The following is a 104813-nucleotide window of genomic DNA, read 5'->3' as shown; positions in this document are numbered from 1 at the left end:
GATCGACACGCGCCCCGCGAGTGGCAGACGGTATGCGAACAATATCTGCCCAAGCCCGATGTTCCGGAATTCCGGCCTCGGTTTTTTTGTGGCTTCAGCCATGCTAGACCCCTACTATGTGTTAACACTAATACGCAATTTTAGCGCCTTTTCATATCGCGCTGCAGCGAAATCCCACTCTGGAGCCGGGGATGCGCGTGCGAAAAGTCAGCGCACAAGGTGCGTGCGCTCCTGCTTGCGCGGGCGCTCACCTCATCAACTCAAGTCATTCTGATAGTAGTACCCAGTTGTGACATACCAACCGCGGCGGACCTCGACCGGGCGATCTCCATAGGTATAGGACACTCGCTCGACAGATAGCAAAGGAAAACCGGCCGGAATATTAAGCAGGTCGGCAACCATGGGCTCGGCGGCCACGGCGCGAATCTTCTCGGTCGCGCGAATCATGCGCGTGCCGAAATCCGCTTCGAACATGGCGTAGAGCGGTCCTTTGTACTCGGCGAGGCGCTCAGCCGTCAGGCCGCGGAACACGCCGCCGGGCAACCAGATTTCATCGAGCACGGTGCTTTCGCTGTCGAACTCCAGCAGGCGCCGGATCAGCACGACCGGGTCGGCGGGCTTGAGCTCGAGTTGGCGCGCGATGTCGGCGGACGCGCGCATGCGCCGGCACTCGAGCAGCTTGCTCACGTGCGGGTGCTCGGCGCCATCGTCGGCCAGCAATCTCAGAAAGCGGAACTGGGCGCGCTCTTCATTGTGCGTTGCAACAAAAGTGCCCTTGCCCTGACGACGCACCAACAGATTGTCGGCCGCGAGTTCATCGATCGCCTTGCGCACGGTCCCCTGGCTCACCTTGTAGCGGGCGGCCAGTTCGACTTCGCTGGGGATGATTTCGCCGGGCTTCCATTCGCCGGACACGAGGCTCTGCGTAATGAGCCCCTTGATCTGCTGATAGAGCGGGCTGAAAGTAGGAGACGTGGCCGCAGCCGTTGCGGACGCAGACGCGTTGGCGCCGCTCTCGGGAGCGGATGAATTCGCGTTGCTGACCGGGTTCGCACTCATGGCGCGCATTTCAACATAAAGCCCCCCGGAAATCTACCCTTTTGGACGCAATAGATATGTCTTATATAAGACATAAGATACTGTTGACTTTGCCTCTCCCGGCTCCTAAACTGCCGGTCGAGCAAGGGTTTGCGGGCGACTCCGAGGGTTGGCAAGCAGCATACACCTCGTGGCGAAATGCGTCGCAGGAGCGCCCCGCACACGCTGTTCCACCGTGCTCACGGGTTATATGGCGGCCCGCCTCCGGGCGCGCGGCGCGATGCTCGATGGCCTCGCACGCCGCCCGGAAGCGGGTTCGCCGGATTCATGAACGTCTGGTGTAGCGCGCATATAGAATGGCGTTTTACCCTGGCGTCTAACGCATCTTCCTGGAGATTTTCAATGGCTAAGTCCGCAAAGCGCGTTGCCGTCACCGGCGCCGCAGGTCAGATCGCTTACTCCCTGCTGTTCCGCATTGCGAACGGCGACCTGCTCGGCAAGGATCAGCCCGTCATCCTGCAACTGCTCGACCTGCCGCAGGCGCAAGCTGCCGTCAAGGGCGTCGTGATGGAACTGGACGACTGCGCATTCCCGCTGCTCCAAGGCGTGGTCATTACCGACGACCCCAAGGTCGCGTTCAAGGACGCCGACGTCGCCCTGCTGGTCGGCGCACGCCCCCGTTCGAAGGGCATGGAGCGTAAGGACCTGCTCTCGGCCAACGCCGAAATCTTCACGGTTCAGGGCAAGGCCCTCAACGACGTCGCCAGCCGCGACGTGAAGGTGCTGGTCGTCGGCAACCCGGCCAACACGAACGCCTACATCGCCATGAAGTCGGCTCCGGATCTGCCGAAGAAGAACTTCACCGCCATGCTGCGTCTGGACCACAACCGCGCGCTCTCGCAACTGGCCGCCAAGTCGGGCAAACCGGTCGCTTCGATCGAGAAGCTCGCCGTGTGGGGCAACCACTCGCCCACGATGTACCCCGACTTCCGTGTCGCCACGGTGGACGGCCAGTCGCTGACCAAGCTGATCAACGACGACGAATGGAACCGCAACACCTTCATCCCGACGGTCGGCAAGCGCGGCGCGGCGATCATCGAAGCGCGCGGCCTCTCGTCGGCAGCCTCGGCCGCCAACGCAGCAATCGACCACGTGCGTGACTGGGTCCTCGGCACGAACGGCAAGTGGGTCACGATGGGCATCCCGTCGGACGGCTCGTACGGCATCCCCGAAGACATCGTCTACGGCGTGCCGGTGACCTGCGAAAACGGCGAGTACAAGCGCGTCGAAGGCCTCGAAATCGACGCGTTCTCGCGCGAGAAGATGGACGGCACGCTCAACGAGCTGCTCGAAGAGCGCGACGGCGTCGCTCACCTGCTCGGCAAGTAAGCCGGCGCAGGCAAACCGGAATCCGCGGCGGCACAGCGGGTTCCGGTTTTTTGCGCGAGCGCCGCAGCCAACGCCCCGCGTCTCGCGCCAGATCGCAGGCCGCTTGTCCCCAGGCGGCCTGCGATCTGGCTCCTACCCCAACACTCGTCCCCTGACGCCGAAGATGCGCGCACTCTCCCCCGCCGAAGTGCTGTTTGACGGCGAAGCGCCGCCCGTCCTCCTGCCCGTGTGCGACCACTACGCCGGCAGCGAGAAGCTGATGCTGAAATCGCTCGCGCTGCAGCAAGAGCTTGGCCCGGTATTCGACATCACGCTCGATTGTGAAGACGGCGCCCAGGTCGGCCGCGAAGCCGAGCACGCGGAGCTCGTCGCGTCGCTAATCGGCGGCGAGCACGACCGCTTCGGGCGCGTGGGTGTGCGCATTCACGACTTCCATCATCCGCACTGGCGCGACGACGTGCGCCTGATCCTGCGCTCCGCGAAGCGCGCACCCGCCTTCATCACGCTGCCGAAGATCCGCACCGTGGCCGATGCCGCCGAAATGACGGCGTTCGTCGAGGCCACCCGCACCGAGATGGGCATCGCACAGCCGATTCCCGTGCAACTGCTCGTCGAAACCCACGGCGCGCTCGCGCGCGTGTTCGACCTCGCCGCGCTGCGCGGCGTGCAAGCGCTCAGTTTCGGCCTGATGGACTTCGTCTCCGCGCACGACGGCGCAATTCCCGACACCGCCATGCGCTCGCCAGGCCAGTTCGACCACCCGCTCGTGCGCCGCGCGAAGCTGGAAATCGCCGCGGCCTGCCATGCATTCGGCAAGGTTCCGTCACACAATGTCAGCACCGAAGTGCGCGACATGGATGTCGTTGCGAACGACGCGCTCCGCGCGCGCAATGAATTCGGCTACACGCGCATGTGGAGCATCCATCCCGCGCAGATTCCGGCCATCGTTGCCGCCTTTGCGCCCCGCGACGAGGAAATCGCCACCGCCGCCGAGATCCTGCTGGCCGCGCAAGCCGATAAATGGGGTCCGATCCGCCATGGCGACACGCTGCACGACCGCGCGAGCTACCGTTACTACTGGTCCGTGCTGCGCCGCGCCCGCGCGACGGGGCGCGCCGTGCCCGACGAAGCCGCGCCGCTGTTCGATTAGGGCGCCCCTAGCCGGGCGCCCCTAACCGGGCGTCCCTATACCGCAAGTAAATTCCTGAGTGACAAGCTAAATTTTTTCAAATCGCAAAAATCCTGGCTCGTATCGGCAAATAGGTGAAAATAGCGTCCGCTGCGCGCTTTCGGCGCGCGCGCAATGCACCCGGCGACTGCGCCCTCGCAGCCCCGCCTGATCAACCGATTCAAAAGAGATATAGGTCCGACTCCATGAAAAAACTGCTGATCGCCACCGTTATCGGCGCGCTGTCCACCACGATGATGCTGGCGGCCACTGAGGCCGCCGCGCAAACCACGACGGCCACCGCCAAGAAGCCGGCACCGAAGCACAAGATCATCAAGCGCAAGGCCAACCCGGCCAAGGAAGCGAAGGTCGATCCGGTCCCGGCGGGCTCGGAACACTGGTCGTGCAACGAAGGCCTGGCCTTCGACCTTAAGGGCGACATGGCGCGTGACCAGATCGTCACCGTTCACTGGGCGAACAAGAACTACAACCTGCCGCGCCAGACCACGACGACGGGCGCTGACCGCTTCCACGACGCCGCAACCGGCCTCGACCTGGTCGTGATCCCGACCAAGGCGATGCTGTTCTCGGACAAGGACAGCTCGCGCCTGGCCGACGAGTGCAAGACCGTTGCGATGCAGCAAGGCGCAATGGCGCCGACCCAAGCCAACGCGCTGCGCGCACCGGCAGCGGCACCGGCAGCGGGCGCCAGCCAGTAAGCGCGCCGCATCGGGAACGCCTCGATGTCCGCACCCGTCGCCAACGTCAGGCCGCAGCCGGATCGGGTACTGGTCGACATCGTCGACTACGTGCTCGATTTCGAGGTCGACAGCGCACTCGCCCTGTCGACCGCACGCTACTGCCTGCTGGACACGCTCGGCTGCGGACTCGAGGCGCTCTCCTACCCCGCCTGCACCAAGCTGCTGGGACCGCTCGTGCCGGGCACGATCGTCCCGCACGGCGCGAAGGTGCCGGGCACCTCATTCCAGCTCGATCCGGTTCAGGCCGCGTTCAACATCGGCGCGATGATCCGCTGGCTCGACTTCAACGACACCTGGCTGGCCGCCGAATGGGGCCATCCGTCGGACAACCTGGGCGGCATACTCGCGACCGCCGACTGGCTCTCGCGCACGGCCGTCGCTCAGGGCAAACCGCCGCTCACCATGAAGCACGTGCTCGAAGCCATGGTGAAGGCGCACGAGATCCAAGGCTGCATGGCGCTGGAGAACTCGTTCAACAAGGTCGGTCTCGACCACGTGCTGCTCGTGAAGCTCGCCTCGACCGCGGTGGTCGGGCTGATGCTCGGGCTCACGCGCGACGAACTGATCAACGCCGTTTCGCTCGCGATGGTCGACGGCCAGGCACTGCGCACCTACCGCCACGCGCCCAATACCGGCTCGCGCAAGTCATGGGCCGCCGGCGACGCCACCTCGCGCGCGGTGCGCCTCGCGCTGATCGCGAAGACGGGCGAGATGGGCTACCCGTCCGCGCTCACCGCGAAGACCTGGGGCTTTTACGACGTCTCGTTCAAGGGCCAGCCGTTCCAGTTCCAGCGCCCGTACGGCTCGTACGTGATGGAGAACGTGCTGTTCAAGATTGCGTTCCCCGCCGAATTCCACGCGCAGACCGCCGCCGAAGCCGCGATGACGCTGCACGCCGTGCTCGCGCAACAAGGCAAGAGCGCCCAGGACATCCAGCGGATCACCATTCGCACGCATGAAGCAGCGATCCGCATCATCGACAAGAGCGGCCCGCTCGCGAACCCGGCCGACCGCGACCACTGCATCCAGTACATGGTGGCCGTGCCGCTCATTTTCGGGCGTCTCACCGCCGCCGATTACGAAGACGTCGTTGCGCAGGACCCGCGCATCGACGCCTTGCGCGCGAAGACGGTTTGCGTAGAAGATCCCCAGTTCACGAAGGATTATCACGACCCGCTCAAGCGCTCGATCGCGAATGCGCTCACCGTCGAACTCAACAACGGTACAACGCTCGACGAAGTCGTGGTGGAATACCCCATCGGTCACAAGCGGCGCCGCAACGAAGGCACGCCGCTCCTGATCGAGAAGTTCAGGACCAACCTCGCGCGCCGCTTCCCCGCGAAGCAGCAGCAGGCGATCCTCGACGTTTCGCTCGATGCGGCGCGGCTCGAAGCCATGCCGGTGAACGAGTACGTCGACTTGTACGTAATCTGAGCAAGCAGGCAAACTGGCAGCAAACTGTGTAGCAAAGCGTTATTTCCGCGATTAAACGAAGGAAAACACCATGGCCCACAACCTCCACAAAACGCTAAAGGAATTCGACAGCGGTTCCGGCAAAGGCAAGTTCTACTCGCTGCCGCACCTTGGCAAGCAGCTCGGCGTGAAGATCCATCGCCTGCCGGTCTCGATCCGTATCGTGCTCGAGTCCGTGCTGCGCAACTATGACGGCAAGAAGATCGCGGAAGAGCATATCGAGCAGCTCGCGAACTGGAAGCCCACCGCTGCCCGCGTCGATGAAATCCCGTTCGTCGTCTCGCGCGTCGTGCTGCAAGACTTCACCGGCGTGCCGCTGCTCGCCGATATCGCGGCCATGCGCGGCGTCGCGAAGCAAGTTGGCAAGGACCCCAAGGTCATCGAGCCGCTCGTGCCGGTGGACCTCGTGGTCGACCACTCGGTGCAGATCGACTACTTCCGCCAGAAGGACGCGCTCGACCTGAACATGAAGCTGGAATTCCAGCGCAACAACGAGCGCTATCAGTTCATGAAGTGGGGCATGCAGGCGTTCGATACGTTCAAGGTCGTGCCGCCGGGCATCGGCATCGTCCACCAGGTGAACCTCGAGTACCTCGCGCGCGGCGTGCACAAGAAGGCTGATGGCGCCGATACCGTGTACTACCCGGACACGCTGGTCGGCACCGACTCGCACACCACCATGATCAACGGCATCGGCGTGGTGGGCTGGGGCGTGGGCGGTATCGAGGCCGAAGCGGGCATGCTCGGCCAGCCGGTGTACTTCCTCACGCCCGACGTGGTGGGCGTGGAGCTCAAGGGCAAGCTGCGCGAAGGCTGCACGGCCACCGACCTCGTGCTCACGATCACGGAAATGCTGCGCAAGGAGAAAGTCGTCGGCAAGTTCGTCGAGTTCTTCGGCGAAGGCACGGCTTCGCTGTCGCTGCCGGACCGCGCGACCATCGGCAACATGGCGCCGGAATACGGCGCGACCATGGGCTTCTTCCCGGTCGACGACAAAACCATCGACTACTTCAAGGGCACGGGCCGCACCGAAGCCGAGATCTCGGCGTTCGAGAACTACTTCAAGGCGCAAGAGCTCTACGGCATTCCGAAGGCCGGCGACATCGACTACACGAAGACGCTCACGCTCGACCTCGGCACGGTTGCACCGTCGCTGGCCGGTCCGAAGCGCCCGCAAGACCGCATCGAGATCGGTCACGTGAAGTCGAACTTCATCGACCTGTTCTCGAAGCCGGTCGCGGAAAACGGCTTCAACAAGAAGGCCGCCGACCTCACGGCCGAATACGCGGCGGGCGAGAAGGTCAAGCTGCATAACGGCGACGTGCTGATCGCCGCGATCACGTCGTGCACCAACACGTCGAACCCGAGCGTGCTGCTGGCCGCGGGCCTGCTGGCCAAGAAGGCCGTGGAAGCCGGCCTCACGGTGGCGCCGCACATCAAGACCTCGCTCGCCCCGGGGTCTCGCATCGTCACGGAATACCTGACGAAGACCGGCCTGCTGCCCTACCTCTCGAAGCTCGGCTTCGAACTCGCGGCCTACGGCTGCACGACCTGTATCGGCAATGCGGGCGACCTCACGCCGGAGTTGAACGAGTCGATCACGAAGAACGACGTGGTCGCGGCGGCGGTGCTGTCGGGCAACCGCAACTTCGAGGCGCGCATTCACCCGAACATCCGCGCGAACTTCCTGGCCTCGCCGCCGCTGGTCGTCGCTTACGCGATCGCGGGCAACATTACGCGTGACCTGATGACCGAGCCGGTCGGCAAGGGCAAGGGCGGCCACGACATCTACCTCGGCGACATCTGGCCGAGCAGCGAGGAAATCAACGCGCTGCTCAAGTTCGCGATGGATGCCGACGTCTACCAGAAGAACTACAGCCAGCTCACGAAGAAGGGCGACCTGTGGAGCAAGATCGAGGGCGAGGAAGGCCAGGTCTACGACTGGCCGAAGTCGACCTATATCGCCGAGCCGCCGTTCTTCGGCAGCGACTTCTCGATGACGCCGTCGTCGTCAGTGGCCGAGGTCAAGGGCGCGCGCGCGCTGGGCATCTTCGGCGACTCGGTCACGACCGACCACATCAGCCCGGCCGGCTCGATCAAGGAAGACTCGCCCGCAGGCAAGTGGCTCAAGGAAAACGGCGTGCAGAAGGCCGACTTCAACAGCTACGGCTCGCGCCGCGGCAACCATGACGTCATGATGCGCGGCACGTTCGCGAACGTGCGCATCAAGAACCTCATGATCCCGGCGAAGGCCGACGGCACGCGCGTCGAAGGCGGCCTGACGATCCATCAGCCGAGCGGCGAACAGCTGTCGATTTACGACGCCGCCATGAAGTACATCGACGCCGGCACGCCCACCATGGTGTTCGCGGGCGAAGAGTACGGCACGGGCTCGTCGCGCGACTGGGCGGCCAAGGGCACGCAGTTGCTGGGCGTAAAGGCCGTGGTTGCACGCAGCTTCGAGCGCATCCACCGCTCGAACCTCGTGGGCATGGGCGTGCTGCCGCTGCAGTTCAAGGGTTCGGACAGCGTGCAGTCGCTCGGCCTGACCGGCGACGAAACGTTCGACGTCGAAGGCCTGACCGACAACTTCAAGCCGCAACAGGATCTGACGCTCGTGATCCACCGTAAAGACGGCAAGGATGAGCGCGTCCAGGTGCTGCTGCGCATCGACACGCCGATCGAAGTCGACTACTACAAGCACGGCGGTATCCTGCCGTTCGTGCTGCGTTCGCTGCTCGCGGCTTAAGCGTCAACAGCGCAGGAAGTTTTGCAGGTGCCGCATCCGGCAACGGATGCGGTCACACTTGGAAGCCCGGTGCAAGCCGGGCTTTTTTTATTGCCGTGGAATTTTGACAGGCGTAATGTGGCGTCGCCTCTTGAGAACAGGCGAGCTTTATGACCCCGGCCGATGGACAACGTCCCGACCGGGGTTTTTTCTGCGCGTAACCTGGGAAATGAGCTTGGGGGGAGCTTCAGGAGAAGCGCGGCGCAAGACCTGCAGCGCCGCGACGAATTCGAAATATGACGGATCACCGAATGAGGAGTTCGGCGTCGCTCCAGCCAGAGCTAGATCCGTCATGCAGCGTATTATCGGCCTTGGTGGCCGATACGTCATTAGCGCAAACGCAAGAAACCATTACGTAATCTGAGAGATTGCGGGACGCATCGTGTTCAGCGTGTCCTGGGCAGCGCGAACCCGCGCAAAGGCTCGCGGCCCAAGCAACCGCATTGCTGCCCGCATCCGCTAACATCACGCTTTTGCTCACGCCGCACTGCCCGCTTTGCCCACTTATACCCTTGCCTCAACCGTCAGCGCGGAGCTCGAGATCCGCAAGAGCCGCTTTATCGGCCTCGCGATTCCGGTCGACGGCCGCGAAGCGGCCATGGCCGAGCTGCGCCGCCTGCGCAACGAACACCCCACTGCCACCCATGTCTGCTGGGCGCTGCTCGCGGGCGGCCAGTCCGGCATGTCCGACGACGGCGAGCCCTCGGGCACCGCAGGCCGCCCCATTCTCGAAGTGCTGCGCCATCACGACCTCGACGGCGTGCTCGCCGCGGTGGTGCGTTATTACGGCGGCGTGAAGCTCGGCGCGGGCGGGCTCGTGCGCGCTTATACCGACGCCATCGCGAGTGCGCTGCAGAACGCGCAGCGCGTGGAGCGCATCGCTCAGGCGCGCCTGATCGTGGAGGTGAGCTATGCCGACGAAACACGCGTGCGGCACTGGATCGAGCAGGAGCAGCACACGCTCGCCGACAGCCGCTACACGATGACCGTGCGGCTCACAATCCAGCTTCCGGCCACCGCTCTCGATGCCGCGCGCGAAGTGCTGCGCGACCTGACACAAGGACGCGCGGGATTTCCCGAACACGAGTGAGCTTGCCCGGTCCATCGATGGGCAAAAAAAACCGCCGTATGGCAACGGCGGTTAACAGGGGACGTGAAGAACAACCGCGAATCGACTATCGAATCGACCCGACCTGTTCATAATGGCGAGGCAACATTAAGGCAAACTTAAACGCACTCAAAAGTGCGCGTCCCAGCGCGTGAAACTTGCGCCGCGTGGCATGACGCGCGCGCGCCGAAAGCGTGGAATCGCCCGACCGCTATAATCGTTTCATCTGGGCGAATGCCGTATTGCATCGTGCAATGCGGTCCGCCATCAACGGGAAAAAACGGGAAATACCGGTATGACTTTCGAACGCTTGAGGGAAGGCGCAGGCCCCGAACGGCGCCATCGCATCTGGAGCAAGATGCGCATATTCGTCGCCGCGCTCGGCACACTCGGCTCCGCCGCCGGCATTGCCCTCGCCGTGATCGGGCTCGTGCAATTCAATCACACCAAGGTGGTCGCCGGCGTTGCCGTGATCCTCGTCTGCACGGCGGTGTACGTCACGATCCTCGTGCGCGATCGCAATCGCGTCGACTAAATCATTCCGTCACGCGAGCACCGCAACCTCTGCGGTGCTGCGATAGTGGTCGTACACGCGCTCGCGCTCCTCGCTCGCGAATTGGCGCTTCTCCACCAGCTTGAGCATGCGATTGCGGTCGGCGCCAAGCGGCGCGTAATAGCGCTCCGCATGCAAACGCCGAAAACGCAGATAGAAGTCCGGCCCCGGCAGACCCGAAGCCGTCGCGAGCAGCGATGCGTAGTCGGCCACGCGCGGCTCGCACAACGCCGCCGCAGCGGCTTCCAGTTTTTCGTAACGTTCGTGCAGCGGCACGCTCTGCGCGAACAACGCATGAAACGCACCATAGGATACGAGGCCACGTCGGCTCGCCGCGCGCCGCAGCAGACGTTCAACCTTTTCGTCGAGTTCTTTACTCATGCTTTTTAGATCATCAAGCGAATCATCAATTGGATCTTCATGCGGCCCATGATCCCGTTCGCTTCGAAATGCGCGGTGAAGCAAAACCGGGAAGCCCATTCGGTCCGAATCGAATAGAATTTCCAAAACGATTCATGCAAATTCGGAAAGCGCATTCTGCCCAAAATTACCGATTTGCTCTCGCCAGGTGCCCCTGCAATGGGCCAAAAACAACGATTACAAACATTTCAATTGCCTTAATGACGGCACCATCATGTCAGGAATGAACAACATTCACAGGCTAGTTAAGCGATTTGGATAGGTTAATTTTTCCCGATAGTCCAGGACAATCCGTAAGTCAAGCAGACTATTTTTCCGCTGGCTATACACATTCCCTACAAAAACAATTATTAATATCTCCTGCGGAACGCCAATGCGATCCGCACGCGCCCTGCGAGGCGCATTGTTTCGCCGTCCGCGACGGCCCGACATCGAGCAAGAGCCATGCGAGCCGTGGCAAGCGAGAAGACCCGCACGCACTGAAAGGGTTGACAGGAGCGGCATCCGCAAGCCGCATGTCCTAAATCTTTCGTTGACGAGTGATCACATGCTTACCCGAACCGAGAATTTGCCGAGCGTCGCGCGCAGGATGGCCGCCGGCCAGATGTTGGTGGAAGGCGCGACGGTACACACCGTGGCCGACTCTTTGCACCTCTCCGCCCAGACGGTGCGCCGCTACAAGTCGATAGTCGAAGACGGCGGCCTCGCCGCGCTCCAGCAGATGAGCGTGGGCGGCCGGCCTTCCGTGCTCGACAAGGCCGCAATGGGCTGGATCGCGAGCGCGCTGCACGGCTCCGCGCGCGAGCATGGCTTTCCGAGCGATGCGTGGACCAACAGCCGCGTGCGCGAGTTGATCGGCCGTCAGTTCGGCGTGCACTATTCGCGCGTCTATACCTGGCAGATCGTTTCGAATCTCGGTCTTGGCCATCGCCTGTCGAAGTCGGCGCGCTGAACGGCCGATTCATGAGCAACCCGGGGCAACCGGAAGCAACCACGGGCAACTGAGCGCAACCACACGGGCGGCCACGACAACGACGCGGCTGCCCTGCCACAACACGCTACGCCGCCGCGCCGCCGCTCCATGGCTTCGCGCACACCTGGTTGCGGCCCGCAGCCTTGGCCTCGTATAGCAGTGCGTCGGCGGCAGCGAGCAGCTTCGCGCCGCTTTCGCCCGCGGGCGGCTCGCAACTCGCGCAACCCACGCTCACCGTGACACGGCCGTAGTGCGAGCCGCGATGTGCGAGGTTGGCCATCTCGATGCGCCGCCGGATCTTGTCCGCGATCTTGCGCGCGCCCTCCAGCGCCGTGCCGGGCAGCAGCACCGCGAACTCCTCGCCGCCGTAGCGCGCCGCCATGTCAGAAGTGCGCTGCGTGCCCGAGGCAATGCGCTCGGCCACGAGCTTGAGCACTTCGTCGCCGGCGGCGTGGCCGTAAGTGTCGTTGAACAGCTTGAAGTGATCGACGTCGAAGAACAGCACCGAGAGCGGCGTCCGTTCGCGCGACGCCCGGTTCCATTCGACCTGTAGCCGCTGATCGAGCGCGCGGCGATTCGCGAGGCCCGTGAGCGGGTCGGTCACCGCGAGGCGCTGCAATTCGGCTTCGGCGATCACCTTGTCGCGCAAGGCGAATGCGAGCACCCAGGACACCACCACCCAGGCGCCGCCGAACACCGTCGTCATCGCAACAGCCAGATACGCGCGGCTTCGCCAGCCCGCGAGAATGTCGTCGACGGCGGGCGCGACGCCCACGATGATGGGCGTGTGGCCCACGTGCGCGTAGGTGTAGAGGCGCTCCACGCCGTCCGCTTCCGCGTGCGCCGTGAAGGTGCCCGCGTCGTGCCGCGAGATGATCTTGTAGTTGCGCCAGCTCGAGTAATCCGCGCCCACCCCGAGCGGCATGGGCGGCTTGCTTGCAACCAGCGTGCCGTCCTGCATGATGATGAAGACGCCGCCGTCGCGCCCGATGTCGACGCGGTCGACGAGCCGCTGAAAGTATTCGAGCCTCACGACGATCAGCGCGACGCCCGCGAACGTGCCATCGGGCGCATTGATGCGCCGCGAAAGCCCGACCGAGAGCACGCCGTGACGCAAGCGCGACGCAAAGGGCTTCGAGATGAAGAGGCCCGCATCGGGATTGCGTTGCTGGGCCAGAAAATAGTCGCGGTCGGCGACCGAGACGCCGGGCGTGTCGTCGGTGCTCTGCGAGGCCTTCACGCGCCCTTGCGTGTCCAGCACATAGGCGCCGCCCAGAAACGATGCCGCCGTCGCGCGATCGAACAGCACGCGCTGGCGCAGCGCCTGTGGCAGCGCCCACGTCTCGGGCTGCTGCGCGCCCGCCACCACGGCGCGCAACGAGAGATCGTAGAGCTCGACATTGCGCGCGATGTCGCTGCTCGCGAGACGCACGATGTTGTTCGAATTCTCACCCGCATGACGCATCTCTTCGGCGCGGCCCGCATAGAGCGCCGTATAGGTCAGGGCCGCCATCACCGTGGCGACCAGCGTGCCCGACAGCCCGCCGAAGAACGGATTGCGGCCGATCAGCCGCGTGGCCCACTTGCCGCGCGCGAAGATCCAGTTGTGCGCGCGCAGCCGCAAATGGGGAACCAATACGGTCCGCGCGGGGGCGGATGCGTTTCCGGCGGATGGCTCCCCTGCGGGCTTGTGAGCGCGGTCAGGCACGTGCGCAATCTCCGTCAATCGACTCGCGCGAGGACCGCGCAACGCCCGCCCCTCCGGGCGCGGCTGCGCGGCTTGCGCAAAAACGTCATCAATGCGTCATAAGCACTTTGCATGATCGGAGGCGTTGCCTTCCCCCGTCGCTTTGCGCCCTCCCTGCCTGCGCGACGCTCCGTGCACCCCGTTCGAGGAGCCAGTTCGTCATGCCGGATCTTTCCCTGTCACCCCCGCCCGGCGCCACCTCCACGCGCGGGCGCAACGCGAGCCTGCTGGTCTTTCTGCTCGTCATTGGCGCGGGCGCCGTCTATGTGGGCATGCATCTCGCCGACGACCTCTCGCCCGTGCGCGAGCACTCCGCGCTGCCGTGGTTCCTGCTCGTGATCGCGCTCTTCATCGCGCTGGGCTTCGAATTCGTGAACGGCTTCCACGATACCGCGAATGCGGTGGCGACAGTCATCTACACGCACTCGCTCACGCCCAACCTGGCCGTGGTCTGGTCCGGCGCGTGGAACTTCCTCGGCGTGCTCACTTCCACCGGCGCGGTGGCGTTCGGCATCCTGCAACTGCTGCCCGTCGAGCTGATCCTCCAGGTGGGCAGCAGCGCGGGCTTCGCGATGGTCTTCGCACTCCTGATCGCTGCGATCATCTGGAATCTCGGCACGTGGTACTTCGGCCTGCCTTCGTCGAGCTCGCATACGCTGATCGGCTCGATCATCGGCGTGGGGCTGATGAACCAGCTGATGCACGGCGCGGGCGGAACGAGCGGCGTCGACTGGAGCCAGGCGATCGGCGTGGGTAAGTCGCTGCTGTTCTCGCCCGTCGTCGGCTTTCTTGCCTCCGCGCTGTTGCTGCTCGTGCTCAAGGCGCTCGTGCGCGTGCCCGAACTCTACGCCGAGCCCAAGAGCAGCGAGCCGCCGCCGTTCTGGATTCGCGCGCTGCTGATTCTCACCTGCACGGGGGTCTCGTTCGCGCACGGCTCCAACGACGGCCAGAAAGGCATGGGCCTCATCATGCTGATCCTGATCGGCACTGTGCCCACCGCCTATGCACTCAACAAGACCGTGACGGCGAGCGAGTCGCAGACCTTCGTCGCGGTTTCGCAGCAGGCCGCGCGCACGCTCGGCAACTACACCCACGGCGTGGCCGCGCCCACGGGCCCGAATGCCGTGCGCGCCGAAGTCGAGCGCTACATCAACACGCGCACGCTCACGCCGCAGACGGTGCCCGCGCTCGCCTCGCTCTCGACGCAGGTGGGCCAGCAGGTCGAAGGCTACGGTTCGATGGCGGCGGTGCCGCAATCGGTTGTCGACAACGTGCGCAACAACATGTACGTGATTTCCGAGGCGATCCGGCTGATGGAGAAGGCGAAGCAGCCCGCGTTCGCCGAAGCCGACGCCCGCGCGATCCACAATTTCCGCAGCCAGATCGACCACGCGACCAAGTTCATCCCGACCTGGGTGAAGGTGGCCGTGGCGATCGCGCTCGGGCTGGGCACGATGGTGGGATGGAAGCGCATCGTGGTGACGGTGGGCGAGCGCATCGGCAAGCAGCACCTGACCTACGGCCAGGGCGGCTGCGCGGAACTCGTGGCCATGGCCACCATCGGCGCGGCCGATATGTACGGCCTGCCGGTCTCGACCACGCACGTACTCTCTTCGGGCGTAGCGGGCACGATGGCCGCGAACGGCTCGGGCCTGCAATGGAGCACAGTACGTAGCCTCGTGCTCGCGTGGGTGCTCACGCTACCCGCCTCGATCGCGCTCGCGGGCGCCCTCTACTGGGTGTTCCGCCATACGTTCTGAGGTTCCGGGCATGCCGCGCGGCCGGCGCGGCATGCCCGGCCAACACCGTCAATAGACGTCCGGCACGATCATGTCTTGCGACACCGGCTGGCGAATGTAATCCGGATGATGCACGCGCGAGGGCAGCGTCACGCTCGCGTGCTCGATCTCGTGATACGGCACCTGGCTCAGCAGATGATGGATGCAGTTCAGGCGCGCGCGCTTCTTGTCGACGCCCTGCACCACCCACCACGGCGCTTCGGGAATATGCGAGCGCTGCAGCATGACTTCCTTCACGTGCGTGTACTGCTCCCAGCGGCGGCGGCTTTCGAGGTCCATCGGCGAGAGCTTCCACTGCTTGAGCGGATCTTCGATGCGGCTCTGGAAGCGCACTTCCTGTTCGTCGTCCGTGATCGAGAACCAGTACTTGACGATCTGGATGCCGCTCCTCACGAGCATCTTCTCGAACTCCGGCACCGAGCGGAAAAACTCTTCGTATTCCTCGTCGGTGCAGAAGTTCATCACGCGCTCGACGCCCGCGCGGTTGTACCAGCTGCGGTCGAACAGCACCATTTCGCCGCCCGCGGGCAGATGCTGCACGTAGCGCTGGAAATACCATTGCGTGCGCTCGCGGTTGTTCGGCGCGGGCAGCGCGGCCACGCGGCACATGCGCGGATTCAGACGCTGCGTGATGCGCTTGATGACACCGCCCTTGCCCGCCGCGTCGCGGCCTTCGAAGATCACCACGAGCCGGTGGCCCGTGCTCACGATCCAGTCCTGCATCTTGACGAGCTCGCCCTGCAGCCGGATCAGCTCGCGGAAATAGACGCGGCGCAGCGCGCGCGCCTCCTCGCCGATCTCGATGCCGATTTCCTGGAGGCGGTCGTCGACTTCCATTTCAAGCTCTTCGTCGTAAGCGTCGATGAGCTCTTCTTCGAGCCGGCGGCGGCGGTGCTGCACGGTGTCCGCACTGGCTTCCCTGTCAACCGCACCACCGGATTCGCGCGCGCTGCGCTGGGCACGCTCCCGTTCGTTCATGGCGACTACTCCTCATGCAATGAATGGCAACCCGCGCACTATCGGCGCTGCGGGTGTCAGGCGTATTTCAGATGCATCGCCGCGCGCCGCGCCTCAGGCCAGCGGCTTCGCGAAGCTCAACTCGTGGCCGTCAGGATCGACGAGATGAAAATAGCGCTCGCGCCACGGCGCATCCTGCGGCGCGAATTCGGGCTTGAGACCCGCGGCCAGCACCTGCGCGTAAAAGGCGTCCACGTCCGAGACATAGAAGATCGCGCGGCCCCACCCTTCGATCCTGTCGTGCGGCCCTTCGAGCAGGTTCAGAAAACACACGCCGCCCCCGCCCCCACCGCCCAGCACGAACGACGCGAACCCGGCAATCGCGGCACCGGGTTGGTGCACGAAGCCGAGCGCCTCGTAAAAGCGCACCGAACGCGCGATGTCGCTCACGGTGAGCGTGAGGGCGCTCAGGGACTCGATACGCGCGACGGGCGAGTTCATGGCCTGGCCTCCTTCTCATCGTGTTCCTGCGGGCGCTGCGCGAAGGTCCTCGCGCTGCATCGGCCTGAGCGCCAACTTTAGCAGTCTTCAGGTGAGGCCGGCTTCTTGCGTGCCCGGCGTTTCTTCGCACTGGTTGGGCCAGTTGCAGGCGCGCTGTGCTCCTCGTTCACCCGCGTGCGCACGAAGTCGATATGGGTTTGCATCGCCGTGCGCGCCTCCTCCGGACGCCGCGTGAGAATCGCTTCGCACAGCGTGCGGTGCTGCAACAGCAGATGCTCCGAGGCATCCGCGTTCTGCTCGCGCAAACCCGTGCCGTTGATCGTGATGTGCTCGCGCAGCATGCCCAGCACACTCGTGTGCAGGTGCAGGAACATCGCGTTGTGCGAGGCCTGCGCGATCACCTCGTGCAGCTTCGCGTCGGCGGCGGCTTCGGCAACCTTGTCGTCGCAGGCACGCGTGCGTTCCAGTTCCTGCACCAGCGCGCGAATGCGCGCGAGTTCGTCGTCGCTCGCGCGCATCGCCGCGAAATACGCGGTCGCGCCCTCCAGCACGCGGCGAAATTCGAGGATGTCGTCGCGCAGCGCGGGATGGTCGGCCACCAGTTGCCCCCACGGGGAGACAAAACCGGTGCGCAACTGGTCGGTCACGAACACGCCCGCGCCCGCGCGGCTCGCCACCAGCCCACGCGCGGCAAGCCGCTGGATCGCCTCGCGCACCGTGTTGCGCGCCACGCCGTACTCCTGCGCGAGCACGCGCTCGGAGGGCAGCTTGGTCCCCGCGCGCCACGTGCCGTCGAGCAACGACGTCTCCATTTGCCGCATCACCGTTTCCGCGCGTCCGCGCGCGCCGGCCCTGTCCCTCATTGATATCCCCCGCCCCTCGTGTGCTTCGGCGGCGGCGAGTCTGCCCGCTGGTCAGTCACTTGTCAGCCGCCGATCAGCCACTGGTCCAACCAGTTTGAGCACGCCACCCGAAGCGAGGATTATGCGCCCACACACCTGCCGTCGCCATCGCGGCCAGGCGCGCCATTCCGCGCCATTCGGCACCGACCCATACCGAGAGCCATACGAACGAGACATGAAGCCACGGCAATACCCCAACGGTCCACGCCCCACCGACGTCTACCTGTTCGCGACCTGCCTCGTCGACCTGTTCGTGCCGCAGGCCGGGCTCGACGCGGTCAAGCTGCTAGAGCGCGAAGGGCTCACGGTCCACTTCCCGCGCGCCCAGAGCTGCTGCGGGCAGCCCGCCTATAGCAGCGGCAACCCGCGCGAAGCGCGCGAGGTGGCCCGGGCGCAGCTCGGCCTGTTCGATCAACCGTGGCCCGTGATCGTGCCCTCCGGCTCGTGCGCGGGCATGATGCGGCATCACTGGCCCGCCCTGTTCGAAGGCGACGCAGGCAATGAAGCCGATAAAGCCGATGCAGCACGGGCTCAAGCGCTCTCGGGACGCATCTACGAACTCACTGAATTTCTCGTGCGCGTGCTGAACGTGGACCTGAGCGCCGCCGGCGCCTATGGCGATGCCGCGCTGAAGCAGCCCGCAGAACGCGTCGTGCTCCATACCTCGTGCGGCGCGCGCCGCGAAATGGGCACGCGCGTGCACGGCGTGGAAGCCGTCGACGCGCTGCCCGGCATCACGCGCGTCGACCACGAGCGCGAATCCGAATGTTGCGGCTTCGGCGGCACGTTCTCGCTGAAGCACCCCGACATCTCGGGCGCGATGGTCGCCGACAAGATCGCCTCGGCGTGCGCGACCGGCTGCAACCGGCTCGTGTCCGCCGACTGCGGGTGCCTGCTCAATATCGGCCATGCTGCCGAGCACAAGGGCGCGCCGCTCGCCGTCGAGCACCTCGCTTCGTTCCTCTGGCGCCGCACCGGCGGGGAGGCCGCATGAGCGCCGCCACGATCAACCCCGTCGACATCCTGGACACACTGGGCGCCCGCGTGCGCATGCTCGGCCGGCTGCGCGCCGGCGCGAACGAGGGCGCCGCGCCAGTGCCGGTGGACGCGCTCGACCAGCGCATCGACGCGCACTATGCCCAGCAACGCGCCCAGGACGCTGGGACGCTTGCCACCCAGCCGGCCCGCATCGCGCAGTTCCAGCACATGCTGGAGGCCGCGCACGCCGAGGTCGTCCGCGCGAGCGCGCGGAACTGGCCCGCCGAACTCGCGCAGCGCCTCGCGGCCGCCGGCGTGAAGCGACTGTTGCTCGACACGTCGAGCGCCGAAGGCGCGGCGCTCGTCGACGCGCTGCACGCCGCCGCAACCGGCATCGAAGCACGCGGCTACGCGGAGCCGATCGAAACCTGGAAGTCCGAACTGTTCGAAAGCATCGACGCGGGCTTCACCGTCGCGCGCTCGGGCCTCGCGGCCACCGGCACGCTCGTGGTCGTCCCCGACGCCAACGCGCCGCGCACCGTCTCGCTGGTGCCGCCGCTGCACGTCGCGCTGATCCACGCGCCCACGCTGCACGCGGACCTGCATGCGGCCGTTGCTGCCGAACGCTGGCGCGACGGCATGCCCACCAACCTCGTGATGATCTCGGGCCCCTCGAAGACCTCGGACATCCAGCAAACCACGGCTTACGGCGCGCACGGGCCGCGCGCGCTGTGGGTGATCGTCGTCACGGATGACGATATTGACGAACCCGCGGACGAGACCGCCTGCGAGATCGGAACGTCCGCGAATTTTCCCCAGCACGGAGCCGCGCAATGAGCAAGACCGCCAGCCCGACGCGAGCCGCGCAGCACGAAAACCCGCTGCATTTCGTGCCCACCGCCGAATTCCGCGAACGCGCCCGCGCGGCGCTCGACGATCCGCAGTTGCGCCAGAGCTTTCGCGGCGCGATGGATTTTCTGCAAGGCAAGCGCGCCGTGCAATTCCCCGACGCCGATGAACTAGAGCAACTGCGCGACCTCGGCGAAGCGGTGCGCCAGCACGCGCTCGCACGCCTGCCCGAATTGCTGGAACAGCTCGAAGCGAAGCTGAAGGAAAACGGCATCCACGTGCACTGGGCCGAGACCGCCGACGACGCCAACCGCATCGTCCACGGCATTGCGCAGCGGCACGCGGCCAAGCGCGTCATCAAGGGCAAGTCGATGGCGAGCGAGGAGATCGAGCTGAACCATTACCTCGCCGAGCGCGGCATCGACTGCATCGAGTCGGACATGGGCGAGTACATCGTGCAGCTCGCGGGCGAAAAGCCCTCGCATATCGTGATGCCCGCGATCCACAAGACCAAGGGCGATATCGGGCATCTGTTCGAAGCGCATATTCCCGATACGCCCTACACGGAGGACGTGGATACGCTCATCCAGACGGGCCGCCGCGCGCTGCGCCGCGCGTTCGTGAATGCGCAGATCGGTCTATCGGGCGTGAACTTCGCCGCCGCCGACACGGGCACGCTGTGGCTCGTCGAGAACGAGGGCAACGGCCGCCTTTCGACCACGGTGCCCGACGTGCATATCGCGATCATGGGCATGGAAAAGGTGGTCGCGAAGCTCGCGCATATCGTGCCGCTTTCGAGCCTGCTCACGCGCTCGGCCACGGGCCAGCCGATCACCACGTACTTCAACCTCATCAGCAGCCCGCGCCGCGCCGGCGAAAAGGACGGGCCGCGCGAGGTGCATCTCGTGCTGCTCGACAACGGCCGAACCCAGGCCTACGCCGACGCGCAACTGCGCGCCACGCTGCAATGCATCCGCTGCGGCGCGTGCATGAATCACTGCCCGGTGTATGCGCGCATCGGCGGGCACGCCTACGGCACGACCTACCCCGGCCCGATCGGCAAGATCATCTCGCCGCATCTGCTCGGGCTCGACGCGACCGCCGACCTGCCGACCGCATCGAGCCTGTGCGGCGCGTGCGGCGAAGTCTGCCCCGTGCGCATTCCGATTCCGGACCTGCTGGTGCGTCTGCGCACCGAGGCGAACCGCTCGCCCGACGAAGCCGTCGCGCATCCGCTGCGTGGCCAGGGTGCGAATCACAGCCGAGGCGAGCAGTTCGTCTGGCGCTTCTGGAGCGGCGCGTTCGCGCATCCGCGCGCGTATCGCGCGCTGCGCTGGGCCGCGACGCGCCTGCGCGCGCTCGCGCCTGCGCAGCAGATGGGCTGGACCCAGCATCGCACGCCGCTCAAACCCGCGCCGCGCAGCCTGCACGATTTGCTGCGCGAGCGAGACCAACCGCAATAGACAGAACACCAGAACCCATTTCATCAGGCATGCGAAATTAAATCGCGAATTCGCCCCGCATCCACGGAGGAGACCGTCATGCAACCCTGGCATCAGATCTATACCCCCCTTGGCAGCCTCTGGCTGTCCGCGCTCGTGGCCGTCGTGCCCATCGTGTTCTTTTTCGTCGCGCTCGCCGGTCTGCGGCTCAAAGGCCACGTCGCCGCGGCCATCACGCTCGCGCTCGCGCTGGCCGTGGCCATCTTCGAATACGGCATGCCGGTGCGCCAGGCACTCGTTTCGGCGGGCTTCGGCTTCGCCTATGGCCTGTGGCCGATTGCGTGGATCATCGTGACCGCCGTGTTCCTCTACAAGATCGTCGTGAAGACCGGGCAGTTCGAGATCATTCGCGCCTCCGTGCTCTCGATCACCGACGATCAGCGCCTGCAAGTGCTGCTGATCGGCTTTTCGTTCGGCGCGTTCCTCGAAGGCGCGGCGGGCTTCGGCGCGCCGGTCGCGATCACCTCGGCGCTGCTGGTCGGCCTCGGCTTCGAGCCGCTCTACGCGGCGGGCCTGTGCCTCATCGCCAACACCGCGCCCGTGGCGTTCGGCGCGATGGGCATTCCCATCATCGTCGCGGGCCAGGTGACCGGCATCGACCCGTTCCTGATCGGCGCGATGGCGGGACGCCAGTTGCCGCTGCTCTCGCTGTTCGTGCCGTTCTGGCTCGTCTTCATCATGGACGGCAAGCGCGGCGTCAAGGAGACCTGGCCCGCGGCGCTCGTGGCCGGCGCCAGCTTCGCCGTGACGCAGTACTTCACCTCGAATCACATCGGACCCGAGTTGCCGGACATCACCTCGGCGCTCGTGAGCCTCGTGTCGCTCGCCGCGTTCCTCAAGGTGTGGCAGCCACGGCGCGCGGCACAGGCCGGGACAACCGCGAATCTGCGCGTGAGCGGCGGAGCGGCTGCGCTGGGCGGCTTCGGCGGCGGTTCCGATGGCGCTGCGGCGAACCCGTCGTCGAGCCGCCAGGCATCGCCTTACAACATCGGCCAGACCGTGCGCGCGTGGTCGCCGTTCTTCCTGCTGACCGCCATCGTCACGGTGTGGAGCATCAAGCCGTTCAAAGCGCTGTTCGCCGCGAAAGGCGCGCTCGCCGGCACCGTGCTGAGCTTTCATGTGCCGGGACTCGATCAGCTCGTGGTGCGCACCGCGCCCATCGTGGCTTCGGCCAAGCCCTATGAAGCGGTGCTGAAAATCGACTGGCTCTCCGCCGTGGGCACCGCGATCATGCTCACCGCCATCGTTTCCACGATCGTGCTGAAGATGAAGCCGCGCGCCGCCGTTGCGGCATTTTTCGAAACCCTCGGCGAATTGCGCCGCCCGGTGCTCTCGATCGGCCTCGTGCTGGCCTTCGCGTTCGTCGCGAACTACTCGGGCATGTCCTCGACGCTGGCGCTCGCGCTGGCCGGCACCGGCGCCGCGTTCCCGTTTTTCTCGCCGTTCCTCGGCTGGCTCGGCGTGTTCCTGACCGGCTCGGACACCTCGTCGAATGCCCTGTTCTGCTCGCTGCAGCACACCACGGCGCACCAGATCGGCGTGTCGGACACGCTGCTCGTCGCCGCCAATACCTCGGGCGGCGTGAGCGGCAAGATGATCTCGCCGCAATCGATCGCGGTGGCTTGCGCAGCCACGGGCCTCGTCGGCAAGGAAGCGGCGCTGTTCCGCTTCACGGTGCGCCATAGCCTCTTTTTCGCGGCGGTAGTCGGCCTCATGACGCTGATTCAGGCTTATGTGCTCACCGGCATGATTGTGCGGTGAACAAGCGCGGCGTAAGCAGCCGAAAGACGTGCTCACCCGTGTTTTAAGGGACTTTTAAGCCGCGCTGCCTAGGCTGGATTCGTCCGGCGCGTAACACGCGCCGGCGTATCCGACCCATAGGAGGTAAAAATGAAAGCACGCTCGACTCCGTGGATGGGCGCGGCCATCTCGCTCACCGCCGCCCTCGCGCTTGCGTTCGGCGCACAAAGCGCTTTCGCCGCGACCGTGAGCACCACGAACACCCCGGCGCCCGCCGCCACCGCCAGCGCCCTGCCGCCGGCGCACCACGCCGGCAACGTCTCGTACCTGTCCGGCGGCATCGGCAGCGACCAATCGGCGGCGTTCAAGGCCGCGATGTCGCGCTATCCGCTCTCGCTCGAATTCGCGCGCCAGTCGGCGAACGGCAACGAATACCTCGCGAACGTACCCGTGAAGATTGCCGACGCGCACGGCCAGCCGCTCGTCTCCACCCGCACCGACGGCCCGTTCATGCTCGTGACGCTGCCCAACGGCCACTACGTGATCACGGCGAGCCACGACGGCAAGACGGTCCAGCGCCCGGTGGATATCGGCAAGACCTCGCACGCGCACGAAGCCTTCGTCTGGCCGATGTAATCCGGCACGGTCGTGCGCCACTGCGCACGGCCCAGCGGCGCGCGTCCCGAGCATGATGTTGCGCGCCGCGCGCATCGATGCCACCGACGTCAACTCCGGCCCCGTTTGCGGCTATGATCGTGGTCTATGGCCCGCAGGTACGCCTCGCGCGTGCCTGCCCGGCCCCACCCGCGCAGTCCACGTTTTCAACCCGCACGCAGCGAATTTCCCGGAGAAAGCCGGATGGCATTGGAGTGGCTCGTCGTACTTCCGTTCGTGGGGGCGGCGCTCGTCGCGTTAGCGGCCCGGCACGCCCGCGCGCTCGCCACGTGGATCGCGTTTGCAACCGCGCTGTTCGGCCTCGGGCTGCTCCTGAGCGAACGCGTGGGCATGCCCACCTATGGCGTCATGCAATGGCGCCGCGAGTGGGTGCCCGAGATCGGCCTCGCGCTCTCGCTGCGCCTCGACGGCCTCTCGTTCATGTTCGCGCTGCTGGTGCTTGCGATCGGGCTGCTGGTGTTCATCTACGCGCGCTATTACCTGGCCGGCAGCGACACGCTCCCGCGCCTCTATCTGCTGCTCCTGCTTTTCATGGGCGCGATGCTCGGTGTCGTGCTGTCGAACAATCTGCTGCTGCTCGTGATCTTCTGGGAACTCACGAGCCTCGTCTCGTTCCTGCTAATCGGCTTCTGGCCCGCGCGGCCCGATGCGCGGCGCGGCGCGCGCATGGCCCTCACCATTACGGGCGCGGGCGGGCTCGCGCTGCTCGCGGCGGTGCTGCTGCTCGGCCACGTATGCGGCAGTTTCGAACTCAACGACGTGCTCGCGCAAACCGGCAAGATCCAGCACGACCCGCTCTTTCCGGCCATTTTGCTGCTCACGCTGTTCGCGGCGTTCACGAAATCCGCGCAGTTCCCGTTCCAGTTCTGGCTGCCCCATGCGATGTCGGCGCCCACGCCGGTCTCCGCGTATCTGCATTCGGCGACGATGGTGAAGGCCGGCATCTTCCTGCTCGCACGCCTCTACCCGGTGTTCGAGGGCACCAGTTGGTGGGCCTACTCGGCCACGCTCGCCGGGCTGGTCACGCTTGTGGGCGGCGCCTCGATGGCGCTGTTCCAGCGCGACATCAAGGGCCTGCTCGCCTATTCGACCATCAGCCATCTCGGCCTCATCGTGCTGCTGTTCGGTCTCGATACGCAGCTTTCCACCGTGGCCGCGCTGTTTCACACGGTCAACCACGCGGTGTTCAAGGCGTCGCTGTTCATGGCCGCCGGCATCATCGACCATGAAACCGGCACGCGCGATCTGGGCCGCCTGCGTGGACTCGCGAAGTACATGCCGCACACCGCCGTGCTCGCGGGCGTGGCCTCGCTCGCGATGGCGGGCGTGCCGCTCCTGAACGGCTTTCTCTCGAAGGAAATGTTCTTCGGCGAGACGCTCGCGCAGGGCATGTTCGGGCCATTCAACTGGGCGATTCCCGTGATCGCGATCGCGGCCGCCGCGCTCTCGGTCGCGTACTCGCTGCGCTTCGTCTGGGGCGTGTTCTTCGACGGCGCCGCGCCGCGCGACCTGCCGCATTACCCGCCGCACGAGCCGCCGCGCTTCATGAAGCTGCCGGTCGAGATTCTCGTGGTGGTGTGTCTGCTGATCGGCCTGTTTCCGCAGCGGACCATCGGCAAGATGCTGGAATCGGCGGCGTGGTTCACGCTCGGCGGCAAACTGCCCGACTACAGCCTGACCTTGTGGCACGGCGTGAACACACCGTTCGTCATGAGCGTGGTGTCGTTCGCGGCCGGCGCGCTGCTGTTCGTGCTGCGCCGCGACGCGTTCCGCCACCATCGCTCGTTGCTCTCGGACATGAACGCGAGCGAAGGCTTCGACCGCCTGGTGCAGCGCCTGGAAAAAGCTGCGGCCGTGGTGGTGCGCGTGTTCGAGACGCGCTCGCTGCCCGACTATCTCGCGTGGATGATCGCGGCGATGATCGTCGTGCCCGGCACCGCATTCGTCGCGCTCGGCGCGTGGGGCGGCGACTTCGTGCGCCTGCCCATCGACACCATCACGCTGTGCGGCCTCGTGCTGATGGCGCTGCTCGCCGTGGGCGTTGTGATGGTGCGCACGCACACGCTCTACGCGCTCGTGATGCTGAGCACCTGCGGGCTGCTGGTGACGCTCGCATTCGCGCGCTTTTCCGCCCCCGATCTCGCGCTCACGCAGGTCTCGGTGGAAGTGGTGACGGTGCTGCTGCTGGTGCTGGCCATCTACTTCCTGCCCAACCTGCAAACCGCCATCGAGCCGATTCCCACGCGCATGCGTAACGGTGCGCTCGCGCTCGCGGGCGGCGCGCTGCTCGGCAGCGTGGCGTACCAGGTCATGACGCGTCCGCCCGCGCAAGGCATCGCGCCGTACTTCCTCGCCAATGCGTTGCCCGGCAGCGGCGGCCACAACGTCGTGAACGTGATCCTCGTGGACTTCCGCGGCTTCGACACCATGGTCGAAGTCAGCGTGCTGGTGGTCGCCGGCCTCGCCGTGAAGGCGCTGCTGCGCGGCCTGCGCCTGAAAGCCTCCGACACCGGGCCGGGCGGCCTGCCGTGGTCGTCGCAATCGCATCCGCTGCTGCTCGCGATTCTCGCGCGCCTCATGCTGCCGCTCACCGCGCTGGTGGCCGTGTTCGTGTTCCTGCGCGGCCACAATCTGCCCGGCGGCGGCTTCATCGCCTCGCTCATTCTTTCGATCGCGTTGCTGCTTCAATACGTGGCGAGCGGCGTGCTGTGGACCGAATCGCGCATCCGCATCAATTACCGCGCGCTCGCGGGGCTCGGCATTCTCGTTGCGGCCGCAACGGGTCTGGGCAGCCTCGCATTCGGCCATCCGTTCCTCACCAGTGCGTTCGGGCATCTGCATCTGCCGCTGATCGGCGAAATCGAGCTGAGCACGGCCATGCTGTTCGATCTCGGCGTGCTGGGCGCAGTGGTGGGCACCACGCTCACGATCGTTTCGCACCTGGGCGTGCGCGACAAGGACCTGCAATCCGTGGAGAAAAGCTGATGGAAGCCGCCTTCGCCGCCGCAATCGGCGTGCTCTGCGCGTGCGGCATCTACCTGTTGCTGTGCGCGCGCGTGCTGCCCGTGATCCTCGGCATTACGCTGTTCTCGTATGCGATCAACCTGTTCCTGCTCGGCATGGGGCGGCTCGCCACCGGCCAGCCGCCCGTGATCGCGGGTACTGCTGATGGCGCGGGAGCGCAGTACGCGGACCCGGTACCGCAGGCGCTCGTGCTCACGGCCATCGTGATCGGCTTCGCGATGACCGCGTTTACCGTGGTGCTCGCGCTGCGCTCGCTCGCGCTCACCGGCAGCGATCACGTGGATGGCGATAGTGAGGCCAACCCGCAAGGCAACGACGGGGAGACGCACGGCGCATGAATCACGCCCTTCTGCTCCCCATCTTGATCCCGCTGTTCGCGGCGGGCGCCATCGTCGCGCTGCCGCTTCGCGCCAAGCGCATGCAGCGCGCGCTCAATGCGGTCGCAACCGTGGCGCTTCTGCCCGTCGCAGCCATGCTGGCCGCGCGTGCGGCGCAAGGCGAGATCGTGAGCTACGCGCTCGGCGCATGGCCCGCGCCGTTCGGCATCGTGCTCCAACTCGACCGCCTTTGCGCGCTCATGCTGCTGCTGACCGCGGTGCTCGCGTGCTGCTGCCTGCTGGGCACGTCGAGCGCCGACGCACGGCGCGGACGCTATTTCCGCGCGCTGTTCCAGTTCGAACTGATGGGCCTGAACGGCGCGTTCCTCGCGGGCGACATGTTCAACCTGTTCGTGTTCTTCGAGCTGCTGCTGATCGCCTCGTACGCGCTGCTGCTCCATGGCGGCGGCGCGCGGCGCGTGCGCAACGGGCTGCACTACCTGATCATGAACCTCGTGGGCTCGTCGTTCTTCCTGATCGCGCTGGGCGTGCTGTACGGCATCACCGGCACGCTCAACATGGCCGACATGGGCGAACGCCTCGCGCACCTGAACGCCGAGTCGCTGCCGCTCGCGCAGTTCGCCGGCGCGACGCTCATGCTCGTGTTCGGCCTGAAGGCCGCCGTGTTTCCGATGTCGTTCTGGCTGCCGCAGGCGTACCGCAGCGCGATCGGCCCCGTGGCGGCGCTGTTCGCGATCATGACCAAGGTGGGCATCTACGCGATGCTGCGCTGCGACGCGCTGGTATTCGGCGGCCGTAGCAACGGTGGCGTGCTCGATGCGTTCATGCACGACTGGGTATGGTGGCTCGCCATCGCGACCATCGCGTTCGGCGCGCTGGGCGCGCTCGCCGTGTCGAGCCTGAAGACCACCACGGGTTATCTCGTGCTGGTATCGGTCGGACTCCTGATTGCGGCCGTCACACAGCAAACGCCGCTGGCATGGAGCGCGCTGCTCTACTATCTGATCAGCACGACGCTGTGCACGGGCGCACTGTTCCTGCTCGCCGACACGCTGGAACCCGAAGCCGCGATGGTGTCCCACAAGGTAAGCAGCGTCGACGGCACGAACAGCGCCGAACCCGCTTCGCTCGAAGCGCTCGACGACACGGCTGCGGCGGCCATCTCGCCCACGCCGGACAGCGAAGCGCTAGCCACGGCCGAGGCCCTCGCGCCGCAACGGGTAGAGAAGGAACACGCGCCGTGGCCCTCAAACGCCGCTGCACTGCTCTATCTCGCCGCCGCCGTGGGTGCGGCGGGCCTGCCGCCGCTCTCCGGCTTCCTGGGCAAGGCCATGGTGCTCGCGGCCACACCCACCCACGAGGCGGCCGTGCTGTGGCCCGCCGTATTGATCTCGAGCCTGCTGCTGATCGTCGCGCTGAGCCGCACCGGCACGCGCCTGCTGTGGGCCGAGCCCGCCGCGCGCGCCGCCGCCTTCGCGCCCGCGCGCGCACCCCGAGGCAGCGCCGCCAAGCTCACGGCCTGCGCGCTGCTGCTCGCCTGCGTGGCGGCGGCCACGCTCGGCGCGGGGCCGCTGCGCCAGTATCTCGACGCAACCGCCGCGCAACTGTTCGACCGGGATGCCTACGTGCACGCGATCCTGCACGCGCAGGACGCGTCGTCATCGGCACCCGCGTCAGTGCCCGCGCCGGCGCCCACCCAGACCAACGGGAGCTGACGATGCTCAAAAGGCTCTTTCCGCACCCGTGGCTCACCGTCGTGCTGCTCGGCTGCTGGCTGCTGCTCATGAACGACGTCTCGCCCGGCAATCTGCTGCTGGGCGCGGTGCTCGGCACCGTGATCTCGTTCTGCGTGGGCAAGGGGTTGTGGCTGCAGCCGGTGCGCTTCGGCCGGCCGTGGCTGCTCGTGCGCCTGTTCGGACACGTGTTGATCGACATCGTCGTGGCAAACGTGGAAGTCGCTCTGCTGGTGCTCGGCCCCACGAAGCGCCTGCGTCCCGCGTTCATCGACGTGCCGCTCGACAGCACGCACGAAATCGCGCTCACCATGCTCATCAGCATCGTTTCGCTGAGCCCCGGCACGCTGTGCGCCGAACTCAGCGACGACCGCACGCGCCTCATCGTCCACGTGCTCGACCTCGACGACGAAGCGGCGCTGGTCGCGCTCATCAAGTCCCGTTATGAAGCCCCGTTGATGGAGATCTTCGCATGCTAGCCATCGTGATTCCGGTCTCGTTCGCGATCCTCGGCATCGCCTTCTTGCTTACGCTCGTGCGCCTCGTGCGCGGCCCCTCGCTGCCCGACCGCATCGTCGCGCTCGACACGCTCAATGTGAACGCAATCGCGCTGATCGTGGTGTACGGCATCAGCCTGCGCTCGACGGTGTTCTTCGAAGCCGCGCTGTTGATCGCGCTGATGGGGTTCGTGGGCACGGTCGCGCTCACGAAGTATCTGCAGCGCGGCGACATCATCGAACTGAACTAAAGCGAGGCCAGCCGATGCAAACCGTCGTTGAAGTGATCGTGAGCGCGCTGCTGCTGATCGGCAGCCTGTTCACGCTGATCGGTGCGATCGGGCTCGCGCGCCTGCCCGATTTTTTCATGCGCCTGCACGGGCCGACCAAGTCGACCACGCTGGGCGTGGGCGGGATCGTGCTCGCCTCCGTGATCTATTTCAGCACGCACAATAATTTCGCGAGCCTGCACGAGCTGCTGATTCCCGCGTTCCTGTTCCTCACCGCGCCCATCAGCGCGCACATGCTCGCGAAAGCCGGCATCCAGCAGCGCGTGCGGGTCACGGCGGCCACGCGCGGACGCCCGCCCACGACCGGCGCTTGCGCAGAGCATGGCGATACGCGTGAAGTGAGCGATGACGATGAAGGCGCACACGCGTCGCGCGCGGAAAGCAAGCGCGCTCAGGACACCTGATCGTTGGCAACAGCGCCGCGCCCGCTCTTGCGCGCTTCGGCCAATACGTAGTCGATGAACGTGGAAGCCGCGCGCGTATGGTGCCGGTTAGGCATGTAGAGCATATACATGTGCGTGCCGAAGATGCTCAGACGCCACGTGTCGAGCGAGGTAACGACCAGGCCGTTGCGAAGGTCGTCGTGGACCACGTAGTCGGGCACGATGCCCACGCCCAGCCCTTCCAGGATCGACTGGCGCAGAAATAGAAAATTTTCCGAAATGATCGACGGTTCGAGCAGCACCTCGTGCCGTTCATCGCCGAGGTAGCCCGCGAGGCGCAATTGCCGCCCCACCACCGTCGCGGTAATGACCGGCGCGCGCGCGAGGTCTTCGAGCGTTTCGGGCATGCCATGCTCCGCCGCCCAAGGCGCTGAAGCGCACGCTACATACCGCACCGCGCCCATGTCGCGCGCCACCAGATTCTGCGGCGGCTCGTGCATCACGCGCACCGCAATATCCACTTCATCGCGCAGCAGGTCTTCCACGCGATTCTCGAACATCACGTCGAGCACGATGCCCGGATACAGGCGCTTGAAGCGGATCAGCCACTCCGACATCACGAGCTGCCCATAGCCGCTAGGCACCGATAAACGCACGCGCCCCAGAAGGCTTTGCCCGAGCGTGGAAACGGACTCGCGCGCCGCGAGCAGCGCGTTCTGGATCGCGCGCCCGTGCTCGTAGAGCTTCAGGCCGATCTCGGTGGGCTCCACGCGGCGCGTGGTGCGCCGCACGAGCTGCAGGCCGATGGACTTTTCGAGGTGGTTGAGGTGATAGCTCACGTTCGCGCGGCTCATCTTGAGGCGCCGCGCGGCCTCGCTCAGGTTGCCGGCGTCGAGGATCTCCACCAGCAGGGTCAGCGCATTGACATCCACAGTCGGGCCTATTGTCAAATAATCCTTGACAGCATGTCAATGAACCATGGGATTGTCAATTGGCGCTGGCATCCACAGAATGAAGCCCACATTGGAGAACCGCGATCCTGGCCTGCCAGCCGCCTGCTGGACACCGCTGCTGGCTACCGACTTGGCCCCTAATTCTTCTGGAGACATCCCACATGGCAATCGACACGGCCGCCCCCGCCCCCTCCTCCGCTTTTTCCCCGGTTAGCCACGAACTGCGCGGCAAGGTGCTGCTCGTCACCGTCGACAATCCGCCCGTGAACGCGCTGGGCGTCGACGTGCGGCGCGGTCTTGCCGCCGCCATCGAGCACGCCGAGGCCAACGCGGCCGTGCAGGCCGTGCTGATCGTGGGCGCCGGGCGCAACTTCATCGCGGGCGCGGACATCCGCGAGTTCGGCAAGCCGCCGCAGCCGCCCGCGCTGCCCGACGTGCTCCATCGCATCGAGGCCTGCCACAAGCCGGTGATCGTGGCGATTCACGGCGCGGCGCTCGGCGGCGGACTCGAAGTCGCGCTCGCCGCGCACTACCGGCTCGCGGTGGCCGGCGCGAAGCTCGGCCTGCCCGAAGTCCAGCTTGGCCTGCTGCCCGGTGCGGGTGGCACGCAGCGCGCGCCGCGCCTGATCGGCGCCGAAGCCGCGCTTGCGCTGATGCTGAGCGGCCGCCATGTGGGCGCGCAGGAAGCGCTCAAGCTCGGTCTCGTCGACCGCGTGGGCGCGAGCGAAGACATCCTCGCCGAAGGCCTCGCCTATGCGCAGGAACTGCTTGCCGCGCACGCCCCCGTGCGCCGCACGCGCGACGCGCAAGGTCTCGCCGACCGCGCCGCCACTCAAGCCGCGATCGACGCCGCACGCGCCGACACCGCGAAGAAGTCGCGCGGCCTGTTCTCGCCGATGAAAATCGTCGATTGCGTGCAAGCCGCGCTCGAGGAGTCGTTCGAGGAAGGCCTGCGTTTCGAGCGCAAGCAGTTCCTCGCCTGCCTCGAAAGCCCGCAGCGCGCGGGCCTCATCCATGCGTTCTTCGCTGAGCGCGAAGTGCAGAAAGCGCCTGAAACGAAGAGCGCTGCGCCGCGCGCGATCGAGAGCGTGGGCGTGATCGGCGGCGGCACGATGGGTGCGGGCATTGCCGTGGCCGTGCTCGACGCGGGCCTGCCCGTGACGATGATCGAGCGCGACGACGCCGCGCTCGCACGCGGCCGCGCGCATGTGGAGAAAGTCTATGACGGCCTGATCGCCAAGGGCCGCATGAAGCCCGAAGCGAAGGCGCAAATCCTCGCGCGTTTCAATGGCAGCACCGCATACGACTCGCTCGCGAACGCCGACCTCGTAATCGAGGCCGTGTTCGAAGACATGGCCGTGAAGCAGGCCGTATTCGCCGAGCTAGACCGCGTCTGCAAGCCGGGCGCAGTGCTCGCGACCAACACCTCGTATCTCGACATCGACGCCATCGCGGCCAGCGTCAAGCGCCCGCAAGACGTGGTGGGCCTGCACTTCTTCTCGCCCGCGAACATCATGAAGCTGCTCGAGGTCGTGGTACCGAACGCCGTGAGCCCCGACGTGGTGGCCACCGCGTTCGAGCTCGCGAAGAAACTGCGCAAGGTACCGGTGCGCGCGGGCGTGTGCGACGGCTTCATCGGCAACCGCATTCTCGCCGTGTACCGCACGGCCGCCGATCATCTGATGGAAGACGGCGCCTCGCCCTACCAGATCGACCAGGCCGTGCGCGAGTTCGGCTTTCCGATGGGCCCGTACCAGGTGGTCGATCTCGCGGGCGGCGACATCGGCTGGGCCACGCGCAAGCGCCGCGCGGCCACGCGCGATCCGAACGCGCGCTACGTGCAGATCGCCGACCGCCTGTGCGAACGCGGCTGGTTCGGCCAGAAGACGGGCCGCGGCTTCTACCTGTACCCTGAAGGCGCGCGCACCGGCACGCCCGATCCCGAAGTGGAAGCGATCATCGCCGCCGAGCGCGAGCGCGCCGGCATCAAGCCGCGCACGTTCAGCAATGAGGAAATCATGCGCCGCTACATGGCCGCGATGATCAACGAAGGCGCGAACGTGGTGCACGAAAAGATCGCGCTGCGCCCGCTCGACGTGGACGTAACGCTGCTGTACGGCTACGGCTTCCCGCGCTATCGCGGCGGCCCGATGAAGTACGCCGATACCGTGGGCCTCGCGAACGTGCTCGCCGACATCCGCGAGTTCGCGAAGGAAGACCCGCTGTTCTGGCGTCCTTCGCCGCTGCTCGTCGAACTGGTCGAGCGCGGCACGGACTTCGCGAGCCTGAACCACATCGCCTGAACCCGGCCCGCACTCGAGCGGGGCAGCAAGGAGCAAGACACATGGATCTGAAATTCACCGCCGAAGAAGAAGCCTTCCGCAGCGAAGTGCTCGACTTCCTGCGCGAGCGCCTGCCGCAGCGCATCGCCGACACCGTGCGCAACGGCAAGCACCTCACGCGCGACGACATGGCCGCATGGCACGCCACGCTCAACGAAAAGGGCTGGCTCGCGAATCACTGGCCGAAGGAATACGGCGGCCCGGGCTGGAGCGCCGTGCAGAAGTTCATCTTCGAGAACGAATGCGCGATTGCGGGCGCGCCGCGCATCGTGCCGTTCGGCGTGAACATGCTCGGGCCCGTGCTCATCAAGTACGGCAACGAGGCGCAAAAGCGCCACTGGCTGCCGCGCATTCTCGACGGCTCCGACTGGTGGTGCCAGGGCTATTCGGAGCCGGGCGCGGGCTCGGACCTCGCCTCGGTGCGCACGAGCGCCGTGCGCCAGGGCGATCATTACGTGGTGAACGGCCAGAAGACGTGGACCACGCTCGGCCACTACGCGAACATGATTTTCTGCCTCGTGCGCACCGCCACCGACGTGCGCAAGCAGGAAGGCATCAGCTTCCTGCTAATCGACATGAACACGCCGGGCATCGAAGTGCGCCCGATCATCACGCTCGACGGCGAACATGAGGTGAACGAAGTGTTCTTCACCGACGTGCGCGTGCCGGTCGAGAACCTCGTCGGCGAAGAGAACAAGGGCTGGACCTACGCGAAATTCCTGCTCACCTACGAGCGCACCAACATCGCGGGCGTGGGCTTTTCGGTGGCCGCGCTCGCGCGCCTGAAGCGCGCCGCGCAACAGGTCACGCGCAACGGCAAGCCGCTCGCCCAGGACCCGCAGTTCGCAGCGCGCATGGCCAAGGTCGAAATCGATCTGGAAAACATGAAGACCACGAACCTGCGCGTGATCGCGGCTGTCGCCGGTGGCGGCGTGCCGGGCGCGGAAAGCTCGATGCTCAAGATTCGCGGCACCGAGATCCGCCAGGAAATCTCGTCGCTGCTGCGCCGCGCGATGGGGCCGTACGCGGCGCCCTTCGTCGAAGAAGCGCTGCAGGAAGGCTACGAGGGCGAAGCCATCGGCCCCGACGAAGCCGCCAGCGCCGCCGCGCTCTACTTCAACAACCGCAAGCTGTCGATCTTCGGCGGCTCCAACGAGATTCAGAAGAACATCATCTCCAAGATGATTCTCGGTCTTTAAGAGGTCCTGCCATGAACTTCCAGCACACCGAAGACCGCCGCATGCTTGCGGACACGCTCAATCGCTTCATCGCTGAGCAATATGGTTTCGATACGCGCGACAAGATCGCGCGCTCCAGCGAGGGTTTCAGCGCCGACATGTGGCAGCGCTTCGCCGAACTCGGCGTGATCGGCGCGCTGTTCGACGAAGCCGATGGCGGCTTCGGCGGCCAGGGTTTCGACGTGGCCGTCGTGTTCGAGTCGCTCGGGCGCGGCCTCGTGGTCGAGCCGTTCCTCGACACGCTGATCGTGGGCCGCGCGCTCGCGCACGCGGGCAGCGAGGCGCAACGCGCGCGCATTGCGTCGTTCATCGACGGCTCGCAGATCGCGGCGCTCACGCACGACGAGCCGGGCTCGCATTACGAAGCCTCGCGCGTAAGCACACGCGCCGAAAAGCACGGCGACGGCTGGATGCTGCAAGGCGCGAAAGGCGTTGTGCAGCATGGGGAACATGCGGACGTGCTGCTCGTTTCAGCTCGCGTCTGCGGCGACGAATTCGACGAAGACGGCATTGCGCTCTTCCTCGTGCCACGTGACGCGCAGGGCGTGAGCGTGCGCGGCTATCGCAAGATCGACGGCGGGCGGGCGGCGGAAGTGACGCTCGATCACGTGACGCTCGGCGCCGATGCGCTCGTGGGCGCGCAAGACACGGGCTTCGCGACGCTCGAACACGCGCGCGGCTACGGCCTGCTCGCGCTCGCCTCGGAAGCCGTGGGCGCGATGGATGTCGCGCGCGATCACACGCTCGAATACCTGCGCACGCGCAAGCAGTTCGGCGCGCCCATCGGCAGCTTCCAGGCGCTGCAACACCGCATGGCCGACGTGCTGCTCGAAATCGAGCAGGCGCGCTCCGCGGTCATCAACGCCGCGGCGGCCATCGACGCGCCGCGCGTTCAACGCGAGCGCGCGCTTTCGGCGGCGAAGTACTCGATCGGGCGCATCGGCGCGCGCGTGGCCGAGGAAGCCATTCAGCTGCACGGCGGCATCGGCATGACGTGGGAGCTGCCGCTCGCGCACTACGCCAAGCGCCTCGTGATGATCGACCATCAGCTCGGCGACGAGGATCATCATCTCGCGCGCTATATCGCGCTGGAAACCGCCACCGCATAGATATTGCGTGGCGTTTGCGAAGGCCCGCCGCCATCCCCTCCTTATCTGGATCTGAAATGCGCAGCGCGGCCTTCCATTCACAACGAACCAGGAGTGCGTTCTGATGCAGACCGACAAGCGGAGCCTGCCGCTCGCAGGCGTGCGTGTTCTCGATCTTTCGCGCGTACTGGCCGGGCCGTGGAGCGCGATGGTGCTCGGCGACCTGGGCGCCGAGGTCATCAAGGTCGAGCACCCCGGCCGCGGCGACGACACGCGCGACTGGGGTGTGCGCGTCGGCAAGACCGAAACGGCCTACTTCAACAGCGTGAACCGCAACAAGCGCTCGATCACGCTCGATCTGCAAACGCCCGAGGGCCAGCAGATCGCGCGCGATCTCGCGAAGACCAGCGACATCTTCATCCAGAACTTCAAGTCGGGCGGCGCGGCGAAGCTGGGCCTCGGCTATGAGGCGCTGAGCGCGGAGAACCCGCGCCTGATCTACTGCTCGATTACCGGCTACGACAGCACCGGGCCCGAGGCGAAGCGCCCCGGCTACGACCTCGTCGTGCAGGGCGAAGCGGGCCTGATGGCGCTGAACGGCGAAGCGCATCAGCCGCCGCTCAAATTTGGCGTGGCCGCTGTCGATCTGTTCACGGGCATGTACTCGGCGCAGGCGATGCTCGCCGCGCTGTACGAGCGCGAGCGCACCGGGCGCGGGCGTCACATCGAAATGGCGCTGTTCGACTGCGGCCTCATGATCACCGCTTACTACGGGCTCGAAGCGCTGCTGCTGGGCGAGGACCCGCCGCGCTACGGCAACGCGCATCCGTCGATCGTGCCTTATGGCGTGTTCGATGCCGCCGATGGTCCGCTCGTCATCACCGTGGGCAACAACGCGCAGTTCGAGCGCTTTTGCCGCGAGGTAATCGAACGCCACGATCTCGCCGACGACGCCCGCTACAAAACCAACATCCTGCGCGGGCAGAACCGCGAGACGCTGGTGCCTGAACTCACGCGCGAACTCGGCAGCCGCCCGCGCAAGCTGCTGCTCGAACGTCTCGCGCAAGCGGGCATTCCGTGCGGCGAGGTGGCGGGATTGCGCGAAGCGCTACTCTCGCCGCGCGCCGCGCAAGGCGGGCTCGTCACGCAACAGCCGCATCCGCACACGGCAAGCGGCACCACGCCGGTGCTCGCGCCGCCGTGGCGCTTCGACGGCGAACGCATGCCCGTGCGCCGCGCGCCGCCGCAACTGGGCGAAGGCACGCGCGACGTGCTGGAAGAAACGCTCGGATATTCAGCGGAGAAAATTGCAGAGCTGAAAGACAAAGGCGTGATCTGATCGAGACGCCCAACACAAAAGACATAAAAGACACGAGAGACACTGGAGACAACATGACTCACACCGCGATCGACACGATCAAGGCGCACCCCGAATACCGGCAGCTCGTCGCCGTGCGCCGACGCTTCAGCTTCACGCTCACCGCGCTCATGATCGCCCTCTACTACGGCTTCATCCTGATCGTCGCGCTCGCGCCGCACCGGCTCGCGCAGCCGCTCTATGCGGGCGCCACCATCAGCGTCGGCATTGTCGTGGGCGTGGGCATCATCGCCGGCGCCATCGCGCTCACCGGCTTCTATGTGCTGCGCGCCAACCGCCGCTTCGATCCCGCCATGCGCGCGCTCGTCGCGAAATTCCAGGGCGAGGTGCAGGCATGAAGCCCATTCGCGTTCTCGGCGCATTCGCGCTCGCAACCGCCAGCAGCCTTGCCCTTGCCAATATGCCGGGCGGCGCGGCCGCGCCCATGCCCAAGCCGCAGCACAACCCCGTCGCCATCGGCATGTTCCTGTTGTTCGTGCTCGTGACGCTCGGCATCACGCAGTGGGCCGCGCGCCGCACGCGCACCGCGCGCGACTTCTATACGGGCGGCGGCGGCATCAGCGGCTTGCAGAACGGTCTCGCGATTGCGGGCGACTACATGTCGGCGGCGTCGTTCCTCGGGCTCTCGGGCATGGTGTTCATGTTCGGCTTCGACGGCCTCATCTACTCGATCGGCTTTCTGGTCGGCTGGCCGTTCGTGATGTTCCTGATTGCCGAGCCGCTGCGCAACCTCGGCAAGTTCACGTTCGCCGACGTGATTGCGTATCGCTTCGAGCAAGGCCCAATCCGCCTGATGACCTCGGCCAATGCGCTGATGGTCGTGATCTTTTACCTGGTTGTGCAGATGGTCGGCGCGGGCAAGCTCATCGAGCTGCTGTTCGGCCTGCCCTACTGGATCGCCGAGATCGTGGTGGGCGCGCTGATGGTGATCTATGTGTTCTTCGGCGGCATGAAGGCCACCACGTGGGTGCAGCTCATCAAGGCCGGGCTGCTGCTGTGCGGCGCGACCTTCATGGCCGTGCTCGCGCTCGCGCACTTCGGCTTCAGCCCGAACGAGATGTTCCGCCAGGCCGTCAATGTGCACCCGGGCGCGCTTTCCATCATGGCGCCGGGCAAGCTGATCCGCGACCCGCTCAACGCGCTCTCGCTCGGCATCGCGCTGATGTTCGGCACGGCCGGCTTCCCGCACATCCTGATGCGCTTCTTCACGGTGCCCAATGCGAAGGAGGCGCGCAAGTCGGTGTTCTACGCGACCGGGTTCATCGGCTACTTCTACCTGCTCACGTTCGTGATCGGCTTCTCGGCGATCGCGCTGCTCGCGCAGCATCCTGAGTTCTTCCGCGTCGACGCGGCGGGCCACTTCAATCTCACGACCGACCTGCTCGGCGGCTCGAACATGGTAGCCGTGAAGCTCGCCCAGGCGGTGGGCGGCAATCTCTTCTACGGCTTCATCGCGGCGGTCACGTTCGCGACGATCCTCGCCGTGGTGGCCGGCCTCACGCTCTCGGGCGCGACCACGGTCTCGCACGATCTCTACGCAAGCTGGCTTGCGCGCGGGCGCAAAAACGAGCAGCGCGAGATGCGCATCTCGCGCGTGGCAACGCTCGTGCTCAGCGTGGTGGCGATCGGTCTCGGCATCCTGTTCGAGCACGCGAACGTGGCGTTCCTCGTGGGGCTCGTCGCGGCCGTGGCGGCGAGCGCCAACTTCCCGGTGCTCGTGATGTCGATCTTCTGGAGCGGCATGACCACGCGCGGCGCAGTGGCGGGCGGGGTGCTCGGGCTCGTTTCCTCGGTACTGCTCACGGTGTTCTCGAAGTCGGTCTGGGTGGACGTGCTCCATCATGCACACGCCCCCGTGTTCCTCGACAATCCCGCGCTGGTCTCCGTGCCGCTCGCGTTCGCCGGCATCTGGGCGGTTTCGCGGCTCGACACCAGCGCCCGCGCGCGCAAGGAACGCGAGGCGTTCGCCGCCCAGGAGTTCTATGGGCAGACCGGGCTCCTGCCGATGGAGGCCGTGGAGCATTGAGGCACAAAAACGCATAAGCGCCTTTTTGCACACCATCGCGCCCCGCAGCGTCAAGCACGCTGCGGGGCGCTGTGCTTTGGGCGACGTAACGAGCGCGCTGACCGCCCCTGCTCCACGCGCGCAATGACGCAGCCGGTTATATTGCGCATGGGACGCCGCGTGCAGTCCCCTTTACCTTTACCTTTACCTTTACCCCGTCCGATCAACCGCTGCCCGCCAGCACCCAACCGCCCTCCAGATGGAGCACGCTTACGTCCATTTGCTGCACCTGCTTGCCGACTATCCCGGCTGGACGCTCGCGTTCGTGGTCTTCGCCGCCTTCACCGAATCGCTCGCGCTGGTCGGCACGTTTTTCCCTGGCAGCACGGCCATGTTCATCGCGGGCGCGTTCGCGGGAACCGGCGCGCTCAATCTGGGCTGGCTGTTCGCCTGCGCCATCGCGGGCGCGGTGGCCGGCGACGCGCTGAGCTTCTGGCTCGGCCGCCGCTATCGCGACTCGATCGCGCAGGTCTGGCCATTCAGCCACTACCCCGTGATCCTCGAAAAGGCACAGGCCTACTTCCAGAGCCATGGCACGCGCAGCGTGATTCTCGCGCGCTTCGTCGCGCCGATGCGCGCCGTGGTGCCCGTGGTCGCAGGCATGGCGGACATGTCGCCGATGCGCTTCTTCGCGATGAACGTGATCTCGGCGCTCGTCTGGGCGCCGGCGCACATCGTGCCGGGTGTGGTGTTCGGCGCATCGCTGCAACTCGCGGGCGCCGTGTCGTTCCGGCTCGTGGTCGTGCTCGCGATGATCGTGTTCGCGGGCTGGCTGGTGTGGCGCTTCACGCAGATGATGCTCGGCCATCTGGACGCCTGGGCCAGCGCCTCCCGCCGCGCCCTGGTGCGCTGGGCCGTGAGCCATAAGGGCCAGGCCGCGCGCCGTCTCGCGCGCTCGCTCGATCCGCAGCAGTCGGCGCTCGGCGCGCTGCTCGCCGTCACGGCGCTGGTGCCCGTGTGCGCGGCGGTGTTCTCTTACGTGCTCAGCAATCTGCTGCACGGCGACCCGCTCGTGCAGGTCGACCAGTCGGTGCGCCAGTTTCTCCAGTCGATCCACACCACCTGGGCCGACGACGTCCTCGCGCACGTCGAGACGCTCGGCAGCGCCTACACGCTCGCGGCGCTCGTGGCCATCATCACGATCTGGCTCGCGATTGAGCGGCGCTGGCGCACCATCGGCTACTGGGCGCTTGCCGCGGGCGTCTCGCAGGCGCTCATCGTCGTGCTGCGCGTGGCGATCCACCACGACGTGGCCGGCGCGGCGCACGTGGGCGCCTATGTGTTCCCGAGCGACCGCGTGGCCTCGATGGTGATCGTCTACGGCTTCGCGATGTTCCTGCTCGCGCGGCGCGTGAACGTGATGCAGGCGGCCATGGTCGCGATGTTCGGCAATGCGATCGTGGTCGCGGTGACGTTCGCGGGGCTCTATTTCGACCGCTTCCTGTTCTCGGACGCCATCGGCGGCGCGGCCTTCGCCTCGATCTGGGTGTGGACGGTCGTGCTGCTCTCGCTATGGCGCTATCCGCAGCGGCCGGAAAATCGCAACTTCATGCCATCCATCGTGTTCGCCGTGCTCGCGCTGGCCTTCGCGCTGCAGCGCGGCGCGGCGCAACGGGAGGCGGCGCTCGCCTCGCACGCCGAAGCGCCGCCGCAAGCCATCACGCAAGTCGTGTGGATCGATTCGCTGTGGAGGACGTTCGCGTGCTACCGCATCGACATGAAAGGCGAGCGGCGCGAACCGATGACGATCCAGTGGGCCGCCAGCGCCGCCGATCTGCGCGCGGCGCTGCGCGACGCCGGCTGGAGCGAGGGCGCGCAATTCTCACTAAAGAGCGTGCTCTCGCTGGTCGCGCCGAACGTGGACGTGCTCGCGCTGCCGCTGCTGCCCAAGTTGAACAACGGCATGCCCTCGCCGCTGGTGTTCGAGCGCGCGCATCTGCCCGACGACCCCGCACACCCCGGCAGCCGCCGCGACGTGCTGCGCTTCTGGCCCACGGGCTATGCAATCGGACAGCCCACGCAAGCGCCGGACGGCGCCGAACTCACACCGATCTGGGCGGGCTCGCTCGTGCACGAGCGCCTGCGGCGCGTGTCCTGGCCGTTCAACGTGCTGGTCACTTATGCCGGCAGCCACGATAGCGCCGGCTCCGAACTGGCCGCGCCCGGCCAGCCGACGGGCTGGCACGCGATCACCAAACCCGGCAGCGAGGGGTGCGAGGGCCGTTCGGTGACGCTGATCGTTTCAGACGGGCATTGAGCCAACCGTGAGCTCGCCTCGCCTCGCGCGTTAGCCGCCCTGGCTTTCGCCCCAGCTTCCCGTGGCGTGAAACCGGTCGATGCGCTCGCGCGCGTCGGCGTACGCCGCGTCCAGCGCGGCGTCGGAGCCGGCATGGTTGCGCATCAGATCGTGGAAGCGGATGCTGCGCCCTTCCACATGCGCGTCCGCGCCGTGGCGGCAGATGTAGCCGCTGTAATGGAACAGCGGCTCGGGCGAGCGAGGCCCGAATGCCGGAATCGGCAACACCCAGATCTCGAAACCTTCATGCTCGGTGTGATCCCACATGGTATGCCTCTCGATGTGTCGACCGGAGTTAGCGCTTTAGCGCTTACTCCGGTCCCATGCAAAGCTCCGTGACGACGCCTATCGTCGCACGCCAGGCCACTCGCCTGCAAACCGCCCGTTTTCGCGAGTTTGGCTAAACTATGCGGGCAGCCGGCGCGCACGGCGAACCGTGCCCGCGCCACGCCCCACGAAACCTCCACGAGCCCCTACCCGGTGCCGAGCCCAGTCAAGACCAGCCCACACCATGACGCAGCCCAATTCAACGCCCGATCCCCAGCCTGTCTCCACCACCGTCACCCGCAACGCGATCTTTATCGTCGCGACCGTCAACGAAGACGCCGCTAGCCGCGCCGCCGTGCGCGCCTGGTGCGCGGATGTAGCCAACCTCGCCCGCGCGGTCGGCAAGCGCGTGCCGGGCGGCAATCTCTCGTGCGTGGTGGGCTTTTCGTCAGACGCATGGGATCGCCTGTTCGGCGACCCGCGCCCGGCCGAACTGCATCCGTTCCGCGAATTCGGCGCGGGCGAGCGCGTGGCCGTGGCCACGCCTGGCGACCTGCTGCTGCATATTCGCGCGGAGCAGACCGATCTCTGCTTCGAGCTGGCCACGCAGCTGATGACCCGCCTCGAAGGCGCGGTCACGACCGTGGACGAGGTGCACGGCTTCCGCAATTTCGACATGCGCGCGATGATCGGCTTCGTCGACGGCACCGAGAACCCCACCGGCAACGAGGCCGACCACTTCACGGTGATCGGCGCGGACGAAGATCCCGAGTTCGCCGGCGGCAGCTACGTGCTGGTGCAGAAGTACCTGCACGACATGAAAGGCTGGAACGCGCTGACCGTGGAGGCACAGGAGCGCATCATCGGGCGCACCAAGCTCCAGGACATCGAGCTCGACGAAGACGTGAAGCCGAGCTGCTCGCATAGCTCGCTCACCACGCTCACCGACGCCAACGGCGACGAAGTCAAGATCGTGCGCGACAACATGCCGTTCGGCCGGCCGGGTTCGGGCGAATTCGGCACCTACTTCATCGGCTACGCGCGTTCGCCCGCGCCCATCGAGCAGATGCTGGAAAACATGTTCGTCGGCAGGCCGGCCGGCAATTACGACCGCCTGCTCGATTTCAGCCGCGCCGTCACGGGCAGCCTGTTCTTCGTGCCTTCGCAGCCGCTGCTCGAAGCGCTCGCCGAGCGCGAGCCGAGCCTCGCCGGTGCCGCAGTGAGCTCGATGCACACGAGCCTCGACAGCCAACCCTCATCCGAGCCCGCCGCCGCGCCAGGCGCGGACGGCTCGCTCGCCATTGGATCTCTCAAAGGAGCACCCCGGCATGAATAATCTCCATCGCGAGCTGGCGCCCATTTCCTCGGCAGCGTGGTCGCAAATCGAAGAAGAAGTCGCACGCACCTTCAAGCGCTCGCTCGCGGGCCGCCGCGTGGTCGACGTGAATGGCCCCGGCGGCGTGGATCTTGCCGGCGTCGGCACCGGGCACCAGAACGGCATCGAAGCGCCGCTCGAAGGCATCCGCGCGCGCCAGCGCGAAGTGAAGGCGCTGGTCGAGTTGCGCGTGCCGTTCGAGCTGTCGCGCGAGGCCATCGACGATGTCGAGCGCGGCGCGCAAGACTCCGACTGGCAGCCCGCCAAGGACGCGGCCACGCGCCTCGCATTCGCGGAAGATCGCGCGATTTTCGACGGCTACAAGTCGGCGCAGATCACGGGCATCCGCGAAGGCACTTCCAATCCGCTCTTGCCGATGCCCGCCAACGTGGCCGATTACCCCGCCGTGATCGCGCGAGCGCTCGAGCAACTGCGCCTGCAAGGCGTGGACGGCCCGTACGCGGTGCTGCTCGGCTCCGACGCCTACACGGCCGTGAGCGAAGCGAGCGATTCGGGCTACCCGATTCTCGAGCACATCCGCCGCCTCGTGAAAGGCGAGATCATCTGGGCGCCGGCGCTCGAAGGCGGCAGCATCCTCACGACGCGCGGCGGCGACTTCGCGCTGCATCTGGGCCAGGACGTCTCGATCGGCTATTCGTCGCACGACGAGAACACCGTGCGCCTCTATCTGCAAGAAAGCTTCACGTTCATGATGTTCACGTCCGAGGCTTCGGTCACGGTCGCGGGAGAGTAAGCGAAAAGCAGCACGCAAAAAAAGCAGGGGGCGCCTGAAGTACATCGGGCGCCCCTGCTTCGTTTACATCACCGGCTTCAAACCTTAAAGCATCACTGATAAAAATTCAGCGTGACCATCGCCGAGCGGCCCGGCGCCCAGGTCGCGTAGATCGGATACGCGCTCTGGTAATACTTCTTGTCGAAGATATTGTTCACGTTCAGTTGCAGGTCCACCGACTTCGTCACGCGCCACGTTGCCGAGGCGTCGAAGCGCGCATAGCCCGGAACCCACTTGCGCGTGGTCGACGTGACCGACGCATAGGTCTCGCTCGACACCGTCGCGCCCGCACCCAGCGTGAGCTTCGGCATCACGTCATAACTGGTCCACAGCGTGAAGTTGTGCTTGGGCACCATCACCATCGGCAGGCCTGAATTTTGCGGGGCGGTCGGGCCCGCGTTGGTCGTAATCGCGTCGAGATACGAATAGCCGCCGAACAGGGCCCACTTGTTCGTCACGTTGCCCGCGAAGCCGAACTCGAAGCCGCGCACGCGCTGCGAGCCCGCATTGATCGTGCCGCCCAGGCCGTCGCTCACACGCGCATTGGTCTTGTCGGTCTGGAACAGCGCCGTGGTGAGCGACAGGCGTTCCTGAAGCACGTCCCACTTCGCGCCCACTTCGATATTGCGCGAGCGTTCGGGTGCGAGATCCTGGTTCGCCGCCGTGATCTGGTCGGTGCCGCCGCCGAGGCCCGAGTTCGAGCCCGGCGGATTCGCCGACGTGCCGTACGACGCGTACAGGCTCACCGTGCGCACCGGTTTGAACACGAGGCCGAACTGGTAGCTGAAGAGGTTCGAGGTATTGGACAGATCGGGCACGCCCGCCTGCTGCGCCGTGACGTCATAACGGTCGAAGCGCAGGCCCGCGTTGAAGATCCAGCGCTCGGAAAGCTGCACGCTGTCGAACAGGTAGGCCGAGGCGATGTTGGTCTGCGTGTTGGTGGTCGGCCCCGGGAAGGTCTTGTCGCCGTTGAGCAGCACGCTGCCGGTCCACGGATTGTTCGGGTTCCAGTACGCGAGCGGCGTGCAGTTGTAGGCCACCGAGCACGGCCCGCCCGAGCGGATGTTGTTGCCCTTCGAGTCCGTGACGAGATAGCCCTCGTAGCGGTCTTGCTCGTTGCTGAACTCCACGCCTGCCGTGAGCGTGTGGCGCATGCCGTAGAGGTCGAATTTGCCGTTCGCCTCGGTCTGGTTGGCGATGCTGTTGGTCGCGTATTTACCGCTCTTGGCCTGCAAGCTCAAGATGTTCGAAGTCGCGCTCGTGAGTTGCGGATTCGTCGCGATGTAATCGAGCGTCGAGCGGCCGAACATCGTCGTGTTCTTGATCTTCCAGGCGTCGTTGATGCGATGCTCGACCTTGATCTCGCCGGTGTCGTTCTGGCCGCGCCGGTAGTCGCGCGCGTTCAGGCCGTAGAACTGGCCACGATCGGTGGGCACCGGCGTGCCGCCCGTGGAGCGGAACGGCACGCTGAAGTCGGGCATGTCGTAGCTGTTCAGGTGGTAGTAGCTCAGCGTGACCGTGGTGGGCGTATTCAGGCCGAACGCGATCGATGGCGCGACGCCCCAGCGCTTGCTGTAGATGTCGGTGCGGCCCGGCTGGTCGGCGTCGTGACCCATCGCGTTCAGGCGGATCGCGGTCGTGTCGTTGAGCTTCTGGTTCCAGTCGATGGTCGCGCGGCGGTAGCTGTCCGTGCCAAGGCCGAGGCTGCCGTTGAAGAAGTTATCGTTCTGCGGCGTCTTCGTGGTGATGTCGACGCTGCCGCCCACCGAGCCGCGCCCCGCATAGACCGAGTCCGGGCCCTTGATGACGCTGATGTTCTCCACATCGAAGGTCTCGCGGTTCTGCACGCCCGAGTCGCGCATGCCGTCCACGAAGATCGAGTTGCGCGACTCGAAGCCGCGAATCACCGGGCGGTCCGCCGACGGATTCGCCGCCGCGTCGCCGCCGAGGAAGGTGACGCCGGGCACCGTGCGCAGCGCCTCCTCGAAGGTCGTGACGTTCTTCTCCTTGAGCACTTCCTGCGGGATCACGGTGACCGAGCGCGGCGTGTCGATGAGCGGCGACGTGAACTTGTACGAGTCGAGCGTCTTCGCCTGCATCTCGGATGGCGCCGAGATCACCTTGACGGCGGGCAGAGTGGCTTCGCCGGCGCTTGTGGCGCTTGTGGCGCTTGTGGCGCTTGTGGCGTTGCTGACGTCTGCCGCTTGCTGTGTGACAGCGGGAGAGGCCACCGCCGCATCGGGCATCGCGGACGCCGGCTGGGTGGTCTGGGCGTGAACGGCCGATGCGAAAAAGCCAGAGCAATACAAGGCTGCAACGGACGCGACAGCGCGCATCCGCGTCGGGAAGAGGACGGACATGGTGAGCGGTTGGATCGAAGGCGGAAACGTCTTGGGCCGGGCGTTACGCGCCGCCCGCACCAGAGGAATCCTGTGTTGAATCTTGTTTGAGAATGCGTATGATTCTCATTTGTTATATCAATTGTAATTAGTCGTTATGTGTTTGTAAACACTTGCTGCGCATTTCGCCGGTTGGTTTCGTCGGATTTCGCGGGATTTCGCTGAAGGCGTGCGGCGAGTGCCGGTATGATGTCGATCCCGCTGCGGGCAAGCAGAGCCGCGCCCGCCACGCGCCCACGCATCCATTTCACGAAGACTCAGAGGAAGACCGCCATGACGGCTGCAACACAATTCGACCAGGTTTCCGTGGTCCGCAAGGCCAATGTCTATTTCGACGGCAAGTGCGTCTCGCACACCGTGCTGTTCGCCGACGGCACCCGCAAGACGCTTGGCGTGATCCTGCCGGGCCAACTGAACTTCGGCACCGACGCGCCCGAACTCATGGAAGTGCAAGGCGGCAAGTGCCGCATCCGCCTCGAAGGCAGCGACGAATGGAAGACCTACGGCGCAGGCGAGTCGTTCTCGGTGCCGGGCAAGAGCCGCTTCGACATCGACGTGGTCGAGACGCTCGACTACTGCTGCAGCTATCTGTAAAGCGCGCTGGAGCGCCAGCGGCTGCAAGCCCGCGCCCGCCCTGCTTCACGCACGGCGGGCTTTTTTTATTTCTACGCGGCGGGCTGATGTGTGTCTGATGGGCGTGCCGCGCGGGTTCAACGCGCGGCGCGCATCACGCGCCCAGATCGGCGAGCGGATGCGTCTGCTCGCGCCACGGCGAGCACAGGAAATGCTGGACGCGTTCGTCGCGCAATTCGGCGAGCGTCGCGGGCGCCCAGCGCGGCTTGCGGTCCTTGTCGACGAGATGCGCACGCACGCCTTCGCAGACGTCGCCGTCTTCGATTGCGCGCACAACGATCCCGAGCTCCATGCGGAAGCTCTCGGCCAGCGTCATCTGGCGACCGCGCAGCAGCGCCTCGCGCGAGACTTCGAGCATGGTCGGCGAGTAATGCGTGAGCGCGTCGAGCGTGGCCGCGAGCCAGGCGCGCACGTCCTCCGGTTGCTCGTGTTCGAGATCGGCGCGTAACGTGCCGACAATTTGCTCGACGCGCGCACGGCGCACGAAGTGCCGCTCGATCAGCGGCACGCGCGCGGCCAGTGAACTTGCCTGCCCACCTGAAGCACCCGATGCGTCCGACGCCTCGCCCGGCACATCGAACACCGCGCGCAGCGCCGCGAGCACGTCTCCAGCGAGGCTCGCCTGCGCGAGGCGCGCCTCGTAACCGTCGAGCCATTCGCCCGGCACGCAAATATCGGCGAGACGGCAGTGGAGCGCGTCGGCGCCCGTGAGCAGCACGCCGGTCAGCCCCACATACAACTCGGTCTCCACCGGCATCTTCGCGAGAAAATGCGTGGCGCCCACGTCGGGCAACATGCCGATGCGCGTTTCCGGCATCGCGATCTTCGTGCGCGTGGTGACCACGCGCAGCGCCGCCGCCTGGCCGAGGCCCATGCCGCCGCCCATCGTCACGCCGTCGAGCAGCGCGACGAGCGGCTTGTCGAAGGTATGCAGCGCGTAGTCGAGCCGATATTCGTCGACGAAGAACTGCTGCCAGCCGTTTTCGCCGAGCCGCTTGCCCGCGCGCGCGAGACTGTCGATCGCGCGCACGTCGCCGCCCGCGCAAAAGCCCTTCGGCCCCGCGCCTTCGAGCACGAGCGCGACGATGCTGTCGTCATGACGCACGCGCTCGAGCAGCACGGCGATCTCGCGCACCATCGTATGCGAGAGCGCATTGAGCGCGGCGGGACGATTCAGCGTGATGATCGCGACGCGATTGACCACGCGGAACAGCACGTCCGACTCGGCCTCCGATGCTGTTTGAGCGGAAGCGGGTGTTGCATTCATTGCCTGATTCTCCGTATTTTTTAAACCCGTTCGAATCCAGTTATTTCGGACTCCGTCTGGATTCCACTATTTCATCGCAACTCGGGGAAATCTTCTTCCCAGTATTCGTCGGGCTGGCGCGCGGGTTCCCCGGTGCGCTCCATTTCGCGGCGGCGCAGTTCGACGCGGCGAATCTTGCCCGAGATTGTCTTCGGCAAGTCGCTGAACTGGAGCCGGCGAATGCGCTTGTACGGCGCGAGCTTCTCGCGCGAAAAGCGGAACACCTCGCGCGCGAGATCGGGGCCGGCCTCGTAGCCCTGGCGCACGATCACGAACGCCTTGGGCACCGAAAGCCGCAAGGGGTCGGGGCTCGGCACCACCGCTGCTTCGGCAATCGCCTCATGCTCGATCAGCACGCTCTCCAATTCGAACGGGCTCAGGCGGTAATCGGATGACTTGAACACGTCGTCGGCGCGGCCCACGTAGACGTAGTAGCCGTCGTCGCGGCGCATCGCCACGTCGGACGTGTGGTAATAGCCGTTGCGCACGGCCTGCTCGGTGGCCTTGGCGTTGTTCGCATAGCCCGTCATCAGGCCGAGCGGTCGCTGCGACGAGTCCTGCCCGAGCGTCAACGCGATTTCGCCTTCGCTCACGAGTTGATCGTCGGGATCGACGAGTTCGACACGGTAGCCCGGCAGCGGCCGGCCCATCGCGCCCGCCACCACGGGCTGGCCCGGCGAATTGCCGATCTGGCAGGTGGTCTCGGTCTGGCCGTAGCCGTCGCGGATCGTGATGTCCCACGCGTGGCGCACGCGCTCGATGATCTCGGGGTTGAGCGGCTCGCCCGCGCCCACGATTTCGCGCAGCTTCACCGCGTAGCTCGCGAGTGGTTCCTGCACGAGCATGCGCCACACGGTAGGCGGCGCGCACAGCGTGGTCACGCCGCATTGCACGAGCACGCCGAGCACATCTTTTGGCACGAAGCGCGCGTAGTTGTAGACGAACACGCAGGCCTGCGCATTCCACGGCGCGAAGAAGCAGCTCCACGCGTGCTTCGCCCAGCCCGGCGAACTGATGTTCCAGTGCACGTCGCCGGGCATGAGGCCGATCCAGTACATCGTGGAGAGGTGCCCAACGGGATAGCTCTGATGCGTGTGCTCGACGAGCTTCGGCTTCGAGGTGGTACCCGAGGTGAAGTAGAGCAGCATCGGGTCGCTCGCGCGCGTCGGGCCATCGGGCTCGAACGCGGCGCTCGCGTCATACGCGCGCGAAAGATCGATCCAGCCGTCGCGCGCTCCGCCCACCGCGATGCGCTTCACGCTCGCATCGAGCGCATCGAATTTCGCGAGCTCGGCCGCATCGACCACCACGAAGCGTGCGCCGCCTGCCTCCACGCGCTCGCGCACGTCGTCGGGCGCTAGCTGCGTGGTGGCGGGCAACACCACGGCGCCCAGCTTCATCGCCGCCAGCATTACGTCCCACAGCTCGACACGGTTGGGCAGCATCAAGAGGAGACGATCGCCGCGGCCCACACCGTTTTCGCGCAGAAAATTCGCCATGCGCGACGAACGCTCGGACATCTGCGCGAACGAATAGCGCGTGCCGCCGCTCACGAGGTCGTCGACGATCCACAGCGCCGGATTGTCATTGCCGCGCGCCATCACGTCGAAGTAGTCGAGCGCCCAGTTGAAGGTGTCGAGCTGCGGCCACGTGAAGGCTTCATACGCGCGCGCGTAGTCGGTGCGGTGACGCAGCAGCAACTCGCGTGCGTCGATGAAGGCCTGCGCGGAAGGGGTGAACCCGGTCATCGTCGTCTCCTGTGTCACGGCGCGTTTGCGCTCTTTATCACTCTTTATTCACTGCATCGAATACTTCGTCATCCTTTCTTATAGCTGTCGTGCGATCACCATGCGCTGCACTTCGCTCGTGCCTTCGTAGATTTGCGTGATGCGTGCGTCGCGGTAGTGGCGCTCCACCGGATAGTCGTTCAGGAAGCCATATCCGCCGTGAATCTGGATCGCGTGCGAGCACACTTCCTCGGCCATTTCGGACGCATAGAGCTTGGCCTGCGAGGCCTCGGAAAGACAGGGCTTGCCGAGCGTGCGCAGCTTCGCCGCATGATGCACGAGATGGCGCGCGGCGTTGATGCGCGTGTGCATGTCGGCGAGCATGTTGGCCACGCTTTGATGCCGGATCAGCGGTTCGCCGAACTGCACGCGCTCGTGCGCATAGGTGCGCGCCGCGTCGAAGGCTGCACGCGCGATGCCGAGCGCCTGCGCCGCGATGCCGATGCGCCCGCCTTCGAGATTCGACAGCGCGATCTTGAGGCCCTCGCCGCGCTGGCCAAGCAGGTTCGCCTCGGGAACCGCACAATCGACGAGCGAGATCGGGCAAGTGTCCGAGGCGCGAATGCCCATCTTCTTCTCGGGCGGTCCCACGTTGAAGCCCGGCGTATCGGTCGGCACGACGAAGGCCGAGATGCCGCGCTTGCCCGCATCGGGATCGGTCACTGCGAACACGATCGCGAGGCTCGCGCGCGAGCCGTTCGTCACGAATTGCTTGTTGCCGTTGAGCACCCACTTGCCGTCGCGCAGCTCAGCGCGCGTGCGCAGGTTGTTGGCCTCGGAGCCGGCCTGCGGCTCGGTCAGGCAGAACGCGCCAATCAGCTCGCCGCTCGCGAGCTTGGTGAGCCAGCGGTCTTTCTGCTCGGCCGTGCCGTATTGGAGAATCGGCCCGCAGCCCACCGAGTTGTGCACGCTCACGAGCGTCGCGCACGAGGCGCAGCCCGCGGCGATCTCCTCCATCGCCAGCGCGTAGGCCACGTAGTCGGTATAGGAGCCGCCCTGCTCCTGCGGCACGATCATGCCGAGAAAGCCCAGTTCGCCCAGTTGCTTGACGACCTCGTCGGGCAGCCTGGCGTCGCGGTCCCACTGCGCCGCGTTGGGCGCGAGACGCTCGCTCGCGAAGTCGCGCGCGGCGTCGCGAATCATGCGCTGGTCGTCGCTATAGAACTCGTCCATCTGTGTCCCCTTCCTGTCTTGCCTGCGCGCTCGCCCCGCGAGACGCGCGTTCGGTGCATCCACTGTCGCGCCGTGCAGCCGCCGCCGCAAGGCCTATGAAAAGTTTAGGCATCCGCGCGCGCGCATTCGATGCCCGCCACGATCAAAGTCGATGAGCGAATTTGCCATAATGTCTTTGACAACCCCACCAGAGGCCGATCCTTGCAGCCAGGGCAAACCAGCAAAGTGAGCGAAAAAGGCACGATCGCGATGAGCCTCGTACACGAGACGATGGCGCGCGCGCAAGCGCGCGGATTCGACGTGGCGCCCATCGTCGAGGCGGCGGGCATCGCATCGAGCGCGCTCGATGCGCCGCATGCACGCGTGAGCGAGGCGCAGTACGGCGCGCTGTGGGCCGGCATCGCGCGCGCGCTCGACGACGAATTCCTCGGCCAGGACTCGCACGCCATGAAGAGCGGCAGCTTCATCGCCATGACGCACGCGGCGCTGGGCGCACACACGGGCCGCCAGGCGCTGCAGCGCTGCGTGCACTTCATGCGCCTCGTGCTCGACGACCTGGCCGGCGAAGTCGACATCGACGCCACGCGCGTGCGCATCGTATTCCGCCAGCGCGCGGGCACGCCCATGCCGGCAATGTTCGCGTACGCAACGTGGTTCATTCTCGTCTACGGGCTGCTGTGCTGGCTCGTGGGGCGGCGCATCCCGGTGCTCGCGGCGCGCTTTCGCTGCGCCGCGCCGCCCGATGCGCCCGAATACCAACTGATGATCTGCGAGGACATAGCCTTCGACCAGCCCGATTCGTGGTTCGACCTCGCGCCCGCGTTCCTCGATCTGCCCGTGATTCAGAGTGCCGCCTCGGCGCGTGCTTTCCTGCGCAATGCGCCCGGCAATTTCGTCGTGAAGTACCGCAATCCGGCCTCGTTCGCCGCGCGCGTGCGGCGCGTGCTGCGCGCCCTGCCCGCCCACGCGTGGCCCGACGCGGACGCCCTCGCGCAGCACCTGAACGTCGCGCCCGCGACCTTGCGCCGGCGCTTGCATCAAGAGGGGCACAGTTGCCAGTCGATCAAGGACGAACTGCGCCGCGACCTCGCGCTCGAGGCGTTGCGCGACCCGGCGCGCTCGGTCGCCGACGTCGCAGCCGCCGTGGGCTTCGCCGAGCCGAGCGCATTCCATCGCGCGTTCCGCAAATGGACCGGACGACGCCCTGCCGAATACCGGAAGATGTCCGAACGGCCAGCGTCGAAGGCACGCTGAATACGGCCGATGAAACCGGCGCAAGGCCCGCATATTTTTCTAATTGCTAACCTTTCCGTTATCGAGATAACACCTATAATTTTAGGGTTATCCCTTAGACGAAAGGCATGGCCATGGACACTCTTTCACGTGTGGCGCTTGGCGTGCTGGCAGCGGCTTGTTGTGTTGCTTCGGCAAGCGCGCTGGGCCAACCGTACAACCCGTCGAGCCCGCTAACGCGCGCCGATGTGCGCGCGGACCTCGCCGCATGGCGCGCGGCAGGCTTCGATCCGCTCGACTGGCTGCACTATCCCGAAAACGCCCAGCGCGCCGCGGCGATCATCGCGCAACGCCGCGCTTCGGGCGCGATGCCGCAGCCGGCGCAGTAAGCGCACCGCGCTGCAGATTCTCCCCACTGCGGGAGCGTCGATCCGCCTGCAAGGACGGACCGCCGCTCCCGCTTTGTCCTTTTTGTGGCTGACCCAGCCACTTGCCCACGGCGTCTGTAATTGATGCACCGCACACTGTTGCGGCCCTTCCACGTTCGTCCAAGCTTTTCTGCGCTTGCGGGACAATTGTTTACAATCCCGCCCATCAACGCGTGAACTGGCCCCGGGCGACGCCTCCATCGCCCCTTGCCCACGCCGAACGCCAGAACAAATCAACCCGCACGACTCTCGAGGCCCAACCTCCATGGACGCCATCAAACGCTATTTCGGATTCGAAGAAGCAGGCACGAACCTGCGCACCGAAGTGCTAGCCGGCTTCACCACCTTCCTCACGATGGCGTACATCATTTTCGTGAACCCGGCGATTCTCGGCGATGCCGGCATGCCCAAGGACGCTGTGTTCGTCGCCACCTGTCTGGTCTCGGCGCTCGCCTCGATCATCATGGGGCTCTACGCGAACTATCCGATCGCGCTCGCGCCCGGCATGGGCCTGAACGCGTACTTCGCGTACGCCGTGGTCAAGGGCATGGGCTTCACGTGGGAGGCGGCGCTCGGCGCGGTGTTCATCTCCGGGTGCCTGTTTTTCGTGGTCACGCTGCTGCGCGTGCGCGAAGCCATCATCAACGGGATTCCGCACTCGATTCGCGTGGCGATCACCGCGGGCATCGGCCTCTTTCTCGCGATCATCTCGCTCAAGACGTCCGGCGTGATCGTCGCAAGCCCGGCCACGCTCGTCGAACTCGGCAACCTGCACGACCCGCACACGCTGCTCGCAATCGTCGGCTTTTTCGCCATCGTCACGCTCGACGTGCTCAAGGTGCGCGGCGCGATCCTGATTGGCATCGTGGGCGTGACGATCCTCTCGTTCTTCTTCGGCGGCAACGAGTTCCACGGCATCTTTTCGGCGCCACCCTCGATCGCCCCGACCTTCGCGCATCTCGACGTCAAGGCCGCGCTCTCGACCGGCATCCTGAACGTGGTGCTGGTGTTCTTCCTCGTCGAGCTGTTCGACGCGACCGGCACGCTGATGGGCGTGGCCAACCGCGCGGGCCTGCTCGTGCACGGCAAGATGCACCGCCTGAACCGCGCGCTGCTCGCGGACAGCACCGCGATTCTCGCGGGCTCGGTGCTCGGCACCTCGTCGACCACGGCCTATATCGAAAGCGCCTCGGGCGTGCAGGCGGGCGGCCGCACCGGCGTGACGGCGCTCACCGTGGCCGTGCTGTTCCTCGCGAGCCTGTTCGTCGCGCCGCTCGCGGGCGTGGTGCCCGCTTACGCCACGGCGCCGGCGCTGCTCTACGTGTCGTGCCTGATGTTGCGCGAACTCGCGGAACTGCCGTGGGACGACGCCACCGAAGTCGTGCCCGCCGCGCTCACGGCGCTCGCGATGCCGTTCACGTATTCGATTGCGAACGGCGTGGCCTTCGGCTTCATCTCGTATGCAGGCCTGAAGCTGTTCACCGGCCGCGCGCGCCAGGTGCGCCTGATCGTCTGGATCATCGCGGCGGTCTTCCTGTTCCGCTACTTCTACCTGGGCTCGGCGTAAGCGCCTACCGCGCTCACGCGGCGCACGCTCCGCCGGCGTGCACCCGTGGTCCGGATCCGGCGGTGCCACGTCAAGGATTCCGGCCACGCAGCCGCACAGTGCGCGGCGGCGTCCTTATCATACGGATACTCGATCATCCCGACGATAACGATCCAATCCACCAAGGAGCCGCCTCGTGGCCACCTACCCCGCCTCCTCAGAACGCTATTCGAAGCCCGCGATCTTCTTTCACTGGGCTGTCTTCCTGCTCGTCGCGCTAGCCTATCTCGCCATCGAAGTGCGCGGCCCCAAGGGGTCGGACAGCCGCGTGTTCTGGAGCAATGTGCACTTCTGGGCGGGCACGCTCGTGCTGGCGCTCGCGGTGCTGCGCCTGGTGTGGCGCATGTGGGAGGGCGCGCCGCAGGACATCGATTCGAACCGCCTGCTCACGTTTCTTTCGCGGCTCGTGCACCTGGCGCTTTACGTGTTCATCTTCGTGCAGCCGCTGCTCGGCATTCTGACGATCAATCTGGGCGGCAAGCCGGTCACGCTCGCAGGCATCGACCTGCAGATCGTGCTGGTGGGCGCGGATCCGGTCGCGCGCAAGGCCGTCAAGGCCGCGCACGAACTCATCGGCAACGCGTTCTACTGGATCATCGGCATCCACGCGCTCGCGGCCATCGCGCACCACGTGATGTTCCGCGACAACACGCTGCGCCGCATGATCTGACCCGGACTCGCGCACGAGCGCGAGCTTGAGCCGGACATTGAGCCGGACAAACGGAAACACCCCGCGACCTCTCACAGGTCGCGGGGGAATCTCAAGACGCCAGCAACGGAAAACTCAGGACGCCACGCCGTGCGCCTGCACGAAGCGCACGTAGCCGCTGCGCAGCGTAAGGCATTGTGCGCGCGTTTCGGAAAGCAGGCGGCGCGCGACCGCCTCAATGCGCTCGCGATGGTGATCGAAAGCGTCAAGCATGTCTTCCGCGCGCGGAGAGGCTGCGCCGAAGTGGTCTTCCAGCGCCGCCGCCGTGATCGTACATTCCACCCGCTCTCCATCGATCATTGCCGGAAACGCCAAGGTCAAATCGGGCCCCGAGTATTCGGGCGCTTCATTCGGAAACTGGATCTGCATGGGAATGGCCTTAGGTTGGGGTGAGCGGGCCGCGCGGGTACGATGCACCTCCTTGGCATACGCGCGGATTAAATGCCGACCGCCGCAAGTGTCGCTACGCTCGACACGATTGCGGCGGCCGTCTGGATTCACTTTAGGACACTTCCCGCAACCCGCAAGGCTGACTTTGTCATACGCGCGAAAAGATTTGCGCGGCCGGGTTTTTTCGGCGTTTTTCAACGTCTTGCGAACTGGCCGTTGCGCGAGCAAACAACTCCCGCCGCCGCGTGCGGCATGGCGCACCGCAACATCGCGCGCACTCACGATTCGCGATGCCGGCGATGCTCGATCTCGACGTCCTTTGGGTGCACGGTGAGCATCGCCACGAACGCGATGATGCCGCATGACACGATCGCCATGCCGTACAGCACGACCCGAGACTCGTCGAAGAGCAAGCCGTGGATCGAGACCGCGAGACCCGCGAGCGCGACAAAGACGGCGAGCGCCGCCACCAGGATCCTCAATTCGCCTTGGACCATGACCGCCCCTCCGCAAGGAGCCGCGGCCGCGCCAAGACCCCGTCATACCTGCTGCGCTGCCGCCAGGGCGCGCATGCGCGCGCCCCTGTCTTCATCCTGGCACTCGCGCGCGCAAAGGCAAGCTGCACGTGAGGCGCGTGCCGCATCGCGCCATCCGCACCCGTCCCCAAGCGGCTGCAAGCGGCTGCAAGCGGCTGCAAGCGGCTGAATTTGCCCGGAATCGCCCGGGTTTAGCGCACGCTCACCTTCCTGTACCATGACCCGACCGATGCCGGCGCGCATCGCGATGCTGCGGCGCAGCGCCTGCCGCAGCGTCGAATCAAGATTGGAGACACGCGTGACCCGACGACACCCCTCCGTCACCGTCAAGCCGCCCGAAGCGGTTCGCTCGGACATGATCGCGCAAGCGCACGCGCGCTCGCGCGCCATCGGTCTGCGCGTAGCCGAAACGCCGGACTTCCAGCCGCTCGGCCGCACCGATCTGCGCGAGCTGATCGACGCGAATCGCACGCTCTACGCCCAGGCGCGGCCCGTGATGGATGCGCTGCACGCGCAGATCGTCGATACCGAAAGCATGGTGCTGCTCACCGACCGCAACGGCGTGATCCTGCACAGCCTCGGCGACACCGGCTTCGTCGAGAAAGCGCGGCGCGTGGCGTTGAGCCCGGGCGTCTCGTGGGCCGAGCGCGACCGCGGCACCAATGCGATCGGCACGGCGCTCGTCGACGGCCAGCCCACCACGATTCACGCGGGCGAGCACTTCCTGCACGCGAACCACATCCTCACCTGCTCGTGCGCGACCATCGCCGATCCGTGGGGGCGCACGCTGGGCGCGCTCGATGTGAGCGGGGAATCGCATGGCTTTCACAAGCACACGCTCGCGCTCGTGCGCATGTCGGCCCAGATGATCGAGAACCAGTTGTTCGGCACCGAATTCGCGGGCGCCATCCAGCTGCAATTTCATGCGCGCGCGGAATTCATCGGTACGTTGTACGAAGGACTGGCCGCCTTCGCCGCCGATGGCACCCTGTTGTGCGCCAACCGCAGCGCGCTGTTCCAGTTCGGCGCGTCGCTCGCGGCGTTGCAGCAGCGCGGCTTCGAGGCGCTGTTCGGCCTGGCGTTTCCCGCATTCATGCAGCAGTTCATGCATGCGCGCAACGACCCGCGCGGCGAGCTCATCGCGCTCACGCTCCCAAGCGGCGTGCGCGTACTCGCACGCGGTACGCCGGGCGCGGCAGTCGCGGGCGCACAGCCGGCCTGGCCTGCTGCACGCACTGCACGTCCTGCACACGCGGGCGAGAAAGAGTCCGCTGGTGCGCCCTCAACCGCAGCGGCCTGGCAACCCACGCTCGCCGACCTCGACACCGGCGACGCACGCGTGGCCGCCGTGCTCGAACGCGTCGCGCGCGTGCGCGGACGCGACATCCCCGTGCTCGTGCTCGGCCGCACCGGCACCGGCAAGGAATGGCTCGCGCGGGCCCTGCACCAGGATTCGCCGCGACGCGACGCGCCGTTCATCGCGCTCAACTGCGCGGCGCTGCCCGACACGCTGATCGAAGCCGAGCTGTTCGGTTACGAAGACGGCGCCTTCACGGGCGCAAAACGCCGCGGCAGCCCGGGCAAGATCGTGCAGGCGCACGGCGGCACACTGTTTCTCGACGAGATCGGCGACATGCCGCTCGCGCAGCAAGTGCGGCTCATGCGCGTGCTCCAGGAACGCTCGGTCGTGCCGCTAGGCGGCGCGCGCGCCGTGCCGGTCGACTTGCGCATCGTCTGCGCGACGCATCGCGACCTGCGCGCGATGATCGCCGAAGGGACCTTCCGCGAGGACCTCTACTACCGCATCAACGGGCTCACGGTCACGCTGCCGCCGCTGGCCGGGCGCAGCGATCTCGACGCGCTCGTCTCGCGCGTGCTCGCGCACGTGCGGCGCGAAATCCCCGACGCGCCCGCGCGCATCACGCCCGAGGTGCGCGCGTGCTTCGCGCGCTGCCGCTGGCCGGGCAATCTGCGTCAGCTCGCCAATGTGCTGCGCACCGCCGCGATCATGGCCGAAGGCGAGGACGCCATCGACCTCGCGCATCTGCCCGAGGATCTCGCGCACGACTGCGCGCCGGCCGACGATGGCGTCAACGCCCCCGGCGCATCGATCAACGAAACGCCCGCTACGCCCACGACCTTCGCGGCCTGCGCACCAAAAGAAAGCGCCCATGCCTCACGCCCCGCCCGCCTGTCGGACTGGCAGGCGCGCCTGATCGACGACGCGCTCTCACGCCACCAAGGCAACGTCTCGGCAGCGGCACGCGAACTGGGGCTCGCGCGCAACACGGTCTATCGGCATCTGCGGCGGCGCTAAGGTATACGAAGGTACGCGGAAAGCGCGCGAAGGGCTACGCGAGGCGAATCGAGTCAGGTTAAGCTTCGCTGAAACGTATTCCCCACGCCCACCATGGCCTCCGCCCAGGAACTCCACCGCTACCGGCGCAATCTCGCCGACGAACTCGACAGCGCCGCTGTCTACGACACGCTCAGCGCCGTCGAAAAGGACGCGGGCCGCCGCCAGATCTTCGCGGAGCTCGCAGCGTCGGAGCGCGAGCACGCCCAGGTCTGGCACGACAAGCTCGCCGCCAACGGCGTGCGCGTGCGCACGCACCGGCGCAGCGCGAAGACCCATCTGTTGCAGACGCTCACCCGCATGTTCGGCCCCTCGCTCGTGCTGCCCACCGTGGCCGCCGGCGAGTACGCCGACCGCGACCGTTACGCGCGCGAACCCGGCGCGGAAACGCTCTCGGCGCAGGAGCATCAGCACGCCGCGATCGTCCAGTCGATCGTTGCAAGCAAGCGCGCGCACGGCCAGTCGAGGGGGGCGCAGATCGCGGGCGCCGAGTCGTGGCACAAGAGCGCAACCTCGGGCAACGACCTGCGCGCCGCCGTGCTCGGCGCGAACGACGGGCTGGTCTCGAACTTCTGTCTGATCATGGGCGTGGCCGGCGCGGGCAGCGCCAACCGGGCGATCCTGCTGACGGGCTTGGCCGGGCTGGTCGCGGGGGCGTGCTCGATGGCGCTCGGCGAATGGCTCTCGGTGACCAACGCGCGCGAACTCGCGCGCACCCAGCTCGCCAAGGAAGCCGACGAGCTCGAACACACCCCCGACGCCGAGCGCCACGAACTCGCGCTCATCTACCAGGCCAAGGGCATCGACGCCGACGAGGCCCGCCGCGTGGCCGCGCAGATCATGCGCGACAAGGACGAGGCGCTCAACACGCTCGCGCGCGAAGAACTGGGCATCGATCCGAAGGAGCTGGGCGGCAATCCGTGGACGGCCGCAGCCGTGTCGTTCTGCCTGTTCGCGCTGGGCGCAGCGTTTCCGACGGCGGCGTTCCTGTGGGCGCACGGCACGGCGGCGATCATTCAGTGCGTCGTGCTGAGCACGCTCGGGCTCGCGGCGGTTGGCGTGTTCACGTCGCTGTTCAATGGACGCAGCGCGGCTTTCTCGGCGTTCCGGCAGATCGCCATCGGCCTCGCCGCCGCCGCGTTCACCGCGGGCGCGGGTCACCTGCTGGGGGTATCGGTTTCATGAGCGCCAATGATTTGTCCGCGCCGCCAGCCGTGCCGCTCGTGCGCGTGGAACCGCTGGGCTGCACGTTCGAAGCGCCGCCCGAACTCACGCTGCTCGAGGCCGCCGCATTCGCCGGCATCCGTCTGCCGCGCCTGTGCCGCAATGGCACGTGCCGCACCTGCCTGTGCCGCGTCGTGAGCGGCGAGGCGAGCTTCACGATCGAATGGCCGGGCCTGTCGCGCGAAGAAAAGGCCGAGGGCTATGTGCTGAGCTGCGTAGCCGTGGCGCGCACGGATCTCGTGCTCGACGTGCCGGACGCGGAGCTTTTGTAGTTTTCGCAGGCCTTGCCCGCCCCAAAACGAAACCGGCCCGCGACGTCACATCGCGGGCCGGTTGTTTTGTGCGGAAGCCGGGCGGCCGGCGCTCCGGCGGCCGGCGCTCCGGTGGCCGGTGTCCCGGCGGACAGCGTTACTGGCCGCCGAAGTACACCGATTGCGAACCCGTGCGAGCCGCCTCGGAGACATAGCGTGCGCCGGCCATCGAGGTCGAGCTGCTCACGCCGCCATAGGCGCTGTCGCCTTGAGTAACGGGCGTGGCCACGGCTGCCGTAACCACGTTCTGATTGCGCTGGGTCTGCTGGAACTCGACGAGCTGGGCGCGCACCTGATCACGCGTGAGACCTTGGTCGGACTGGGCGAAAGCGGCCAGCGGCGCGGCACAGGCAGTGGCGATGACAACGGCTTGAATGAGCGACTTCATGACGATTACCTCCGAAATTGTATGAATCGCCTGAGGTGCGTGATGGTGTCGCACAGTGCAGGCGTTGAGTGGATTCTAGGCAAGCGCCAATGCCGGATATAGCTCGATTGTGGCGAATTCCAGTTGCAAAATTTGCAATAATCCGCGCGCCTGGTGGCTCGAATGCCGCACCGAAGGCAATTTTCTATCCGCCCCCTTGAACGTAATAATCAGACAAATCACGGCTCGGATTATTTCACTTAGAAGAACACTGAATTCGTTTTATCAGTATTTACCCTTAGAGCAAGAAGGCCTAAAGTGCCGCCATGGGTCACGCCATCGTGCGAACCACTTATAAAGAACTTGGAGGTCATCGTTATGAAGTCGATTATCAAGGCAGCCGTGTTTGCCGCCATCGTCGCCGTTCCGGCTCTTTCGTTTGCTCAATCGCAGCAACAGCAACCTCTCACGCGCGCGGACGTTCGCGCCGAGCTCGCCCAACTGCGCGCAGCAGGCTACGATCCGAGCGACTGGATGCACTATCCGCAAAACATTCAAGCAGCAGAAGCGCGCATTGCCGCCGCAAAGACCAATACGGCTTACGGTCCGTCGACGACCGGCACCTCGCAGTCGGGTCAGTAATCTCCGCGATTACGCCTGAGTTTCCCCAGCCAGGTAGCGCAGAATAAATGAGGCCCGCCGCTCGTGAGAGCGGCGGGCCTCATTGTTTTTACAATTGATGATCGGCGCACCGAGCCGACGTGATCCGCTGTAACGGTCAGTGACGGCTCTCGTGGATGTCTCCATCGCCGTTGCCATTGCCAGTACGGCCACTGCTCCACGATCCGCCACGGCCTCCGCCACCTCCGCGCGAGCTATTCGCGTCGCCGCCACGGCCTGCTCCGCCGCCGTGCCAGCCGCCCGAATCGCCACCCCGGCCGCCGCCGCGCGAACCGTTCGAATCGGCGCTACGGTTACCACCGCCGCCGTGCCAACTGTTCGAATCGCCACCACGGTTACCACCGCCGCGCCAACCGTTCGAATCGCCACCACGGTTACCGCCGCCGCCGCGCCAGCCGTTCGAATCGCCACCGCGACCGCCGCCGCCGTGCCAGTTGTTCGAATCGGCGCTGGGCCGGCCCCACCATCCACCGCGGCCGCTGTCGTTCCAGCCACGGCGATCATTGTCGCGGTAACTATCCCCGCCGCCCCAGATGCCGACATTCACGCCGCCGTACACCGGCTGGCCATAGCCCGGCGCGTAGCCGTAATTGTCATAACCAGGTTGACCATAACCGTAGTTGTCGTAACCCGGCGCCACACACCCTGCGAGCAGGGCGACAGCGCCAGCCATCAGCGCATACTTGAACATGACGAAGCCTCCTTTCCGTTTGTAAGAAAGTGGCGCTCGTCTTAGGTTCTCGCTGAATTGTGAGCATGAGTTAAGAATGTAACCGTGCGGCCGGCCCAGTCCCCCTAATCCACCATCCATCCACTTCATGATTTGTATTTAGTTACGGCGGCCCATCGCGGCGTCGATCTTCCGATCGGTCTTGAATTGGCTGAGCGAATACGCGGCCCAGATGGCGGCGGGAATCCAGCCGATCAACGTGCATTGCAGGATCAGGCAGACGACGCCGGCAATCGGGCGGCCAATCGTGAAAAACAGCAACCAGGGCAAAACGAGTGCAATCAGTAGACGCATTGCGGGGCAAACCTCATCAGTAGAAAGCGTTAGTTGACGGGCGCGAATCGCGGCACAAGTGCGCCTTCGAATTCGACCTGTTCGAAGAAAACGGAGGCGGGCCGCGTCCAGATCGTGCCGTTCGCGGCCCGGTACACGATCATCGTGACCGAGGGATCGGATTCGAGCGTCGCCTCGCAAACCAGTTCGTAAATGCCACCCTTGAAGTGCCGATAACGCACCATTGCCGTCCCCCAGTCGATCGCGCCAATCGCGCAAGATGCGTAGTTTAACAACGGAACGGGGGCGTCCCCGAGGGCGGATCGGCCTGCGCCGGCGTGCCGCAGATCAGCGCCACGCCGGCCACCGCCGTCGCGCGCAACGTTGCATGCGGTTCGCCCGCACGCGCGCGCAGCGCGGTGCTGTGCAGCAGCGCCGACGCCACGCGTGCCAGCGCCGCCGGGTCGGCATTCGCCGGCAATTCGCCTTGCTGCACGGCGTGCCGCAAACGCCGCTCGAACGCGAAGTCGAACGCGCGCAAGCCTGCCGCGAGGCGCTCGCGCACCGCCTCGTCGGCCACCGCCTCGACCGCCGCCGTGCCGATCAGCAAACACCCGCGCTGCGCTGCGCGCGGCGGCAAATACCACGTGAGCGCACCATCGAAGACGCGCAGCAGCGCCTCGGCCAGCGGCAGCGTCTCGTCGAGCGCGGCTTCCATCGCCGCGCGGCCCGCTTCGATGTAGCGCTCGACCGTCAACAAGTAGAGTGCATGCTTGTCGCCGAACGCTGCATAAAGGCTGGGCCGGTTCATGCCGGTCGCCGCACTCAGGTCGTCCAGCGAGGTGCCCGCGTAGCCGCTATGCCAGAAGGTGTCGCGTGCATGCGCGAGCGCCTCCTCGGGATCGTAGGCGCGGGGCCGCCCGCGCGGGCGGCTATCCTTTTTTGTACTGGATTGCATAGAAATATTGGAACGGCTATTTTTGTTCACTATAGTACAAAAATCCACCAAGGAGGATGACGATGGAACTGTACTTTTCGCCGCTCGCGTGCTCGCTCGCCACGCGCATCGCGCTCTATGAAGCAAACGCAACCGCCCGTTTCATTCAAGTCGATACGCAGTCCAAACGCATGGCGGAGGGCGGCGACTTTTACGCCGTCACCGCGCTCGGCCAGGTGCCGGTGCTGCGGGAGGACGATGGCTGGATGCTGACCGAGAACACCGCCGTGCTGCCGTGGGTCGCCGACCGCTTCCCGCAGGCACAGCTCGCGCCGCCCGCCGGCACGCGCGAACGTGCACGCATGCAGGAGTGGCTCGGCTTTATCGGCACGGAGCTGCATAAGGCCGTGTTCGTGCCGCTGTTGGGGCAAGGCGTGGAAGAGCCGGTGAAGCGCTATGCGCGCGACAAGGTGGAGCGACGCTTCGCACTGCTCGAAGCGCATCTTGCGGGGCGCGCCTGGTTGCTCGATGCGTTCAGCGTCGCCGATGCCTATCTCGTCACCGTGCTCAACTGGGCGCCGTATGCCGGCATCGATCTCGCGCGCTGGCCCGCCGTGGCCGATTACGCGCGACGCATGCGCGAGCGCCCAGCGGTCGCGCGCGCCATGGCGGAAGAACTCGAATTTTTCAGGCGCGAACGCGAACAGCAGAAGTAGCCGGCAAGCGGGGCAAGGCGTTCATGGGCCCTCGCCGGCGCTCGTCGGCGCTCAAGTCGCGATATCGGCAAACACGGCCTTCAGGTCGCGCCCCCCGCGCGCACGCGCCTGGCGCACCACACGCTCCTCGATCTCGGCGAGGTGCTCGCGCAGGGTCGCGAGCGCCGCCGCCTGGTCGCCGGCCTCCAGTGCCGCGATGATCTGCTCGTGCTCGTCGGGTGCGCACGAGGTGGCCTTCGACGGATCGAACAGCGCCTTGTAGAGCTCCGTGCGCGCGACGAGCTGCGCGAGCGCCGTCACCAGCGCCGCGCCGCCCGCGAGCTCGGTCAGGATCAGATGGAACTGGCCCGCGAGGCGCACCGCTTCGTCCACGCGGCCCTCGCGCAGCGCCTTCTTTTCGCTGCGCACGTGCTCGGCGAGCGTGCGGCGCATGCCCGCGTCGAGCGCACCGCACAGCGTCACGGCCACGCCTGCCTCCACCACCTGGCGCGCCCGATAGGTCGCGCGAATATCTTCTTCAGATGGCGACGGCACGAATGCGCCGCGATTGGGTTCAAGCACGAGCTTGCCCTCGAAGCCGAGGCGCGCGAGCACCTTTCGCAGCGCGCCGCGCGTGCAGCCGAACGCGGCCGCGAGCTCGCGCTCCACGAGCTGCTGGCCCGGCGCGAGCTTGCCTTGCAGCAGCGCCGAGTTGATCGAGGCGTAGACGAGCGCTTCGACGTCGTCAGCGCTTTCGCCCGGAACAGGCCCGGTGGATTTGCCGATTGCCTCGTCGATATGAGCAACGTGAGGCGGCTCGCCCGCGCGGGCGGATCGTGCTGATCTTGTTGTGGAAGCCATGTGAAATCGCGCTTACGGACGGAATCAGGCGGCATTGTAGCGACGCGCACCCACCGGCGATATACGCGGCGCGCGCGCCACCACGATTTCCCGCGCTATACCCGGCATAGCAGTGACGCCCATGATGGTTGACAATTAATTTGTATAATGGTCAACCAAAAGTTGCAATTAAGGTTGACCCGATGAGCACGACTTCCGACCCTTTTGACTCCTGCCAGCGCGCCACGGCCGTGTCGGCGCGCACGAGCGAGCTCGTCTGGTATGCCGCCATCGTCGCCATCGGGTTGAATCTGCGGCCGCTGCTCACGTCGATCAGCCCGCTCATGGCAACCATCCGCGAGGCCACCGGCCTGTCGTTCTACGGCGCGTCGCTGCTCACGAGCCTGCCCGTTGTCGCGATGGGGCTGGGCGCGTTCGGCACCGGCATGCTCGCGCGGCGTCTGGGCGAGACGCGCGGCGTGGCGCTCGGCCTCATCGCGATCGCGGCGGCGTGCGGCGCGCGCGCGTTCGCCTCGACGGGCGGCGCGCTCATGCTCACCGCCACTGCCGCCGGCGCGGGTGTCGCGGCCATTCAGGCGCTGCTGCCCGCCGTGATGAAGCAACGCTTCGCGCACCGCGTGCCGCTCGCGATGGGGCTCTTTTCGGCATCCATCATGGGCGGCGGCGGCCTTGGCGCGAGCCTGAGCCCGCTGGCCGCGCGCCTCGGCGGCTCGTGGCACACGGGGCTCGCGGTCTGGGCCCTGCCCGCGCTCGCCGCGCTCGCGCTGTGGGTCGGACTCAACCGCGGCGCGCAAACCCGCTCCAAGCAGGCTACCAATACGGGAACAAGCGCCACCCACGTGCCGGTCTGGCGCAAGCGCCGCGCGTGGACGCTCGGCCTGCATTTCGGCCTCGTGAACGGCGGCTATACGAGCCTCGTGGCCTGGCTGCCCGCGTACTATCAGCAACACGGTGCAAGCGTCGCGGCAAGCGGCTCGCTGCTCGCCGCCATGACCGTCTTCCAGGCCGTCTGCGCGCTGCTGCTGCCGCTCGCGGCAGCCCGCTTCGCGGACCGCCGCCCCTGGCTCATCGCCGGGCTTGCCTCGCAGCTGATCGGCATTGTCGGCCTCACGGCCTGGCCCGAGGCCGCTCCGGTCCTATGGGTCGCATTCGCGGGTGCTGGCCTCGGCGGCACCTTCTCGGTCTCGCTCGTGACCGCGCTCGACCACTCGGGCGACCACCGCGTCGCCGCCAGCCTCGTCGCGTTCATGCAGGGGCTCGGCTTCGTGATCGCGGCAATCACGCCGGTCGTCGCCGGCCGCATGCGCGACCTCACCGGCAGCTTCACGGGCGCGTGGATCATGCTCGCGATTTCCATCTCCGCGATGATCGTGCTCACGCTCGCTTTCTCGCCGCGCAGCTATGGCCACTGGCTCGGCCGGCACGGCCGCGCCACGCCGCAGGCCTGAGCCCGAGGCCTCGCACATCGATTACCGTATCGACGCAACGCCAACGCAACGCCAACGCAACGACAGCGCAACCCCCGCGCAACATCCACGCAACATCGGCGCGGGATGGTCCGTCAAACGTTTGCATTCACCTCTGTACGAATGTACAGTGCGTGCAGCCGACCCCCAGCGCCGCCCCGCGTCCCTCCCTCGGGCGGGCACGCCAGCCTCGCACCACGCGAGGCCGATGCGGCAAGGCGGGTCTGCTCACCGATACGGAGATCACGACGTGCGATTCATTTTGACGGGGACCTTGTTGTGCGTCCTCGCATCCACCGCGCTCGCTGGGGAACATTACACCGAGGTCTGGAATCCGCCCGAGGCACGCGTGCCCGGCGCGCATCCGTCCACGCCCGACAAGAAGGCGCACGCGCACCACGGCACGAAGCACAAGCTCGCCAGCGCCGGGCGGCTCGGCACGCGCAAGGTGGCCGAGCCCGCAGTGCGCGCATCGGCGGCTAGCGTGCCGATGCTGCCCAACAACGCTGCGCCCAACGGCTCGAAGTCGAACCGCGACCGCACGCCCTTCATCCCGCCGCAGATCGGTCCCGACGGCAACGTCCTGCAAGTGAGCTATGCCGCGCCCGCACACCGTGGGCAAAGCCCGCTCATGCCCTTGGCCACTGTTCCGGCCACCGCGCCGTCCGCCGCTGGCGCGCGCTGAACGCCGCCGTCCCCAGGCCCGCTAGCAGAGAAAATTCGCAGAAAAAAAAGCCCCGTCACCTTGCGGTGCGGGGCTGAATCCCATGTCAAGGAGATGCTCATGTGCTCTGCATGGAATGGGACTAAGCGCTTTGCATGGGACCGGAGTAAGCGCTAAAGCACTAACTCCGGTCGACAGCTAAAGCGCCAAGTCCCATCGACAGGAGACGGTTTCATCGTAACCGTCGCTCTTGAGTCGGGCCAACCATTGCTTTCAGCTATGCATATGGCGGGCGGGATGCACAGCCAACCCACCCCGTGGGCATATCCTTAGAAAAAAAAGTCGTTTCGCGCAGCGCGGCGTGCTCACTAAGATGGCGTTTTGGGCCTCGACCCGGCCATGAATCCCAGGAGTACCCCTTGAGCATCACCGATTCCAGACACCGCCCGCTCGTCGTCGGCATTGGCGGCACGACGCGCGAAGCGTCGTCGACCGAGCGCGCGCTCGCCTTCGCGCTGCGCGGCGCGGAGCAGGCCGGCGCACGCACGCGGTTGTTCGGCGGCACCTTCCTGCACAGCCTGCCCCATTACGCACCCGAAAACGCCACGCTCACCGACGCCCAGCGCGAGCTGATCGAAGCCGTGCGCGCGGCGGACGCCGTCATCATCGCCACGCCCGGCTATCACGGCGGCGTCTCCGGCCTCGTGAAGAACGCGCTCGACACGCTCGAGGAACTTCGCGCCGATGCGCGCCCGTATCTCGACGGCCGCGCCGTGGGCTGCATCGTGGCCGCCTATGGCTGGCAGGCCACCGGCTCGGTGCTCACTTCGCTGCGCTCGATCGTGCACGCGCTGCGCGGCTGGCCGACGCCGTTCGGCGCTGGCATCAACACGCTGGAGACGCGCTTCGACAGCGCGCATCAATGCTCGGACGAGAAAGTGGTCGATCAACTTTTCACGGTCGGCCAGCAAGCCGCGCAGTTCGCGCTCGCTTTCGGGCTTGGATCCGGGCTTGGATCCGGGCTTGCGTCCGATAAGCAGCACGCGGCCTCGCAGGCCGGCGCCGCGCTCGCGATTGCGGCGGGTGCCGGCGCGGCCCGCAATGAGGACCACCTGAGCGTCGCGGTTTAGTTCGTCGCCGTCGCCGGCGCGCCATGCGCGCGCCGCGGCGCCCTCTGCACGAGCCCCGATCCGCCCGTATTTCCCCACGCTGCGCGCTTTGCGCGCTGGCGCACACAGGCATGCGCGTTGCGTCATCCAGCCCACAGACGCCCCGCGCCACGCGAGCCACATTGAAGGCAAACCGTAATCTCGCCTCATCCGGATCATTCTGCTGACCGTACCCGGCCACCCGTGATTAGCTTGCGACGAATGATTGGTTCCAAGCGCGCATCGTAGCCCCTACGCTTCCCCCGTACCGGCATACGAGCAACGAGGCGCCCATGCGTAACACGCACCCAGGCAGGACGTACCAGCAGGATCCACAAGCCATGAACGCACCTATCCGTTACAAAGGCTACGAAGTCGCACCGAGCGCCCAGCGGCTTCCCAACGGCCTGTACGCCGCCAATCTCACGATCGGCCCGCTTGCAGCCACTCAAACGTCCTCGCAGGCCGCGACCGCGTCCGGCGCAAGTACAGCGACTCCCGCGCGCACGACGGACACGCTGCGCTGCGTGCTCGTCTCGTTCGACGCGCTCGACTATTTTTTCGACGAACGCCACGCACTCGCCTACGCATGCCGCTGGGCGCGCATGTGGATCGACGAACGGCGGCGCTGCGCGTGAGGTCTTCCCATCCCTTACAGATATGACAGAATAGGAGTCAAATCACCGTCATCCGATAAGCTCAATGTCCGACACCCTGACGCATTCAGCTGAAGGCGCAAGCGACGAAGACAGCGCCTTCGCCGCCCAGGATGCCGCGCTGCGGCACTGGACTCATGCCACGCCAGGGCCGATCCGGATCGGATCGAAAGAGCACCGGAAGATGTTCTGCCGGATGCTGCTGGACACGCACGATCCCTATCGCCCGGCCGTGCTCGACTGGCCGAAGCTCGAGCCCGACGCGCTGCGGCGGCTGACTTCGCTGCCGGTCTGGGACATTGCGGTGCAGACCGAAGGCCGTGCGTCGATCCGCGTGAAAACCTACGCGGCCACCGTGAGCGATCCGCTCCTGCGCGCCGCCATCGAAATGGACGGCGACGAGGAAGCGCGCCACAAGGTCGTGCTCTCGCATCTCGTCGAGGCCTACGGCATCACCCTCGCGCCCGAACCCCATTACCCACCGCCGCAAGACCCCGAATGGGCGTGGATGTTCACGGGCTACAGCGAATGCATCGACAGCTTCTTTGCGTTCGGCCTGTTCCGCTCGGCGCAGCGCTCGGGATTTTTCCCTGCGGCGCTCGTCGAAACCTTCGAACCCGTGATTCAGGAAGAAGCGCGCCACATCCTCTTTTTCGTGAACTGGGTGGCGTGGTATCGCAAGAATCTGCCCTGGTGGCGCCGGCCCTGGCACTCGCTGAAAGTCGCGGCAATCTGGATCAAACTGGTGTGGGACCGCGTGGCGATTGCGCGCGGCATCGATGCCGAAGGCGTTGCGCACGACTCGAACTTCCTGCCCGCCAACCGCGAAGTGCTGGGCGACTCGCTCAAGCTGCGCGAGATGATCGAACTGTGTCTGCGCGAAGACCAGCAGCGCATGAGCGGCTACGATTCGCGGCTCTTGCGCCCGACCCTCGTTCCCGCGCTCGCCCGCCTTGCGCTGCGCTTCATGAAGCCATAGCGGGCGCCGCCAACACGGCCGCACGCGGAGGAAACCGCATGACCTGGACTGTCGACCAGCAACTGGAACTGAGCGCGACGCAAGCGGTTGCTGCCATTCGCGAAGGGCGGATCAAGGCCACCGACTACGTCGCCACCTTGCTCGCGCGTGCCCAGGCGCTGGAAAACCTCAATGCGCTCACAACGCTCGACGTGGAAGGCGCGCTCGCCGCCGCGCAACGCATCGATGCGCTCGGCCCGAATGAGCGCACGCATCTGCCGCTGGCCGGGCTGCCCGTGGTCGTGAAGGACAACATCAACACGCGCGGCCTGCAAACCTCGGCGGGCACGCCCGCGCTCGAAGGCTTCATGCCCGCGCGCCACGCGCCCTCGGTGCAGCGGCTCGTGGACGCGGGCGCGGTTCTGCTCGGCAAGGCCAACATGCACGAGCTCGCGTTCGGCATCACCAGCACCAATCTCGCACCGCATGCGGGCCCCGTGCGCAATCCCTGGGATCCCGAACGAATCCCCGGCGGCTCGTCGGGCGGCACGGCCGCCGCCATTGCGGCGCGCATCGTGCCGGCCGGGCTTGGCACCGATACCGGCGGCTCCACGCGCATTCCCGCCGCGCTGTGCGGCATCGTCGGCTTGCGCCCGAGCGTGGGCGACGGCGGCACGCAGCGCCGCTACCACGACCCGCACGCCGTCGTGCCGATCAGCCACACGCGCGACACCGTGGGGCCGATGGCGCGCACCGTCGCCGATATCGCGCTCATCGACGGCGTGATCACCGGGCATGGCCCGCTCGCCCAAGCCGCCGTGACAAACCTGCGCGTGGGTTTGCCCGCGCCGTTCTGGTCGGGTCTGGAAGCCGCCACCGAGCGCGTGGCGCGCGCGGCGCTCGCAAAACTCGAAGCGGCCGGCGTGACGCTCGTGCCCGTGGAAATGAGCGAAATTTTCGCGCTCAACGACCGCGTGAGCATGGCCATCGCGCTGCACGAACCGATCGAGGACTTGCAGGCGTGGCTCGACGCGAACCATACGGGTGCGCGGACCGTCAGGGATGTGGCGGCGCGCATCGCGAGCCCGGACGTGCGCGCGGCCTACGACGCGATCCTCGCCGACGCGCGTGGCGGCGACTACCCCACGGCGATGACGCTCTGGCGTCCGCGTCTGCAGCAGCTCTATGCGCAGACCTTCGCCGCCAGCGGCCTCGACGCGCTGCTGTTTCCGACGACGCGGCTCGCGGCGGTGCGCATCGACGGGGTGAGGGGATCGTCGAGCGTGTCGATCGACGGCGGTGCGCCCATCGACGAACTGGAAGCGTATTTGCGCAATACCGATCCCGCGAGCAACGCGGGCATTCCGGGCCTCGCGCTGCCGGCGGGGCTCACCGATGCGCGCCTCCCAGTCGGCCTCGAACTCGACGGCCCGACCGGCAGCGACCGCCGGCTGCTCGCCATCGGGCTCGCCTTCGAAGAGATTTTGGGAACGCTGCCAGCACCGGAAATTTGACGCGGTAATATGCCTTCGCGCGGTATCGCGCACTCCACCGCAGTCCTCTATTCGAAGAAACAGGAGACGTGCCATGAAGCTATCGAAGCTCCTCCTTACCAGCGTGCTTGCCGCATCGGCTTTTGGCCTCACGGCCGTTGCCGCCCATGCGGAAGACCTGCTGGACAGCGTCAAACAAGCCGGCGTGCTCAAGATCGGCCTCGAAGGCACCTATCCTCCGTTCGACTCCCGGGACAGCAAGGGTGAGCTCGTGGGCTTCGACGTCGACGTCGCGAAAGCCGTGGCGGCCAAGCTCGGCGTGAAGCCGGAATTCATTCCGACCGAATGGAGCGGCATTATCGCGGCGCTGCAGGCCGGGAAGTTCGACGTGATCGTCAATCAGGTGACCATCACGCCGCAACGCCAGCAGGCGCTCGATTTCAGCCAGCCTTATACGTATTCCGCCGCGCAGCTGATCCAGCGCGCCGATGACAAGCGCGAATTCAAGTCGCTCGACGAGTTCAAGGGCGACAAGAAACTCGGCGTCACGCTCGGCACGAACTACGACCAGATGGCGCGCGCCGTGCAGGGCATCAACGTGCAGACCTATCCGGGCGCGCCGGAGAAACTGCGCGACCTGGCCGCGAAGCGCATCGACGCCACCATCGACGACCGTTTGATGCTGCCGTACATCATCAAGACTTCACAGTTGCCGCTGCGCCCGGGCGCGGTGCTCAAGGGCGCCAATCAGGACATGGGCATCCCATTCCGCAAGGGCAATCCGAAGTTCGAGAAAGCGCTCAACGACGCGCTCACTTCGCTGAAGCAAGACGGCACGCTCAAGAAGATTTCGGAGCACTGGTTTGGCTCCGACGTCACGGTGCCGGTCGCACAGTGACGGCTTGAGTGGCTGACCCGCGCGCGCCGCGCCCAAACCGCAAGACAGCGGCGACGGTGCGCGCGTGATCGATCAGTGGTACGTCGTCTTCGTCGATTGCAGCTTTGTCAACGTGCCGTTCTTGAGCCGGAACCAGCCTTCCGGGCTCTGCATCACGGCTTCGTCGGGCTGCCAGAACACGCGCTTGACCGTCATGCGCACGTTCGCGCGCTGCACGAGCGGCGGATTGCGGCGCAGGTCGTACACCACCGGACCGTAAGCCGTCTGCACGAGCGTGCGCGTGATCGTGCCGTTCTCGCCGCCAACCTCGTCGAAATGCATGAGCGTCTTGGCGTCGAAGCGATCGAATTTTTCCCTGTTGAGCATCGCCACAAAATCGCGATCGTCGCGCACGAATTGCAGCTCGCCCGACGGTGTGGCGAGTGGCCCGGACGCATTGCTTTGCGCGTGCGCGCCCGTGACGAGCGAGGCGGTGGCGAGGGCGGCCGCGAGCGCGGCGAGTAGCAGTCGTTTCATTTTGATTTCCAGATTGAGCAGCGGCGCCACCGACGGCGCCTGACTCATGAAGATTCCCGCGCAGCATTCTCGCCAATTTCGGGCATTACGTCGACTCATCCGGGCGTGCCGGGCGCTGCGCGTTCAGGGACGATTTGCGCGTGCGGAAAACCTTGTCATGGGAAAATCGTTGCGCTTCAGGAGCCACGATTCAACCATAAGGAAAAGTCTCATGATCGCTTCCAAAGTGCTGATCGCCGGTCTTGCATTCGCATCAATCGGCGTACAGGTCGCCCATGCACAGAGCACCACGGCGCTACTCTGCCAGGGATCGGGCACGGTGCTGGACTCGCAAGTTTCGAACGGCATGGTGTACGACGAGAAGACGCACAGCTATACGAAGAGCACGAGCAGTTCGACGACCTCGCATCGGCCATTCAGCGGCGCGGTGAACGTCGAGATAGCCGGCGGCAGCGTAAGAATGAAGCTGCCGCACGATCTCGTGCCGAAGCTCAACAGCGCGCAGGAGGGCTGGTTCGCGCTCGAGAACGCGTTCGTCGGCGACCGGGAAATAACTGGCATCCTGCACTTGAACGCGCTCAACAAGCCCAAGGTCCGCATCGACCGCATGACCGGCCAGCTTACGCTGGCGAGCGGATTCGAGGACTTTAGCGGCAGTTGCGCCAAGGTCGATTCGACTTCCGGCCCGAAGTTCTGAACGTGCTGAAGACGCGCTGGAGGCCGGGGCGCTTCGATGCGGCATATCGGCACACTAAGCCGTCCGCTCCCCGCCCGGGCGCCCGATCCCCAGCCAGCGCGCCTTTCGCGTCGATAGCAGCCTGTCCGGCTGCGCACCCAAGCCTCCGCATCGCCGTTACAATGAGAACCGTTCTCATTTCAAGACGACAGAATTCCCCATGCGGTTGACCGATCTGCCCAAGAATGCCAGTGCCTGGGTCGAGGACGTCGAGGACGTCTCGGCGCACGACCCGATCGCCCAGCGTCTGCGCGACCTCGGCTTCGTCTCCGGCGAGCCCGTGCGCGTGGTGGCGCGCGCGCCATGGGGCGCCGACCCGCTGCTCGTGCAGATCGGCTCGACGCGCTTCGCGCTGCGCCGCGCGGAGGCACAGCGCGTGAGCGTGAGCCTGAACGCCGGCACGGGAGCCGCCGCATGAGCCAGGCACCGCTGCGCATCGCCCTCGTCGGCAATCCCAATTGCGGCAAGACCGCGCTCTTCAATCTGCTCACGGGCGCGCGCCAGAAGGTGGCGAACTACGCGGGCGTGACTGTCGAGCGCAAGGAAGGCCGCTTCGCCACGCCAGGCGGGCGCCATATCCAGGTGCTCGACCTGCCCGGCGCCTACAGTTTCGAATCGACCAGCCCCGACGAGTGCGTCACCCGCGACGTGCTGCTCGGCCGCTATCCGGGCGAGGCCGCGCCCGACCTGATCGTCTGCGTGGCCGACGCCACCAACCTGCGCCTGCATCTGCGCTTCGTGCTCGAAGTCAAGCACATGGGCCGTCCGGTCGTGCTGGCGCTCAACATGATGGACGCCGCGCGACGCCGTGGCGTAGTGGTCGATGTCGCCGCGCTTTCGCGCGAACTCGGCATGCCCGTGGTCGAAACCGTAGCCGTACGGCGCGGCGGCGCGCACGGACTTATCGATCTAATAGAGCGCGTGGGCAACGATGCTGTGCCCGCATCACACGAAGGCAGCACGAACGACGGCGACGCCGATGCGCACGCCACGGTGCGGCGCATTCTTGCCGCTACCGTGACCATGCCGCGCGCCACCGATGCGCGCGACGATGCCATCGACCGCTTCGCCCTGCATCCGGTGTTCGGCCCGCTGATTCTCGCGGCGGTGATGTTCCTGGTGTTCCAGGCCGTCTATTCGCTCGGCAAGCCGCTCACCGACGCCATCGGCGACGGCTTTGGCTGGCTTGGCGGCGTGGTGGGCGCGGCGCTGCCCGACGGCCCGCTGCGCAGCCTCGTCACCGATGCGCTGTTCGGCGGCGTGGGCACGGTGCTCGGCTTTTTGCCCGAGATTCTCGTGCTGTTCTTCTTCATCCTCGTGCTGGAGGAGTCGGGTTACCTGCCGCGCGCGGCCTTCCTGCTCGACCGCATGATGGTCTCCGTGGGCCTGACGGGCCGCTCGTTCATTCCACTACTCTCGAGCTTCGCGTGCGCGATTCCGGGCGTGATGGGCACGCGCAGCATCTCCGATCCGCGCGACCGGCTCGCCACGATACTCGTTGCGCCGCTCATGACGTGCTCGGCGCGGCTGCCCGTCTACGCGCTCCTGATCGGCGCATTCATTCCGCACCGGCTGATCCTCGGCGTGTTCAACCTGCAAGGGCTCGTGCTGTTCGCGCTGTATGTGGCTGGCATCGCGGGCGCGATGGCGGTGGGCTGGGTCATGAAGAAAATGCGCCGCGATCACGGCGAACATGCGCTGCTGATGGAGTTGCCCTCGTACCGCCTGCCGCGCGCGCGCGACATCGCCATCGGCTTGTGGGAGCGCGGCTCGATCTTTTTGAAGCGCCTGACCGGCATCATCCTCGCGCTGACCGTGCTGATGTGGTTCATCTCCACGTTCCCCTCGCCGCCCGATGGCGCGACGCAACCGGCCATCGACTACACGATCGCGGGCTATCTGGGCCGCGCGCTGCAATGGCCGTTCGCGCCGCTCGGCTTCAACTGGCAGATGAGCCTCGCGCTCATCCCCGCGTTCGCCGCGCGCGAAACGGCGGTGGCCGCGCTGGCGACGGTCTACTCGGTGGCGAGCGGCGACGGCGACATTGCCGCGCTCGGCCACACGCTCGCGCAAAACTTTTCCGTGGCCAGCGCGCTGTCGCTGATGGTGTGGTTCGCGTTCGCGCCGCAATGCATGTCGACGCTCGCCGTGATCCGCCGCGAGACGCGTTCGTGGCGCGCCGCGGCGATCTCGTTCAGCTATATGTTCGTGGTGGCCTACGCGGCCTCATTCATCACGTACCAGATCGCGAGCCGCTTCCTATGAGCACGAGTCTCGTTGTCCAATATGCGGTTATCGCGCTGCTGGTGGCGGCGAGCCTCTGGACCGCGCTGCGCAAGCTCGCGCCGAAAACGAGCACGCGCTGGCAAGCCGCCGCCGCGGCGGTGCTGCTGCGGCCGCAACGCGGCGCCTTCGCGCAACGCATGGGGCGCTTCGTGCAACCCAAAGGCGCCACCGGCAATTGCGGCGATGGCTGCGATACGTGCGGAACCTGCGGGCCCGCCGATGCAACCCTGAGCGCCGGCGCGGCATCGCGCGAGCAACCCGTCACGTTTCATCCGCGCCGTAAATAAACACGCCACATTGCATCGGCTACACTCGCGGCAGCAAGGCGAGCCCGCGCGAGCGCATCGCGCGGCCCATTTCCGATTTGCCCGACATCTCTGTTTAGCGCCGATGCCTCACGTTTCCTTTGCTGTCGCCTCCGCGCGTGCTGCGCGTTTCGCTTCGTTGGCTGCCGCATTGGCCGCCGTGTTGTTCGCCACTAGTTGCGCGCGTCTTTCGACGCTCGACTCAAGCGGACTCTGGAAGGTCGTCGGCGAACAATGTGTGCCGAATGCGCGCGACAAAGGCGATCCCGGCCCCTGCACGAGCGTCGATTTCCAGAAGCGCTATGCCGTGCTCAAAGACATCAACGGACGCGCGCAATATCTGCTGATACCGACCGACCGCGTGACGGGCATCGAAACCCCCGAGATTCTCTATGGCGGCTCGCCCGAATACTGGGTTGGCGCGTGGTCCGCGGGACGTTACGTGGACGCCAGGCTGAAGGCGACGCTCGCGCCCACTCAACTCGGCCTCGAAATCAATTCGTCGCAGCGGCGCTCGCAGAACCAGTTGCATATCCACGTCGATTGCATGCGCAACGATATTGCCGACGCGCTCGCGCCGTATCGCCACGACGCGCCCGGCACGTGGCGCTGGACGACGCTGGACGGCAAGCGCTATCGCGTTACGCGCGTGATGAGCCTCGCCGATCAAGGCAATCCGTTCCGCGTGGTCGAGCGCGATCTGGGGCCGAAGCAAAGCATGGCGGTGCAGACGATCCTCGTGACCGGCGCCGGCGCCGACACCGCGCGCGACGGCTGGCTCGTCGTCAATAGCGGGCTGGACGTGGAAGGCGGCACAGGCACCGCTGAAGGGCTGCTCGATCATTCCTGCGCGCTCGCTCGCGCGCAATAAGACGGCGCGCAGAGGCCTACGCCGCTTCGTCTTCGCGCGCCAGTCGCGCCAACCAGCGGCGGATCACCTGCTCTTCTTCCTGCGTGAAGCCTTCGGTCATCTGCGCTTCGAGCTTTTTCACACGCGAGCGACACTGCTTGAGCAAGGCCTCGCCCGCACCCGTCACCTCGATCTGCTGAATGCGGCCGTGCACCGGATGCGGCCTGCGCTCGATCGCGCCGGCGCGTTCGAGATTCGCGACGATCACACTGACCGTTTGCGGCGTAAGCACCGCGAGCCGCGCGAGATCGGCGCCCGAAACGCCGGGATAAGCCGCAAGCATGGTCAACACCACGAATTGCGGCGGCGTGATGCCGAGATCGGCCAGCGCGCGCTCCATCCGCAGGCGCTGCGCCGCGCCGGCCTGGCGCAGCAGATAGCCCATGTGACCAGCCTCGCCACGCTTGCCTTCACCGGGGGCGGGAATAGGCGCGTTGCGCTCGCCAGGGTTCCTGGTCACGGGATTCGCGGATTTCACGGTCTTGCGCATAATGTCAGAGTTCGAATATGATGTTCGTGCTCTGATATTATCCTGCAACCGACGCGAGGTCCAGTCATGTCCAGCCCGTCCTCCCGCATCAGCTACGAAGCCTTTCGGCGCGACGCCGCCCAGGTGGCCAGCGCGCTTTCGGCCATGAGCAAGGCCGTCGACGATTCGGGGCTCGAAAAGCCGCTCACCGAATTGCTGAAAATCCGCGCGTCGCAAATCAATGGCTGCGCGTTCTGCATTCAGTTCCATCTGAATATCGCGCGTGAGAAGAACATTCCGCGTGCGAAGCTCGATCTGGTGGCGGCGTGGCATGAGGCGCCCGCGCTTTATAGCGAGCGCGAGCAAGCCGCGCTGGCCTATACGGAAGCGCTCAGGTCGAAGCTGCATGAAGGCGTAAGCGATGCGCTGTACCGGAAGGTGGCAGAGCAGTTTCCCGGAGAGCAGATGGCGTTCTTGACGGCCGCCATCGCCAATATCAACGCATGGAACCGGATTGCGGTGGCGTTGCAGTTTGCGCCGCCGGTGAAGGATGAGGCGTAAAGGTCCATCTCGCCCCCGCAGCAAAAAGAAAGGGCCGCAAGCGGCCCTTTCCAATTACACCGATTGATCCGTTACATCAGAACGAGAAGTTGACACCCGTCGGGTTGGTCGCCGCGTTGACGTTCGCCGACTGCACCGCGCCAGACGCCGCATCGGCTTCGATCGTGTACAGCCCCGCAACCGTCGATGCCGCCGTAAGCGAGATCGGCAGGGCATTCGAGTAAGTGCCGGCGAACGGCGCGCCCGTCGGCAGCGACAGCGCGTAGTTGCCGGTATCCCCGTTAGCATTGATGGCCGCAATCTCGTAAGGACTCCCGCCGATCACCTGCAGCGCGCGCACGAGTGCTTGCGCGGAGGGCGTCGCGTTGCCACTCACGCTGCCCATCGGCGATGCGGGCAGCGTGAGTGGCGCGGCCGACGTCGACACGGGCGTGTCCGCGTTCACCACCACGGGCACCGAGCGGACAATACCCGACGCAAAATTGTTCTCCACGATCACGACATCGTAGTTGCCCTGCGTCGAGCTCTGCACGAGCGGCGACAGCACGAACTTGCCGGTGCTGTCCGCAACCGTGCCCTTGACGACCTGGCCGTTCTGCTCCGCGTACACGATCGCGCCCGCCTCGGCCTGCGCGACGTAGCCCGAGATCGAACCGCTCACGACGGTCGGCGTCGCGGTCACGACCGGCTTCAGCTGATAGCCGCCGTTGCCCTTCTGCACGATCGACTTGCACGCGTTGAAGTCGAGGATGAGATCGACGAGCGTGTTCGGCTGCACCGTGAACGGCGTGATGATCTTGTAGCCGCTTTGGGTCGCGCTCGGCGTCGCGAGCGGCTGCTCGGCGCCGCCCGTCGGCACGACCGAGTTCGACAGCGTGTTGCCCGTATTCGACGCCAACACGAGGCGGACTTGCTGATATTGGCCGGCCGGCAGCGCAGTCTGGCCGAGATCCGCCAGCGTGCCATTGGTCAGCGACAGCAGGTCGATTTTCTGCGGCGTCGCCAGCGAAATCGTCGACCAGCCGGCATCGTTGTCGCCTGCGTTCGCACTCGCGTTTACGCGAACCTGCGAGACCGTGACGTAGACGTGATCGAAGCCGCATGACGGCGCGTCGGTCATGGCAACGTTCAGCGTGCCGGTCTGGGCGGCGCTGGTCGCGCCGCTACCGCCATCGCCGCCGCCACCACCGCCGCACCCTGCCAGCACGAGGGGAAACAGGCCCGTCAGGGCCAAAGCCTTCCAGGTTACGTTCATGATGCTTCGCCTCCCTCGTGTTGTTAGTGCGCGAAGCATAGCTTTTTGCCCGATTATCGTTCGGGCAATTTTGAAACCGATCGTAACAATCCAGTCGTCAGGCCGATCGTCACTCGGCTTCGAGCACCAGCAGTTGAGCGCCATCGGCAACCTGGTCGCCCACGGCATAAAGCACCTCCGTCACCTTGCCCGCCGCAGGCGCGCCGATCGTGTGCTCCATCTTCATCGCCTCCATCACGATGAGCGGCGTGCCCTTCTCCACCACCGCGCCCGGCTCCACGAGCACGGCAATCACCTTGCCCGGCATCGGCGCCGTGAGGCGACCCTCGCCGTGCTCCGCATCGGCTGCGTGCGCGAGCAAGTTCTGCCATTCGAACGCCATGCTCGCGCCGAGGCAAAACACGTGGAACACGTCGCCGTCGATAAACACGCGGCCCGTCACGCGATTGTTGCCGATGGTCGCGCCGTATTCGTTCGCGCCTTCACCACGCCACCACGTGTAGTGTTCCGCGCTGCCCGCGCATGCAAGCGTCTGCGCGCCACCGTCATGCGTGAACGTCGTCGACAAGGCCGTGTCGCTTTCGATATCGCGCCATCCGATGGTCTGCTCGAAGCCGCCATTCAACCGCCAATGCGCGAGCCCCTGCCACGGTGATGCTCCCTGTCCCAAGCCGCCTTCGCGCGCGATCAGCGCCGCGCTGGCCAGCGCGAGCGACTCGCGCAACGGCTTCGATTGCGGTGCGAACAGCGCATCGTGATGACGCTCGATCAGGCCCGTGTCGAGATCGGCGTTCGCGAACGGCTCGCTGGTCACGAGCCGATCCAGGAACTCCACGTTCGTGTGCGGGCCAACAACCTCGCACGCTTCCAGCGCACGCCGCATGCGCGCGAGTGCTTCGTCACGCGTCGCGCCATGCACGATGAGCTTGGCGATCATCGGGTCGTAGAACGGCGTAATGGTGTCGCCCTCGCGCACGCCGCTGTCGATGCGCACGCTCGCGCGTTCGCCGCCATCGCCACCATTGCCGATGCTGAATTCGACGCCCGCTGGCATGCGCAGATGCTTGAGCGTACCCGTCGAAGGCAGGAAGCCGCGCGCCGGGTTCTCGGCATAGATGCGCGCTTCCAGCGCGTGCCCAGTCACCGTGAGTTGCGACTGTTCGAGCGGCAGCGGGTCGCCCGACGCGACGCGCAACTGCCATTCGACGAGATCGAGGCCCGTGACCATTTCCGTCACCGGGTGTTCGACCTGCAAGCGTGTATTCATCTCCATGAAGTAGAAGTCCGCGCCCGTCATGATGAACTCGACGGTGCCCGCGCCCACGTAGTTCACCGCGCGCGCCGCCGCCACCGCGGCTTCGCCCATCGCGCGCCGCACGCGCTCGTCGAGACCCGGCGCGGGCGCTTCTTCAAGCACCTTCTGGTGACGGCGCTGCACCGAGCAATCGCGGTCGAACAGATACACCGCGCCGCCGTGCTTATCCGCGAACACTTGCACTTCGACGTGGCGCGGGCGCATGAGGTATTTCTCGATCAGCACGCGGTCGTTGCCAAAGCTGCTCGCGGCCTCGCGCTTGCACGACGCGAGCGCGGCCGCGAAGTCCTCGCTGCGCTCGACCACGCGCATGCCCTTGCCGCCGCCGCCCGCGCTGGCCTTGAGCAGCACGGGATAGCCCATCGCATCGGCTTCGCGCTGGAGCAGCACGGGATCCTGATCGTCGCCGTGGTAGCCCGGCACGAGCGGCACCGCCGCTGCGTGCATGAGCGCCTTGGCGGCGGCCTTCGAGCCCATCGCGGCAATTGCCTCGACCGGCGGTCCGATAAAGACGATGCCGGCCGCTTCGCACGCGTGCCCGAAATCTTCGTTTTCCGAAAGAAATCCGTAGCCGGGGTGAATGGCCTGCGCGCCGGTCGCCTTCGCGGCCTCGATGATGCGCTCGATGCGCAGATAGCTTTGCTGCGCGCTCGCCTCGCCGATATACACAGCCTCGTCGCACGCGGCAACGTGCTTGGCGTTCGCATCGGCGTCCGAATAAACGGCCACGCTCTTCACGCCGAGGCGGCGGCAGGTGGCCGCGACGCGGCAGGCAATCTCGCCCCGGTTGGCGATCAGGATCTTGTTGAACATGAGAGGTCTCGCTGTTTGGCTCGGGTTCGCCGGTCGATTACGCTGTCTGTGATCACGCCGATTCACGCCAGCGCGGCGTGCGCTTTTCGAGGAAGGACGACACACCGTCGCGCCCCTCCTCGCTCGCGCGAATGCGCGCAATGCGCACGGCCGTGTCTTCGATCAGCACGTCGTTGATCGATTCGCCTGCGATGTCCTGCACGAGTTGCTTGCACTCGCGCACCGCGTTCGGGCTGTTCGCACGCAGCGTGTTGGCGATGCGCTCTACCGTTGCATCGAGTTCGCCCGCGCTCACCGCTTCGCTCACGAGACCGAGGCGCAGCGCCGTTGCGCAATCGAACGCCTCCGCCGTGACGAAGTAGCGGCGCGAAGCTTGCTCGCCGAGCGCGCGAATCACATACGGCGCGATGGTCGCGGGCATGAGCCCGAGGCGTGCTTCGGACAGGCAGAAGTTCACGGTCTCCGCCGCCACGACAATATCGGCCGCGCACACAAGACCCATGCCGCCCGCGTAAGCGTCGCCGTGCACGCGCGCGATCACGGGCTTCGGGCAGCGGTACACGGCGGACAGCATGTGCGCGAGGCGCAGTGCGTCGGCGCGGTTTTCCTCATCGGAATAGCCGGCCATCTTGCGCATCCAGTTCAGGTCCGCGCCCGCGCAGAATGCCTTGCCGTTGCCCGCGAGCACGATGACGCGCACGTCGTCGCGCGCGCCGAGCGCGGTGAAGGCGGCGGTGATCTCGGCGATCATCGTCTCGTTGAACGCGTTGCGCACATCAGGGCGATTGAGCGTCACGGTCGCGACTTGGGCCTGCACATCGACCAGCAGCGTTTCGTATTGCATCGTCATGTTCTCGCTCTCCACGTTCTGCGCGCTTACATGCGGAACACGCCGAAGCGCGTGTCTTCGATCGGCGCGTTCATCGTGGCCGACAGCCCGAGGCCAAGCACATCGCGAGTCTGGGCCGGATCGATCACGCCGTCGTCCCACAGGCGCGCGCTCGCATAATACGGATGCCCCTGGCGCTCGTACTGGTCGCGGATCGGCTGCTTGAAGGCCTCTTCCTCTTCCGCGCTCCACGTGCCGCCCTTGCCTTCAATGCCATCGCGGCGCACCGTGGCGAGCACGGAGGCGGCCTGCTCGCCGCCCATCACCGAGATGCGTGCATTTGGCCACATCCACAGGAAGCGCGGCGAGTACGCGCGGCCGCACATGCCGTAATTGCCCGCACCGAACGAGCCGCCGATAATGACCGTGAACTTCGGCACCTTGGCCGTGGCCACCGCCGTCACCATCTTCGCGCCGTTGCGCGCGATGCCTTCGTTCTCGTACTTGCGGCCCACCATGAAGCCCGTGATGTTCTGCAGGAACACGAGCGGAATCTTGCGCTGGCAGCACAGTTCGATGAAGTGCGTGCCCTTGAGCGCCGACTCCGAAAAGAGGATGCCGTTGTTCGCGATGATCCCCACCGGATGGCCCCAGATATGCGCGAAGCCCGTGACGAGCGTGGTGCCGTAGCGCGCCTTGAATTCGTCGAAGGCCGAGTCGTCTACGATGCGCGCGATCACCTCGCGCACGTCGAAAGGCTTGCGCGTATCCACGGGAATCACGCCATAGACGCTCTTTGCGTCGTAGCGCGGCGGCAGCGGTTCGCGCAGCACGACGGGCGGCGTTTTCGTGCGATTCAGATTGCCGACGATCGAACGCGCGATCGCGAGCGCATGCGCGTCGTTCTGCGCGAGATGATCGGCCACGCCCGAGAGGCGCGTATGCACGTCGCCGCCGCCGAGATCCTCGGCGCTCACCTCTTCGCCCGTTGCGGCCTTCACGAGCGGCGGGCCGCCGAGGAAAATCGTGCCCTGGTTCTTCACGATGATCGACTCGTCGCTCATCGCCGGCACATAAGCGCCGCCCGCCGTGCACGAGCCCATCACCACGGCAATCTGCGGAATGCCTTGCGACGAAAGATTCGCCTGGTTATAGAAGATGCGGCCGAAGTGGTCGCGGTCGGGAAAGACGTCGTCCTGATTGGGCAGGTTCGCACCGCCCGAATCGACGAGATACACGCACGGCAAATGGTTTTCCTGCGCGATTTCCTGCGCGCGCACGTGCTTCTTCACGGTGACGGGATAATACGTGCCGCCCTTCACCGTGGCGTCGTTGCAGACGATCACGCACTCCTGGCCCGCGATGCGCCCGATGCCCGTGATGATGCCCGCGCCCGGCGCGTCGTCGTTGTACATGCCGTAGGCCGCGAGCTGCGAGAGCTCGAGAAACGGCGTGCCCGGGTCGAGCACCTGCGCGATGCGCTCGCGCGGCAGCAGCTTGCCGCGCGAGACGTGCTTGTCGCGCGCCGCCTCGCCGCCGCCGAGCGACAGCTTCTGGATCTTCTCGCGCAGGTCCGCGACCAGCGCCTCGAGCGCGGCGGCGTTCGTCTTGAAGTCGTCCGAGCGCGGATTGAGCTTCGATTCGATGATCGGCATCTCGTCTATCCTCAGGATTGCGAATCAGGCGGTTTCGGCGAACAGCTCGCGGCCGATCAGCATGCGGCGAATCTCGCTCGTGCCCGCGCCGATTTCGTAGAGCTTCGCGTCACGCCAGAGGCGCCCGACCGGATACTCGTTGATATAGCCATTGCCGCCAAGGATCTGGATGGCCTCGCCAGCCATCCACGTGGCCTTTTCGGCGGTGTAGAGAATCACGCCAGCGCAGTCCTTGCGCACATGGCGCACGTGCCCCTGGTGGAGTGTGTCGAGCTGACGACCGACCGCGTAGAGATACGCGCGGCACGCCTGGAACGTGGTGTAAAGATCGGCAACCTTGCCCTGGATAAGCTGGAATTCGCCGATAGCCTGGCCGAACTGCTTGCGCTCGTGGATGTACGGCACGACCGAATCCATCACAGCGGCCATGATGCCGGTAGGGCCGCCCGCGAGCACGGCGCGCTCGTAATCGAGGCCGCTCATGAGCACCTTCACGCCGCCGTTGAGCTGGCCGAGGATATTTTCTTCGGGCACCTCGACGTCCTGGAACACGAGCTCGCCCGTGTGCGAGCCGCGCATGCCGAGCTTGTCGAGCTTTTGCGCCACGGAGAAGCCCTTCATGCCCTTCTCGACGATGAACGCCGTAATGCCGCGCGGGCCCGCTTCGAGATCGGTCTTCGCATAGACCACGAGCGTGTCGCAATCGGGGCCGTTGGTGATCCACATCTTCGTGCCGTTGAGCACGTATTTATCGCCCTTTTTATCGGCGCGCAGCTTCATGCTGACCACGTCCGAGCCGGCGTTCGGCTCGCTCATCGCGAGCGCGCCCACGTGCTCGCCCGAGACGAGCTTGGGCAGGTACTTGCGCTTTTGCGCCTCGGTGCCGTTGCGGTGGATCTGGTTCACGCAGAGGTTCGAATGCGCGCCATACGAAAGGCCGACCGAAGCCGAGGCGCGCGAGATTTCCTCCATCGCCACCATGTGCGCGGTGTAGCCCATGTTCGCGCCGCCGTATTCTTCGGAGACGGTCATGCCGAGCACGCCCAGATCGCCGAACTTGCGCCAGAGATCCATCGGAAACTGGTCGGTGCGGTCGATCTCGCCCGCGCGCGGGGCGATTTCCTTTGCCGCGAAGTTCGCAATGCTGTCACGCAGCATTTCGACTTCTTCGCCGAGCGGGAACTGCAAACCGGGTACGTTGCTCATCTGCGTGTCTCCTCAATTGGGCGCGGGCGCTTTCGCGGGTGACGCGGCTGGCCCCTCGGGGACATATTTCACGCCACATTTACGTTAACGTCAATAGGTATTTTTGAGTGAAGCTCAGATTTCTCGAGTAGCCCGTTATATGGCGTTTTTTTCGCCTTGAAAGCCACGAAACATCGTGCATAATCGGTACAAACTCCGCCTTAAACTGAATCTAGCTCAGAATGTCGACCGCCCCCACTTCCTTCATGCCCACGTCGCGCCGCCAGCCTGCGGGCCGCAAGTCCCAGCAGCGCGTCAGGGAAATTCTCGAGGCTGGGCGCGAGGTGTTCTCCGAAAAGGGCTACGCGCGCGCCACCACGGCCGAGATCGCGCAGCGCCTCTCCATTTCCGAAGCCACCGTGTTCAGCTACTTTCGCGGCAAGCGCGAACTGTGCGCGCGCGTGATCGGCGACTGGTATGACGAATCGATCGAGGCGATCGAGACGGGCCTGCCGCGCGACGGCACCGTGCGCCAGCAGTTTGCATTCATCGTGCGCATGCATCTGCGCCTGATGCTGGAGAGCGGCACGGGCATCTGCGAACTGGTGCTCTCGGAGGGCCGCACGCGTCACCACGAACTCAGCGAGGCGCTCACGGAAATGCAGCGGCGCTACACGGCGCCGCTCATGCGCGTGCTCGCGCGCGGCCAGGAATGCGGGCAGATTCGCAACGACATGCCGCTGCGCCTGCTGCGCTCGCTGATTTTCGGGCCGATGGAACACGTGCTTTGGGACGCGACGCTCGCCAACCGCCGCACCGATATCGACGCCACGGCGGAAAAACTCGCCGATGTATTGTGGAATGCGCTGCAGCCGCCCAATATCGAACTGGCCGCGCTCGCACAGTTCAGCCAGGACGTGGGCGAGGCGATGCGGCGTCTCGAACGCGAACGCTCGCCGCGCAAGGCAGGCGCAGAGGTTTCACGCTAAGCTGGCGTTTTCGCATTCGCGCCCTTCAAGCGTTTCGTCGCCACGCCCAGACCACCATGCACACTACGCTCACCCCTGCGCTCGCCTCCCGCTTCGCGTCTCTCGCGCTCGCTCACCTCACGCGCGAATATCCGAACAAGCTCACCCACTCGCTGGCCGGCCCGCAGGACGTGCAGGGGCCGCGCGCGCTGCATCCCGTGTTCTACGGCAGCTACGACTGGCATTCTTGCGTGCACGGCTATTGGCTCGTCGCGCATCTGCTGGAGCGCTTCCCGGACTTGCCCGAAGCGCCGCGCATCGTCGCCGTGATCGACGAGCACTTCACCGATGCGAACATGGCCGGCGAGCGCGCCTATCTCGACCTCGAACACAATCGTGGCTTCGAGCGCCCTTATGGCTGGGGCTGGCTGCTCGCGCTCGCGGCGCAACTGCACGGCATGAAGACGCCCGAAGGGCAGCGCTGGTCGCGCACGCTCACGCCGCTCACCGAGGCGTTCGTCGAACGCTTCGAGGAATTCCTGCCGAAAGCGACCTACCCGCTGCGCGTGGGCACGCACTTCAACACCGCGTTCGCGCTCACGCTCGCACACGACTTCGCGCGTCAGACCTCGCGCGATACGCTTGCGAGCCTGATCGAAGACACGGCGCGGCGCTGGCACACGAACGATGCGGGATGCCAGGCGTGGGAGCCTTCGGGCGACGAGTTCCTCTCGCCCGCGCTGATGGAAGCGGTGCTGATGAGCCGCGTAATGGACGGCGATGAGTTCGTCGCGTGGTTCGGGCGCTTCCTGCCCGCGCTGGCCGCACGCGAGCCGGGCACGCTGTTCCACCCCGCCACGGTCACCGACCGCACCGATGGCAAGATCGCCCATCTGGACGGCCTGAACCTGAGCCGCGCGTGGTGCCAGCGCACGCTTGCGCGCACGCTGCCTGCGGGCGACGCGCGCGCCGACGTGCTGCGCGAAGCGGCGCAGACGCATCTGGACACGGCGCTCGATCACGTCGCCGGCGACTATATGGGCGAGCACTGGCTCGCCAGCTTCGCAACGCTCGCGCTCGAAGCCTGAGCGCAGCGCATTGCACATGGCGCGCTGCCGGCCCTACGGCAGCGCGCGAACGCGCGCTCAAAACGCTGCGGCTTCCTCGGCCACGCGCTCGCACAGCGGCACGGGGTCGAGCAGCATCAAGGTGCCCTGCCCCGGCAACTCCACCGCCTCGCGCATGTCGCCGCGCGTCTGCGTGCCCGCGGCGCGCGTGAACATCTCGGGCATCGTCAACTGCGCGCCGCCGTTGAGTGTGACGATATCCTCGACCGAATCGACCAGTAGTCCATATTTTTCCCCGCGATGCTCGACGATCAGGATCTTCGCGTGGACAAGGTCCTCATAAGGCGGCATCGCGTACATCGAACGCACGTCGATAACGGTCACTAGCACGCCGCGCAAATTCAGCACACCGCGCACAAACGGCGGCAAGCCCGGCGTCTTGACGATGTCGTCGCGGTAGTCGATCACCTCGCGCAACTCGGCAATGCGCACGCCGATCAACTGGCCGATGCGGAACGTCACGAGGGTTTGTCGCGTGCCGCCGCGCTTTTGAGCGGAATCGGCCGCCTGCGCCGCGTTGCGGTAGAGATCGCGATGCGTTGTCGCAAGCGTCGCGATGCGCTCGTTCGCGAAGAGCGCGTCGGCGCTCACGAGCAGCACGCCGGTCGAGTCGCCCGCCGCGAGATAGCCGGCGAACAACGAGCGATGCGCGTCCCCATACGAAGGCATCTGCAATAGCTCGTCTTCGTGGTACGCGACGATGCTCGCGACTTCGTCCACCAGCAGCCCGAAGCATCCCGCATCGCGGTTGAGCACCACGATGCGCCGCTCTTCGGCAGCCACCGTGGCCGACGTGACATCAGGCGCGCGCGCAAAGCCAAGAAACGTACCGAAATCGAGCACCGGCACGGTTGCGCCGCGCAGGTTGAGCATGCCGATGCACACATCGTCGGCCATAGGCGAATGCTGCAGCGCCGGCACGCGGATGATCTCCTGGATCGCCCCCATCGGCAGCGCGAGCGCGGTGCCGCCCACCTTGAACGAAACGTTCTGGCGGCGCTGCCCCTGTTGCGCCTTGCGCTCAGTTGTGCGTGCAACCGGTTGTGCGAAATGCGGCACGTCGCGCAGCCCGAGCAGCGCCGAAGCTGAAAGCACTTGCAGAATGCGCTCGCCGCCGTCGAGCTTGAGCACCGCGCCGATCGTAGCCGGTGCACTGCCTTCGGCTGCTTCGATCGCGATCACCTGGTCCGTCGGCACGCGCAGAATCTCGCCGGTCGCGTCGAACCGCAGGCCCACGCGCATGCCTGATGCCTCCACGATGGCGATCTTGCGCGCGAGCGCTGCGCCCTCGTCGGGCAGGTGCAGTAACTGGTGCAAATCCACCACGGGAATCAGCGTGCCGCGCAGATTGAACAGCCCGAGCAGATAAGGCGGCGCGAGCGGAACCGGCGTCAGCGCCTCGGGGTGATTGACAACCTCCTGGAGCGCGGCAACGGGCAGCGCGAGTTCCGTGCCGGCTAGCAGGAACGACCCGTACAGCTCTAGCTGGCCGCCCGTGGCCAGCGAACGATGGTTCATCGTGAAGCTCCGTAGCTAGTGGGAACAAAGCGGGGAACGGGTTGCGCCCAAGGTCATGCGCGGGCGCCGCACGGTTCACCCCGGGCGCGAAAAGCGGCGCACCGCGTAGTTCTGCTGCCCGCAATCGATGGTCAACTGCCGGCCGCACTCGCCGCCCACATCGGTGTGAATCACGCGCACGCGCGCGTGCGTGAGCAACTGCTGCGCCATGCGCACGTTCAGCTCGCCTATCGGCTCGTGAATCGTGGTGCGGTGATGCATCATGTTCGCGCCGCCTGCCAGCACCGCTTCGATTTCGCCCTCGGGCGCGCCCTGCGCCCCCATCAACGAGATCAATGCAGGCAACGCGTCCACCACGTACTTCGCGTCCTGGCCTTGCCGCTCCGCCTGCGTGCTGCGCGCCTTGCCCACGGGCTGCGGCAACAGACAATGCGCGAGCCCGCAGGCGCCGCGCGCGCGCCACAGCAGCCCGATGCCCACGCATGAACCCAGCGTCGCGCGCAGGATGCGGGCATCTTCCCGCGTGCTCACCGCGATCTCGCACATCCGCACCTGCACGTCACGCGTGTTCATGGTCGCGCTCCTCGCGAGAGTGGCCGTTGCGATATACAAGGGGCTGCTCGAACGTGAAGCCCGTGGTCACCCGGCTCAGCGACTCCGATTCGCCCACGATCAGCACCGCGTCGGGACGCATCGCGCGGCGCACGTTCGCGAGCACCGCCCGTTGCCCTTCGAGGTCGAAGTAGATCAGCACGTTGCGCAGCAGCACCAGATCGAACTGGCCCAGATCGCGTGGCGCCGCATAGAGGTTGTGGCGGCGAAACACAACATGCGCGCGCAATGCGTCGACTACGTCCGCCTGCGCCCCGTCGCTATGGAAATACTTCTGCAACAGCGCGGCATGCCGTTCGCGCAGGCCTTCGAAACTGCGCCCCTTGTAGCTGCCCGCACGCGCGCTCGCCAGAATGCCGTCCGAGATATCGGTGCCGACGATCGCGTAACGAAACGCCGCCTCGCGTGCCCGAAACTCTTCGCAGAGCATGGCCGTGGACCAGGCCTCCTCGCCGCTCGACGACGCCGCCGACCACACGCGCAGCGTCTCGCCACAATGCGCCGCGAACCATTGCGGCAGAAAGGTCTGCGCGAAATACTCCCAGATGCGCGGGGTGCGAAAGAACGAGGTTTCGTTGGTCGTCACGAGGTCGATGAAGTCGCCCACCTCATCGGCATTCGTGTCGAGCACCTGCAGATAGTCGCGGTAGTCCGGCAAACCGAGCGCCATTACACGGCGGCGCAAGCGGCCCTTGAGCATGGTCCACTTGCGTTCGCTCATGGCGATGCCGGTGTGCCGGCGCACCTGCTCGAACAACGCGCGCTGCACCGACGGTTCGACATCCTGATCGATATCCACGCTTCCCCCGGCGCTCTAGACGACGAAGCGCGCGACCGTGTTGTCGAGCCCCTCGGCACCGCCCTTGAGCGAGGCCGCCGCGCGTGCGATGGTATCGCACGCGCCAGCCGACTTCTCGGTCTCCTCCGCCACCTGCTGGATTGCCGCGCTCACTTCGCGTGCAGCCACGAGCTGCTCGTCGGCGCCACAAGAGATTTCGGAGATCGCCTGGGTCGTGCGAGCGACGCCCGCCACGATCTTTTCGAACGCCTCGCCCGCCTGCTTCGAGATCTCGCTGCCCTGCGCGACCCGCTTGACCGACTCGTTGATGAGCTTCGAAATTTCCTTGGTTGCCTGCGAGGAGCGCTCGGCGAGCTTGCGCACTTCGTCGGCGACCACCGAGAAACCTAGCCCGTGCTCGCCCGCGCGCGCCGCCTCGATCGCAGCGTTGAACGCGAGCAGATTGGTCTGGCTAGCAATCTCGCCAATCACCTTGATGATCTCGCCAATGTCTTCCGACGAGCGATTGATAAGCTCCATCGCTTCGATCGAACGCGTGACCGCCTTCGCGCCGCGCTCGGCTTCCTGCTGCGTGTCCTTGGCCAGTTGATCGGCGCCGCGCGAGTTGTCGGCAATCGAATTGATCGAGGCAGTGAGCTCTTCGATCGACGCGTTCATTTCCTCGACGGTCGCGCCAAGCAACTGCGCACCGCCCGCCACCGTATCCGCGCGCGTCGCAATGTCCTTCGACGAGTCCTTGAACGTGCCCGCCGACTCGACAACCTTGCCGATCACGCCCGAGAGATCGCTCATCATGCTCTTGATGCCGGCGGCGAGCTGGTCGATCGGCTCGTCTCCGGACACTTCCACGTGGCCGGTCAGATCTCCCGACGCGGCGTTGCGCACCACGGCAAGCAGCTTTTCGACCTTGAGCTGATCGCTCTGGGCACGGCGCTTCACGCTTTCTTCGAGCTCGACCTGCGCGCTCACGTCGTTCGCGAACTTGACGACTTTATAGGGGCGGCCGTTCGCGTCGAAGATCGGGTTATAGGTGGCCTGAATCCACACCACGCGTCCGCCCTGGCCGATGCGCTTGTAGCGGCCCGAGTCGAACTCGCCGCGATTGAGCTTGGCCCAGAACTCGCGATAGTCGGGACTCTGCACGTAAGCGTCTTCGCAGAACATGCGGTGGTGCTTGCCCTGGATTTCTTCGAGCCGGTAACCAAGCGTGTCAAGAAAGTTCTGATTCGCCTGCAGCACGATTCCGTTCGTGTCGAATTCGATCACGGCCTGGGCCTTGTCGATCGCGCGCAAACGCCCCTCGTATTCGGCGTTCTGCTCCTTGACGGCCGTGATATCGGTGGCGAACTTGATGACCTTGTACGGACGCCCATCCTCGCCCAGCACGGGATTGTAGGAAGCATTGATCCAGATTTCGCGGCCGCCGCGCCCGAGGCGGCGGTATTCGCCGCGATCGAACTCGCCACGCCCGAGGCGCTCCCAGAACTGGCGATACGCTTCGCCTCGCACATAATCAGAATCGCAAAACATGCGGTGGTGCTTGCCGCGCACCTCTTCGAGCGTATAGCCGAGCACCGCCAGGAAATTGTCGTTGGCGTGCAGGACGATGCCCTGCATGTCGAACTCGATCACAGCCTGCACCCGGTTCAGTGCCGCGCTCACTGCACTCAACTCAACCAGTTCGAGCTGACGGTCCGGCGTCGCATGTTCCATCGTTTTACCCCTGTTGTTGTATGCGCCAGGCTTTAAAGCCGCTCGAGAACGGAAAGTCCATACGGCAGCTCTGGCGCTCACGAATTGGTCTCTCCTACCAACGCTATATCGGCGCTTGCGCGATTCGGCTTGAGCAGGGGTTTCCGCCAGGGCAAACGTTTGCCAGACGGGATTTTTGATCCGCAATTACGGTAATTAACGTCCGCTTATATGTATATTTTATAAATGCAAGAATGATGAAACTTTAATGAAAGAAATTCCCATAAACGGGAATTTTCCTTATGTCATTCCGCATATTTTTCTTTTATGTATTTAAAGAAAAAGCGCGCCATTTCGGCGCGCTTTTCATGGCAGCCGACTGGAAAAACTAGCGCGACAGATACGCAACATAGGGGCCCGTGGCGCCCGCCCCCGACGGCGTGCCTTCGATTCCGTAGTAGATGCGCCGGCCGTAGAAGAATGGCATGCCCAGATCGACGGTTTGCGCAAGGAACGTGGCAAGCGTGCTGAACGCAAAGTTCAGCGACGCGAACATCGCATCCGCGTTACCGATGATGATATCCGCCGTGCCATTCACGCCATTCGTGTCGGAAAGCGCGACGGCACGCTTGAGCGGCGTGGCAGGCACATAGAAGCCGCTATCCTGGATGATCGACCAGTCCTCGAAACTCAGCGTGTTCGAACCCGAGTCGATGAACGTTGGCACCGTGCTGCCGTTGCCTACGCTGCCTTTGAAATTGCCCCAGCGATCGGTCGCGAGCACGGTTGCGCCCGCGCCCGCCAACTGATTGTTCGTCTGCGTGCCGATGCCGAAGATCACGGTGCCGGTCGCCTTGGGCGCGCCAGCGGCGGCAATCGCCGGCGTGTCCACGATCACGCCGTTATTGTCGACGGGAAAGAGCGCCACCGGATTCGTGACCTGGCTGGCGAGCGGCAACGAGATGGGCGTGGCCGGCGCGGTGTCGGCGTAGTAGTAGCCCGTGCGCGGCGTGGGGCGCGTGCAAGCCGCGCCGCAGTCGTAGCGCGCGACGCCTACACCGAGTATGCCGTTCGCGCCCAGCACCGCCGGGCTTGTGAGCGCCGTGTTCCAGACGCACGAAGCCGGCGCAGGCGAGGCGATGGCGGCGTCGCCGATCACCTGGATGGGTACGGCGGGGGCCACTTCGCGCGCAAGCTTCACGTCCGCCGCGCGCAGGCTTCCCCACGTATAGCCCGAGCCGAACGCGCCACACGCCGCCACGTTCTTGCCGCTGGCAGGATCGGTTTGCACGGGCAGTGCGGCGAGCGTCGAGGCAGGAATCGCCGATGCGTAGAGGCGCAAGCCGAATGAGCCGGTGTCGAGCAACACGTTGTCGATCGTCGCGCAATTCGTCTGCGCGCCGCTGCTGGGCTGGCACACGGTAACGCTCACCAGCGGGAAGTTGCGCACCGCGCTTGCCGACGAGACGAGCAGCGGAATCGCATTGCCGATGTCGGCGGTGGAACCGCCACCCGAGGAACCGGAAGTGCCGGAGCCCGAGTCGGAGGTGCCGGAGCCCGAGCCGCCTGAGCCTGAACCGCCAGAACTCGATCCACCCGAGCCTGATCCACCCGAGCCTGATCCACCTGAACCGGAGCCGCCTGAACCGGAACCGCCTGAACTCGAACCGCCTGAACCGGAGCCGCCTGAACCGGAGCCGCCTGAACTCGAACCACCTGAACTCGAACCGCCTGAACCGGAGCCGCCTGAACCGGAGCCGCCTGAACCGGAGCCGCTCGAGCCCGAACCGCCAGAACCAGAGCTACCAGATCCACCCGAACTCGATCCACCCGAGCCCGACCCACCGGAACTCGACCCACCGGAACTCGAACCACCGGAACTCGAACCACCGGAACTCGGATTCTTGCCGCCCGACGCGCCACCGCTTGCCGCGTCCGACGCCGCCGAAACGCCCGCGGCGGCGCTGTTCGATACCGCAGCGCCGTCTCCGTCCCCGCCGCCGCCACAACCCGCCAGCAGCATGCTCGCGCTGAGCGCGCAAACCATCATGATCTTGTTCATCGCGCGTTCCCCGCTCATTGGATCTGATCGACGTTGAAGCCTTGCGGCAGCGCCTTCGGCAACCACGCACGGCCCGTCAATGCGCCCATATGGCCGCCCGTTTCGACGACGAGATCGGCCTGATGCACGGCAACCGGCCCGTAGCCGCCGCGGCGTGCGGACTGCGCCGCCGCCAGCCCCTTTTGCCAGGCAGGGAAGTAGTTGCCCAGCAGCGTGTCGAGCGAGCCGATGCGCGGCCCGCGCCAGGAAACGGCAAAGACGGTGCCGCTGGCATCGAGATACTCGTGGATCACGGTATCGTTATCGAGCGTGGTCGTCGTGACGGTCCACGTCGTGGTGGCCGCGTTGACGGCGGCCATCAAGCGCGTGGCCGGCGTACGCTGCGCATCGGGAAATGCGGGCGCGCCGCCCAATCCCGCCCATGCAGGCGCAGCGGCGAGTCCTATAGCCGCAGCCGCACCCACCGTCAGAATTCCCTTCATGTTGTAGTCCTTAGTAAATCGGTGACGTGCAATAAGTGGTCCACGCCTCGCACGAAGCGTGCAGGCGAGTCTAAGCGGGTAGCGGCATGCACACGGCCATCGGCTAATCGAAATGACTATTCGAATTCTTTACGCCACGCCGCAGCCTCGACGTCTTACACGCTGAAAGCCTTTGTGCATCGGGGTCAGACACGTCCAAACGCGGCAATGAAAAGGCGCAGACCGTCCGGACAAACGGCCACATCCTGTCGCTTCGCTGTAACAACTCGAAAAATCGGTGGCGTTCGCGTAATTGCATTGAGTGACGCGATGTCTTAGCGTTTGAGGATGCGCGGGCGCGCGGAGTCAGACCGGCACGCGCGCACCGTCCAATTCTGTTCTGGAGATCGTTGTGAGAAGGTCGAAATGGATGCTCGGGGCCACCACGGCCGCTCTGGCCGCCCTCGCCTGCACGAGCGGCGCGGCGCACGCAGCGCACGTAGGTGTTTTCATCAGCGGCGGCGTGCCTTATTACTACCCGGTTGCTCCGGCGCCCTACTACTACGCGCCGGGGCCCGTAATGGTCGCGCCGCCCCCGCAAGCGCCCGAGTACATCGAGCAGGGCCAGCAACAAGCGCAGTCGCCAGGCGACGACTACAACGAAGGCGATAACAGCGACACGTGGTACTACTGCGACGCCTCGAAAACCTACTACCCGTATGTGAAGCAGTGCTCGTCAGGCTGGCGCGCCGTGCCGGCCCAGCCCGCGCCTTCGAACTGATTCGACTACATCGAGTTGCACATGAAACCGACCTATCTCGCGCTGCTCGCCGCTGCGGGCCTTTTGAGCGCATGCGCCGTGGTCCCGGCCGGACCGAGCGTGATGGCCCTGCCGGGCACCGGCAAGAGCTTCGACCAGTTCCGCAACGACGACTACAACTGTCGCCAGTACGCCTTCGAGCAGGTGGGCGGCGCCACCACCAACCAGGCCACGACCAATACCGCCGTCGGCAGCGCCGTGGTCGGCACGGCGCTCGGCGCCGCCGCGGGCGCGGCGTTCGGTGGCGGCAGCGGCGCTGCCATCGGCGCGGGCGCGGGCCTGCTCGCGGGCAGCGCGGTCGGCATGGGCAACGTGCAAGGCTCGGCCTACGATGTCCAGCGCCGCTACGACTACGCGTATCTCCAGTGCATGTACGGCACCGGCAACCGCGTACCCGTACCGGGCGGCATGCAGACGCAACAGCAGCAGCAGCCGTACTCTCAGCCGCAGCAGCGCTATCTGCCGCCACCGCCGCCCGGATCACCGCCTCCGCCACCGCCAGGTTCGTATTGATCGATGCGAGACCGGCCGTGCTCGTTTGCGCGAGCGCTTGAGCCACCCCAAAAGGAAACGCGCCCAGGTCGGGCGCGTTTCTCGTTTACTCGTCGTTGCCGGGTTCATCGGTTCAAGGTCATTTCACGTTCGCCTTTGCCTTAATTAATTCGGTATCCGAATACGATCCCGGCACTGTGCTGAACCCGCCATCCGCCGCGCGCAATTGCGCAAGCGGCAAGCTCACGTGTTGCACCGCGCCCGTCTGCTGATCGATCAGCGTCATCTCCTGCGAGCCAGTTCCGGCCTTGAGCTTGCCGTCCGGCGAGCCCTTGTCCTCCAGCAGCGGTTGCAGCACCGGCGCGAGCGACTTCAGCAATTGCACCGAAAGCGCGCTCGTGAACGAGTAGCGGGCCGCATAGGGCTCGTGTACCCACGCGGTTAGGGTGCCGTAGAAGCGATCGCCGATGACGAACACGAACGTCGCACTGCGGTTCACCTTGCGCGACTCGATCAGGCGAGCGCCCGGCGCATATACGTTAAAGCGCTGATCGCCCGTGCCGGTCTTGCCATAAACCGGCAGCGTCTTGCCGCCGGGGAACGTCATGCCATCGGCGAGCCGCTTGGCCGTGCCGCCTTCCACCACCGATGTCAGCAACTCGCGCGCGACCTCCGCGATTTCCGGCGAAATGAGCGGTTGCGGCGGCGTAGCCGCATGCACGAAGCGCGTTTCGTACGGCGTGCCGCGCGCGAAGTCGAGCGATTCGAAGCTATGCGTCGGCAACTTCTCTCCATTGCTGGAGACGAGGCCGATCAGATACGCGAGCGCCGAAGGCCGGTCGCCCGATGCGCCAATCGCCGCGCCATACGAAGGCGTGATGTTGTCGAACGGGTAGCCGAGCGCACGCCACGACTTGCCGATCTCCGCATACGCCTTCAGTTCGATCATGTGGCGAATGCGCCGGTTCTGCGTCGCGTAATAGCGCGTCTTGAAGAGCCACTTGTAGGTATAGAGGCGCACGTCGCGGCTTTGCGCCTGAACCTGCGCGAGCGTCGCGTCGGGATGCGTGTGCAGATAATTCAGCAGCCACAATTCGAGCGGATGAATACCCGATATATAGCCGCGATCGTTGAGATTGAATTTGTCGATCGCATACTTGTTGTAGTACCCGGCAAGATCTTCGTCGTCGAGCCACTGAAATTTAGTGTTCTTCAGTTGCGCGCGCATCTGCGCGTTGAACCACGCCGGGTCGCCGTTCGGGTTCGCGCTGCGCAGCACCGTCGCGATCCGCGCGGGCCCCTTGCGCGTGTGCTTCAACAGGATCTGCAGCGCTTCGTCGTTGCTCTTGCCCGCATAGCGCGTGTAGAAGCGCTTCATGTAGACCTGGCTCTCGCCGTCGGCGAACTGCGTGAGGTAGTGGTTGCGCACCGCCGGATCGTCGAGGTAAGTCGAGGGTGGCCCCGAAACCTGGATCATCTCGTAGTGAACGATATCGCGCATGAGCCGCACAAACACGAGATTCACCGAATGCTGGAACGCGCTCTGCACGGTGAGGATCTGCGCGTTCTCGCTCGACTCGAAATTGTTGAAGCTTTGCGCGCCGCCGCCCGTGTAGAAGGTCTCGCCCGGATTCGCGGAATATTTGCGCTGCACCGCCGCTTCCAGCATCGCGGGCAGCGAACGATCGCGCGTCGTCGAGAGATAGTCGAGCGCCCAGCGCGTGAGCGCGTCGCTCGGGTCGGTCTGCGGAATCATCGCGCGCAACGTCTTGGGATCTTCGTTGGCGTACTTCGCGTTCAACGCGCTCACGATCTGCAGATACGTAATGAGCGTGCGCAGCTTCGCGGTCGAGCCGAGATTCATGCGCGCGCCGGAATTGATGTCGAACGGCTGGTTCACACTGTCGGTCTGCACGCGCACGAGGTTCTCGCCACCGCGCCGCTCGAACAGTGTGAAGCTGTAGGCAATCTTCGACGGGTCGTCGGCGGGCTTGAGCATCTTGTCACCCACCAGCCCCGCCGCGCGCGCGCCGTCCTTGGTCGCCGCATCGGCAAGCCGGTCGCTCACGGCCTGCTGTACAGCGTCGTCGAGCGTGGACGTGGCCGATAGATCAAGGCGGTCGAGATCGTAGATCGTCTTCAGGCCGAGCGCCTGCATCAGTTGCGTGCGCATCGTGAGCACCGCCTTGCGCTGGGCATAGGAGGCCGGCGCGCGCGGCGTGGACTTCGCACGGTCGAGCGTGAGCTGCGTCGCGAGTGCGGCGTCGCGCAGCGCGGGCGAGATCACGCCGCCGTTGCCGAGCAGGCGCAGATAGCTGTCGGTGAGCTTCGCAAGCGCGTCGTTGTTCTTCTGCAGGAAATACGAGGGCGCGCGCTGGGCGATCAGCAGCGAAAGCACCTGGCGGAACGCGAGCGCCTGCTCGTCCAGCGTGGTTTCCGACACGGGCTCGCGCAGAATGCGGTTGACGTCGCGGAAGTCGCGCCCATACCAGGCCGCAAGGCCGTCGCCGATACCGTTGACTTCACCCACACCCGCCTTCGCCGAAAGCGGTACGGAGTTCAGGTAGTGCACGAGAATCTGCTGGCGCGCGGGCATGGTTTGCGGGCCGTCGAGATAGGCGCGCACCGAGGCCGACGCAATCTGGCGCAGTTTCTCGGGCGGCGTCGCGGTGCGCCCGCCATCGGAGTGGCGGAACTTCTCGATTTGCGTGGCTAGCGTGCTGCCGCCCGGCGTGTGCTGATGCCGGTTCATGAGCCGAGCGCCCTGGTCGACGAGTGCGCGGCTAAAGCGCCCCCAGTCGATGGCCGGATTGCGGTTCGGCTGATCGGCGGCGAGCAGGTATTTGTCTTCGATGAAGAGCAGCGAATCGCGCACGAGCGGCGGCACGGCGTCGAAGTTCTCGTAGACGCGCTGCGGATAGCGCGTGTGAAACAGCGTCGCGCCGTTTGCGTCGCGCAGCACGATGCCGGCCTGGTCCTTTTCTTCATAAGGGACGAACAGGCCTTCGTCGGCAAGCGCGATCATGCGCGCGGAATCACGCGCCTGCGCGGCCACGGTGAAGCCGCGCTGTTCGAGACGCGTGGTAAAGGCCGGCAACTGGGCATAGCCGAGCCGCACGTCGTAAGGGCCATTCGTCGTGGGAAAGCGGATGCTGTGGCTCTGCCCCGGCTCGACCGCGAAGCCAATGTCGCGTGTGAGTTCGGAGAGATAGCGCGCCTGGAGTCTCGAAGTATCGATTTCGATCTGGACGATGCGCACCACGATGGCGATCGCAACCAGAATCGCGAGGACGAAACCCCATTTGATCCACCGCCAGACTGAACCGGCATGGGTGGCAGGAAGAGGAAAACGGACCGACGGGCGGCTCATGGTTATTCTCCCTGACGTCGCGCCAGATCGCGGAGTACCCCGCTGAGATAGTCTATCTCGCCTGGTTGATTCGTGTGCGGCGGTATCACGCTGCGGCGGCGTCAGTCGCGTCCCCGCAACAGCCGTGCCCGCTGCGCGGGGACCCCTGCATATCCGAGCCCGAATCGCTACTCGTGTTTCCACTGTATGCGGCGTATGTGTCGCGCGAATGGCGCTCGCCAGAGGGCATCGCGCGGCGCCGGCACGCGACGTGCTGCCGCTATAATCTTCAGTTCCTTGCGGTCGCCACACGAGACATATGAAGAAACTTGCCGTGCCCCTCGCCCTTTCGCTCAGCCTCGGCGCCTGCGCCTGGTTTCAGGGCAATCCGGACTCCGGTCAGCCTGTCATCGATTCCACGACCAACCGGTCGGTTCAGGACGTCGTCTCGTGCCTCACGGCAGAAGCGGCGCGGCGCGGCGTAAGCTTCCAGACGAGCGCACTGCCGCAGGGCGAAATGCTCGACTTCGGCGATTCGAACATCATCAAGATTCGCGCCGATAACGGCACGACCACCTATCGCTTCTACCCCGGCAAGCGTCACAAGGGGAACCTGTGGATCGAAAGCGCGAGCAAGACCTGCGCGCCCTGAGCCAACGCGTTGCGCGCCACGCGGCGCGAGCGCGCTTAAAGCGCGCTTACAGGCGCGTTCAAACCGGTTACGCGCCGTAACGGCATGTAGTACGGCGACATATTTCCAGAGGCGGGTTTTAAGAATCGCTTAAGTCTTCGTCCGCATCATCGCCTCACCCTGGAAGAAACACAGCAGGAGATGCCCGTGGACTGGACTGGATTGAAGAAGCATCAAGCAGCAACCGAAGCGCGGCCGGCCAAGCCCGCGAAGCGCACGATACTGCGGCGCCTGCTGAGCCATCACGAGCTCGCCACGCTGTTGCTGCTGCTGCATGCGCCCATCGACGCGAGCGCCAAGCCCGAGATCACCACGCTGCGCGAAGCAGGCCTCGTCGAGCAGGTGCCCGGCGACGCTGCCGCGGGCGCCGCGCTGATCCGCCTGACGCCCGAAGGCAATGCGGTGCTGGAAGGGCTCGGCATCGCACGTTGACACCGCACACAAGCAAGCCATAGCAAAACGGCGGCACGTGAATTACGTGCCGCCGTTTTTCATTCATTGGCCCATGACGCGAATCGCCCCGTCATGGGCGCCGGGCATCACGCCGCCGCGCGCTCGTCGAACGACACCGCCTCGTCCTGCAAGCGCAGCAGCCGGTAGCCGCTCTTGTAGACGGGCTGCAGACGGAAACCGTTGTGCTCCTCGATCTCCAGCAGCACGCGCAGGCGCGAGACGTGACTGTCGATGGTGCGCGTGAGCGTATGCAACTCGCGTCCCCAGACCATCGCGTAGATATGATCGCGCGAGAGCACGCGGCCGATATTCGCGAAGAACAGCGAAGCCAGCCGGTACTGCGTGCCCGACAGTTCGACGGGCTTGCCGTGCACGGTGACGGTCTGGCGGCGCATGTCGAAGTGATACGGGCCGACCTCGAGCACCACGTTGTCGTAACGATCAGGAAAGGCGCGCCGCAGCAGCGCATTCACGCGCGCACGAAACACCGAGGGGCACACCGGCAGGCTAACGTAGTCGTCCGCGCCCACCGAGAACGCGCGCACCACGCTCTCGTCAGAGTCGTCCTCGGAAGCGAACAGTACCGGAATCTGATTGCCGTTCACGGCGCGCACCGTCTTCAGCAATTCCGCGCCAGAGAGCCGCGAACCCTGCCAGTCGAGCACGAGCATGTCGACGGTAGAAGCGGCCAGCGCCTTGGCGAGCGCGATGCCGTCGCTGAACGGCATGCAAGCGTGGCCGCTTTGTGTGAGCGCACGCTCGATCAACCCGCGCTGGCCAGCGTCGCGCTGGAGAATTGCGATACGCATAGAAACCTCCCTTATCCGAACAAAGCGGGAGCAATTCTGTGGAGATGTGCAAAGACAGCCCATAAGAGGACTCTGAATTGCGACTCGTAGTGAAGAATTCCTTCGGCGTCGGCGTGAAGGCCTGACAGGCCCGGTATTGAGACGATGGCGGCCGCCGTCATGCTTCGACCTTTCACGTCGCACTGAAACGTCGTGGCAGCCAGCGTCCTAAGATACGTCGCATGAATACGCCATCTGCCCTTTCGCCCCGCTCTGCACGCTTCACGCCCGCGCTCGCACGCGTGGTGGGAACCGTGAGCGTGGGCTTCGTCGTGACGCAACTCGACGTCACCATCGTCAATATCGCGCTGGCGCGCATCGCCACCGACCTGCACGCGAACGTCGCCAGGCTGCAATGGATCGTCGACGCCTACACGCTCGCCTTCGCCGTGCTGATGCTCTCGGGGGGCGTGCTCGGCGACCGCTACGGCGCGCGCCGCATGTACGCGGTCGGCCTCGTCGTGTTCGCGCTCGCCTCGCTGGCCTGCGGGCTCGCGGCCAATCCGGCCTTGCTGATCGCGGCACGCGCGCTGCAAGGCGCGGGGGCGGCCGCCATGCTGCCCAATTCGCTCGCGCTGCTGAACGAGGCCTGCCGCCACGAACGCTCGCTGCGCGCCCGCGCCGTGGGTTTCTGGACCGCCGCCGGCGCGATCTCGATCGCCGCCGGACCGATCGCCGGCGGCCTGCTGATCGCCGCGTTCGGCTGGCGCAGCATCTTTCTCGTCAATCTGCCGCTCTGTGCAGCGGGCCTTGCTGCCACGCTGGCGTGGATTCCCGCATCGCACAGTGCAAGCGGCGCGGCCGCTCCTGCCGCGGATGCTCCGGCGCAGCGCCCGCGCAGCCTCGACCTGCGCGGCCAGTTGCTGGCCGTCGTCGCCCTCACGGCGTTCACGGGAGCGGTAATCGAGTGGCGGCCGCTCGGCTTCGCGCACTGGGCCGTGTGGGGCGGCTTCATGCTGGCGCTCGCGGCCGGCGCGGCGTTCGTCGCGCTCGAAGCGCGCATCGAAGCCCCCATGGTGCCGCTCGCCATGCTGCGCAATCGCATCTTCAGCACGGCCGTGCTATTCGGTGTATGCGTGAATCTGACGTACTACGGCACCGTATTCGTGCTCGCGCTGTTCCTCCAGCATGCGCGCGGCCAGTCGCCGTTGCAGGCCGGACTCACCTTTATCCCGCTCACGGGCGGCTTCCTGCTCTCCAACATCGCGAGCGGACACGTGGTCGCGCGCTACGGCACGCGCTTGCCGATGATCGGCGGCGCGCTCGTGGCGGGGCTCGGCTATGCGCTGCTGATTCCTGTCGATGCGAACACGCCGCTGATTGCGCTGCTCGCGGCGTTTCTGCTGATTCCCGCCGGCATGGGGCTCGCGGTGCCGGCCATGACCACCACGGTGCTGGCCTCGGTCGAACCGGCACGCGCGGGCACGGCATCGGCCTTGCTCAATACGGCGCGCCAGGCGGGCGGCGCGGTGGGCGTGGCGGCGTTCGGTGCGCTCACCGGCAGCGGGGCGCCGGCGCAGGTCGTGAGCGGCCTGCACGCCGATACGGCAATCTCTGCAATGCTGCTTCTGGTGGCGGCCTGCCTGGCCTGGAGTATGCGCGCGGACGCGACGGCCCCCGCCACCCTCAACGCCACGCACGCCAACGCGCCGCGCCAGGAAAAACGCGCATACGAATCAAGCGTGAAAGACAACGAAGCCGCGCGCAGCTAGAGCGAGGCTTCCTGAATCGCGCCCGTACTCAGCGCACGTTCGATCAGTCCTTCGGCTTGCGCCTTGCGAATGGCGTGCGCGATCAGCCGGTCGGGCTCCTCGAGTTCGGCCTTGAGCGTGCCGATCAACCCCGACGCATCGAATATCACCAGCGTCTTCGCGGTATCGGCGGTGCTGATCAGCACGCGGCGCGTGCCGTCCTCGGCAAGGCTCGCGCAGAACTGCCCGGCCCTGCCACCCACGTTGAATTCGAAGTTTTCAATCACAGCGGGCTCCCAAGTTTCCTGGTGGATCTTGTTCGTTGTCGGCGTGCCGCATGCAACGGCGTGGGCAACCGGGCGAGCCTTCAGCCCCGCAGCCCGCCGCGCGGCGCACGCAGTCCATCGATGGAAGCACGTCCCGCGCCCGTTACCGTGAGCAGCAGGAACCCGCCCGCGATCGCGATGTTTTTCCAGAAATGCACGACCGCGTCCTGCTGATGCGCAGCCTCGGTGATATTCCAGAAGTCATGCCCAAGAACCGCCGTGACAATGGTGTAAGCGGCCAGCACGAACGCCACGAAGCGCATGCGCACGCCGAACACGAGCGCGAGCCCGCCTAGCAACTCCACGCCGGTGGCGATGGGCGCCATGAATTGCGCATAAGGCACGCCATGCGCATGCAGATAAGCGATGAATCCCGCGTACCCAAAAAGCTTCATGGCGCCGCCCCATAAAAACAGAATCGCGAGCGCAATACGGGCGATGAAGATGATCAGGGAATCCGTGGGACGTGTCATGAAGGGCTCCGATATGCAATATGGCAATGACATCGGTCCCTTCCTACAGTTCCCTACCTAATGGATTACGCGCATATCGGCAGACAGAACGGCGGATCGCGAATCCGCGCCCGCGCGCGAAAGCCACGTCAGGCGGCAGCGGCAAATTTCCCGGCAAAAATTGATTCGTACTGCCATATAATCGGCAGACGAGCATACCCGTGCCGGGACCGCGATACGCGTTTACCCGCACGCGCTCGACTTCGGAGACCGGCTTGCTGGCACGCTCAATGCTTGTGACGCATGCCGTGTCCGCGGTGTGCGTCGAGCCAGCGCGTCACGCGCTCCTCAAGCACGCCCCGGCTATGGCGCGACACGGCCCACATGGCGGCGCACACCACCAGCATCACAACCGGGCCCAGCAGATAAGCAACCACCGTTTCCCTCATGGCCTTCTCCTCGCCATGCCATCAACTAAATTGTGAGATATAAATTCTAGGCGAAACGCAGGGACATCGAAAAGCGTCTTACGCGAACGTCGCAGACATTTTTTCGAGCGGATTTCTTATGACGCGGAACCCTTACCTCACGGGTAATCGACCGCTCGCGTCTTTTCGCTAGAATCGGTGCATGAACACGCTCGCTAACGCCTTCGTGGCTCCCTCCCCCGTGCAGTCGACCATTGGCGCAACGCGCCGCAGTGTGGGCGAGCTGTTGCGCGAATGGCGATTGCGCCGCCGCATGAGCCAGATGTTGCTCGCGAACGAAGCGGAGATTTCCACCCGGCACCTGAGTTTCGTGGAGTCGGGCCGCTCGCTGCCGAGCCGCGAAATGGTCATGCATCTGGCCGAAAGCCTGGACGTGCCGCTGCGCGAGCGCAACGCGCTGCTCGTTGCCGCGGGTTATGCGCCGCTCTATCGGGAGCGCGCGCTCGACGACCCGCAGCTCACGGCGGTGCGCGAAGCCGTCGAACTGGTGCTGCGCGGCCACGAGCCCTACCCGGCGCTCGCGGTCGACCGGCACTGGAACATCGTGGCGGCCAATGCCTCGCTCGCGCCGCTAGTTGGCGACGCCTCGCCCGCGCTGCTGGCCGCGCCCGCGAATGCGCTGCGTCTTTCGCTGCATCCCGAGGGTGTGGCGCCGCGTATCGTCAACTGGCATGCGTGGCGTGCACATCTGCTCACGCGCTTGCAGCGGCAGATCGAAGCGAGCGCCGATCCGACCCTCGTCGCGCTTCACGACGAACTGGCCGCCTACTCCGCGCCGCCGCATGCGGCTTGTGCCGGCGACGAACCGGTTCAGCACACGATTGCGGTGCCGCTGCGCATACGGACCGCGCTCGGCGAACTGTCCTTCTACAGCACGACCACCGTATTCGGCACGCCCGTCGACATTACGCTTTCTGAACTCGCAATCGAGGCGTTCTTTCCCGCCGATGCGCCAACCGCGCAAATGTTGCGTACGCAATCAGTTTAATGCGCCGCATATGCCACGCCCGGCTTCGATTCGAAACTCGAGCGACGCGCCAATGCGGATTACCGCCGTATTCGTCAAGATGATGAAAAACGTTGTTTAATCGATTCGCTGTGAATTTCGGAATTTTCTGCGGCACATTGAATTCGACCGCTTCAATTCATCATAAGCATTGTCCTCGATTGCCCTTCGGGGCAGCCCCAATCCCTTACGAGTAATCCCGGAAATGCGGAGAATAACGACCGCGCCGCTGTTCCCTTAAAAATATAACGAAAACGATTTCTAACATCTGGAATTAGCCAGTCAGAAAACATGCGAATTTCCGCTCGGGCACAATGAGTGTGAGCGCTCAGCGTTTACTCAAATTGCATTGCATGCAATGCGCGTAAAAAAGCGCATCGGCAATGGCATTTACCTCTTGCATTCTCTTTACTTATTAACGGTCTTCCCCTTAAATCAGACCTGTCCCTGCTACAGTAGCTGGAGAAGCCATGAGTCATTTTCTCGATCGCCTGCGTTACTTCACTACTGCCAGGCCGCAATTCGCGGACGGTCACGGCGCCGTGACCGACGAAGACCGCAAATGGGAAGACGCTTATCGCACGCGCTGGGCCCATGACAAGATCGTGCGCTCCACGCACGGCGTCAATTGCACGGGCTCGTGCTCATGGAAGATCTATGTGAAGGGCGGCATTGTCGCGTGGGAAACGCAGCAGACCGACTATCCGCGCACCCGCCCCGACATGCCCAACCACGAGCCGCGCGGCTGCTCGCGCGGCGCATCGTACTCGTGGTACCTCTATAGCGCGAACCGCCTGAAATATCCGCTCATGCGCAGCGCGCTC

Annotated in this window: 100 protein-coding genes and 1 pseudogene; 62 read left to right on the top strand and 39 right to left on the bottom strand. The window is 65.7% G+C overall.

The window, feature by feature from the left end:
• Window positions 1-102, bottom strand: a pseudogene (locus HV773_RS23880) (succinate dehydrogenase, cytochrome b556 subunit); the annotation flags it as partial.
• A gap of 153 nt (window positions 103-255) precedes the next feature.
• Window positions 256-1068 (bottom strand): GntR family transcriptional regulator, encoded by an 813-nt coding sequence (locus HV773_RS23875; protein WP_377729211.1) that lies wholly within the window; start codon window positions 1066-1068, stop codon window positions 256-258.
• A gap of 372 nt (window positions 1069-1440) precedes the next feature.
• Between HV773_RS23875 and HV773_RS23870 the strand changes: the two genes are divergently transcribed.
• The 7 genes from HV773_RS23870 to HV773_RS23840 all read left to right on the top strand — a co-directional run bounded on the left by HV773_RS23870 (window position 1441) and on the right by HV773_RS23840 (window position 10260).
• Window positions 1441-2427: a malate dehydrogenase gene (locus HV773_RS23870; protein WP_175197003.1), complete on the top strand. Its 987-nt coding sequence runs from the start codon at window positions 1441-1443 to the stop codon at window positions 2425-2427.
• A 163-nt stretch (window positions 2428-2590) separates the two neighbouring features.
• Window positions 2591-3577, top strand: a complete 987-nt coding sequence (locus HV773_RS23865) for an HpcH/HpaI aldolase/citrate lyase family protein (protein ID WP_175197002.1) — start codon at window positions 2591-2593, stop codon at window positions 3575-3577.
• Between the two features lie 224 nt (window positions 3578-3801).
• On the top strand, window positions 3802-4314 hold the full coding sequence (locus tag HV773_RS23860) for a hypothetical protein (RefSeq protein WP_175197001.1): 513 nt from the start codon (window positions 3802-3804) through the stop codon (window positions 4312-4314).
• A 24-nt stretch (window positions 4315-4338) separates the two neighbouring features.
• Window positions 4339-5790, top strand: coding sequence for a bifunctional 2-methylcitrate dehydratase/aconitate hydratase (locus tag HV773_RS23855; RefSeq protein ID WP_175197000.1), 1452 nt, complete (start codon window positions 4339-4341; stop codon window positions 5788-5790).
• A gap of 70 nt (window positions 5791-5860) precedes the next feature.
• Entirely contained in the window at window positions 5861-8578 is a 2718-nt protein-coding gene (gene acnA / locus HV773_RS23850; RefSeq protein ID WP_175196999.1) for an aconitate hydratase AcnA, read from the top strand.
• A gap of 535 nt (window positions 8579-9113) precedes the next feature.
• A complete protein-coding gene (locus HV773_RS23845; RefSeq protein ID WP_175196998.1) occupies window positions 9114-9707 on the top strand; it encodes an IMPACT family protein in 594 nt (197 codons plus the stop codon).
• A gap of 313 nt (window positions 9708-10020) precedes the next feature.
• Entirely contained in the window at window positions 10021-10260 is a 240-nt protein-coding gene (locus tag HV773_RS23840) for a DUF2964 family protein (protein WP_175196997.1), read from the top strand.
• Between the two features lie 9 nt (window positions 10261-10269).
• Here HV773_RS23840 and HV773_RS23835 read toward each other — a convergent pair whose 3' ends face one another.
• Window positions 10270-10659, bottom strand: a complete 390-nt coding sequence (locus tag HV773_RS23835; protein ID WP_175196996.1) for a hypothetical protein — start codon at window positions 10657-10659, stop codon at window positions 10270-10272.
• Window positions 10660-11245: 586 nt separating this feature from the next.
• On the opposite strand from HV773_RS23835, the gene HV773_RS23830 reads away from it, so the two are divergent.
• Window positions 11246-11650: a helix-turn-helix domain-containing protein gene (locus tag HV773_RS23830; RefSeq protein ID WP_175196995.1), complete on the top strand. Its 405-nt coding sequence runs from the start codon at window positions 11246-11248 to the stop codon at window positions 11648-11650.
• A 106-nt stretch (window positions 11651-11756) separates the two neighbouring features.
• On the opposite strand, the gene HV773_RS23825 is transcribed toward HV773_RS23830, so the two are convergent.
• Entirely contained in the window at window positions 11757-13307 is a 1551-nt protein-coding gene (locus tag HV773_RS23825; RefSeq protein WP_246282381.1) for a sensor domain-containing diguanylate cyclase, read from the bottom strand.
• Window positions 13308-13579: 272 nt separating this feature from the next.
• Here HV773_RS23825 and HV773_RS23820 point away from each other — a divergent pair, with 272 nt between their 5' ends.
• Complete coding sequence (locus HV773_RS23820) at window positions 13580-15178, top strand: inorganic phosphate transporter (RefSeq protein WP_175196994.1); 1599 nt, start codon at window positions 13580-13582, stop codon at window positions 15176-15178.
• Between the two features lie 48 nt (window positions 15179-15226).
• Here HV773_RS23820 and ppk2 read toward each other — a convergent pair whose 3' ends face one another.
• From ppk2 to HV773_RS23805, 3 genes are all read right to left on the bottom strand, one after another.
• Window positions 15227-16195, bottom strand: a complete 969-nt coding sequence (gene ppk2, locus HV773_RS23815) for a polyphosphate kinase 2 (protein WP_175196993.1) — start codon at window positions 16193-16195, stop codon at window positions 15227-15229.
• Between the two features lie 93 nt (window positions 16196-16288).
• Complete coding sequence (locus tag HV773_RS23810) at window positions 16289-16675, bottom strand: VOC family protein (protein ID WP_175196992.1); 387 nt, start codon at window positions 16673-16675, stop codon at window positions 16289-16291.
• 77 nt (window positions 16676-16752) lie between these two features.
• On the bottom strand, window positions 16753-17496 hold the full coding sequence (locus tag HV773_RS23805) for a FadR/GntR family transcriptional regulator (protein ID WP_175197011.1): 744 nt from the start codon (window positions 17494-17496) through the stop codon (window positions 16753-16755).
• Between the two features lie 256 nt (window positions 17497-17752).
• Between HV773_RS23805 and HV773_RS23800 the strand changes: the two genes are divergently transcribed.
• The 11 genes from HV773_RS23800 to HV773_RS23750 all read left to right on the top strand — a co-directional run bounded on the left by HV773_RS23800 (window position 17753) and on the right by HV773_RS23750 (window position 29607).
• The gene (locus HV773_RS23800; RefSeq protein ID WP_175196991.1) at window positions 17753-18571 is read left to right on the top strand and encodes a (Fe-S)-binding protein; all 819 of its coding nucleotides are present in this window, start codon (window positions 17753-17755) and stop codon (window positions 18569-18571) included.
• Window positions 18568-19392, top strand: coding sequence for a LutC/YkgG family protein (locus HV773_RS23795; protein WP_246282380.1), 825 nt, complete (start codon window positions 18568-18570; stop codon window positions 19390-19392). Before HV773_RS23800 ends, HV773_RS23795 begins: the two co-directional genes overlap by 4 nt.
• A complete protein-coding gene (locus tag HV773_RS23790; RefSeq protein ID WP_175196990.1) occupies window positions 19389-20867 on the top strand; it encodes a LutB/LldF family L-lactate oxidation iron-sulfur protein in 1479 nt (492 codons plus the stop codon). The genes HV773_RS23795 and HV773_RS23790 overlap by 4 nt, the downstream gene beginning before the upstream one ends.
• A gap of 78 nt (window positions 20868-20945) precedes the next feature.
• On the top strand, window positions 20946-22667 hold the full coding sequence (locus tag HV773_RS23785) for a lactate permease LctP family transporter (protein WP_175196989.1): 1722 nt from the start codon (window positions 20946-20948) through the stop codon (window positions 22665-22667).
• Between the two features lie 129 nt (window positions 22668-22796).
• Entirely contained in the window at window positions 22797-23282 is a 486-nt protein-coding gene (locus tag HV773_RS23780; RefSeq protein WP_246282379.1) for a peptidase associated/transthyretin-like domain-containing protein, read from the top strand.
• Between the two features lie 222 nt (window positions 23283-23504).
• Window positions 23505-26306, top strand: a complete 2802-nt coding sequence (locus HV773_RS23775) for a monovalent cation/H+ antiporter subunit A (protein ID WP_175196988.1) — start codon at window positions 23505-23507, stop codon at window positions 26304-26306.
• Window positions 26306-26683: a Na+/H+ antiporter subunit C gene (locus HV773_RS23770; RefSeq protein WP_175196987.1), complete on the top strand. Its 378-nt coding sequence runs from the start codon at window positions 26306-26308 to the stop codon at window positions 26681-26683. Before HV773_RS23775 ends, HV773_RS23770 begins: the two co-directional genes overlap by 1 nt.
• Complete coding sequence (locus HV773_RS23765; protein ID WP_175196986.1) at window positions 26680-28398, top strand: monovalent cation/H+ antiporter subunit D; 1719 nt, start codon at window positions 26680-26682, stop codon at window positions 28396-28398. The genes HV773_RS23770 and HV773_RS23765 overlap by 4 nt, the downstream gene beginning before the upstream one ends.
• Window positions 28399-28400: 2 nt before the next feature.
• On the top strand, window positions 28401-28895 hold the full coding sequence (locus HV773_RS23760; RefSeq protein ID WP_175196985.1) for a Na+/H+ antiporter subunit E: 495 nt from the start codon (window positions 28401-28403) through the stop codon (window positions 28893-28895).
• Entirely contained in the window at window positions 28889-29164 is a 276-nt protein-coding gene (locus tag HV773_RS23755) for a K+/H+ antiporter subunit F (protein WP_175196984.1), read from the top strand. The genes HV773_RS23760 and HV773_RS23755 overlap by 7 nt, the downstream gene beginning before the upstream one ends.
• Window positions 29165-29178: 14 nt before the next feature.
• Window positions 29179-29607 carry a Na+/H+ antiporter subunit G gene (locus HV773_RS23750; protein ID WP_175196983.1) on the top strand — a complete coding sequence of 143 codons (429 nt, stop codon included), beginning with the start codon at window positions 29179-29181 and terminating at the stop codon, window positions 29605-29607.
• Here HV773_RS23750 and HV773_RS23745 read toward each other — a convergent pair.
• A complete protein-coding gene (locus HV773_RS23745) occupies window positions 29595-30518 on the bottom strand; it encodes a LysR family transcriptional regulator (protein ID WP_175196982.1) in 924 nt (307 codons plus the stop codon). The two genes, HV773_RS23750 and HV773_RS23745, sit on opposite strands and share 13 nt — an antisense overlap.
• Window positions 30519-30700: 182 nt before the next feature.
• On the opposite strand from HV773_RS23745, the gene HV773_RS23740 reads away from it, so the two are divergent.
• From HV773_RS23740 to HV773_RS23710, 7 genes are all read left to right on the top strand, one after another.
• Window positions 30701-32842 carry a 3-hydroxyacyl-CoA dehydrogenase NAD-binding domain-containing protein gene (locus tag HV773_RS23740; RefSeq protein ID WP_175196981.1) on the top strand — a complete coding sequence of 714 codons (2142 nt, stop codon included), beginning with the start codon at window positions 30701-30703 and terminating at the stop codon, window positions 32840-32842.
• Window positions 32843-32883: 41 nt separating this feature from the next.
• A complete protein-coding gene (locus HV773_RS23735) occupies window positions 32884-34080 on the top strand; it encodes an acyl-CoA dehydrogenase family protein (RefSeq protein ID WP_175196980.1) in 1197 nt (398 codons plus the stop codon).
• Between the two features lie 11 nt (window positions 34081-34091).
• Window positions 34092-35228, top strand: a complete 1137-nt coding sequence (locus tag HV773_RS23730) for an acyl-CoA dehydrogenase family protein (RefSeq protein WP_175196979.1) — start codon at window positions 34092-34094, stop codon at window positions 35226-35228.
• Window positions 35229-35331: 103 nt separating this feature from the next.
• Window positions 35332-36546 carry a CaiB/BaiF CoA transferase family protein gene (locus tag HV773_RS23725; RefSeq protein WP_175196978.1) on the top strand — a complete coding sequence of 405 codons (1215 nt, stop codon included), beginning with the start codon at window positions 35332-35334 and terminating at the stop codon, window positions 36544-36546.
• 53 nt (window positions 36547-36599) lie between these two features.
• Window positions 36600-36923 (top strand): DUF485 domain-containing protein, encoded by a 324-nt coding sequence (locus HV773_RS23720; protein WP_175196977.1) that lies wholly within the window; start codon window positions 36600-36602, stop codon window positions 36921-36923.
• Window positions 36920-38611, top strand: coding sequence for a cation acetate symporter (locus HV773_RS23715; RefSeq protein ID WP_175196976.1), 1692 nt, complete (start codon window positions 36920-36922; stop codon window positions 38609-38611). Before HV773_RS23720 ends, HV773_RS23715 begins: the two co-directional genes overlap by 4 nt.
• A 238-nt stretch (window positions 38612-38849) precedes the next feature.
• Window positions 38850-40907 carry a VTT domain-containing protein gene (locus tag HV773_RS23710; protein WP_175196975.1) on the top strand — a complete coding sequence of 686 codons (2058 nt, stop codon included), beginning with the start codon at window positions 38850-38852 and terminating at the stop codon, window positions 40905-40907.
• Between the two features lie 30 nt (window positions 40908-40937).
• On the opposite strand, the gene HV773_RS23705 is transcribed toward HV773_RS23710, so the two are convergent.
• Window positions 40938-41213 (bottom strand): hypothetical protein, encoded by a 276-nt coding sequence (locus HV773_RS23705; protein ID WP_175196974.1) that lies wholly within the window; start codon window positions 41211-41213, stop codon window positions 40938-40940.
• A 244-nt stretch (window positions 41214-41457) separates the two neighbouring features.
• On the opposite strand from HV773_RS23705, the gene HV773_RS23700 reads away from it, so the two are divergent.
• On the top strand, window positions 41458-42549 hold the full coding sequence (locus HV773_RS23700; RefSeq protein ID WP_175196973.1) for a Dyp-type peroxidase: 1092 nt from the start codon (window positions 41458-41460) through the stop codon (window positions 42547-42549).
• A complete protein-coding gene (locus HV773_RS23695; protein WP_175196972.1) occupies window positions 42542-43342 on the top strand; it encodes a family 1 encapsulin nanocompartment shell protein in 801 nt (266 codons plus the stop codon). Before HV773_RS23700 ends, HV773_RS23695 begins: the two co-directional genes overlap by 8 nt.
• 92 nt (window positions 43343-43434) lie before the next feature.
• Here HV773_RS23695 and HV773_RS23690 read toward each other — a convergent pair whose 3' ends face one another.
• Window positions 43435-45741, bottom strand: a complete 2307-nt coding sequence (locus tag HV773_RS23690) for a TonB-dependent receptor (RefSeq protein WP_175196971.1) — start codon at window positions 45739-45741, stop codon at window positions 43435-43437.
• 312 nt (window positions 45742-46053) lie between these two features.
• Between HV773_RS23690 and ppnP the strand changes: the two genes are divergently transcribed.
• Window positions 46054-46374, top strand: a complete 321-nt coding sequence (gene ppnP / locus HV773_RS23685; protein ID WP_175196970.1) for a pyrimidine/purine nucleoside phosphorylase — start codon at window positions 46054-46056, stop codon at window positions 46372-46374.
• 133 nt (window positions 46375-46507) lie between these two features.
• On the opposite strand, the gene HV773_RS23680 is transcribed toward ppnP, so the two are convergent.
• From HV773_RS23680 to HV773_RS23670, 3 genes are all read right to left on the bottom strand, one after another.
• Window positions 46508-47680, bottom strand: coding sequence for an enoyl-CoA hydratase/isomerase family protein (locus tag HV773_RS23680; RefSeq protein WP_175196969.1), 1173 nt, complete (start codon window positions 47678-47680; stop codon window positions 46508-46510).
• 71 nt (window positions 47681-47751) lie between these two features.
• Complete coding sequence (locus HV773_RS23675) at window positions 47752-49467, bottom strand: AMP-binding protein (protein WP_175196968.1); 1716 nt, start codon at window positions 49465-49467, stop codon at window positions 47752-47754.
• A gap of 78 nt (window positions 49468-49545) precedes the next feature.
• Entirely contained in the window at window positions 49546-50679 is a 1134-nt protein-coding gene (locus tag HV773_RS23670) for an acyl-CoA dehydrogenase (RefSeq protein ID WP_175196967.1), read from the bottom strand.
• A gap of 249 nt (window positions 50680-50928) precedes the next feature.
• Between HV773_RS23670 and HV773_RS23665 the strand changes: the two genes are divergently transcribed.
• The 4 genes from HV773_RS23665 to HV773_RS23650 all read left to right on the top strand — a co-directional run bounded on the left by HV773_RS23665 (window position 50929) and on the right by HV773_RS23650 (window position 54616).
• Complete coding sequence (locus HV773_RS23665) at window positions 50929-51933, top strand: AraC family transcriptional regulator (protein ID WP_246282378.1); 1005 nt, start codon at window positions 50929-50931, stop codon at window positions 51931-51933.
• A 113-nt stretch (window positions 51934-52046) separates the two neighbouring features.
• Window positions 52047-52301, top strand: coding sequence for a DUF4148 domain-containing protein (locus HV773_RS23660; RefSeq protein ID WP_175196965.1), 255 nt, complete (start codon window positions 52047-52049; stop codon window positions 52299-52301).
• Between the two features lie 304 nt (window positions 52302-52605).
• Window positions 52606-53907: an NCS2 family permease gene (locus HV773_RS23655; RefSeq protein ID WP_175196964.1), complete on the top strand. Its 1302-nt coding sequence runs from the start codon at window positions 52606-52608 to the stop codon at window positions 53905-53907.
• A gap of 175 nt (window positions 53908-54082) precedes the next feature.
• A complete protein-coding gene (locus HV773_RS23650) occupies window positions 54083-54616 on the top strand; it encodes a cytochrome b (RefSeq protein WP_175196963.1) in 534 nt (177 codons plus the stop codon).
• 114 nt (window positions 54617-54730) lie between these two features.
• Here HV773_RS23650 and HV773_RS23645 read toward each other — a convergent pair whose 3' ends face one another.
• Complete coding sequence (locus HV773_RS23645; RefSeq protein ID WP_175197008.1) at window positions 54731-55024, bottom strand: DUF1488 family protein; 294 nt, start codon at window positions 55022-55024, stop codon at window positions 54731-54733.
• A gap of 299 nt (window positions 55025-55323) precedes the next feature.
• Complete coding sequence (locus HV773_RS23640) at window positions 55324-55542, bottom strand: DUF2964 family protein (RefSeq protein WP_175196962.1); 219 nt, start codon at window positions 55540-55542, stop codon at window positions 55324-55326.
• Between the two features lie 394 nt (window positions 55543-55936).
• Here HV773_RS23640 and HV773_RS23635 point away from each other — a divergent pair, with 394 nt between their 5' ends.
• The 3 genes from HV773_RS23635 to HV773_RS23625 all read left to right on the top strand — a co-directional run bounded on the left by HV773_RS23635 (window position 55937) and on the right by HV773_RS23625 (window position 59433).
• Window positions 55937-57898, top strand: a complete 1962-nt coding sequence (locus tag HV773_RS23635; protein ID WP_246282383.1) for a sigma-54-dependent Fis family transcriptional regulator — start codon at window positions 55937-55939, stop codon at window positions 57896-57898.
• A 93-nt stretch (window positions 57899-57991) separates the two neighbouring features.
• Complete coding sequence (locus tag HV773_RS23630; protein WP_175196961.1) at window positions 57992-59122, top strand: VIT1/CCC1 transporter family protein; 1131 nt, start codon at window positions 57992-57994, stop codon at window positions 59120-59122.
• Window positions 59119-59433, top strand: coding sequence for a 2Fe-2S iron-sulfur cluster-binding protein (locus HV773_RS23625; protein ID WP_175196960.1), 315 nt, complete (start codon window positions 59119-59121; stop codon window positions 59431-59433). Before HV773_RS23630 ends, HV773_RS23625 begins: the two co-directional genes overlap by 4 nt.
• Window positions 59434-59569: 136 nt before the next feature.
• Here HV773_RS23625 and HV773_RS23620 read toward each other — a convergent pair whose 3' ends face one another.
• Complete coding sequence (locus HV773_RS23620) at window positions 59570-59860, bottom strand: DUF4148 domain-containing protein (protein ID WP_175196959.1); 291 nt, start codon at window positions 59858-59860, stop codon at window positions 59570-59572.
• A gap of 357 nt (window positions 59861-60217) precedes the next feature.
• Between HV773_RS23620 and HV773_RS23615 the strand changes: the two genes are divergently transcribed.
• Window positions 60218-60481 (top strand): DUF4148 domain-containing protein, encoded by a 264-nt coding sequence (locus tag HV773_RS23615; RefSeq protein WP_175196958.1) that lies wholly within the window; start codon window positions 60218-60220, stop codon window positions 60479-60481.
• 136 nt (window positions 60482-60617) lie between these two features.
• Here the strand turns inward: HV773_RS23615 and HV773_RS37285 are convergent, their stop codons facing one another.
• From HV773_RS37285 to HV773_RS23595, 4 genes are all read right to left on the bottom strand, one after another.
• Window positions 60618-61211 carry a hypothetical protein gene (locus tag HV773_RS37285; RefSeq protein WP_175196957.1) on the bottom strand — a complete coding sequence of 198 codons (594 nt, stop codon included), beginning with the start codon at window positions 61209-61211 and terminating at the stop codon, window positions 60618-60620.
• 138 nt (window positions 61212-61349) lie between these two features.
• The gene (locus HV773_RS23605) at window positions 61350-61544 is read right to left on the bottom strand and encodes a YqaE/Pmp3 family membrane protein (protein WP_175196956.1); all 195 of its coding nucleotides are present in this window, start codon (window positions 61542-61544) and stop codon (window positions 61350-61352) included.
• 29 nt (window positions 61545-61573) lie between these two features.
• Window positions 61574-61768, bottom strand: coding sequence for a DUF1653 domain-containing protein (locus HV773_RS23600; protein WP_175196955.1), 195 nt, complete (start codon window positions 61766-61768; stop codon window positions 61574-61576).
• Window positions 61769-61812: 44 nt separating this feature from the next.
• Window positions 61813-62481, bottom strand: a complete 669-nt coding sequence (locus tag HV773_RS23595; RefSeq protein WP_175196954.1) for a TetR/AcrR family transcriptional regulator — start codon at window positions 62479-62481, stop codon at window positions 61813-61815.
• A gap of 62 nt (window positions 62482-62543) precedes the next feature.
• On the opposite strand from HV773_RS23595, the gene HV773_RS23590 reads away from it, so the two are divergent.
• Window positions 62544-63176 carry a glutathione binding-like protein gene (locus tag HV773_RS23590; protein WP_175196953.1) on the top strand — a complete coding sequence of 211 codons (633 nt, stop codon included), beginning with the start codon at window positions 62544-62546 and terminating at the stop codon, window positions 63174-63176.
• 51 nt (window positions 63177-63227) lie between these two features.
• Here the strand turns inward: HV773_RS23590 and HV773_RS23585 are convergent, their stop codons facing one another.
• Window positions 63228-64016: a GntR family transcriptional regulator gene (locus tag HV773_RS23585; protein ID WP_175196952.1), complete on the bottom strand. Its 789-nt coding sequence runs from the start codon at window positions 64014-64016 to the stop codon at window positions 63228-63230.
• 182 nt (window positions 64017-64198) lie between these two features.
• Here HV773_RS23585 and HV773_RS23580 point away from each other — a divergent pair, with 182 nt between their 5' ends.
• The 7 genes from HV773_RS23580 to HV773_RS23550 all read left to right on the top strand — a co-directional run bounded on the left by HV773_RS23580 (window position 64199) and on the right by HV773_RS23550 (window position 71299).
• Window positions 64199-65464, top strand: a complete 1266-nt coding sequence (locus HV773_RS23580) for a cyanate transporter (RefSeq protein WP_175196951.1) — start codon at window positions 64199-64201, stop codon at window positions 65462-65464.
• Window positions 65465-65732: 268 nt separating this feature from the next.
• Window positions 65733-66167 (top strand): hypothetical protein, encoded by a 435-nt coding sequence (locus HV773_RS23575; RefSeq protein ID WP_175196950.1) that lies wholly within the window; start codon window positions 65733-65735, stop codon window positions 66165-66167.
• A 398-nt stretch (window positions 66168-66565) separates the two neighbouring features.
• On the top strand, window positions 66566-67276 hold the full coding sequence (locus tag HV773_RS23570) for an NADPH-dependent FMN reductase (protein ID WP_246282377.1): 711 nt from the start codon (window positions 66566-66568) through the stop codon (window positions 67274-67276).
• Between the two features lie 359 nt (window positions 67277-67635).
• Window positions 67636-67932 (top strand): transcriptional regulator, encoded by a 297-nt coding sequence (locus HV773_RS23565; protein ID WP_175196948.1) that lies wholly within the window; start codon window positions 67636-67638, stop codon window positions 67930-67932.
• A 64-nt stretch (window positions 67933-67996) separates the two neighbouring features.
• Entirely contained in the window at window positions 67997-68929 is a 933-nt protein-coding gene (locus HV773_RS23560) for a ferritin-like domain-containing protein (protein ID WP_175196947.1), read from the top strand.
• A gap of 38 nt (window positions 68930-68967) precedes the next feature.
• Window positions 68968-70422 (top strand): indoleacetamide hydrolase, encoded by a 1455-nt coding sequence (gene iaaH / locus HV773_RS23555; protein ID WP_175196946.1) that lies wholly within the window; start codon window positions 68968-68970, stop codon window positions 70420-70422.
• Between the two features lie 73 nt (window positions 70423-70495).
• Window positions 70496-71299: a transporter substrate-binding domain-containing protein gene (locus HV773_RS23550; protein ID WP_035527802.1), complete on the top strand. Its 804-nt coding sequence runs from the start codon at window positions 70496-70498 to the stop codon at window positions 71297-71299.
• A 72-nt stretch (window positions 71300-71371) separates the two neighbouring features.
• Here the strand turns inward: HV773_RS23550 and HV773_RS23545 are convergent, their stop codons facing one another.
• Window positions 71372-71815 carry a hypothetical protein gene (locus tag HV773_RS23545; RefSeq protein WP_175196945.1) on the bottom strand — a complete coding sequence of 148 codons (444 nt, stop codon included), beginning with the start codon at window positions 71813-71815 and terminating at the stop codon, window positions 71372-71374.
• 211 nt (window positions 71816-72026) lie between these two features.
• Here HV773_RS23545 and HV773_RS23540 point away from each other — a divergent pair, with 211 nt between their 5' ends.
• From HV773_RS23540 to HV773_RS23520, 5 genes are all read left to right on the top strand, one after another.
• Window positions 72027-72512, top strand: coding sequence for a hypothetical protein (locus HV773_RS23540; protein ID WP_175196944.1), 486 nt, complete (start codon window positions 72027-72029; stop codon window positions 72510-72512).
• A 199-nt stretch (window positions 72513-72711) separates the two neighbouring features.
• The gene (locus HV773_RS23535; RefSeq protein ID WP_175196943.1) at window positions 72712-72969 is read left to right on the top strand and encodes a FeoA family protein; all 258 of its coding nucleotides are present in this window, start codon (window positions 72712-72714) and stop codon (window positions 72967-72969) included.
• Complete coding sequence (gene feoB, locus HV773_RS23530; protein WP_175196942.1) at window positions 72966-74816, top strand: ferrous iron transporter B; 1851 nt, start codon at window positions 72966-72968, stop codon at window positions 74814-74816. Before HV773_RS23535 ends, feoB begins: the two co-directional genes overlap by 4 nt.
• Window positions 74813-75124: a DUF6587 family protein gene (locus HV773_RS23525; protein ID WP_175196941.1), complete on the top strand. Its 312-nt coding sequence runs from the start codon at window positions 74813-74815 to the stop codon at window positions 75122-75124. Before feoB ends, HV773_RS23525 begins: the two co-directional genes overlap by 4 nt.
• 178 nt (window positions 75125-75302) lie before the next feature.
• The gene (locus tag HV773_RS23520; RefSeq protein ID WP_343052376.1) at window positions 75303-76013 is read left to right on the top strand and encodes a CDP-diacylglycerol diphosphatase; all 711 of its coding nucleotides are present in this window, start codon (window positions 75303-75305) and stop codon (window positions 76011-76013) included.
• Window positions 76014-76029: 16 nt separating this feature from the next.
• Here the strand turns inward: HV773_RS23520 and HV773_RS23515 are convergent, their stop codons facing one another.
• Entirely contained in the window at window positions 76030-76542 is a 513-nt protein-coding gene (locus HV773_RS23515; RefSeq protein ID WP_175196939.1) for a MarR family winged helix-turn-helix transcriptional regulator, read from the bottom strand.
• Window positions 76543-76608: 66 nt separating this feature from the next.
• On the opposite strand from HV773_RS23515, the gene HV773_RS23510 reads away from it, so the two are divergent.
• Window positions 76609-77082: a carboxymuconolactone decarboxylase family protein gene (locus tag HV773_RS23510; protein ID WP_175196938.1), complete on the top strand. Its 474-nt coding sequence runs from the start codon at window positions 76609-76611 to the stop codon at window positions 77080-77082.
• Window positions 77083-77158: 76 nt separating this feature from the next.
• Here HV773_RS23510 and HV773_RS23505 read toward each other — a convergent pair whose 3' ends face one another.
• From HV773_RS23505 to HV773_RS23485, 5 genes are all read right to left on the bottom strand, one after another.
• Window positions 77159-78337 (bottom strand): DUF4382 domain-containing protein, encoded by a 1179-nt coding sequence (locus tag HV773_RS23505; protein ID WP_175196937.1) that lies wholly within the window; start codon window positions 78335-78337, stop codon window positions 77159-77161.
• A gap of 109 nt (window positions 78338-78446) precedes the next feature.
• Window positions 78447-80465 (bottom strand): acetyl/propionyl/methylcrotonyl-CoA carboxylase subunit alpha, encoded by a 2019-nt coding sequence (locus tag HV773_RS23500; protein WP_175196936.1) that lies wholly within the window; start codon window positions 80463-80465, stop codon window positions 78447-78449.
• 52 nt (window positions 80466-80517) lie between these two features.
• Complete coding sequence (locus HV773_RS23495; protein WP_175197006.1) at window positions 80518-81309, bottom strand: enoyl-CoA hydratase/isomerase family protein; 792 nt, start codon at window positions 81307-81309, stop codon at window positions 80518-80520.
• A gap of 32 nt (window positions 81310-81341) precedes the next feature.
• Window positions 81342-82949, bottom strand: a complete 1608-nt coding sequence (locus tag HV773_RS23490; RefSeq protein ID WP_175196935.1) for a carboxyl transferase domain-containing protein — start codon at window positions 82947-82949, stop codon at window positions 81342-81344.
• A 24-nt stretch (window positions 82950-82973) separates the two neighbouring features.
• Window positions 82974-84155, bottom strand: coding sequence for an isovaleryl-CoA dehydrogenase (locus tag HV773_RS23485; RefSeq protein ID WP_175196934.1), 1182 nt, complete (start codon window positions 84153-84155; stop codon window positions 82974-82976).
• A gap of 221 nt (window positions 84156-84376) precedes the next feature.
• Between HV773_RS23485 and HV773_RS23480 the strand changes: the two genes are divergently transcribed.
• Entirely contained in the window at window positions 84377-85123 is a 747-nt protein-coding gene (locus HV773_RS23480; RefSeq protein WP_175196933.1) for a TetR/AcrR family transcriptional regulator, read from the top strand.
• A gap of 56 nt (window positions 85124-85179) precedes the next feature.
• Window positions 85180-86190, top strand: coding sequence for a DUF2891 domain-containing protein (locus tag HV773_RS23475; RefSeq protein ID WP_175196932.1), 1011 nt, complete (start codon window positions 85180-85182; stop codon window positions 86188-86190).
• Between the two features lie 57 nt (window positions 86191-86247).
• Here the strand turns inward: HV773_RS23475 and HV773_RS23470 are convergent, their stop codons facing one another.
• The 5 genes from HV773_RS23470 to HV773_RS23450 form a co-directional block, all read right to left on the bottom strand.
• Complete coding sequence (locus HV773_RS23470) at window positions 86248-87747, bottom strand: chemotaxis protein CheW (RefSeq protein ID WP_175196931.1); 1500 nt, start codon at window positions 87745-87747, stop codon at window positions 86248-86250.
• Window positions 87748-87822: 75 nt separating this feature from the next.
• Window positions 87823-88320 (bottom strand): chemotaxis protein CheD, encoded by a 498-nt coding sequence (locus HV773_RS23465; protein ID WP_175196930.1) that lies wholly within the window; start codon window positions 88318-88320, stop codon window positions 87823-87825.
• A complete protein-coding gene (locus HV773_RS23460) occupies window positions 88307-89158 on the bottom strand; it encodes a CheR family methyltransferase (RefSeq protein ID WP_175196929.1) in 852 nt (283 codons plus the stop codon). Before HV773_RS23460 ends, HV773_RS23465 begins: the two co-directional genes overlap by 14 nt.
• A 15-nt stretch (window positions 89159-89173) precedes the next feature.
• Complete coding sequence (locus HV773_RS23455; protein WP_175196928.1) at window positions 89174-90871, bottom strand: methyl-accepting chemotaxis protein; 1698 nt, start codon at window positions 90869-90871, stop codon at window positions 89174-89176.
• 367 nt (window positions 90872-91238) lie between these two features.
• Window positions 91239-92282, bottom strand: coding sequence for a DUF3443 family protein (locus HV773_RS23450; RefSeq protein WP_246282375.1), 1044 nt, complete (start codon window positions 92280-92282; stop codon window positions 91239-91241).
• Here HV773_RS23450 and HV773_RS23445 point away from each other — a divergent pair.
• On the top strand, window positions 92206-92949 hold the full coding sequence (locus HV773_RS23445; RefSeq protein ID WP_175196914.1) for a hypothetical protein: 744 nt from the start codon (window positions 92206-92208) through the stop codon (window positions 92947-92949). The two genes, HV773_RS23450 and HV773_RS23445, sit on opposite strands and share 77 nt — an antisense overlap.
• On the opposite strand, the gene HV773_RS23440 is transcribed toward HV773_RS23445, so the two are convergent.
• Window positions 92927-93394 carry a DUF2844 domain-containing protein gene (locus HV773_RS23440; protein WP_175196926.1) on the bottom strand — a complete coding sequence of 156 codons (468 nt, stop codon included), beginning with the start codon at window positions 93392-93394 and terminating at the stop codon, window positions 92927-92929. The genes HV773_RS23445 and HV773_RS23440 overlap by 23 nt on opposite strands.
• 391 nt (window positions 93395-93785) lie before the next feature.
• Here HV773_RS23440 and HV773_RS23435 point away from each other — a divergent pair, with 391 nt between their 5' ends.
• Both HV773_RS23435 and HV773_RS23430 read left to right on the top strand, forming a co-directional pair.
• Window positions 93786-94154, top strand: a complete 369-nt coding sequence (locus HV773_RS23435; protein WP_377729242.1) for a hypothetical protein — start codon at window positions 93786-93788, stop codon at window positions 94152-94154.
• Window positions 94155-94175: 21 nt separating this feature from the next.
• On the top strand, window positions 94176-94706 hold the full coding sequence (locus tag HV773_RS23430) for a YMGG-like glycine zipper-containing protein (protein ID WP_175196925.1): 531 nt from the start codon (window positions 94176-94178) through the stop codon (window positions 94704-94706).
• 118 nt (window positions 94707-94824) lie between these two features.
• Here the strand turns inward: HV773_RS23430 and HV773_RS23425 are convergent, their stop codons facing one another.
• Window positions 94825-98055: a transglycosylase domain-containing protein gene (locus HV773_RS23425; RefSeq protein WP_175196924.1), complete on the bottom strand. Its 3231-nt coding sequence runs from the start codon at window positions 98053-98055 to the stop codon at window positions 94825-94827.
• Window positions 98056-98353: 298 nt separating this feature from the next.
• Between HV773_RS23425 and HV773_RS23420 the strand changes: the two genes are divergently transcribed.
• Window positions 98354-98686: a hypothetical protein gene (locus HV773_RS23420; RefSeq protein WP_175196923.1), complete on the top strand. Its 333-nt coding sequence runs from the start codon at window positions 98354-98356 to the stop codon at window positions 98684-98686.
• 201 nt (window positions 98687-98887) lie between these two features.
• Entirely contained in the window at window positions 98888-99157 is a 270-nt protein-coding gene (locus HV773_RS23415; RefSeq protein WP_246282382.1) for a hypothetical protein, read from the top strand.
• Window positions 99158-99264: 107 nt separating this feature from the next.
• On the opposite strand, the gene HV773_RS23410 is transcribed toward HV773_RS23415, so the two are convergent.
• Window positions 99265-99987 carry a response regulator transcription factor gene (locus HV773_RS23410; protein ID WP_175196921.1) on the bottom strand — a complete coding sequence of 241 codons (723 nt, stop codon included), beginning with the start codon at window positions 99985-99987 and terminating at the stop codon, window positions 99265-99267.
• Window positions 99988-100208: 221 nt separating this feature from the next.
• Between HV773_RS23410 and HV773_RS23405 the strand changes: the two genes are divergently transcribed.
• The gene (locus tag HV773_RS23405; RefSeq protein ID WP_175196920.1) at window positions 100209-101738 is read left to right on the top strand and encodes an MFS transporter; all 1530 of its coding nucleotides are present in this window, start codon (window positions 100209-100211) and stop codon (window positions 101736-101738) included.
• Here the strand turns inward: HV773_RS23405 and HV773_RS23400 are convergent.
• The 3 genes from HV773_RS23400 to HV773_RS23390 form a co-directional block, all read right to left on the bottom strand.
• Window positions 101735-102004 (bottom strand): hypothetical protein, encoded by a 270-nt coding sequence (locus HV773_RS23400; RefSeq protein ID WP_175196919.1) that lies wholly within the window; start codon window positions 102002-102004, stop codon window positions 101735-101737. The genes HV773_RS23405 and HV773_RS23400 overlap by 4 nt on opposite strands.
• Before the next feature lie 80 nt (window positions 102005-102084).
• On the bottom strand, window positions 102085-102516 hold the full coding sequence (locus HV773_RS23395) for a DoxX family protein (RefSeq protein WP_175196918.1): 432 nt from the start codon (window positions 102514-102516) through the stop codon (window positions 102085-102087).
• Between the two features lie 266 nt (window positions 102517-102782).
• Window positions 102783-102944, bottom strand: a complete 162-nt coding sequence (locus HV773_RS23390) for a hypothetical protein (RefSeq protein ID WP_175196917.1) — start codon at window positions 102942-102944, stop codon at window positions 102783-102785.
• 181 nt (window positions 102945-103125) lie between these two features.
• Between HV773_RS23390 and HV773_RS23385 the strand changes: the two genes are divergently transcribed.
• A complete protein-coding gene (locus HV773_RS23385; protein WP_175196916.1) occupies window positions 103126-103971 on the top strand; it encodes a helix-turn-helix domain-containing protein in 846 nt (281 codons plus the stop codon).
• A gap of 488 nt (window positions 103972-104459) precedes the next feature.
• Window positions 104460-104813 (top strand): nitrate reductase (locus tag HV773_RS23380; protein ID WP_175196915.1); only part of this gene is annotated, 354 nt, incomplete at its 3' end.

Origin of the sequence: Paraburkholderia caffeinitolerans, assembly GCF_902859945.1 — a bacterium.
Classification (GTDB): Bacteria; Pseudomonadota; Gammaproteobacteria; order Burkholderiales; family Burkholderiaceae; genus Paraburkholderia; species Paraburkholderia caffeinitolerans.
Note: the sequence above shows the minus strand (reverse complement) of the source record. Positions and strands in the feature narration are given on the sequence as shown.

What these genes read in the sequence shown, in the direction of transcription:
- HV773_RS23655 (WP_175196964.1), top strand. Translation starts at nt 52,606, where the DNA reads ATGGACGCCATCAAACGCTATTTCGGATTCGAAGAAGCAGGCACGAAC.
- HV773_RS23605 (WP_175196956.1), bottom strand. Translation starts at nt 61,544, where the DNA reads ATGCGTCTACTGATTGCACTCGTTTTGCCCTGGTTGCTGTTTTTCACG.
- HV773_RS23540 (WP_175196944.1), top strand. Translation starts at nt 72,027, where the DNA reads ATGATCGCTTCCAAAGTGCTGATCGCCGGTCTTGCATTCGCATCAATC.
- HV773_RS23430 (WP_175196925.1), top strand. Translation starts at nt 94,176, where the DNA reads ATGAAACCGACCTATCTCGCGCTGCTCGCCGCTGCGGGCCTTTTGAGC.
- HV773_RS23395 (WP_175196918.1), bottom strand. Translation starts at nt 102,516, where the DNA reads ATGACACGTCCCACGGATTCCCTGATCATCTTCATCGCCCGTATTGCG.
- HV773_RS23770 (WP_175196987.1), top strand. Translation starts at nt 26,306, where the DNA reads ATGGAAGCCGCCTTCGCCGCCGCAATCGGCGTGCTCTGCGCGTGCGGC.
- HV773_RS23385 (WP_175196916.1), top strand. Translation starts at nt 103,126, where the DNA reads ATGAACACGCTCGCTAACGCCTTCGTGGCTCCCTCCCCCGTGCAGTCG.
- HV773_RS23715 (WP_175196976.1), top strand. Translation starts at nt 36,920, where the DNA reads ATGAAGCCCATTCGCGTTCTCGGCGCATTCGCGCTCGCAACCGCCAGC.
- acnA (WP_175196999.1), top strand. Translation starts at nt 5,861, where the DNA reads ATGGCCCACAACCTCCACAAAACGCTAAAGGAATTCGACAGCGGTTCC.
- HV773_RS23665 (WP_246282378.1), top strand. Translation starts at nt 50,929, where the DNA reads ATGAGCCTCGTACACGAGACGATGGCGCGCGCGCAAGCGCGCGGATTC.
- HV773_RS23750 (WP_175196983.1), top strand. Translation starts at nt 29,179, where the DNA reads ATGCAAACCGTCGTTGAAGTGATCGTGAGCGCGCTGCTGCTGATCGGC.
- HV773_RS23820 (WP_175196994.1), top strand. Translation starts at nt 13,580, where the DNA reads ATGCCGGATCTTTCCCTGTCACCCCCGCCCGGCGCCACCTCCACGCGC.
- HV773_RS23600 (WP_175196955.1), bottom strand. Translation starts at nt 61,768, where the DNA reads ATGGTGCGTTATCGGCACTTCAAGGGTGGCATTTACGAACTGGTTTGC.
- HV773_RS23620 (WP_175196959.1), bottom strand. Translation starts at nt 59,860, where the DNA reads ATGAAGTCGCTCATTCAAGCCGTTGTCATCGCCACTGCCTGTGCCGCG.
- HV773_RS23640 (WP_175196962.1), bottom strand. Translation starts at nt 55,542, where the DNA reads ATGGTCCAAGGCGAATTGAGGATCCTGGTGGCGGCGCTCGCCGTCTTT.
- HV773_RS23590 (WP_175196953.1), top strand. Translation starts at nt 62,544, where the DNA reads ATGGAACTGTACTTTTCGCCGCTCGCGTGCTCGCTCGCCACGCGCATC.
- HV773_RS23420 (WP_175196923.1), top strand. Translation starts at nt 98,354, where the DNA reads ATGAAGAAACTTGCCGTGCCCCTCGCCCTTTCGCTCAGCCTCGGCGCC.
- HV773_RS23525 (WP_175196941.1), top strand. Translation starts at nt 74,813, where the DNA reads ATGAGCACGAGTCTCGTTGTCCAATATGCGGTTATCGCGCTGCTGGTG.
- HV773_RS23690 (WP_175196971.1), bottom strand. Translation starts at nt 45,741, where the DNA reads ATGTCCGTCCTCTTCCCGACGCGGATGCGCGCTGTCGCGTCCGTTGCA.
- HV773_RS23595 (WP_175196954.1), bottom strand. Translation starts at nt 62,481, where the DNA reads ATGCAATCCAGTACAAAAAAGGATAGCCGCCCGCGCGGGCGGCCCCGC.
- HV773_RS23485 (WP_175196934.1), bottom strand. Translation starts at nt 84,155, where the DNA reads ATGAGCAACGTACCCGGTTTGCAGTTCCCGCTCGGCGAAGAAGTCGAA.
- HV773_RS23635 (WP_246282383.1), top strand. Translation starts at nt 55,937, where the DNA reads ATGATCGCGCAAGCGCACGCGCGCTCGCGCGCCATCGGTCTGCGCGTA.
- HV773_RS23440 (WP_175196926.1), bottom strand. Translation starts at nt 93,394, where the DNA reads ATGAAGGGAATTCTGACGGTGGGTGCGGCTGCGGCTATAGGACTCGCC.
- HV773_RS23695 (WP_175196972.1), top strand. Translation starts at nt 42,542, where the DNA reads ATGAATAATCTCCATCGCGAGCTGGCGCCCATTTCCTCGGCAGCGTGG.
- HV773_RS23560 (WP_175196947.1), top strand. Translation starts at nt 67,997, where the DNA reads ATGTCCGACACCCTGACGCATTCAGCTGAAGGCGCAAGCGACGAAGAC.
- HV773_RS23490 (WP_175196935.1), bottom strand. Translation starts at nt 82,949, where the DNA reads ATGCCGATCATCGAATCGAAGCTCAATCCGCGCTCGGACGACTTCAAG.
- HV773_RS23785 (WP_175196989.1), top strand. Translation starts at nt 20,946, where the DNA reads ATGCAACCCTGGCATCAGATCTATACCCCCCTTGGCAGCCTCTGGCTG.
- HV773_RS23425 (WP_175196924.1), bottom strand. Translation starts at nt 98,055, where the DNA reads ATGAGCCGCCCGTCGGTCCGTTTTCCTCTTCCTGCCACCCATGCCGGT.
- HV773_RS23795 (WP_246282380.1), top strand. Translation starts at nt 18,568, where the DNA reads ATGAGCGCCGCCACGATCAACCCCGTCGACATCCTGGACACACTGGGC.
- HV773_RS23780 (WP_246282379.1), top strand. Translation starts at nt 22,797, where the DNA reads ATGAAAGCACGCTCGACTCCGTGGATGGGCGCGGCCATCTCGCTCACC.
- HV773_RS23860 (WP_175197001.1), top strand. Translation starts at nt 3,802, where the DNA reads ATGAAAAAACTGCTGATCGCCACCGTTATCGGCGCGCTGTCCACCACG.
- HV773_RS23740 (WP_175196981.1), top strand. Translation starts at nt 30,701, where the DNA reads ATGGCAATCGACACGGCCGCCCCCGCCCCCTCCTCCGCTTTTTCCCCG.
- HV773_RS23680 (WP_175196969.1), bottom strand. Translation starts at nt 47,680, where the DNA reads ATGAATGCAACACCCGCTTCCGCTCAAACAGCATCGGAGGCCGAGTCG.
- HV773_RS23700 (WP_175196973.1), top strand. Translation starts at nt 41,458, where the DNA reads ATGACGCAGCCCAATTCAACGCCCGATCCCCAGCCTGTCTCCACCACC.
- HV773_RS23630 (WP_175196961.1), top strand. Translation starts at nt 57,992, where the DNA reads ATGGCCTCCGCCCAGGAACTCCACCGCTACCGGCGCAATCTCGCCGAC.
- HV773_RS23580 (WP_175196951.1), top strand. Translation starts at nt 64,199, where the DNA reads ATGAGCACGACTTCCGACCCTTTTGACTCCTGCCAGCGCGCCACGGCC.
- ppnP (WP_175196970.1), top strand. Translation starts at nt 46,054, where the DNA reads ATGACGGCTGCAACACAATTCGACCAGGTTTCCGTGGTCCGCAAGGCC.
- HV773_RS23755 (WP_175196984.1), top strand. Translation starts at nt 28,889, where the DNA reads ATGCTAGCCATCGTGATTCCGGTCTCGTTCGCGATCCTCGGCATCGCC.
- HV773_RS23840 (WP_175196997.1), top strand. Translation starts at nt 10,021, where the DNA reads ATGACTTTCGAACGCTTGAGGGAAGGCGCAGGCCCCGAACGGCGCCAT.
- HV773_RS23855 (WP_175197000.1), top strand. Translation starts at nt 4,339, where the DNA reads ATGTCCGCACCCGTCGCCAACGTCAGGCCGCAGCCGGATCGGGTACTG.
- HV773_RS23835 (WP_175196996.1), bottom strand. Translation starts at nt 10,659, where the DNA reads ATGAGTAAAGAACTCGACGAAAAGGTTGAACGTCTGCTGCGGCGCGCG.
- HV773_RS23585 (WP_175196952.1), bottom strand. Translation starts at nt 64,016, where the DNA reads ATGGCTTCCACAACAAGATCAGCACGATCCGCCCGCGCGGGCGAGCCG.
- HV773_RS23535 (WP_175196943.1), top strand. Translation starts at nt 72,712, where the DNA reads ATGCGGTTGACCGATCTGCCCAAGAATGCCAGTGCCTGGGTCGAGGAC.
- HV773_RS23790 (WP_175196990.1), top strand. Translation starts at nt 19,389, where the DNA reads ATGAGCAAGACCGCCAGCCCGACGCGAGCCGCGCAGCACGAAAACCCG.
- HV773_RS23765 (WP_175196986.1), top strand. Translation starts at nt 26,680, where the DNA reads ATGAATCACGCCCTTCTGCTCCCCATCTTGATCCCGCTGTTCGCGGCG.
- ppk2 (WP_175196993.1), bottom strand. Translation starts at nt 16,195, where the DNA reads ATGAACGAACGGGAGCGTGCCCAGCGCAGCGCGCGCGAATCCGGTGGT.
- HV773_RS23510 (WP_175196938.1), top strand. Translation starts at nt 76,609, where the DNA reads ATGTCCAGCCCGTCCTCCCGCATCAGCTACGAAGCCTTTCGGCGCGAC.
- HV773_RS23870 (WP_175197003.1), top strand. Translation starts at nt 1,441, where the DNA reads ATGGCTAAGTCCGCAAAGCGCGTTGCCGTCACCGGCGCCGCAGGTCAG.
- HV773_RS23725 (WP_175196978.1), top strand. Translation starts at nt 35,332, where the DNA reads ATGCAGACCGACAAGCGGAGCCTGCCGCTCGCAGGCGTGCGTGTTCTC.
- HV773_RS23710 (WP_175196975.1), top strand. Translation starts at nt 38,850, where the DNA reads ATGGAGCACGCTTACGTCCATTTGCTGCACCTGCTTGCCGACTATCCC.
- HV773_RS23760 (WP_175196985.1), top strand. Translation starts at nt 28,401, where the DNA reads ATGCTCAAAAGGCTCTTTCCGCACCCGTGGCTCACCGTCGTGCTGCTC.
- HV773_RS23705 (WP_175196974.1), bottom strand. Translation starts at nt 41,213, where the DNA reads ATGTGGGATCACACCGAGCATGAAGGTTTCGAGATCTGGGTGTTGCCG.
- HV773_RS23720 (WP_175196977.1), top strand. Translation starts at nt 36,600, where the DNA reads ATGACTCACACCGCGATCGACACGATCAAGGCGCACCCCGAATACCGG.
- HV773_RS23480 (WP_175196933.1), top strand. Translation starts at nt 84,377, where the DNA reads ATGTCGACCGCCCCCACTTCCTTCATGCCCACGTCGCGCCGCCAGCCT.
- HV773_RS23465 (WP_175196930.1), bottom strand. Translation starts at nt 88,320, where the DNA reads ATGAACACGCGTGACGTGCAGGTGCGGATGTGCGAGATCGCGGTGAGC.
- HV773_RS23805 (WP_175197011.1), bottom strand. Translation starts at nt 17,496, where the DNA reads ATGCGGCAAATGGAGACGTCGTTGCTCGACGGCACGTGGCGCGCGGGG.
- HV773_RS23550 (WP_035527802.1), top strand. Translation starts at nt 70,496, where the DNA reads ATGAAGCTATCGAAGCTCCTCCTTACCAGCGTGCTTGCCGCATCGGCT.
- HV773_RS23810 (WP_175196992.1), bottom strand. Translation starts at nt 16,675, where the DNA reads ATGAACTCGCCCGTCGCGCGTATCGAGTCCCTGAGCGCCCTCACGCTC.
- HV773_RS23475 (WP_175196932.1), top strand. Translation starts at nt 85,180, where the DNA reads ATGCACACTACGCTCACCCCTGCGCTCGCCTCCCGCTTCGCGTCTCTC.
- HV773_RS23875 (WP_377729211.1), bottom strand. Translation starts at nt 1,068, where the DNA reads ATGCGCGCCATGAGTGCGAACCCGGTCAGCAACGCGAATTCATCCGCT.
- HV773_RS23565 (WP_175196948.1), top strand. Translation starts at nt 67,636, where the DNA reads ATGAACGCACCTATCCGTTACAAAGGCTACGAAGTCGCACCGAGCGCC.
- HV773_RS23455 (WP_175196928.1), bottom strand. Translation starts at nt 90,871, where the DNA reads ATGGAACATGCGACGCCGGACCGTCAGCTCGAACTGGTTGAGTTGAGT.
- HV773_RS23675 (WP_175196968.1), bottom strand. Translation starts at nt 49,467, where the DNA reads ATGACCGGGTTCACCCCTTCCGCGCAGGCCTTCATCGACGCACGCGAG.
- HV773_RS23390 (WP_175196917.1), bottom strand. Translation starts at nt 102,944, where the DNA reads ATGAGGGAAACGGTGGTTGCTTATCTGCTGGGCCCGGTTGTGATGCTG.
- HV773_RS23470 (WP_175196931.1), bottom strand. Translation starts at nt 87,747, where the DNA reads ATGAACCATCGTTCGCTGGCCACGGGCGGCCAGCTAGAGCTGTACGGG.
- iaaH (WP_175196946.1), top strand. Translation starts at nt 68,968, where the DNA reads ATGACCTGGACTGTCGACCAGCAACTGGAACTGAGCGCGACGCAAGCG.
- HV773_RS23410 (WP_175196921.1), bottom strand. Translation starts at nt 99,987, where the DNA reads ATGCGTATCGCAATTCTCCAGCGCGACGCTGGCCAGCGCGGGTTGATC.
- HV773_RS23625 (WP_175196960.1), top strand. Translation starts at nt 59,119, where the DNA reads ATGAGCGCCAATGATTTGTCCGCGCCGCCAGCCGTGCCGCTCGTGCGC.
- HV773_RS23615 (WP_175196958.1), top strand. Translation starts at nt 60,218, where the DNA reads ATGAAGTCGATTATCAAGGCAGCCGTGTTTGCCGCCATCGTCGCCGTT.
- HV773_RS23775 (WP_175196988.1), top strand. Translation starts at nt 23,505, where the DNA reads ATGGCATTGGAGTGGCTCGTCGTACTTCCGTTCGTGGGGGCGGCGCTC.
- HV773_RS23645 (WP_175197008.1), bottom strand. Translation starts at nt 55,024, where the DNA reads ATGCAGATCCAGTTTCCGAATGAAGCGCCCGAATACTCGGGGCCCGAT.
- HV773_RS23800 (WP_175196991.1), top strand. Translation starts at nt 17,753, where the DNA reads ATGAAGCCACGGCAATACCCCAACGGTCCACGCCCCACCGACGTCTAC.
- HV773_RS23670 (WP_175196967.1), bottom strand. Translation starts at nt 50,679, where the DNA reads ATGGACGAGTTCTATAGCGACGACCAGCGCATGATTCGCGACGCCGCG.
- HV773_RS23730 (WP_175196979.1), top strand. Translation starts at nt 34,092, where the DNA reads ATGAACTTCCAGCACACCGAAGACCGCCGCATGCTTGCGGACACGCTC.
- HV773_RS23660 (WP_175196965.1), top strand. Translation starts at nt 52,047, where the DNA reads ATGGACACTCTTTCACGTGTGGCGCTTGGCGTGCTGGCAGCGGCTTGT.
- HV773_RS37285 (WP_175196957.1), bottom strand. Translation starts at nt 61,211, where the DNA reads ATGTTCAAGTATGCGCTGATGGCTGGCGCTGTCGCCCTGCTCGCAGGG.
- HV773_RS23405 (WP_175196920.1), top strand. Translation starts at nt 100,209, where the DNA reads ATGAATACGCCATCTGCCCTTTCGCCCCGCTCTGCACGCTTCACGCCC.
- HV773_RS23830 (WP_175196995.1), top strand. Translation starts at nt 11,246, where the DNA reads ATGCTTACCCGAACCGAGAATTTGCCGAGCGTCGCGCGCAGGATGGCC.
- HV773_RS23545 (WP_175196945.1), bottom strand. Translation starts at nt 71,815, where the DNA reads ATGAAACGACTGCTACTCGCCGCGCTCGCGGCCGCCCTCGCCACCGCC.
- HV773_RS23735 (WP_175196980.1), top strand. Translation starts at nt 32,884, where the DNA reads ATGGATCTGAAATTCACCGCCGAAGAAGAAGCCTTCCGCAGCGAAGTG.
- feoB (WP_175196942.1), top strand. Translation starts at nt 72,966, where the DNA reads ATGAGCCAGGCACCGCTGCGCATCGCCCTCGTCGGCAATCCCAATTGC.
- HV773_RS23865 (WP_175197002.1), top strand. Translation starts at nt 2,591, where the DNA reads ATGCGCGCACTCTCCCCCGCCGAAGTGCTGTTTGACGGCGAAGCGCCG.
- HV773_RS23500 (WP_175196936.1), bottom strand. Translation starts at nt 80,465, where the DNA reads ATGTTCAACAAGATCCTGATCGCCAACCGGGGCGAGATTGCCTGCCGC.
- HV773_RS23515 (WP_175196939.1), bottom strand. Translation starts at nt 76,542, where the DNA reads ATGCGCAAGACCGTGAAATCCGCGAATCCCGTGACCAGGAACCCTGGC.
- HV773_RS23495 (WP_175197006.1), bottom strand. Translation starts at nt 81,309, where the DNA reads ATGCAATACGAAACGCTGCTGGTCGATGTGCAGGCCCAAGTCGCGACC.
- HV773_RS23505 (WP_175196937.1), bottom strand. Translation starts at nt 78,337, where the DNA reads ATGAACGTAACCTGGAAGGCTTTGGCCCTGACGGGCCTGTTTCCCCTC.